The sequence below is a fragment of the Actinotignum sp. UMB0459 genome, from assembly GCF_051905915.1.
GTDB classification, from domain to species: domain Bacteria; phylum Actinomycetota; class Actinomycetes; order Actinomycetales; family Actinomycetaceae; genus Actinotignum; species Actinotignum sanguinis.
The window spans coordinates 115,344-228,157 of record NZ_JBQAIK010000008.1; the positions used below are offsets into that span (position 1 = coordinate 115,344).

113 protein-coding genes, 4 tRNA genes and 1 other RNA gene (2 of these 118 cut by a window edge) are annotated in these 112,814 nt (G+C 60.7%); 28 read left to right on the plus strand and 90 right to left on the minus strand.

What is annotated here, in order from left to right:
- The 18 genes from rplR to rpsJ form a co-directional block, all read right to left on the minus strand.
- Positions 1–22, minus strand: partial view of a 50S ribosomal protein L18 gene (gene rplR / locus ACTFPK_RS02205; RefSeq protein ID WP_016443087.1) — the 5' end (the start) only. It extends 350 nt beyond the left edge of the window; the window shows 22 of its 372 coding nt (coding positions 1–22); the start codon lies at positions 20–22; its stop codon lies beyond the left edge, outside the window.
- Positions 22–558: a 50S ribosomal protein L6 gene (rplF, locus tag ACTFPK_RS02210; protein ID WP_126134692.1), complete on the minus strand. Its 537-nt coding sequence runs from the start codon at positions 556–558 to the stop codon at positions 22–24. The genes rplR and rplF overlap by 1 nt, the downstream gene beginning before the upstream one ends.
- Positions 559–576: 18 nt before the next feature.
- Entirely contained in the window at positions 577–975 is a 399-nt protein-coding gene (gene rpsH, locus ACTFPK_RS02215; RefSeq protein ID WP_026428278.1) for a 30S ribosomal protein S8, read from the minus strand.
- Positions 976–1,029: 54 nt separating this feature from the next.
- On the minus strand, positions 1,030–1,215 hold the full coding sequence (locus ACTFPK_RS02220; protein WP_016443090.1) for a type Z 30S ribosomal protein S14: 186 nt from the start codon (positions 1,213–1,215) through the stop codon (positions 1,030–1,032).
- 2 nt (positions 1,216–1,217) lie between these two features.
- Positions 1,218–1,769 carry a 50S ribosomal protein L5 gene (gene rplE, locus ACTFPK_RS02225; RefSeq protein ID WP_016443091.1) on the minus strand — a complete coding sequence of 184 codons (552 nt, stop codon included), beginning with the start codon at positions 1,767–1,769 and terminating at the stop codon, positions 1,218–1,220.
- Complete coding sequence (rplX, locus tag ACTFPK_RS02230; protein ID WP_274733334.1) at positions 1,766–2,107, minus strand: 50S ribosomal protein L24; 342 nt, start codon at positions 2,105–2,107, stop codon at positions 1,766–1,768. The genes rplE and rplX overlap by 4 nt, the downstream gene beginning before the upstream one ends.
- Positions 2,107–2,475 (minus strand): 50S ribosomal protein L14, encoded by a 369-nt coding sequence (rplN, locus tag ACTFPK_RS02235; RefSeq protein ID WP_016443093.1) that lies wholly within the window; start codon positions 2,473–2,475, stop codon positions 2,107–2,109. Before rplN ends, rplX begins: the two co-directional genes overlap by 1 nt.
- 157 nt (positions 2,476–2,632) lie before the next feature.
- Positions 2,633–2,908 (minus strand): 30S ribosomal protein S17, encoded by a 276-nt coding sequence (gene rpsQ, locus ACTFPK_RS02240; RefSeq protein ID WP_126134691.1) that lies wholly within the window; start codon positions 2,906–2,908, stop codon positions 2,633–2,635.
- Positions 2,909–2,919: 11 nt separating this feature from the next.
- Complete coding sequence (gene rpmC, locus ACTFPK_RS02245; protein ID WP_016443095.1) at positions 2,920–3,147, minus strand: 50S ribosomal protein L29; 228 nt, start codon at positions 3,145–3,147, stop codon at positions 2,920–2,922.
- Positions 3,147–3,563, minus strand: a complete 417-nt coding sequence (rplP, locus tag ACTFPK_RS02250) for a 50S ribosomal protein L16 (RefSeq protein ID WP_016443096.1) — start codon at positions 3,561–3,563, stop codon at positions 3,147–3,149. The genes rpmC and rplP overlap by 1 nt, the downstream gene beginning before the upstream one ends.
- Positions 3,564–3,566: 3 nt before the next feature.
- Positions 3,567–4,400: a 30S ribosomal protein S3 gene (gene rpsC / locus ACTFPK_RS02255; protein WP_274736036.1), complete on the minus strand. Its 834-nt coding sequence runs from the start codon at positions 4,398–4,400 to the stop codon at positions 3,567–3,569.
- Entirely contained in the window at positions 4,400–4,780 is a 381-nt protein-coding gene (gene rplV / locus ACTFPK_RS02260; RefSeq protein ID WP_016443098.1) for a 50S ribosomal protein L22, read from the minus strand. The genes rpsC and rplV overlap by 1 nt, the downstream gene beginning before the upstream one ends.
- A 34-nt stretch (positions 4,781–4,814) precedes the next feature.
- Positions 4,815–5,096 (minus strand): 30S ribosomal protein S19, encoded by a 282-nt coding sequence (rpsS, locus tag ACTFPK_RS02265; RefSeq protein ID WP_026428282.1) that lies wholly within the window; start codon positions 5,094–5,096, stop codon positions 4,815–4,817.
- 14 nt (positions 5,097–5,110) lie between these two features.
- Positions 5,111–5,947, minus strand: a complete 837-nt coding sequence (gene rplB, locus ACTFPK_RS02270; protein WP_016443100.1) for a 50S ribosomal protein L2 — start codon at positions 5,945–5,947, stop codon at positions 5,111–5,113.
- A 33-nt stretch (positions 5,948–5,980) separates the two neighbouring features.
- Positions 5,981–6,292: a 50S ribosomal protein L23 gene (rplW, locus tag ACTFPK_RS02275; protein WP_016443101.1), complete on the minus strand. Its 312-nt coding sequence runs from the start codon at positions 6,290–6,292 to the stop codon at positions 5,981–5,983.
- Positions 6,292–6,939 (minus strand): 50S ribosomal protein L4, encoded by a 648-nt coding sequence (gene rplD / locus ACTFPK_RS02280; RefSeq protein WP_016443102.1) that lies wholly within the window; start codon positions 6,937–6,939, stop codon positions 6,292–6,294. Before rplD ends, rplW begins: the two co-directional genes overlap by 1 nt.
- 2 nt (positions 6,940–6,941) lie before the next feature.
- Positions 6,942–7,607: a 50S ribosomal protein L3 gene (rplC, locus tag ACTFPK_RS02285; RefSeq protein ID WP_126134689.1), complete on the minus strand. Its 666-nt coding sequence runs from the start codon at positions 7,605–7,607 to the stop codon at positions 6,942–6,944.
- Positions 7,608–7,618: 11 nt separating this feature from the next.
- A complete protein-coding gene (gene rpsJ, locus ACTFPK_RS02290) occupies positions 7,619–7,927 on the minus strand; it encodes a 30S ribosomal protein S10 (protein WP_016443104.1) in 309 nt (102 codons plus the stop codon).
- Positions 7,928–8,430: 503 nt separating this feature from the next.
- Between rpsJ and ACTFPK_RS02295 the strand changes: the two genes are divergently transcribed.
- Complete coding sequence (locus ACTFPK_RS02295; RefSeq protein ID WP_274736033.1) at positions 8,431–9,864, plus strand: aldehyde dehydrogenase family protein; 1,434 nt, start codon at positions 8,431–8,433, stop codon at positions 9,862–9,864.
- Positions 9,864–10,964 (plus strand): zinc-binding dehydrogenase, encoded by a 1,101-nt coding sequence (locus tag ACTFPK_RS02300; protein WP_274733338.1) that lies wholly within the window; start codon positions 9,864–9,866, stop codon positions 10,962–10,964. The genes ACTFPK_RS02295 and ACTFPK_RS02300 overlap by 1 nt, the downstream gene beginning before the upstream one ends.
- Positions 10,965–11,056: 92 nt before the next feature.
- Here ACTFPK_RS02300 and ACTFPK_RS02305 read toward each other — a convergent pair whose 3' ends face one another.
- From ACTFPK_RS02305 to ACTFPK_RS02335, 7 genes are all read right to left on the minus strand, one after another.
- Complete coding sequence (locus ACTFPK_RS02305; RefSeq protein ID WP_439910974.1) at positions 11,057–11,749, minus strand: HAD family hydrolase; 693 nt, start codon at positions 11,747–11,749, stop codon at positions 11,057–11,059.
- Positions 11,750–11,887: 138 nt separating this feature from the next.
- Positions 11,888–13,078, minus strand: coding sequence for an elongation factor Tu (gene tuf / locus ACTFPK_RS02310; RefSeq protein WP_026428288.1), 1,191 nt, complete (start codon positions 13,076–13,078; stop codon positions 11,888–11,890).
- Positions 13,079–13,182: 104 nt separating this feature from the next.
- Positions 13,183–15,309 (minus strand): elongation factor G, encoded by a 2,127-nt coding sequence (fusA, locus tag ACTFPK_RS02315; RefSeq protein WP_274732793.1) that lies wholly within the window; start codon positions 15,307–15,309, stop codon positions 13,183–13,185.
- Positions 15,310–15,351: 42 nt separating this feature from the next.
- Complete coding sequence (gene rpsG, locus ACTFPK_RS02320; protein ID WP_016443110.1) at positions 15,352–15,822, minus strand: 30S ribosomal protein S7; 471 nt, start codon at positions 15,820–15,822, stop codon at positions 15,352–15,354.
- Complete coding sequence (gene rpsL / locus ACTFPK_RS02325; RefSeq protein ID WP_016443111.1) at positions 15,822–16,196, minus strand: 30S ribosomal protein S12; 375 nt, start codon at positions 16,194–16,196, stop codon at positions 15,822–15,824. Before rpsL ends, rpsG begins: the two co-directional genes overlap by 1 nt.
- Before the next feature lie 398 nt (positions 16,197–16,594).
- Entirely contained in the window at positions 16,595–18,073 is a 1,479-nt protein-coding gene (locus tag ACTFPK_RS02330) for a ComEC/Rec2 family competence protein (RefSeq protein ID WP_439910975.1), read from the minus strand.
- A 140-nt stretch (positions 18,074–18,213) separates the two neighbouring features.
- Complete coding sequence (locus tag ACTFPK_RS02335; protein ID WP_439910976.1) at positions 18,214–19,203, minus strand: helix-hairpin-helix domain-containing protein; 990 nt, start codon at positions 19,201–19,203, stop codon at positions 18,214–18,216.
- Positions 19,204–19,319: 116 nt separating this feature from the next.
- Here ACTFPK_RS02335 and ACTFPK_RS02340 point away from each other — a divergent pair, with 116 nt between their 5' ends.
- Positions 19,320–21,188 carry a helicase HerA-like domain-containing protein gene (locus tag ACTFPK_RS02340; RefSeq protein ID WP_439910977.1) on the plus strand — a complete coding sequence of 623 codons (1,869 nt, stop codon included), beginning with the start codon at positions 19,320–19,322 and terminating at the stop codon, positions 21,186–21,188.
- Between the two features lie 12 nt (positions 21,189–21,200).
- Here the strand turns inward: ACTFPK_RS02340 and ACTFPK_RS02345 are convergent, their stop codons facing one another.
- Positions 21,201–22,172 (minus strand): aldose 1-epimerase, encoded by a 972-nt coding sequence (locus ACTFPK_RS02345; RefSeq protein WP_439911030.1) that lies wholly within the window; start codon positions 22,170–22,172, stop codon positions 21,201–21,203.
- A gap of 126 nt (positions 22,173–22,298) precedes the next feature.
- The gene (locus ACTFPK_RS02350; protein WP_439911031.1) at positions 22,299–25,199 is read right to left on the minus strand and encodes a leucine--tRNA ligase; all 2,901 of its coding nucleotides are present in this window, start codon (positions 25,197–25,199) and stop codon (positions 22,299–22,301) included.
- A 164-nt stretch (positions 25,200–25,363) separates the two neighbouring features.
- Between ACTFPK_RS02350 and ACTFPK_RS02355 the strand changes: the two genes are divergently transcribed.
- The gene (locus ACTFPK_RS02355) at positions 25,364–25,804 is read left to right on the plus strand and encodes an HIT family protein (protein WP_439910978.1); all 441 of its coding nucleotides are present in this window, start codon (positions 25,364–25,366) and stop codon (positions 25,802–25,804) included.
- On the opposite strand, the gene ACTFPK_RS02360 is transcribed toward ACTFPK_RS02355, so the two are convergent.
- The 11 genes from ACTFPK_RS02360 to ACTFPK_RS02410 form a co-directional block, all read right to left on the minus strand.
- A complete protein-coding gene (locus ACTFPK_RS02360; protein ID WP_274735135.1) occupies positions 25,801–26,553 on the minus strand; it encodes an HAD-IIB family hydrolase in 753 nt (250 codons plus the stop codon). The two genes, ACTFPK_RS02355 and ACTFPK_RS02360, sit on opposite strands and share 4 nt — an antisense overlap.
- Positions 26,554–26,776: 223 nt before the next feature.
- Positions 26,777–27,280 (minus strand): hypothetical protein, encoded by a 504-nt coding sequence (locus ACTFPK_RS02365; protein ID WP_274735137.1) that lies wholly within the window; start codon positions 27,278–27,280, stop codon positions 26,777–26,779.
- A 351-nt stretch (positions 27,281–27,631) separates the two neighbouring features.
- Entirely contained in the window at positions 27,632–28,981 is a 1,350-nt protein-coding gene (locus ACTFPK_RS02370; RefSeq protein ID WP_439910979.1) for an NAD(P)/FAD-dependent oxidoreductase, read from the minus strand.
- 76 nt (positions 28,982–29,057) lie between these two features.
- Complete coding sequence (locus ACTFPK_RS02375; protein WP_439910981.1) at positions 29,058–29,909, minus strand: HAD family hydrolase; 852 nt, start codon at positions 29,907–29,909, stop codon at positions 29,058–29,060.
- A complete protein-coding gene (locus tag ACTFPK_RS02380) occupies positions 29,906–30,865 on the minus strand; it encodes a hypothetical protein (protein WP_439910982.1) in 960 nt (319 codons plus the stop codon). Before ACTFPK_RS02380 ends, ACTFPK_RS02375 begins: the two co-directional genes overlap by 4 nt.
- A gap of 93 nt (positions 30,866–30,958) precedes the next feature.
- A tRNA-Ala gene (locus ACTFPK_RS02385) sits at positions 30,959–31,034 on the minus strand.
- A gap of 91 nt (positions 31,035–31,125) precedes the next feature.
- Positions 31,126–31,785 carry a histidine phosphatase family protein gene (locus ACTFPK_RS02390; RefSeq protein WP_439910984.1) on the minus strand — a complete coding sequence of 220 codons (660 nt, stop codon included), beginning with the start codon at positions 31,783–31,785 and terminating at the stop codon, positions 31,126–31,128.
- Positions 31,782–32,252 carry a ribosome silencing factor gene (gene rsfS, locus ACTFPK_RS02395; protein WP_439910985.1) on the minus strand — a complete coding sequence of 157 codons (471 nt, stop codon included), beginning with the start codon at positions 32,250–32,252 and terminating at the stop codon, positions 31,782–31,784. The genes ACTFPK_RS02390 and rsfS overlap by 4 nt, the downstream gene beginning before the upstream one ends.
- Positions 32,249–32,986 carry a hypothetical protein gene (locus tag ACTFPK_RS02400; protein ID WP_439910986.1) on the minus strand — a complete coding sequence of 246 codons (738 nt, stop codon included), beginning with the start codon at positions 32,984–32,986 and terminating at the stop codon, positions 32,249–32,251. Before ACTFPK_RS02400 ends, rsfS begins: the two co-directional genes overlap by 4 nt.
- The gene (gene nadD, locus ACTFPK_RS02405; RefSeq protein WP_439910987.1) at positions 32,983–33,672 is read right to left on the minus strand and encodes a nicotinate-nucleotide adenylyltransferase; all 690 of its coding nucleotides are present in this window, start codon (positions 33,670–33,672) and stop codon (positions 32,983–32,985) included. The genes ACTFPK_RS02400 and nadD overlap by 4 nt, the downstream gene beginning before the upstream one ends.
- Entirely contained in the window at positions 33,662–34,924 is a 1,263-nt protein-coding gene (locus ACTFPK_RS02410; RefSeq protein ID WP_439910988.1) for a glutamate-5-semialdehyde dehydrogenase, read from the minus strand. Before ACTFPK_RS02410 ends, nadD begins: the two co-directional genes overlap by 11 nt.
- A 174-nt stretch (positions 34,925–35,098) precedes the next feature.
- On the opposite strand from ACTFPK_RS02410, the gene trxA reads away from it, so the two are divergent.
- Positions 35,099–35,482, plus strand: coding sequence for a thioredoxin (trxA, locus tag ACTFPK_RS02415; protein ID WP_320757069.1), 384 nt, complete (start codon positions 35,099–35,101; stop codon positions 35,480–35,482).
- Between the two features lie 110 nt (positions 35,483–35,592).
- On the opposite strand, the gene ACTFPK_RS02420 is transcribed toward trxA, so the two are convergent.
- The 6 genes from ACTFPK_RS02420 to ACTFPK_RS02445 all read right to left on the minus strand — a co-directional run bounded on the left by ACTFPK_RS02420 (position 35,593) and on the right by ACTFPK_RS02445 (position 43,202).
- A complete protein-coding gene (locus ACTFPK_RS02420) occupies positions 35,593–36,486 on the minus strand; it encodes a hypothetical protein (RefSeq protein ID WP_439910990.1) in 894 nt (297 codons plus the stop codon).
- A gap of 577 nt (positions 36,487–37,063) precedes the next feature.
- Positions 37,064–38,176, minus strand: a complete 1,113-nt coding sequence (gene proB / locus ACTFPK_RS02425; protein WP_439910992.1) for a glutamate 5-kinase — start codon at positions 38,174–38,176, stop codon at positions 37,064–37,066.
- Positions 38,177–38,221: 45 nt separating this feature from the next.
- Positions 38,222–39,757 (minus strand): GTPase ObgE, encoded by a 1,536-nt coding sequence (gene obgE / locus ACTFPK_RS02430; protein WP_016442900.1) that lies wholly within the window; start codon positions 39,755–39,757, stop codon positions 38,222–38,224.
- Positions 39,758–39,937: 180 nt separating this feature from the next.
- A complete protein-coding gene (rpmA, locus tag ACTFPK_RS02435) occupies positions 39,938–40,192 on the minus strand; it encodes a 50S ribosomal protein L27 (RefSeq protein WP_016442901.1) in 255 nt (84 codons plus the stop codon).
- A 48-nt stretch (positions 40,193–40,240) separates the two neighbouring features.
- Positions 40,241–40,546 (minus strand): 50S ribosomal protein L21, encoded by a 306-nt coding sequence (rplU, locus tag ACTFPK_RS02440; protein WP_016442902.1) that lies wholly within the window; start codon positions 40,544–40,546, stop codon positions 40,241–40,243.
- Between the two features lie 190 nt (positions 40,547–40,736).
- Positions 40,737–43,202 (minus strand): Rne/Rng family ribonuclease, encoded by a 2,466-nt coding sequence (locus ACTFPK_RS02445; protein ID WP_274733772.1) that lies wholly within the window; start codon positions 43,200–43,202, stop codon positions 40,737–40,739.
- Positions 43,203–43,699: 497 nt separating this feature from the next.
- Between ACTFPK_RS02445 and ACTFPK_RS02450 the strand changes: the two genes are divergently transcribed.
- The 5 genes from ACTFPK_RS02450 (at position 43,700) to ACTFPK_RS02470 (ending at position 51,754) form a co-directional block, all read left to right on the plus strand.
- A complete protein-coding gene (locus ACTFPK_RS02450) occupies positions 43,700–45,205 on the plus strand; it encodes a cytochrome ubiquinol oxidase subunit I (RefSeq protein WP_039899041.1) in 1,506 nt (501 codons plus the stop codon).
- Positions 45,206–45,214: 9 nt separating this feature from the next.
- Complete coding sequence (cydB, locus tag ACTFPK_RS02455; RefSeq protein ID WP_016442905.1) at positions 45,215–46,342, plus strand: cytochrome d ubiquinol oxidase subunit II; 1,128 nt, start codon at positions 45,215–45,217, stop codon at positions 46,340–46,342.
- Between the two features lie 203 nt (positions 46,343–46,545).
- Positions 46,546–48,306 carry a thiol reductant ABC exporter subunit CydD gene (gene cydD, locus ACTFPK_RS02460; protein ID WP_016442906.1) on the plus strand — a complete coding sequence of 587 codons (1,761 nt, stop codon included), beginning with the start codon at positions 46,546–46,548 and terminating at the stop codon, positions 48,304–48,306.
- Positions 48,303–50,063, plus strand: a complete 1,761-nt coding sequence (gene cydC, locus ACTFPK_RS02465) for a thiol reductant ABC exporter subunit CydC (protein WP_016442907.1) — start codon at positions 48,303–48,305, stop codon at positions 50,061–50,063. The genes cydD and cydC overlap by 4 nt, the downstream gene beginning before the upstream one ends.
- Positions 50,064–50,065: 2 nt before the next feature.
- Positions 50,066–51,754, plus strand: coding sequence for a GAF domain-containing sensor histidine kinase (locus ACTFPK_RS02470; RefSeq protein ID WP_274733777.1), 1,689 nt, complete (start codon positions 50,066–50,068; stop codon positions 51,752–51,754).
- A gap of 34 nt (positions 51,755–51,788) precedes the next feature.
- Here the strand turns inward: ACTFPK_RS02470 and ACTFPK_RS02475 are convergent, their stop codons facing one another.
- From ACTFPK_RS02475 to ACTFPK_RS02510, 8 genes are all read right to left on the minus strand, one after another.
- On the minus strand, positions 51,789–52,406 hold the full coding sequence (locus tag ACTFPK_RS02475) for a response regulator (protein ID WP_039899046.1): 618 nt from the start codon (positions 52,404–52,406) through the stop codon (positions 51,789–51,791).
- A 76-nt stretch (positions 52,407–52,482) separates the two neighbouring features.
- Positions 52,483–53,364, minus strand: coding sequence for a bifunctional DNA-formamidopyrimidine glycosylase/DNA-(apurinic or apyrimidinic site) lyase (gene mutM, locus ACTFPK_RS02480; RefSeq protein ID WP_274755662.1), 882 nt, complete (start codon positions 53,362–53,364; stop codon positions 52,483–52,485).
- Between the two features lie 6 nt (positions 53,365–53,370).
- On the minus strand, positions 53,371–54,162 hold the full coding sequence (gene rnc / locus ACTFPK_RS02485) for a ribonuclease III (RefSeq protein WP_126134547.1): 792 nt from the start codon (positions 54,160–54,162) through the stop codon (positions 53,371–53,373).
- Positions 54,163–54,164: 2 nt separating this feature from the next.
- Entirely contained in the window at positions 54,165–54,725 is a 561-nt protein-coding gene (locus ACTFPK_RS02490) for a YceD family protein (RefSeq protein WP_126134548.1), read from the minus strand.
- The gene (locus tag ACTFPK_RS02495) at positions 54,725–55,318 is read right to left on the minus strand and encodes a hypothetical protein (protein WP_016442913.1); all 594 of its coding nucleotides are present in this window, start codon (positions 55,316–55,318) and stop codon (positions 54,725–54,727) included. The genes ACTFPK_RS02490 and ACTFPK_RS02495 overlap by 1 nt, the downstream gene beginning before the upstream one ends.
- Positions 55,315–55,788 carry a pantetheine-phosphate adenylyltransferase gene (gene coaD, locus ACTFPK_RS02500; protein WP_439910993.1) on the minus strand — a complete coding sequence of 158 codons (474 nt, stop codon included), beginning with the start codon at positions 55,786–55,788 and terminating at the stop codon, positions 55,315–55,317. The genes ACTFPK_RS02495 and coaD overlap by 4 nt, the downstream gene beginning before the upstream one ends.
- Positions 55,789–55,836: 48 nt before the next feature.
- The gene (gene rsmD / locus ACTFPK_RS02505; RefSeq protein ID WP_274778239.1) at positions 55,837–56,394 is read right to left on the minus strand and encodes a 16S rRNA (guanine(966)-N(2))-methyltransferase RsmD; all 558 of its coding nucleotides are present in this window, start codon (positions 56,392–56,394) and stop codon (positions 55,837–55,839) included.
- Between the two features lie 3 nt (positions 56,395–56,397).
- Positions 56,398–58,611, minus strand: a complete 2,214-nt coding sequence (locus ACTFPK_RS02510; RefSeq protein WP_439910994.1) for an ATP-dependent DNA helicase RecG — start codon at positions 58,609–58,611, stop codon at positions 56,398–56,400.
- 303 nt (positions 58,612–58,914) lie between these two features.
- Between ACTFPK_RS02510 and rpmB the strand changes: the two genes are divergently transcribed.
- Positions 58,915–59,106 (plus strand): 50S ribosomal protein L28, encoded by a 192-nt coding sequence (rpmB, locus tag ACTFPK_RS02515; protein ID WP_016442917.1) that lies wholly within the window; start codon positions 58,915–58,917, stop codon positions 59,104–59,106.
- Between the two features lie 39 nt (positions 59,107–59,145).
- On the opposite strand, the gene adhP is transcribed toward rpmB, so the two are convergent.
- The 3 genes from adhP to ACTFPK_RS02530 all read right to left on the minus strand — a co-directional run bounded on the left by adhP (position 59,146) and on the right by ACTFPK_RS02530 (position 62,549).
- Complete coding sequence (gene adhP, locus ACTFPK_RS02520; RefSeq protein ID WP_439910996.1) at positions 59,146–60,183, minus strand: alcohol dehydrogenase AdhP; 1,038 nt, start codon at positions 60,181–60,183, stop codon at positions 59,146–59,148.
- A gap of 149 nt (positions 60,184–60,332) precedes the next feature.
- The gene (gene thiL / locus ACTFPK_RS02525; RefSeq protein ID WP_274733787.1) at positions 60,333–61,466 is read right to left on the minus strand and encodes a thiamine-phosphate kinase; all 1,134 of its coding nucleotides are present in this window, start codon (positions 61,464–61,466) and stop codon (positions 60,333–60,335) included.
- On the minus strand, positions 61,467–62,549 hold the full coding sequence (locus ACTFPK_RS02530; protein ID WP_274733789.1) for a D-alanine--D-alanine ligase family protein: 1,083 nt from the start codon (positions 62,547–62,549) through the stop codon (positions 61,467–61,469). It lies immediately after the preceding gene.
- A 96-nt stretch (positions 62,550–62,645) separates the two neighbouring features.
- Here ACTFPK_RS02530 and ACTFPK_RS02535 point away from each other — a divergent pair, with 96 nt between their 5' ends.
- Positions 62,646–63,287 (plus strand): AMIN-like domain-containing (lipo)protein, encoded by a 642-nt coding sequence (locus ACTFPK_RS02535; RefSeq protein ID WP_274733791.1) that lies wholly within the window; start codon positions 62,646–62,648, stop codon positions 63,285–63,287.
- 17 nt (positions 63,288–63,304) lie between these two features.
- On the opposite strand, the gene murA is transcribed toward ACTFPK_RS02535, so the two are convergent.
- The 3 genes from murA to leuC form a co-directional block, all read right to left on the minus strand.
- Positions 63,305–64,630 (minus strand): UDP-N-acetylglucosamine 1-carboxyvinyltransferase, encoded by a 1,326-nt coding sequence (gene murA / locus ACTFPK_RS02540; RefSeq protein ID WP_274733793.1) that lies wholly within the window; start codon positions 64,628–64,630, stop codon positions 63,305–63,307.
- A gap of 110 nt (positions 64,631–64,740) precedes the next feature.
- A complete protein-coding gene (gene leuD / locus ACTFPK_RS02545; RefSeq protein ID WP_274733795.1) occupies positions 64,741–65,391 on the minus strand; it encodes a 3-isopropylmalate dehydratase small subunit in 651 nt (216 codons plus the stop codon).
- Between the two features lie 20 nt (positions 65,392–65,411).
- A complete protein-coding gene (leuC, locus tag ACTFPK_RS02550) occupies positions 65,412–66,905 on the minus strand; it encodes a 3-isopropylmalate dehydratase large subunit (RefSeq protein WP_274755659.1) in 1,494 nt (497 codons plus the stop codon).
- Positions 66,906–67,199: 294 nt separating this feature from the next.
- Between leuC and ACTFPK_RS02555 the strand changes: the two genes are divergently transcribed.
- The gene (locus ACTFPK_RS02555) at positions 67,200–67,961 is read left to right on the plus strand and encodes an IclR family transcriptional regulator (RefSeq protein ID WP_051278627.1); all 762 of its coding nucleotides are present in this window, start codon (positions 67,200–67,202) and stop codon (positions 67,959–67,961) included.
- A 4-nt stretch (positions 67,962–67,965) separates the two neighbouring features.
- On the opposite strand, the gene ACTFPK_RS02560 is transcribed toward ACTFPK_RS02555, so the two are convergent.
- Positions 67,966–69,231, minus strand: a complete 1,266-nt coding sequence (locus ACTFPK_RS02560; protein WP_274733801.1) for a glycosyltransferase family 4 protein — start codon at positions 69,229–69,231, stop codon at positions 67,966–67,968.
- A 184-nt stretch (positions 69,232–69,415) separates the two neighbouring features.
- Here ACTFPK_RS02560 and def point away from each other — a divergent pair, with 184 nt between their 5' ends.
- Both def and ACTFPK_RS02570 read left to right on the plus strand, forming a co-directional pair.
- Entirely contained in the window at positions 69,416–69,973 is a 558-nt protein-coding gene (gene def, locus ACTFPK_RS02565) for a peptide deformylase (RefSeq protein WP_126134559.1), read from the plus strand.
- An 86-nt stretch (positions 69,974–70,059) separates the two neighbouring features.
- Positions 70,060–70,959 carry a ChbG/HpnK family deacetylase gene (locus tag ACTFPK_RS02570; protein WP_274733804.1) on the plus strand — a complete coding sequence of 300 codons (900 nt, stop codon included), beginning with the start codon at positions 70,060–70,062 and terminating at the stop codon, positions 70,957–70,959.
- A 291-nt stretch (positions 70,960–71,250) separates the two neighbouring features.
- Here ACTFPK_RS02570 and ACTFPK_RS02575 read toward each other — a convergent pair whose 3' ends face one another.
- The 5 genes from ACTFPK_RS02575 to gltX all read right to left on the minus strand — a co-directional run bounded on the left by ACTFPK_RS02575 (position 71,251) and on the right by gltX (position 74,668).
- Positions 71,251–71,484: a hypothetical protein gene (locus ACTFPK_RS02575; protein ID WP_274733806.1), complete on the minus strand. Its 234-nt coding sequence runs from the start codon at positions 71,482–71,484 to the stop codon at positions 71,251–71,253.
- 213 nt (positions 71,485–71,697) lie between these two features.
- Positions 71,698–71,770 (minus strand) — tRNA-Glu (locus ACTFPK_RS02580).
- Positions 71,771–71,796: 26 nt separating this feature from the next.
- Positions 71,797–71,868, minus strand: a tRNA-Gln gene (locus tag ACTFPK_RS02585).
- Between the two features lie 176 nt (positions 71,869–72,044).
- The gene (locus tag ACTFPK_RS02590) at positions 72,045–73,139 is read right to left on the minus strand and encodes a hypothetical protein (RefSeq protein ID WP_274733808.1); all 1,095 of its coding nucleotides are present in this window, start codon (positions 73,137–73,139) and stop codon (positions 72,045–72,047) included.
- A gap of 26 nt (positions 73,140–73,165) precedes the next feature.
- Positions 73,166–74,668: a glutamate--tRNA ligase gene (gene gltX / locus ACTFPK_RS02595; protein WP_126135537.1), complete on the minus strand. Its 1,503-nt coding sequence runs from the start codon at positions 74,666–74,668 to the stop codon at positions 73,166–73,168.
- A gap of 25 nt (positions 74,669–74,693) precedes the next feature.
- On the opposite strand from gltX, the gene ACTFPK_RS02600 reads away from it, so the two are divergent.
- From ACTFPK_RS02600 to aroE, 4 genes are all read left to right on the plus strand, one after another.
- Positions 74,694–75,923, plus strand: coding sequence for a MalY/PatB family protein (locus ACTFPK_RS02600; RefSeq protein WP_274733811.1), 1,230 nt, complete (start codon positions 74,694–74,696; stop codon positions 75,921–75,923).
- 29 nt (positions 75,924–75,952) lie between these two features.
- The gene (locus ACTFPK_RS02605; RefSeq protein ID WP_274733813.1) at positions 75,953–76,696 is read left to right on the plus strand and encodes a fumarylacetoacetate hydrolase family protein; all 744 of its coding nucleotides are present in this window, start codon (positions 75,953–75,955) and stop codon (positions 76,694–76,696) included.
- Positions 76,697–76,765: 69 nt separating this feature from the next.
- Positions 76,766–78,742, plus strand: a complete 1,977-nt coding sequence (locus ACTFPK_RS02610) for an AMP-dependent synthetase/ligase (RefSeq protein WP_274733815.1) — start codon at positions 76,766–76,768, stop codon at positions 78,740–78,742.
- A gap of 4 nt (positions 78,743–78,746) precedes the next feature.
- A complete protein-coding gene (gene aroE, locus ACTFPK_RS02615) occupies positions 78,747–79,604 on the plus strand; it encodes a shikimate dehydrogenase (RefSeq protein WP_274733817.1) in 858 nt (285 codons plus the stop codon).
- A gap of 30 nt (positions 79,605–79,634) precedes the next feature.
- Here the strand turns inward: aroE and nhaC are convergent, their stop codons facing one another.
- From nhaC to ACTFPK_RS02640, 5 genes are all read right to left on the minus strand, one after another.
- Positions 79,635–81,236 (minus strand): Na+/H+ antiporter NhaC, encoded by a 1,602-nt coding sequence (gene nhaC / locus ACTFPK_RS02620; RefSeq protein ID WP_274733819.1) that lies wholly within the window; start codon positions 81,234–81,236, stop codon positions 79,635–79,637.
- A gap of 114 nt (positions 81,237–81,350) precedes the next feature.
- Positions 81,351–82,523 carry a MalY/PatB family protein gene (locus ACTFPK_RS02625; protein ID WP_274736565.1) on the minus strand — a complete coding sequence of 391 codons (1,173 nt, stop codon included), beginning with the start codon at positions 82,521–82,523 and terminating at the stop codon, positions 81,351–81,353.
- Positions 82,524–82,726: 203 nt separating this feature from the next.
- Positions 82,727–82,808: transfer RNA gene (locus tag ACTFPK_RS02630), tRNA-Leu, on the minus strand.
- A gap of 101 nt (positions 82,809–82,909) precedes the next feature.
- On the minus strand, positions 82,910–83,380 hold the full coding sequence (locus ACTFPK_RS02635; protein WP_274733843.1) for a peroxiredoxin: 471 nt from the start codon (positions 83,378–83,380) through the stop codon (positions 82,910–82,912).
- Positions 83,364–83,687 carry a hypothetical protein gene (locus ACTFPK_RS02640; protein ID WP_274733821.1) on the minus strand — a complete coding sequence of 108 codons (324 nt, stop codon included), beginning with the start codon at positions 83,685–83,687 and terminating at the stop codon, positions 83,364–83,366. The genes ACTFPK_RS02635 and ACTFPK_RS02640 overlap by 17 nt, the downstream gene beginning before the upstream one ends.
- 148 nt (positions 83,688–83,835) lie before the next feature.
- Here ACTFPK_RS02640 and ACTFPK_RS02645 point away from each other — a divergent pair, with 148 nt between their 5' ends.
- Positions 83,836–84,372 carry a DUF4916 domain-containing protein gene (locus ACTFPK_RS02645; RefSeq protein ID WP_026429485.1) on the plus strand — a complete coding sequence of 179 codons (537 nt, stop codon included), beginning with the start codon at positions 83,836–83,838 and terminating at the stop codon, positions 84,370–84,372.
- A gap of 142 nt (positions 84,373–84,514) precedes the next feature.
- Here ACTFPK_RS02645 and rdgB read toward each other — a convergent pair whose 3' ends face one another.
- The 6 genes from rdgB to clpS all read right to left on the minus strand — a co-directional run bounded on the left by rdgB (position 84,515) and on the right by clpS (position 88,677).
- A complete protein-coding gene (gene rdgB, locus ACTFPK_RS02650) occupies positions 84,515–85,138 on the minus strand; it encodes an RdgB/HAM1 family non-canonical purine NTP pyrophosphatase (protein ID WP_274733823.1) in 624 nt (207 codons plus the stop codon).
- On the minus strand, positions 85,129–85,920 hold the full coding sequence (gene rph / locus ACTFPK_RS02655) for a ribonuclease PH (RefSeq protein ID WP_274733824.1): 792 nt from the start codon (positions 85,918–85,920) through the stop codon (positions 85,129–85,131). The genes rdgB and rph overlap by 10 nt, the downstream gene beginning before the upstream one ends.
- 89 nt (positions 85,921–86,009) lie before the next feature.
- On the minus strand, positions 86,010–86,807 hold the full coding sequence (locus tag ACTFPK_RS02660) for an MBL fold metallo-hydrolase (RefSeq protein ID WP_274733825.1): 798 nt from the start codon (positions 86,805–86,807) through the stop codon (positions 86,010–86,012).
- A complete protein-coding gene (gene murI / locus ACTFPK_RS02665; protein WP_439910998.1) occupies positions 86,804–87,616 on the minus strand; it encodes a glutamate racemase in 813 nt (270 codons plus the stop codon). The genes ACTFPK_RS02660 and murI overlap by 4 nt, the downstream gene beginning before the upstream one ends.
- A gap of 9 nt (positions 87,617–87,625) precedes the next feature.
- Complete coding sequence (locus tag ACTFPK_RS02670) at positions 87,626–88,336, minus strand: DUF2017 family protein (RefSeq protein ID WP_274733827.1); 711 nt, start codon at positions 88,334–88,336, stop codon at positions 87,626–87,628.
- 2 nt (positions 88,337–88,338) lie between these two features.
- Positions 88,339–88,677 carry an ATP-dependent Clp protease adapter ClpS gene (gene clpS / locus ACTFPK_RS02675; RefSeq protein WP_274733829.1) on the minus strand — a complete coding sequence of 113 codons (339 nt, stop codon included), beginning with the start codon at positions 88,675–88,677 and terminating at the stop codon, positions 88,339–88,341.
- A gap of 82 nt (positions 88,678–88,759) precedes the next feature.
- Here clpS and ACTFPK_RS02680 point away from each other — a divergent pair, with 82 nt between their 5' ends.
- Positions 88,760–90,115, plus strand: a complete 1,356-nt coding sequence (locus ACTFPK_RS02680) for a nicotinate phosphoribosyltransferase (protein ID WP_274733831.1) — start codon at positions 88,760–88,762, stop codon at positions 90,113–90,115.
- A 108-nt stretch (positions 90,116–90,223) separates the two neighbouring features.
- Here ACTFPK_RS02680 and ACTFPK_RS02685 read toward each other — a convergent pair whose 3' ends face one another.
- From ACTFPK_RS02685 to ACTFPK_RS02695, 3 genes are all read right to left on the minus strand, one after another.
- On the minus strand, positions 90,224–92,041 hold the full coding sequence (locus tag ACTFPK_RS02685) for a DEAD/DEAH box helicase (RefSeq protein WP_274733832.1): 1,818 nt from the start codon (positions 92,039–92,041) through the stop codon (positions 90,224–90,226).
- Complete coding sequence (locus tag ACTFPK_RS02690; protein WP_274733834.1) at positions 92,002–92,346, minus strand: DUF3039 domain-containing protein; 345 nt, start codon at positions 92,344–92,346, stop codon at positions 92,002–92,004. The genes ACTFPK_RS02685 and ACTFPK_RS02690 overlap by 40 nt, the downstream gene beginning before the upstream one ends.
- A gap of 129 nt (positions 92,347–92,475) precedes the next feature.
- Positions 92,476–92,760, minus strand: a complete 285-nt coding sequence (locus ACTFPK_RS02695; protein ID WP_016442950.1) for an HU family DNA-binding protein — start codon at positions 92,758–92,760, stop codon at positions 92,476–92,478.
- Between the two features lie 217 nt (positions 92,761–92,977).
- On the opposite strand from ACTFPK_RS02695, the gene mprF reads away from it, so the two are divergent.
- Complete coding sequence (mprF, locus tag ACTFPK_RS02700; protein WP_439910999.1) at positions 92,978–95,686, plus strand: bifunctional lysylphosphatidylglycerol flippase/synthetase MprF; 2,709 nt, start codon at positions 92,978–92,980, stop codon at positions 95,684–95,686.
- Positions 95,686–96,156: a hypothetical protein gene (locus ACTFPK_RS02705; protein WP_274733837.1), complete on the plus strand. Its 471-nt coding sequence runs from the start codon at positions 95,686–95,688 to the stop codon at positions 96,154–96,156. Before mprF ends, ACTFPK_RS02705 begins: the two co-directional genes overlap by 1 nt.
- Before the next feature lie 10 nt (positions 96,157–96,166).
- Here the strand turns inward: ACTFPK_RS02705 and ACTFPK_RS02710 are convergent, their stop codons facing one another.
- The 4 genes from ACTFPK_RS02710 to ACTFPK_RS02725 form a co-directional block, all read right to left on the minus strand.
- On the minus strand, positions 96,167–97,087 hold the full coding sequence (locus ACTFPK_RS02710) for a class C sortase (RefSeq protein ID WP_274733838.1): 921 nt from the start codon (positions 97,085–97,087) through the stop codon (positions 96,167–96,169).
- Between the two features lie 86 nt (positions 97,088–97,173).
- Complete coding sequence (locus ACTFPK_RS02715; protein ID WP_439911000.1) at positions 97,174–98,649, minus strand: SpaH/EbpB family LPXTG-anchored major pilin; 1,476 nt, start codon at positions 98,647–98,649, stop codon at positions 97,174–97,176.
- 128 nt (positions 98,650–98,777) lie between these two features.
- The gene (locus ACTFPK_RS02720) at positions 98,778–99,959 is read right to left on the minus strand and encodes a SpaA isopeptide-forming pilin-related protein (RefSeq protein WP_439911001.1); all 1,182 of its coding nucleotides are present in this window, start codon (positions 99,957–99,959) and stop codon (positions 98,778–98,780) included.
- A complete protein-coding gene (locus tag ACTFPK_RS02725; protein WP_439911002.1) occupies positions 99,937–101,478 on the minus strand; it encodes a hypothetical protein in 1,542 nt (513 codons plus the stop codon). Before ACTFPK_RS02725 ends, ACTFPK_RS02720 begins: the two co-directional genes overlap by 23 nt.
- 489 nt (positions 101,479–101,967) lie before the next feature.
- Here ACTFPK_RS02725 and ACTFPK_RS02730 point away from each other — a divergent pair, with 489 nt between their 5' ends.
- Positions 101,968–102,369, plus strand: a complete 402-nt coding sequence (locus ACTFPK_RS02730; protein ID WP_394532345.1) for a DoxX family protein — start codon at positions 101,968–101,970, stop codon at positions 102,367–102,369.
- A gap of 187 nt (positions 102,370–102,556) precedes the next feature.
- Here the strand turns inward: ACTFPK_RS02730 and ACTFPK_RS02735 are convergent, their stop codons facing one another.
- Both ACTFPK_RS02735 and ACTFPK_RS02740 read right to left on the minus strand, forming a co-directional pair.
- Positions 102,557–103,633 carry an inositol-3-phosphate synthase gene (locus tag ACTFPK_RS02735; RefSeq protein ID WP_394532347.1) on the minus strand — a complete coding sequence of 359 codons (1,077 nt, stop codon included), beginning with the start codon at positions 103,631–103,633 and terminating at the stop codon, positions 102,557–102,559.
- Positions 103,634–103,901: 268 nt separating this feature from the next.
- Positions 103,902–104,969 (minus strand): Cna B-type domain-containing protein, encoded by a 1,068-nt coding sequence (locus ACTFPK_RS02740; protein WP_394532349.1) that lies wholly within the window; start codon positions 104,967–104,969, stop codon positions 103,902–103,904.
- A gap of 189 nt (positions 104,970–105,158) precedes the next feature.
- Between ACTFPK_RS02740 and ACTFPK_RS02745 the strand changes: the two genes are divergently transcribed.
- The 4 genes from ACTFPK_RS02745 (at position 105,159) to ACTFPK_RS02760 (ending at position 108,145) form a co-directional block, all read left to right on the plus strand.
- Positions 105,159–106,205, plus strand: coding sequence for a hypothetical protein (locus ACTFPK_RS02745; protein WP_394532351.1), 1,047 nt, complete (start codon positions 105,159–105,161; stop codon positions 106,203–106,205).
- Between the two features lie 76 nt (positions 106,206–106,281).
- Positions 106,282–107,088, plus strand: coding sequence for a hypothetical protein (locus tag ACTFPK_RS02750; protein ID WP_394532353.1), 807 nt, complete (start codon positions 106,282–106,284; stop codon positions 107,086–107,088).
- A 260-nt stretch (positions 107,089–107,348) separates the two neighbouring features.
- Positions 107,349–107,723: a transfer-messenger RNA gene (gene ssrA, locus ACTFPK_RS02755) on the plus strand.
- An 86-nt stretch (positions 107,724–107,809) separates the two neighbouring features.
- Positions 107,810–108,145: a helix-turn-helix domain-containing protein gene (locus tag ACTFPK_RS02760; protein WP_394532354.1), complete on the plus strand. Its 336-nt coding sequence runs from the start codon at positions 107,810–107,812 to the stop codon at positions 108,143–108,145.
- A gap of 36 nt (positions 108,146–108,181) precedes the next feature.
- Here the strand turns inward: ACTFPK_RS02760 and smpB are convergent, their stop codons facing one another.
- The 6 genes from smpB to prfB all read right to left on the minus strand — a co-directional run.
- A complete protein-coding gene (smpB, locus tag ACTFPK_RS02765) occupies positions 108,182–108,712 on the minus strand; it encodes an SsrA-binding protein SmpB (RefSeq protein ID WP_026429507.1) in 531 nt (176 codons plus the stop codon).
- 15 nt (positions 108,713–108,727) lie between these two features.
- Positions 108,728–109,429, minus strand: a complete 702-nt coding sequence (locus ACTFPK_RS02770) for a hypothetical protein (RefSeq protein ID WP_284898669.1) — start codon at positions 109,427–109,429, stop codon at positions 108,728–108,730.
- A 128-nt stretch (positions 109,430–109,557) separates the two neighbouring features.
- Positions 109,558–110,871, minus strand: coding sequence for a M23 family metallopeptidase (locus ACTFPK_RS02775; protein WP_274733533.1), 1,314 nt, complete (start codon positions 110,869–110,871; stop codon positions 109,558–109,560).
- 86 nt (positions 110,872–110,957) lie between these two features.
- Entirely contained in the window at positions 110,958–111,872 is a 915-nt protein-coding gene (ftsX, locus tag ACTFPK_RS02780; protein WP_126135352.1) for a permease-like cell division protein FtsX, read from the minus strand.
- Positions 111,872–112,564: a cell division ATP-binding protein FtsE gene (gene ftsE, locus ACTFPK_RS02785; protein WP_016442972.1), complete on the minus strand. Its 693-nt coding sequence runs from the start codon at positions 112,562–112,564 to the stop codon at positions 111,872–111,874. The genes ftsX and ftsE overlap by 1 nt, the downstream gene beginning before the upstream one ends.
- Positions 112,565–112,734: 170 nt before the next feature.
- A protein-coding gene (prfB, locus tag ACTFPK_RS02790; protein ID WP_274735633.1) for a peptide chain release factor 2 crosses the window boundary here: on the minus strand, positions 112,735–112,814 show its 3' portion. Its footprint extends 1,072 nt past the window's final position; the window shows 80 of its 1,152 coding nt (coding positions 1,073–1,152); its start codon lies beyond the right edge, outside the window; the stop codon is at positions 112,735–112,737.

Genomic DNA, 112,814 nt, shown 5'->3' on the forward strand with positions numbered 1-112,814 from the left:
TGCCCTTGATGGTAACAGCCATCACTTACCAGCCTTTCCAGCCTTGCGACGAATAACTTCGTCAGCGTACTTGACGCCCTTGCCCTTGTAGGGTTCGGGCTTACGAAGCTTGCGAATCTTCGCGGCGGTTTCGCCCACGAGCTGCTTATCGATACCCGAGACCGTGAACTTGGTCGGGGTGGCTACGGTGAAGGTGATACCTTCCGGAGCTTCGAAAAGAATCGTGTGGGAGTAGCCCAGCGAGAATTCAAGATCAGAGCCCTTGGCGACCACGCGGTACCCGGTTCCGACGATTTCCATCGCCTTGCTGTACCCGTTGGTGACGCCCTCGACCATATTCGCAACGAGGGTGCGGGTCAGGCCGTGCAGCGAACGCGATTCGCGCTCGTCATTCGGCCGGGTCACCAGAACCGTATTGTCATCAACATTCACCGCGATCGGCTCGGCTACCGAGAGCTCGAGCTGACCCTTGGGGCCCTTGACAGTGACGTTCTGGCCGGAAACCGACACATCGACGCCGCTGGGGATAGCGATGGGAAGCCTACCAATTCGAGACATTATTGCACCTACTTCCCATTACCAGACGTAAGCGAGGACTTCCCCGCCAACGCCCTTATCCTTGGCCTCACGGTCCGTCATAAGGCCGGAGGAGGTGGACAAAATAGCCACACCCAGGCCGTCGAGAACGCGCGGCAGGTTGGTGGACTTCGCGTAAACGCGCAGGCCCGGCTTCGAGATGCGCCGGACGCCAGCGAGGGCGCGTTCACGGTTAGATCCGTACTTCAACGTGAGGGTGAGGGTCTTGCCCACCTGGGCGCTCTCCACCTCGTAGGAGTCGATGTAGCCTTCGCGCTTCAAGATGTCCGCGATATGGGACTTAATCTTGGAGTACGGCATAGACACCGACTCATGGAACGCCGAATTGGCGTTACGCAGACGCGTCAGCATGTCTGCGATTGGGTCAGTCATTGTCATTTTGGGCTGTGGCCCTTCCTCGTCGCGGTTTCCGATGGACCTGCGACGTAGTCTTTACCAGCTGGACTTCTTAACACCGGGGAGTTCGCCGCGCAGGGCCAACTCACGCAGGCAAATACGGCACAGGCCGAACTTGCGGTAAACGGAATGCGGACGGCCGCACCGGTTGCAACGGGTGTACGCACGAACGGCGAACTTCTGCTTACCGGCGGCCTTTTGCTTCAGAGCGGTCTTTGCCATATTTAGGCCTCCTTGAAGGGGAATCCGAGATGCTTGAGAAGAGCGCGCCCTTCGTCGTCGCTCCCGGCAGAGGTCACCACGGTGATGTCCATACCGCGCACGCGATCAATCTTGTCCTGGTCGATCTCGTGGAACACGGTCTGTTCGGTCAAACCGAAGGTGTAGTTCCCGTTGCCGTCAAACTGCTTGGGCGAAAGGCCGCGGAAGTCGCGGATACGCGGCAGCGCGGTGGAAATCAGCCGGTCAAGGAACTCCCACATGCGGTCGCCGCGGATGGTCACGAAGCACCCGATGGCCTGGCCCTCACGCAGTTTAAACTGCGCGATGGACTTCTTGGCCTTGGTGATCATCGGCTTCTGGCCGGTAATCGCCGTCATATCAGCGACGGCGCCGTCGAGCACCTTGGAATCGCGCGCAGCATCACCCACGCCCATATTCACCACGACCTTGACGATCTTGGGAACCTGGTTAACGTTGACGTACTTAAATTCTTCCTGGAGTTCCGGGATGATGTGTTCCCGGTACTTCACCTTGAGACGGGGGGTATCGCTCACAGTTCGATTTCCTTCCCGCCGCGGCGTCCGATGCGCTCACGGACAATCTTCTTCTTGCCATCGCGCTCAACTTCTACCTCACGGTAGCCCACGCGAATCGGCTTGCCATCGTGAACGAGGGCAACGTTCGAAATGTGAATGGGTGCCTCGACGGTTTCGATACCGCCGGTGGTGCCGCCCCGCGAGGTCTGCCCCACGCGCACGTGCTTCTTCACGCGCTGGACGCCTTCCACGATCACGCGCTCACGCTTGGTGTCAACGGACAGCACGCGACCCTGCATCCCCTTATCGCGCCCGGCGATAACCTGGACGAGATCATCCTTCTTAATCTTCGCCATTAGATCACCTCCGGAGCCAGCGAAATGATGCGCATGAACTTCGCATCGCGAAGCTCACGCCCGACGGGCCCGAAGATACGGGTGCCGCGGGGTTCGCCGTCGTTCTTCAACAGCACGGCTGCGTTTTCGTCGAACTTGATGTAGGACCCGTCCTTGCGGCGCGTTTCCTTAACTGCACGGACGACGACCGCCTTGACGACGTCGCCCTTCTTTACGTTTCCGCCCGGAATAGCATCCTTGACGGTGGCGACGATGGTGTCACCAATTCCGGCGTAGCGCCGGCCGGAGCCGCCGAGCACCCGGATGCACAAAAGTTCCTTGGCACCGGTGTTATCGGCGACGCTAAGCCGCGTCTCCTGCTGGATCATGTGTTTCTATCTCCTATTGTCGTGCCGGTTCTCGGATTCGAGCCTTGCCGAACGAATGGGTTTGCGCGAACTGCGCCGGCCCAAACGCCTTTGGCCCACATGCGAGGGCCGCCTGCGTTCAGGCCGGTCACATTCGCTAAAGCTAGGAAAGCCCTAACTACTTCGCCTTCTCGATGATCGTAACGACCCGGAAGTGCTTGGTCGCGGACAGCGGGCGGGTTTCCATAATGGAGACCAAATCGCCTACGCGAACCTCGTTATTTTCGTCGTGCGCCTTCACTCGCTTGGTGCGGGTAATAACTTTACCGTATAGCGGGTGCTTAACGCGATCTTCAACTTCAACGACAACGGTCTTGTCCATTTTGTCGGAGACCACGTAGCCGCGCAGCGTCTTGCGGTGATTACGTGTTTCAGTGGTTGCGTTCTCGCTCATCTCATCCTCACTTACTGAGCGGCCGGAGCGGTTCGAATGTTCTTCTCCCGCTCGCTCTTAATGGTGTAAATGCGAGCAATCTCGCGACGAACTTCCCGCAGGCGGCCACTGTCCTCCAGGCGGTGAGTCACCGCCGAGAAGCGGAGGTTGAACAGTTCCTTCTTCGACTCGGCAAGCTTCTCGAGAAGCTCCGCGTCGGTCATCGCGTCGAGTTCCGCGGTGGTCAGTCCCTTAGCCATTACTCAACCTCCTCACGGGTGATAAAGCGGGTCTTGATGGGCAGCTTGTGCTGGGCGCGGCTCATGGCCTCGCGGGCGAGAGCCTCGTCAACACCGGCCATTTCGAACATGACACGCCCGGGCTTGATATTGGCAACCCAGGTTTCCACCGGGCCCTTACCCGAACCCATACGCACGCCGAGCGGCTTCTTCGTGAGCGGGCGATCCGGGAAGATGTTAATCCAGATCTTGCCGCCACGCTTGACGTGACGCGTCATGGCGATACGAGCTGCTTCAATTTGACGGTTGGTGATGTAGGCCGGCTCGAGCGCCTGGATGCCGTATTCACCGAAAGCCAGCTGCGTTCCGCCCTTGGCCATACCCTTACGGTGCGGACGGTGCTGCTTGCGCCATTTAGTACGACGAGGAATCAGCATGAGTTATGCCTCCGTTCCGGTTGATTCCGGCGCGGCTACCGGAGCTTCGGCTCCGGTAGCCGGGCTCTGAGCCTGTTCGCTGCGGGCTTCCCCACGCTGGCCACCGCGACCGCGACCGGTGCCGCGACGTCCGCGACGATCCGAACGGCCTCCGCGCCCACCGCGCGGTGCTTCCGCGAGGCTGCGGTAGTACTCAGCGTCGGTAAGATCACCGCGGTAAATCCACACCTTCACGCCAATGCGGCCGAAGGTGGTACGCGCTTCGTAGAAACCGTAGTTGATATTCGCGCGCAGGGTGTGCAGCGGCACGCGCCCTTCACGGTAGAACTCACTACGCGACATTTCCGCGCCACCCAGACGGCCCGAGCACTGCACGCGGATGCCCTTGGCACCGGCGCGCTCGGCGGACTGGATACCCTTGCGCATAGCGCGGCGGAAAGACACGCGCGAGGCGAGCTGTTCCGCGATACCCTGCGCTACGAGCTGGGCGTCAGCTTCCGGGTTCTTCACTTCGAGAATATTGAGCTGGACGGCCTTGCCGGTCAGCTTCTCGAGGTCGGCGCGGAGGCGATCAGCTTCCGCACCGCGCCGGCCGATGACGATGCCGGGGCGAGCGGTGTGGATATCCACAACCACGCGTTCGGCGCGGCGCTCGATATGCACGCTGGAAATACCGGCGCGCTCGAGCGTCTTTTCGATCATGTCACGGATTTTGACATCTTCGAGGACGTAGTCCGAGTAGCGCTGCCCCTTCTTGGTGGAATCAGCGAACCACTTGGAGCGGTGGTCGGTCGTGATGCCGAGACGGAACCCAATAGGGTTGACTTTCTGTCCCACTAGCGGGCCCTCCTCTGGTTCTTGGTCTTGGGCTTCTCGTCGGTAACGATAACGGTGATGTGACTCGTCCGCTTGTTGATGCGGTTCGCCCGGCCCTGAGCACGCGGCTGGATGCGCTTCATCGTCGGGCCTTCGTCGGCGTAAATTTCGCCGATGAAGAGCTCAGACTCATCGAAGCGCTCCCCCGCCTGCTCGGCGGCGTAGCGCGCGTTGGCAATAGCCGACTCCACGATCTTACGAACCGGAGTGGCGGCTGCAAACGGTGCGAACTGCAGTACGTCAATAGCGTCCAGGGCGCGCCGGCCGCGGATGGTGTCCACGACACGACGGGCCTTCATGGGCGACACGCGCACGAAGCGCGCCTGCGCCTTTGCTTCCATAGTTCTGCCTTACTCTCTCGCTCGAGGCCCCGGCTTAGCGCCGGCGGCCCTTTCGGTCGTCCTTGTCGTGCCCGCGGAAGGTGCGGGTCGGGGCGAACTCCCCGAGCTTGTGGCCAACCATGGATTCGGTAATGAATACCGGCACATGCTTGCGTCCATCGTGCACTGCAAAGGTGTGACCCAGGAAATCGGGGGTGATAACCGACCGACGCGACCAGGTCTTGATTACGTTCTTGGTGTTCTTCTCGTTCTGCTCGTCGACCTTCTTGTAGAGGTGCTCGTCGACGAACGGACCCTTCTTCAAACTGCGGGGCATCAGCTAATCCTTCCTCAGCGCTTCTTGCCGGTCTTGCGACGGCGCACGATGAGCTTGTCGCTGGCCTTGTTCGGACGGCGGGTACGGCCTTCCTTCTTGCCCCACGGGCTAACGGGATGGCGCCCACCGGACGTCTTACCTTCACCACCACCGTGCGGGTGGTCCACCGGGTTCATGACAACACCGCGGACGGTCGGGCGAACGCCCTTCCAGCGCATACGGCCGGCCTTGCCCCAGTTGATATTCGCCTGCTCGGCATTGCCGACTTCACCGACAGTGGCGCGGCAACGCACGTCCACGTTACGGATTTCACCGGAAGGCATACGCAGCTGCGCGTACTTGCCTTCGCGGGCAACCAACTGCACGGAAGCACCGGCGCTGCGGGCGATCTTCGCCCCGCCGAGCGGCTTGAGTTCCACATTGTGCACCGTGGTACCGAGAGGGATATTGCGCAGCGGCAGGTTGTTGCCGGGCTTGATATCCGCATTCGGACCGGTTTCGATGAGATCGCCCTGCTTGACGCCGCGAGGAGCAACGATATAACGCTTCTCGCCATCAGCGAAGTGGAGCAGCGCGATACGCGCGGTGCGGTTCGGATCGTATTCGATGTGCGCAACCTTGGCCGGCACGCCGTCCTTATCCCAGCGACGGAAGTCGATGAGACGGTACTGGCGCTTGTGCCCACCGCCCTTGTGGCGGGTGGTGATGCGTCCCTGGTTGTTGCGTCCACCGGTCTTCTTCAGGGGACGAACGAGGGACTTCTCCGGGGTCGAACGAGTGATCTCGGCGAAGTCGGCAACGCTCGCACCGCGACGACCCGGGGTCGTCGGCTTGTACTTACGAATTCCCATGAGTTCTTATTCCTCAGTTCCTCGAATCGCCTATTAGACGATTTCGCCGTAGATGTCGATGGAGCCCTCGCGCAAGGTCACGATGGCCCGCTTGGTATTCTTGCGCCGCCCGATGCCGTTGCGCGTACGCCGGGTCTTGCCCTGGCGGTTCTGCGTGTTGACGGAGGCAACCTTGACGCCAAAAATCGCTTCGACGGCCTGCTTGATTTCGGTCTTGTTCGAACGCGGATCCACGAAGAAGGTGTACTTACCCTGTTCTTCGAGCAGCGCGCTCTTCTCCGACATCACCGGGGCGAGGATGACATCGTGCGGGTTCTTATTCCAGAAGTTACCGTTCTCAGTCATTACTTCTCATCCTTCTTGGTGTTCTTCTCCACGAACGCGCCGAGCGCGGCTTCCGTGAAGATGACGTCGTCAGCAGCAAGAACGTCGTAGCTATTGAGCTGATCAACGTAGAGGACGTGGATCTGCGGCAGATTGCGCACGGAGAGTACCGACGCATCATCTTCACGCTGGACCACAACGAGCGCCTTGCGCCCTTCGTTCATCTTTTCGATGAGCGCACGCGCAGCCTTGGTGGACGGGGTCTCATCCGCAACGAAAGCCGTCACGGCGTGAATACGCTCGTGGCGAGCCCGGTCCGAGAGGGACTGCAACAGCGCTGCCGCAATCATCTTCTTGGGGGTGCGCTGCGAGTAGTCACGCGGCTGCGGGCCGTGGACAACGCCGCCACCGACCCACTGCGGAGCGCGGATCGAACCCTGGCGGGCCCGGCCGGTCCCCTTCTGGCGCCACGGCTTCTTGCCGCCGCCGGATACCTGACCGCGGGTCTTCGTGGCGTGGGTACCCAGGCGAGCCGCAGCTTGCTGCGCGTTGACGACCTGGTGCACCAGCGCCATATTGAAGTCGAGATCAAAGAGCTGAGCCGGGAGGGTGGCCTGCGAGGTCACCTTGCCGGTTTCATCGAGAACGTCAATCTTGAAGTCTGCCATTGTTAGGCTCCCTTCACGGACGTGCGGACCACAACCGAGCCACCCTTTGCACCGGGGATGGCGCCAACCACGAGCAACAGGCCGTTCTCGAGGTCAACGGAGTGGATGGACAGATTCTGCACCGTCACGCGGTCCTGACCCATGCGACCAGCCATGCGCAGACCCTTGAAGACGCGCGAGGGGGTGGCGCAGGCGCCGATGGAACCGGGCTTGCGGTGGTTGCGGTGCGCACCGTGGGAGGCCGAAACACCGGCGAAGCCGTGACGCTTCATAACACCGGCGAAGCCCTTACCGCGGGAGGTACCAATAACGTCAACGGACTGACCCGCTTCGAAGATATCCGCGGTCAGTTCCTGCCCGAGCGTGTATTCGCTGGCATCGGGAGTGCGGATTTCCGCCAGCTTCTTGCGCGGCGTGACACCGGCCTTATCGAAGTGGCCCTGGAGCGGCTTGGTGACGTTCTTCGTCTTTTCGTCGCCCGAGGCGAGCTGCACGGCGGAATAGCCGTCGACCTCGGGGGTGCGAACCTGGGTCACCACATTGGTGCCCACGCGCACAACAGTAATGGGAAGGAGGCGCCCGTCCTCATCCCAGAGCTGGGTCATCCCCAGCTTCGTGCCCAGCAAAGCCTTCACGGGCTTGCTGGCAACAGCTTGCTTGGAGTTCATTGCGTATTACCTCAGAGCTTGATTTCCACGTTGACGTCAGCCGGAAGATCGAGACGGCGCAGGCTGTCAATCGTCTTCAGGGTGGGATCCACGATGTCAATAAGGCGCTTGTGTGTGCGCATCTCAAAGTGATCGCGGGAGTCCTTGTACTTGTGGGGCGAGCGGATAACGCAAAAAACGTTTTTTTCCGTCGGCAGCGGGACGGGTCCCACCACGGTCGCGCCGGTACGCGCAACTTCATCGACGAGCTTCTTGGCCGCGCTATCAATGACCTCGTGGTCATATGACTTCAGCCGAATGCGGATCTTCTGTCCCGCCATGGCGCGTCTACCTCTCTTTAGCTTCGGTGCCCGGTACCCGCACTCGGGCGTGTCGTACCGGAGGTAAATCTAGTAGCCATGCCCTATGTGAGGTTACGGAGAACCCTTTATACGATAATCGGCGTTGGGTAACCGATTAAGTTCCTTCGCTCGTAATCCGAGCAACTTGTTAAGTATGCCAAAAGCTTCGGCTTACTTTCAAGACTCTCACGGCGAACGTGCGCCGTTTCTCATTTCCAGCGAGCCCAAAGGCCAGCCGGCACGGGTAAAAATTTTACCGAAAGGCCGCAGCTCACGCAAGAAACGCACGTCGTGAGGCGCTTCACGTCATAAGTACGACGACGCCGCCTCTCGATCTCTCGGCCCCACGGGCCGCCAATGGCACCATTTCCCCCACCCTTGCCCCGGGATGCGCCACCACTTAGCATGGCGTTAAGTGATCTACATCGCGTAGCGACGCGGGTGTCGCGGGCGAGTGATCATCCACCATACCGAGGAGGCAGATGAAGATGTCCTATCGATCAACAAATCCCTACACCGGCGAAGTGCTCGCCGAATTCCCCTATGCCACCGATGAAGAAGTGGATAAAGCGCTTGAGCTCGCCCACGAAACATTCCAGACGTGGAGCCGCACCTCTCTTGCCGAACGCGCCGCTATTCTGCGCCGGGCCGCCGATATCGCGGAAGATCGCGCGAGCGAACTGGGGGCGCTGGCCACCCTGGAAATGGGCAAACTCATTGGGGAAGCCACCGGGGAAGCGGGTAACACCGTGCCGACCATGCTGCGCTGGCTCGCTGATGAAGCGGAAAATATTTTAGCTCCGCGCCCGGTCAGCTCCACCGCCGCGCCTTTCGAAGGCTATATTGCCTATCGCCCCGAGGGCGTCGTCGTCGAAATTGAACCGTGGAACTTCCCCTACTACCAGGCCATTCGCGGCTTCGCTCCCGCAATGCTCTGCGGAAATACGGTTATTCTCAAGCACGCGTCAATTTTGCCGCAATGTGCCGCGGCTATCGTTCACGTACTCTACGATGCCGGACTACCCCGCGGTGTGTGGCAAAATCTCTACGCCACCCACGCGCAAGTGGAGCGGCTCATCAGCGATGATCGGGTGCGTATCGTCACGCTCACCGGTTCGGAAGCCGCGGGGGCAAAAATCGCACAGCTCGCTTCCCGGCACCTGAAGAAATCCGTTATGGAACTGGGCGGTTCTGATCCCTTTATTATTTTGGACGACGCCGATATTGAGGCCACCATCCAGCTGGCGATTATGGGACGGTGCTTCAACGCTGGGCAGGTCTGCGCCTCCCCCAAGCGCATGATCGTTCCCGATGCTCTCTATGACAGGTTCGTGGCCGGGCTCAAAGAGAGCACCGCGCAGCTGCGACCCGGGGATCCAGCTGCCGAAGATACCACCGTGCCGCCCATGTCCTCCCGCGAGCAAGCCGCCACGGTCAATGATCAGATCCGGCGGGCTATCGAGGGCGGGGCGAGCGCCACTCCCCTGGGCCATATTGTTCCCGAGGGAGATACCTGGGTGCAGCCGACGCTTCTGGAAAACGTGGAGCGGGATAATCCCATTTTCTACGAGGAAATTTTCGGGCCGGTCTGGAGTGTTTACCGGGTATCCTCGGAAGAAGAAGCAATCCGACTGGCTAATGATTCGTGCTACGGGCTGGGCGGAACGGTTCATTCGGTGAACGTGGCGCACGCTGCGCGCGTTGCCGCTCGGGTAGATACCGGCACCGTTGCCATTAACTCCCCGGTTCCCGCTGTTCCCGCCGGCATGCCATTCGGCGGTGTCAAGCGCTCCGGCTTCGGGCGCGAGATGGGCTACGAAGGGGTACGCGAATTCGCCAATATCCAGTCGATTCTTCTCCCGGAGGGAATCTCCGCGGCGGAGTTTCTCTCCTCGCTTTCAGGAAAGGAGTCATAGTGAAAGCAGCAGTAGTAAATTCTGTGGGTGGCGGGTTCACCATCGAAGATATCGAGATTGCCGAACCCATCGGCCGCGAGGTCCTTTTCGACGTCAAGGCCTCCGGCCTATGCCGCTCGGATCTCACGCTCTCCACCACCAATTTCGGGTTCCCCTTCCCGCAGGTACTCGGGCACGAAGCCGCCGGTATCGTTACCGCCGTCGGCCCGGACGTGAAGGAAATTAAGGTCGGAGACCACGTGGTTGCCTCCCTTATCCAATACTGCGGGCACTGCCGGGCCTGCCGGGAATCGCGTATGTACGAATGCGAATTCCCGGAGGAAACGCTGCGCGGCCCAGATGAAGCCCCGCGGCTGAGCCGCAACGGCGAACCGATTTTCCAGACCTACGGTATCGCCGGCTTTGCTGAACAAGCGCTCGTACACGAACACCAAGTGGCGAAAATTGACCCCGAGATGCCGTTCCCGCAGGCCTGTGTGATCGGCTGCGCGGTTATTACCGGCGCGGGCGCCGCTCTTAACACCGCGCAGGTGCGCCCCGGCGACACCGTGGCCGTGGTGGGCTTGGGCGGGGTGGGCCTGAGCATCGTCAACGGCGCCCGCATTGCCGGGGCCGGGCGGATTATCGGGGTGGATACCAACCCGGAGAAGGAAGAATTCGGGAAGAGATTTGGGATGACCCATTTCGTCAACGCGGGTGATCCGAACGCTATCGAGCAGATTTTCGCGGCTACTGATGGGCGCGGGGTCGATAAGTCCTTCGAGGCACTCGGCATCGTACCCACGATGGAAACGGCCATCGCGGCAACCCGGCAGGGTGGGGACGTGTACGTGGCGGGGGTCTTTAAGCCCGAGATGGAGTGGACGATCAATCCGCTCAACGAATTCTTCGTGCACCGGCGCCATATCCACGCGGTGTACATGGGGAATACCGATATCAAGACGGATATTCCCCAGTACGTAGAGTTCTACCAACAGGGCCGCCTCCACCTCGATGACCTTGTTGCCACCGAGATTAGCCTCGATGATATCGATGCGACCTATCAGGCGATGGCCGAGCACCACGCCGGCATTGGCCGCGTCGTCATCACGTCCTTCTAACTGCGCTTTAGCTGTGCTCTAACTGCGCTCTAGCTGCGCTGCCGGCCTCGACTGCGCCACCAGATGTGGCCAGGAACTCATCAGCGCACTGGCTAAAGTAAGGCCGCGAGTTCAACCAGGGGGAACTCCCCCACATCCACGGTGAAAGCGCCGGCGCTGCGGGCCGCGGCTAATCCGGGCCCGGAATCCTCGAAAGCGAGGCAGTTCTCAATAGCAACGCCCAGGCGCTCAGCACCCAGGAGGTAGGGAGCGGGATTCGGTTTACCGGGGACATCATCGTCCCCGGTAACCGCCGCTTCCAACCGGCTGCCCGGACCGGCGAGGAAGATCTCCACGGGGCGGCCCGGGGTGGCCGTCACAAGAGCCTGCGGGATACCCGCCGCGGAAAAAGCATCGAGAAGCGCCCCCGCACCGTCAATAAGCTGGGCATCTGCCATGTGATCGGCCATGGCGCGCAGCACCTCGGCAAACATCTTCCAGGGATCCACCTCTCCCCCGCCGCGGCGCACCGCATCCATCATGCGCCGTCCGTGCGCGATGGTATCTGCCCCGCGGATAGCCACGATATCTTCATCCGTCCAGATTCCGCCGTGGGCACGCACCACATTCCCCGATACCCGGGCCCATTCTTCTTCCGAATCCACCAGGGTGCCGTCCATATCCCAGAGCACCGCGACCGGCGCCGCCGGGACCGCGCCTACCGCGATTGCGTTTTCCGCCCCAGCCCCGCCGCCCGCCGTATTAGCGAGAAACCCGATTTTTCTATACACATCCTCGAGAGCCATAGCGCCACTCTGCCAAGTTCTGCGGCGTCGTGCAAATACAAAGGGACCCTAGCGCAATGCTAGGGTCCCTTCCCGCCTCGCGGCGGACGTTTTGCTCAGTTACCCGGTGGCCGGGTAGCTTCGCGCCGATGCATCAAGTTACTTGATGATCTTGGTGACGCGCCCTGAACCAACGGTGTGGCCGCCCTCGCGAATAGCGAAGCCGAGGCCTTCTTCCATGGCGATGGGCTGGATGAGCTCAACCGACATCTCGGTGTTGTCGCCGGGCATGACCATCTCGGTGCCTTCGGGCAGCGTGATGACGCCGGTGACGTCCGTGGTGCGGAAGTAGAACTGCGGGCGGTAGTTGGAGAAGAACGGGTTGTGACGGCCGCCTTCTTCCTTCTTCAGCACGTAGACCTGAGCTTCGAACTGGGTGTGCGGGGTGATGGTGCCGGGCTTGGCCACAACCTGGCCGCGCTCAACATCTTCACGCTTGGTGCCGCGGAGCAGCAGACCGCAGTTTTCGCCAGCTTCGGCGTAATCCATCTGCTTGTGGAACATTTCGATACCGGTAACGGTGGTCTTCTGGGTATCGCGGATACCGAGAATTTCCACTTCCTCGTTGAGGTTGAGGATACCGCGCTCCACACGACCGGTGACCACGGTGCCACGGCCGGTAATGGTGAAGACGTCCTCAATTGGCATGAGGAACGGCTTGTCGGTGTCACGCACCGGATCCTCGAAGTAGTTGTCCACCTGATCCATGAGCTCTTCGATGGAAGCAACCCACTTCGGATCGCCTTCCAGCGCCTTGAGAGCGGAGATCTTCACGACCGGGAGGTCATCGCCCGGGTAATCCTGGGAGGAGAGAAGTTCGCGAACTTCCATTTCCACCAGTTCGAGCAGCTCTTCGTCGTCAACCATATCGGACTTGTTGAGAGCAACGATGATCTGGGGCACGCCCACCTGACGGGCGAGCAGCACGTGCTCACGGGTCTGGGCCATCGGGCCGTCGGTCGCCGCAACCACGAGGATCGCGCCGTCCATCTGGGCCGCACCGGTAATCATGTTCTTGATGTAGTCCGCGTGGCCGGGGGCGTCAACGTGTGCGTAGTGACGCTTCTCGGTCTGGTATTCCACGTGGGACACGTTGATGGTAATACCGCGCTGGCGCTCTTCGGGAGCGTTGTCAACCTGATCGAACGGGGTGTACTCGTTCAGATCCGGGTACTTATCCGACAGAACCTTGGTGATCGCAGCGGTCGTGGTCGTCTTTCCGTGATCGACGTGACCGATGGTGCCAATGTTCATATGCGGCTTGGACTTATCGTACTTGGCCTTCGCCACTGGGCCCTCCTGGGACTCTAGAAATTACTTACAGCTATGTGGATGATGCTCGCGCATAATCCGGTCTGTTCCGAACAGTTACCTATTGTAAACGAAACCGGCGACTATTCACCACGAGATTCCGCGATGATCTGTTCCGCAACGGCCTTCGGGACTTCGGCGTAGGAATCCATCTGCATGGAATACACCGCGCGCCCCTGGGTCTTCGACCGCAGGTCACCAACGTAGCCGAACATTTCGCTCAGCGGCACGTTGGCACGCACGATCTTGACGCCCGTCGCATCCTCCATGGACTTGATCATACCGCGCCGGGAGTTCAGGTCGCCGATAACGTCGCCCATGTACTCTTCCGGGGTGCGGACTTCCACGTCCATGATGGGTTCCAGGAGCACCGGGTTGGCGCGACGTGCGCCTTCCTTGAACACCTGGTTACCCGCGATCTTGAACGCCAGCTCCGAGGAGTCGACGTCGTGATAAGCGCCGTCTTCCAGGGTGGCCTTGACGCCCACCACCGGGAACCCGGCGAGGACACCATTCTGCATGGCTTCCTGGATACCCTGATCGACAGACGGGATGTATTCACGCGGAACGCGACCACCGGTCACGGCGTTGACAAATTCGTAGGTGTCGCCGTCTTCGTTGGAGTCAAGCGGCTCAAACGTCACGATGACACGTGCGAACTGGCCCGAACCACCCGTCTGCTTCTTATGGGTGTATTCGACGCTATCGACCTTCTTGCGGATCGTCTCGCGGTAGGCAACCATCGGAGCACCGACGTTCGCATCAACCTTGAACTCACGCTTCATACGGTCGACGAGGATGTCGAGGTGGAGTTCGCCCATACCGCCGATAACGGTCTGGCCGGTTTCCTCATCCTGACGAACCGTGAAGGTCGGATCCTCTTCCGCGAGCTTCTGAATAGCCACGGAAAGCTTTTCTTGGTCGCCCTTCGACTTCGGCTCGATGGCCACGTGAATCACGGGCTCCGGGAAGGACATGGACTCAAGAATAATCGGGGCGTCCTGGGCGCAGAGGGTATCACCGGTGGTGGTGTCCTTCAGCCCAATGAACGCGTAAATATGCCCGGCATGCGCTTCTTCAACAGGGTTTTCCTTATTGGAGTGCATCTGGAACATCTTGCCCACGCGCTCCTTGCGGCCCTTGACCGAATTGAGCACCTGGGTGCCGGCCGAGACCTTACCGGAGTACACGCGGATGTAGGTGAGCTTGCCGTAGAAGGGATGCACCGCAATCTTGAAAGCCAGCGCGGAGAACGGTTCGTTCTCGCTCGGGTGGCGTTCTTCGGTTTCACCGTCTTCTTCGTGACCCGGCTTGAAGCCCTTGATAGCGGGAACGTCAATCGGGGCGGGCAGGAAGTGCACCACGCCGTCCAGCGCGGGCTGGATACCCTTGTTCTTGTAGGCCGAACCGGCGTACACGGGGTAGATTTCCGAGGCGATCGTGCGGATACGCAGACCCTTGATCATATCCTCGGTGCTCAGCTCGCCGTCCTCAAGGTACTTCTCCATGAGTTCATCGGAAGCTTCCGCGGCATCTTCCATAGCGGCCATGCGCAGTTCTTCCGCCTTGGCCTGGAGTTCCGCCGGGATCTCCTCTTCCACCACCACGGCGCCCCAGGTGTCATTACCCTGAGCGTCCTTTTCGGGGAAGCGGATCGCCTTCATCTTGAGAACGTCCACCACACCGGAGAAGTCATTTTCCGCACCGATCGGGAAGGTGATGACCGTCGGGTGAGCGCTGAGGCGATCCCGAATGGTCTGGACGGAGAAGTCGAAGTTGGCCCCCAACTTATCCATCTTGTTGATGAGGCAAATACGCGGCACGTGGTACTTATCAGCCTGGCGCCACACCGTTTCGGACTGCGGCTCCACGCCTTCCTTACCGTCGAACACCGCGATGGCGCCGTCCAGCACGCGCAGGGACCGCTCCACTTCCACGGTGAAATCAACGTGGCCGGGGGTGTCGATGATATTGAACTGCGTACCCTTCCAGAACGCGGTGACCGCGGCGGACGTAATCGTAATGCCGCGTTCCTTTTCCTGTTCCATCCAGTCGGTCGTCGATGCGCCGTCATGGGTTTCACCCAGCTTGTGGTTAATGCCGGTGTAGAGCAGGATGCGTTCGGTGGTCGTTGTCTTGCCGGCATCGATGTGCGCCATGATGCCGATATTGCGAACCTTGGAAAGGTCCGTAAGCACTTCTTGTGCCACTTTTCGCTCTCTTCTATCTCGCGGGTCAGATAACCCTGGTGATTACCAGCGGTAGTGGGCGAAGGCCTTATTGGCTTCCGCCATGCGGTGGGTATCCTCGCGGCGCTTGACAGCGCCACCAAGGCCGTTGGAGGCATCGAGGATTTCGTTGAGGAGACGTTCCGTCATGGTGTTTTCGCGACGCTGGCGCGCGAATTCCACCAGCCAGCGCAGGCCAAGGGCCGTGGAACGGCCAGCCTTGACTTCCACCGGCACCTGGTAGGTGGCACCACCAACACGGCGGGAACGCACTTCCAGCTGCGGACGAATGTTATCCATAGCGCGCTTGAGAACCGCCAGGGCATCCTGCCCGGACTTTTCCGCCACGCCTTCCATCGCACCGTAGACGATGGACTGCGCCAGGGACTTCTTGCCATCCACGAGGACGCGGTTGACCAGCTGAGTCACCAGCTGAGAATTGTAAACCGGATCGCTGACCAGCGGACGCTTCTTAACCGGACCCTTACGAGGCATTACTTCTTCTCCTTCTTGGCGCCGTAACGGGAGCGAGCCTGATTGCGGCTCTTCACGCCCTGGGTGTCAAGGGCGCCGCGGACAATCTTGTACCGCACACCGGGGAGGTCCTTCACGCCACCGCCGCGAACGAGCACGATGGAGTGTTCCTGCAGGTTGTGACCTTCACCGGGAATGTACGCCGTCACTTCGATGCCGGAGGACAGGCGAACACGGGCAACCTTACGGAGCGCAGAGTTCGGTTTCTTGGGGGTGGTGGTGAACACGCGGGTGCACACCCCACGACGCTGGGGGCTCCCCTTAAGCGCCGGGCGCTTAGGAGCGCGCTTCTTCTTCGCGCGGCCCTCGCGGACCAGCTGCTGAATTGTAGGCACTACTTCTCCTGATAGACAGATGAATATTATAACGTTTGCCAAATCTGCCCGAACGCACACCGCTCATTACGGGACGGCCGGAGGCCGCCACAACAGACCCGCAAACAGGCAACCTAAACAAGAATAGCGGTTAACACGAGGAGCCGTCAAAGCTTCGCGGGCTGAGGTGTTAGGAAACACACGGGTTGCGGGCCCGTCCCGGCTCTTCTTTGTACGACGACGCCGCAGCGGGGGGGGGGGCCCCCCCGCCCCCCCCCCCGCACCAACAACCCCACCCCGCCCCACAATTTAAAAATAAAAAAAAAAAACCACACCGAAACTCGAGTCAAACCGAGTTCGAACCCGATTCGAGCCTGCTAGCAAGCCGAAAAGTCCGGATAAAACCAACACCAAGTGTCCTATAGGCCTCGTGATAGCCCGAGGGCCACGAGGGCGGCCACCAGAATCAGGATTGCGCTCAGGCGGGGTATCACCAGGAGCACCAAGACCGCACATATATGACCGATTCCGGCAAGGACAAGGGGAATTCCCGATCCCGGTAGGGAGGCAAGGGCGCGGGCTACGTGGTCAATCCACCACGTGGCCAGTTGCGCAAAGGAGATGGCGAGGCCGGCGAGCACCGGGAACAGCGGTGCGGTGAGCGCCCCGACAAGTCCGAAAATAGTGAGGGGTGCGACGACGGGTGCCACAAGCGCATTAGCCGGAACCGCCCACAGCGACCCAGCTTCGGTGAAGAGGAGCAGTACGGGTAGGCAGGAGATTTGGGCCACCAGCGGAATGGCAACGACCCGGGCGAGTGCGGCCGGGAAGAACCTGCTGAGGTGTTCCGTAAGCGGGTATCCTCCGCAGATAATTCCGAGGGTGGCACTGGCGGAGAGCAGGAAACCGTAGCCGGTTGCGAGCCACGGATCAATGAGGGCAGCGGTGATGCTCGCGCAGCTCAGGGCATTGATAGCTTGGCTTCGGCGGTTCATTCCCACTGCTGCGAGAACCACCAGGCCCATGAGTGCCGCCCGGATAACCGAGGGCGCGGGTCCCACCAGAATAACCAGTCCACCTAAACCCACCACTCCCGCTAACGCGGTACGCAGGGGCCGGGCCCGGCCCACCGCCATAATAATGATGCCGAGAACAAGGGATACATGAGCCCCGGAGACCGCAATGAGATGGGTAAGGGCCGTTGTGCGCATGGCTTCTTCCAGTTCCGGGGATACCCGGCTATCGTCTCCGAGGGCGACCCCGGGGATAAGGCCGCGGGCGTGCTCAGGGCGGGTGGAGAGCAGCGTGGCAAGCGCGGTATCGATGCGGTGAACGATGCCGGCGCTCAGCGCGCCACTCCCGCGTGTTTGGAGGGCAGGCCCGGACCAGCGGGCACTTTCCCGCCGCCCGTGCGCGGGGGTGAGTCGGCCCTGCCCAAACACGCGCTGACCCGCCAGGGCTGTGCAGGGAACTTCCGCTCGGATTCGCGCGCGGGGGCCGCTGGCAAGCTGCACCCCGTTCGGGCCAGCGGTGGTGATCTTTGCGGGGCGCAGCAGCGCCGTGCATTTTTCTTCTCCCCACGGCATAGTGGAGGGTTCCGGGCGGGTCATGACATAGGCATCCAGTTCCACGCTTCCCCTGACTGCCGGGATATGCGCGGCAGAGAGGGCGAGCAGCCCGGCGATACTGGTAGCACCCAGCGTGCACGCCACCGCGAGGATACTCAAAACCACCCCGCTTGCTTTCCCGCGCCGGCCGGGATGCGCCCGGGCATACCCGGTTACTGCCCAAGCTGCCACGATGCACAGGGCAGCACCGAGGAATCCGAAGTGCGCATACCCGCTCAGCGCCGCCCACGCCCCGCCCAGGGCCGCGGCGGCTGATGGAAGGAGGCGCATATCCTGACCGTGGCCCGCATGCGCGCAATGCGAACTTCGCTGGCTTCTGCGAGTGCGGGGATCGCCGAACACCCTAGGCTTGCACAGATCGCTGCGCTTGCCCCTGGCACTGCGACTGCGCGGGACATCGAGCTTGCGGATCATACTGTCACCAGCGCGGAAAGCTTATTAAATTTAGCTGGTCCAATACCGGGGACCTCAAGAAGATCTTCCGGAGCGGTAAAGGGGCCGTTGTTTTCCCTCCAGGTGAGGATATCCCGAGCGGTAGCCGGGCCAACCCCGGGGAGGCTCTCCAAGTCGCTGGCTGAGGCGGTATTAAGGTTGATCAGGGCACCCGAGCCGGCTTTCCCAGATGCTTTATCCCCACCGGCCGCGCCGCCGCCCGCCCCACCGCTATTCCCACCTGCGCTACCACCGCTCCCACCCGGGCTTGTGCTAGCTCCAGAGCCGATGCGTGCTCGCGGTGCTTCACCGGGTGCGGGTATGTGGATGTGAGAGCCATCCGCCACGGGTTCGGCTAGATTGACCACGGCACCGTCCGCATTCGGAGTGAGCCCGCCAGCTAATTCCACCAGGTCGTTAACCCGAGCTCCACCGGGAGCGCTATACACTCCCGGAGTGGCCACTTCACCAGAAATATAGGCAACGATGGTTGCGGGAGCGGATTCTCCCGCGGTAGGGCCAGCCGGCCCAGGTGTGCTACCCATTACCCGGCCGTGCGAAGGGCCCGGCGAAGCCTGCGGATCGGTAGAAACCACAGCCGGATCTTCCATATTGGCACCCGAACTGGCCACACTGTTCCCCGGTGGCACCGCTGCGGGGCTGGCGGAAGTGGGACCACCTCCACGCCCGAGCCAGGCCAGCGCCCCAAGAATGAGGAGCCCGCCCAGCAGAGCAATAGCGAAGGCACCCAGTGCTCGAGGAGACCAGCGCCACCGAGATGCTTGCGCGGGGGTGGTGAGCACGGCGATATCTTCACCGGTACCAGCCCCAAGGGCAAGATCCGCGAAATCCCGTACCGCACTGCGGCCCTGCGGCCCACCCACACTCGGCTCCAGACCTGCCTCCGGTACCGGATCGGGATGGGGCAGGCTGAGGCGCGGGGCGGGGCGAGGTAATAAAGTAATCATGGCCCCATCATGCTCACCCTCGCGCCCTCACGCCGGCACCGCCGCCCGCTTGGGGATAACACTGACGTTTGACCAGCTGTGGATAGGTACCGCCACCGCCGCTCTACAATATGGGTATGAACGACGCCGATATTGCCCGCTTGCGCGCCGAAGCGGCCGAAGCCGCTGCCAAAGCTGCCCGCGCGGAAGCCGAACTCGCCCAGGCTCGCCTCGATGCCGCCCTCGCCGCACAAACGTCACTCGCTTCAGAAGCCTCAACTGCCACCGACACCGCCACTGACACTCCACCCCCCACCGCGGCAGAGAAGCGCCCACCCGTGCAGCCGGCGGCGTCGTCGCCGGAAGACTCCCCGAAACAAGGCGCCGAACGCAACGATGACGATTACGCGAGCGAGGTGGCTCGCAGCTACCAGACATCCGGACCGGCTCTCACTCTGGGCGCCTACCTGGACCCGGCCGGGAATCCGCGGCCCGATGTTCTGGTGCGCTTGCCTTTCGCGAGTTTCAACAGGCACGGCCTGGTATGCGGGGCAACCGGCACCGGGAAAACTCGTACCCTCCAGCTGCTGGCCGAACAGCTAAGCGCGGCAGGCGTGGCCGTGTTCCTTACCGATATTAAGGGCGATCTTTCGGGCCTGTGCGAAGCGGGCGTGCCTTCCGATAAGCTCACAGCGCGCACCCGGGCTTTGGGGCAGGAGTGGGCGGGGGCCTCGTTCCCGCTGCATCTGTATTCCCTCACCGAAACAACCGGGGTGCCGCTGCGCTCCACGGTGGAGGATTTCGGTGCGTTGCTCCTGGCCCGGGCCCTCAAACTGAACGACACCCAGGAATCGGCGCTGGCCTTGGTTTTCGCGTGGGCGGAGAAAGAAAATCTGCGACTGTACACCCTGGAGGACCTGCGCGAGGTACTCCATTATTTGACCACGGATGGGAAGGCGGAGCTCTCCGGTATTGGCGGGGTATCTACCGCGACCGCCGGGGTGATTTTGCGCGAAGTATCTGCCCTGGCTGCACAGGGTGGGGATATGTTCTTCCAGCGTCCGTCCTTTAGTCCGAGCGAACTCATTGCCCACGAAGGTGAGCGCGGTGTTATTTCCGCCCTGGAGCTTCCCGACGTGCGCGATATGCCCGAACTTTTCTCCACTTTCACCATGTGGGTGCTCAGCCGGCTCTTTTCCGACCTGCCCGAGGTAGGAGATACTCCCCTGCCCCGCCTGGTGTTCTTCTTCGACGAAGCGCATCTACTGTTCTCGGGTGCGTCCCGGAATTTCGTGGACGAGGTTACCCGCGTGGTACGCCTCATCCGTTCGAAAGGCGTGGGGGTTTTCTTCGTAACTCAAACCCCGCAGGATATTCCGGAATCGGTACTCGCACAGTTGGGTACCCGCATACACCACGCCCTGCGCGCCCACACCCCCAAGGATGTCAAGGTTCTCAAGGAAACAGCGAAAACTTTCCCCTTCTCGCCCCTCGATATTGCAGCCCTGCTGCCCGCGTTAGGGACCGGTGAAGCTCTGGTCACGGGTTTGGGCGACGACGGCGCCCCTACGGCAGTGGCCCCTACCCGGCTGTGGGCGCCGCGCTCCGTCATGGGCCCAGCCACACCGGCAGCGCTGAGCACCGCCCTCGGCACAACACCCCGGCCTGCTCCTCTTTCCGGGGAGGCCACGAGCGAGGGCGCGGCGCGTGGGGTTGCCGAGCGGCGCGCGCAACTGGAAGCTGCCGCGGTGGCCGCTAAAGAAGCTGAAGAACAGCGGCGGGCCGAGGAGGCCGCAGCGAAGAAAGCCGCCCGCGAGGCGGAGAAAAAGCTGGCGGCCGCCGAGCGTGAAGCCGAGCGGGCCGCCCAGCAGGCTCAGCGGAATGCCGAAAAGGCTGCCGAGCGCCAGGCCCGGCGCCGCGATGCGGCCATCGATTCGGTGGTGCGCAGCGCCGGGAGGTCGCTCGGCCGCTCGATTATTAATTCGATTTTCGGACGACGGCGCTAGCGCCGGCACCTCCTACTTGCGCGCGTACGAAGCGGACGTAGCCGGATAGCTCATAGTGACGGTGAGGCTGCGGGAATGGCCCGGGGCCAACGCCACGCGCCCCACTTGATCCGACCGATTAAAAGCATTGGGGAGGGCGGAAGCCGGGGCCACCAGGAGTGCTTCCCGGGCCCCGCGTTCCAGGGTATCCCCGGTCCATAGCCGCACATAGGGTGCCTCGCTCGGTTCCTGGGCGAGGATAATATCGCGTTCGCGGGCCGGATCGGTGAGGACGGTTGCCACGATGCCGTCGCTGGTGGGGACCAGCGAGGTGAAGGTGGAGTCGATACGGCTAGCACCGAGCACCGGCCACTCCACGGGGGTGCTTACCCCGGTGAGCGCGGCATCTCCGGGAGCCGGAATCCCCTGGGCATCGGCCGCGATCTTGGTGCGAGCGCTGACCGTTGCCGACATTTTTGAAATGGAGGCGAGCTGCGGGAAGCGCAAGTAGCCGTTCCACGCGACCGCCACCGGGGCGCAGCTCTCACCCAGGTTCGTCACTTCCACGCTGACGGACAGATTATGGGTTCCCGCGCTGGAATCTCCCAGCGCGTAGACCACTTGAATTCCCACGGGCCAGGGGTACCCCGCGACCGCGGGAAGCTCCGCGCGCAAAATAAGCGCATCTGCGGAGCGTTCCCGCCGGAATTCACAAGTGTGAACCCGCAGGCACCGACCGGTGGTATCAGCCTCCAGGTGGTAGCTCTGCCCGTCCCAGGTGTAGCACCCGCCGGCGAGGGGCCCCACCCAGGGAGCTTCGATGAGCCCACGTCCACCGGCTGCCTCCTCTAATTCGGCGGCACTGCGGTAGCCGGAGAACACCTCACCGTCAGTATCCCAGGAGAGGAGAGTAGCCCCGCGCGCAGCTACGAGGGCGCTGGCTCCGCCAGGTGCGCTGAGAAGCCACGCCGGGTTACCGTCAAAGTCGTGCGCCGTGATTCGCATACGTGCCACGATATTCCTCCTTAATCCCGCGGGTTCCTCCCCTTGGATGAGTGCCTGAGTTCCGGGCGCTAAGCCTGGCGCCGCGCCCGGACCACCTCAGAGCCCGATACTTGACTGCGTTCCGATTTAGGGAACGATATTGATGAGTCCGGGGGCGCGCACAATAATTTTGCGCGGTTCGCCGTCCAGGAAGGCCTGCACCCGTTCTTCGGCCAGGGCTCGGGCAGTTAGATCCGCATCGGAAATATCCTGGGGTACCTCCAGGCGGGCCCGGACTTTACCTTTAACCTGCACCACGCAGGTGACGGTGTCATCCACGAGGAGCGATGCGTCACTGACCTGCGGGAAACTAGCGCGCGCCACCAGGCCGGGCTGCCCCAAACGTGCCCAGAGTTCTTCGGCAATATGGGGTGCGACCGGGGCCACCATGGCCACGATAGCGCAGGCAGCTTCCCGCGGCACCACTTCCAGCCCGGTGAGGTGGTTATTGAGCACGATGAGCTTCGAGATCGCGGTATTGATACGCATATGGTCGTAATCATCCGCAACTCCCGCGATAGTGCGGGCCAGGAGCTTGGCGGTTTCGGCATCGGGGGCGGCATCGCTGACCGTCACCTCACCGGTGCGTTCATCAACAATATTGCGCCACAGCCGCTGCAAGAAGCGCTGCGAACCCACCACCGCACGGGTATCCCAGGGGCGGGAAACATCGAGGGGGCCCATGGACATTTCGTAGACGCGGAAGGTATCCGCGCCGTACTGATCGGCCATATCATCGGGCGTGATGATGTTCTTGAGGGATTTGCCCATCTTCCCGTATTCCCGGTTGACTTTCTCCCCCTGGTAGTAGAAAACCGTTTCACCGTTTTCTTCGCGTTCTTCTACCTCATCGGCCGGTACATAGGCTCCGCGGGCATCGGTATAGGCGTAGGCCTGCACGTAGCCCTGGTTGAAGAGCTTGTGGAAAGGCTCCGAGGAGGAAACGTAGCCCAGGTCAAAGAGGACCTTGTGCCAGAACCGCGCGTAAAGCAGGTGGAGCACCGCGTGTTCGACACCGCCCACGTACAAATCCACCCCGCCGGAAGTGTTACCGGCCTCGGGACGCGGGCCCATCCAGTAGGCTTCGTTTTCCGGGGCACAGAAGCTATCCGAATTGGTGGGATCCACGTAGCGCAATTCGTACCAGCACGATCCTGCCCACTGCGGCATGGTATTGGTTTCGCGGCGGTACTTCTTGAGGCCATCGCCCAGGTCAAGCTCCACATTCACCCATTCCGGGTTACGTTCCAGCGGAGGTTGGGGCAGCGAATCTGCGTCGTCGGCATCATAAGAGGCCGGCGAGAAGTCCTCCATTTCGGGCAGCTCCAAGGGAAGCATCGATTCGGGTAGCGCGTGCGCAATCCCCTCCTCGTCCCAAACGATCGGGAAGGGTTCACCCCAGTAGCGCTGGCGGGAGAAAAGCCAGTCGTGCAGACGGTAGGTGACGGTGGCGGTTCCGGCCCCGCGTTCTTCCAGCCAGGCGATGATCGCGGCCATGGATTCCGTTTTGCTCATGCCGTTGAGGGAGATCTCCTCATTGGCGGAATCAACGAGGATGCCGTCCCCGGTATAGGCGCCTTCCTCCAAATTCGGGCCGTACGGGTCTTCCGCCGGGCCGATGGTGCGGATGACGTCCAGATTGTATTCACGCGCGAAAGCCCAGTCACGATCATCATGGGCAGGAACTGCCATAATCGCGCCGGTTCCGTAACCGACCAGCACATAATCCGCCACGAATACCGGAACTTTGGCGCCATTGACCGGGTTGATTCCGAAGAGCCCGGAGAAAACGCCGGTCTTTTCGTGGGTATCCGAGGTGCGTTCCATATCCGATTTCGCGGCGGCACGCGCCCGGTAGGCCGCTACCGCTTCGCGTGGAGTGGCGTATCCGCCGGTCCATTCTGCACGGGTGCCTTCCGGCCAGCTATCGGGAACCAGCAGGGCCTGAGCATCAGCTTCCGTGCCGGGCTCGGTCCCGCCCAGTGCGGCGTGCTCAGGGGCAACGGCCATGAAGCTGGCCCCGAAGAGGGTGTCGGGCCGGGTGGTGTAAACATCGAGGACCCGCCCGGAACCGTCAGAAAGCTCGAACCGAACCGTGGCTCCGTGGGAGCGACCGATCCAGTTCTGCTGCATGGCCCGCACTTTATCCGGCCAGTCGATAGTGTCCAGGTCGCTAACGAGGCGATCCGCGTAGGCGGTAATCCGCATCATCCACTGGGCGAGATTGCGCCGGAAGACTGGGAAATTACCGCGTTCGGAGCGCCCTTCCGCGGTCACTTCTTCATTGGCGAGCACCGTTCCCAAGCCCGGACACCAATTAACGGGTGCTTCCTTAATATAAACCAGGCGGTATTCGCTGAGTGCCTCCGCCTTTTCTTTCTTGGAGAGTTGCTCCCAGGGCCGGCCATCCGGAGTGGCCTTTTCCCCGGTAGCAAATTTCGCCTCGAGTTCCTCAATAGGCCGGGCCGCCCCATTTCCGCGCCCGTCCCGGCGCGGGTAATCCGGGTCAAACCAGGAATTGAACACCTTCGTGAAAATCCATTGGGTCCACTTCACGTAATCAATATCAGTGGTGGAGAAAGCCCGGCGTGAATCATGGGAAAGCCCGAGGCGATGCAGCTGGGCGGCCATATTGGCAATATTTTCCGCGGTGGTAATGGCCGGGTGCTTGCCGTTTTGCACCGCGAATTGTTCGGCGGGAAGTCCGAAGGCGTCATAGCCCATGGTGTAGAGGACGTTCTCACCCTTCATGCGGTGGTAGCGGGCCACGGTATCCGTGGCGATATATCCGAGCGGGTGGCCCACGTGCAGGCCGCGCCCGGAGGGATAGGGGAACATGTCCTGGATAAAGAACTTCGGAGCCGAGGTATCACCCGCGAGATCCCCAACCGGGTTCGCGGCGTAGAAGGCACCTTCCTCTTCCCAGCGTTCCTGCCAGTGGGCTTCGATCTCATTAGCCAGGTCCGCGGTGTAGCGGAACTGGGTCATATCCTCAGCGCTCAAGGGTACTCCTTTTCGACGGTCGACTTCGGTCAATTGTAGCTCTCTCCCCCGATAAATCTCAGGTCGTCCACAGCCGCGAGGCTGCGCTGGCGGCCACGTGCCAGCAAAGATGACAGCTAGAGGGCGAAGCCGGCGACTAGACTGGGACCATGAGCGTCTTTTCAAAAATCATTGCTGGTGAGATTCCGGGTCGTTTTGTTTGGGCCGATGACGTGTGCGTTGCTTTCGCAACGCTTGAGCCTCACGCTCGCGGGCATGTTCTGGTTGTGCCACGCGCGGAAATTGACCGTTTCACAGATCTTGATGATGAGACGGCAGCGCATCTTTTCATCGTTGCCAAGCGGATCGGCAAAGCCCAGATCACAGCTTTCGGGGTGGATCGTGCGATGCTGGTCATCGCCGGTCTGGGTGTACCCCACACCCACCTGCACGTTATTCCCGCCGATTCGGAAAACGTCACCAGTTTCGCTTCGGCTCGCAAGGATGTGCCCGGCGCCGAATTGGACGCAGCCATGGAGGAATTGCGTGTGACCCTACGTGAACAAGGCTGGGAGGCTTTCGTTCCCGAACAACTCGGTTCTCTTGCCTAGGCCAGCCCCACCAGATTCTCAATAAATTCGGCGGTGTCGGTCCAATCCCGTACCGCGTGGGTATCGATGCCGAGCCGGGTAACCGGGTAGTCGTTTCCGGCCGGGTCGAGCCGATCCCCCACGAAGAGCATATGGGCGATGGGGATACCAGTTTGCTTGGATAATTCAGCAATTCCGTATGCTTTGTCCACGCCCTTACGGGTAATATCCACGGACGTTGAACCACCTGAACGCACTTCCAGGTACGGCAGACGCGCTGCGACAGCTTCTCGCAGCGCGTTTTTCTTTTCCCCGCTCGGATCCCAGGCGCGTTTCGCTTCCAGCGGGGCGCTTTGCCCGAGGGCGGAGAAGGTCACCTGGGATCCGCGGTCTTCCAGGATCTCTCCCCAGGTGCTGCTTTCCCACAGCCCGAGCCGCCGTGCTTCTTCTTCCAGGGCCAGGGCAGCATCCCGGCGTTCTTCCGCGGTGAGATTGCGGACGTACACATCGCGCCACTGTCCCTCATCGTGAACGAGGTAGCGGGTTCCGCAGGTAGGCATGAGGTGGAGACGCGCAAGTTCCGCGGGGGTGCCATCCAGTCCTTCCAGGAGCTGGCTTTCGAACTGTCCGAATTGGCCACCGGAAATCACGCACACTTCATACGTATCGAGCAGTGCCCGCAGGGCTCGCGCCATGCGTTCCGGCAGCGCTGATTTAGAAGGTGCCAGGGTATCGTCCAGGTCAAAAGCAATAAGGCGATAAGACGTCATAGCCACAGTATGGTGCACCGACCGCGCAAATGCGAAATAACTGGGCAGCACTAACCTACCCGCAGGGCAGGTGACCCAGCCCTTGTAACAGGGTAGCCACGCGTTCTTACGACGACGCAGCGGGCTGATACATTGCGATGTATCAGCCCGCTGGTGGGTTGGGAACGGCAGGGTATCTGGCTGGTGAGGAGCCCATGCCCCGGCCCCGGAGCGCTAGCCCTGCCTACTGTTCGTCTTTAATGGCTGCCTCGCAGAGTAACCGGGCACCGCCAATAATAAGGAGAGCAACCACGAGGCTGAGGAGGAAGCTGAGGACTCCGGCAAGCGCGACCGTGGCGGGCGTATATTCACCGAAAACGCTAATCATGGCGAAAAGCGAGACGAGCACGTGGCAGCCGGCCACGATAAAGGCGAGAATCATGATGATTGGCGCGATGGAACGCGCTACGCGGGTGGAGAAGCTGGTGGAGAACAGCGCCGCAAAGCCGGAAGGGTTGTGCGGCTGCTGAGGCTGGGGCGGGTAGCCGTATCCCGGAGCTGAGTACGCCGAAGGCGCCCACTGGCCCTGCTGCGGGGCGGGGATATAGCCCTGGCCCTGCGCCTGACTCTGCTGGGTTTGCTGATTTTGCTGATCAAAACCCTGCTGGTAGGACTGCTGTTCCGGCTGGGCGCTCTGCTGACCATAACCGGGGTTATTATCAGGGAACTGGTTATTCTGTTCGCTCATGAGTATTCCTTCCGTAACGAGCGACGGCCACGACGGGATCATGACCCGAGGCACTTCACACTTAAAATAGCAAGAAAGTGGAAACGCGCGTACTCATTTCACCACCCGCCGGAAGCGGGTAGGTACCAACTAAGGGTAGCTATCCGAAGCGGCCACCGCGAATAAGACAGATCCAGCACGGGACCTGGCGGCGGGCCGAGGGATAGGGCTACCCGGACATCTTCTGGCAGTATCTCATTCATACCTGAATGATGGCATGAGGTTACGACAGAAAAATCTTGAGGTAGCTATCTCTCGGCCCGCTGTGTTCCGGTTCAGGATGGCACCGCCACTGGCAGTGCCACCGGCACGTTACACTTCAGCTTTCTCGAGCTCTTCAGCATCCAGCTTCGGGGAGGCACTCACGGTCCCTTGGCGCGCCCGCCGCGAGAAGCGATGGATATCGCCCACGATAACATCATGGCGCTTCGGGAAGAGGAAGTACTTCGAGGCGAGGTTGGCGAAAGCCGCGAACATTTCCCGCCCGGATTGGAGCTGCTGGATATGCAGGGCATTCCACATGAGCCAGGAGAACTTACCGGTAATGGCCGGCAAGTGCGGAATTTCGGTGACCGCGAAACCAACGCCAACGGTCGCCATGGTGCCTTTGTCGAAGTAGTCGAAAGGTTCAGTTTCCCTACCCGCCAGATTATTGGCAATGACCTTGGCGATATGCCGTCCGCCCTGAATAGCCGGCTGGGCCAGCTGCGGAAGCCCGCGTTCGCCACTCACGGCTACGTCACCGGCAGCGAAAACGCCGTCCACCCCTTCCACCTGGAAGTGCTCATTCACCTGAATACGCCCGCGCGCACCCTGCGGCACGCTCCATTCCTTGACCTCGCGCGGAACACCCACACCGGAAGACCAGACGATCAGCGAGGCGTCAATCCACTCTTCTTCTTCCGTCTTGGTGTTCTTTACCAGGATGCGGTTCTCCTCCACCGCGGAAACAGCCTGGTTGAGAAGCACCTTCACGCCGCGATCTTCAAGGGCGCGGTGGGCGGCATGACGGCTCTTCTCATCGAAAGGTCCGAGAACCGTGGGTGCCATATCCACGAGGATGATCTCAAATTGCTCGGTATCAATACTGGGGTAAAGCGTCTCAAAATCGAAATTACGCAGTTCGGCAATGGCGCCGGCGGTTTCCACTCCGGTGGGACCCGCCCCGCACACAACCACCCGGAAGGGCCCCGGATTCTCAACGGCATCCATGCCGTCCAGCAGTCCGTAGAGCCGGTCGCGGACCTCAAGCGCTTCATCGCGCGTGTACATCGGCAAGGTGTGTTCCGCGGCGCCCTGAATACCAAAGTAAGCAGCGCTCACGCCGGTGGCGAGGACGAGGTAGTCATAAGCCATCGTGCGCTCGTCATCGAGCTCGATGATCTTGTTATCCGTATCCACGTGCTGGAGTTCCCCGAGTACGAAACGCAGATTCTTTTGCTTGCTGCGTAGTGCACGCAGGTTGTAGGTAATATCCCCCGCGTTGAGCGTGCCCGAAGCCACTTGGAAAAGCAGCGGCTTGAACGTAGTGTACGGATTCTTATCAATGAGCGTTACCCGCACGGGAGCCTGGCGGAGGCCACGTGCCGCTTGGATACCAGCAAAGCCACCTCCGACGATGACCACATGCGGTAACGCACTTCCTTTAATATTGTGACTCATAACCCATAACATAGTGGATGTATGAGCTACTTTCCAATACTTTGCGCGAGCGCATAATAGTGACCCTCAGCAAATATCACCGCAGCATAGCAGCAACCAGATCAGCAACCGGAGCAGGTCCCACCGGGAGGATCCACCGGGCGGCAGCCTTGGTTTCAGTACTGGCCTGCGGCATTGCGAAGCTCTGCGCTATTTCGCGCATCCAGGGAATATCATTGGCGGAGTCCCCCACCCCTAGGGTGTGCCCCGGTTTTAGCCCGCGCGCCCGCAAGGCCAGTTCAATTCCTTCCCATTTGGTCACCCCGGGAGCCACCACATCAACGAAATGAGCGTGCCCGCGCACCGCCCCGGGAAACGCCTCCTGCCAGAGGCCACGGAGCCGATCCAGTTCAGTTTCGGTTCCGGAGAAGGAGAGTTTCGTGATGGTATCGGCCGCAAGGTCGGCGACGTCGCCGCGGAGCGGTTCCCGCCCCGCGGAGGCGTTGCGAATAACGTCCTCAAACAAAGGCGCCCCGAAGCTTTGTACGACGACGCACTCTTCTCCATTGACGACTATCCCAAGACCGTGTTCCGCCGCGAAGCGGATAGCCCGCGCGTAGGCGGTGGCGCCAAGCGGGTGGCGGCGCACTACCGCGTGCCCGTCCCAGACGATGGAGCCACCTTCAGCCACCACCCATCCGGGCACGCCGGCTTCCGTGAGAATATCGGCCGCCCCGGCAATGATGCGCCCGGTCGCCAGGGTAATCGGGATACCTGCGGCGTGGAGTTGTTGAAGTGCGCGAATATTTTCCGGGAGTACCCGCGAGCTAGCGTCCGTGAGGGTTCCGTCCACGTCAAAAACGACGTTCGTGGGGCGGGCGAATTCGCGTTCGCGATAGGTAATGTGCCCGGAGGCGTCCAATACTCCCAGCTGATGGCGAATCTTCATTTTTCGTTATCCCTGTGTTTCTCACAAGATGCTACTTCCCCGCTTAGGAAAACTCGCAGATTTTTTCGAAGTTTACGCTCTCCAAATACACGAAGCCCGCTCATTTCGCTGACTCGTTGCACTTTGTACCACGAGTTGGAACCCAGAATAAGGAGCAATTCACAACCGACAATCCCATATGAACTAATAAGCTCGCGAAGCGCTTTCACTCCAGCATCGATCTCCCCGCTCTTACACTCGATCCAATACATGGACGATTCGCTAAGAATGAGGCAATCAATTTCACGAATAGTACCATCCGGAAAACGAAGCTCCACATTGGGATAGGAACGTATCTGAGCCCCGGTTGTCTGGCGGATATCAGCAATAACATCCCTGATGAGGAAAACTACCCACCTTTCAAACCATCCACCGTTGAAGAATTGGTAGTAAGTGCCGTCTGCGGCGACGCTGACCGTTATTAACTTTGCTTCGTTGTCGTAGCTGTAAGCTTCGAACACTCCCAAGTTATAGAGAACTGCACAGAACTGAGTAAGGGTGGTCTGTTGAATTCTCGCGAAGCGCTCGATATGAAGATCAAAACTGCGGTCAGAAGCATTCAAGTTATGCATCGCGGAGAGTAGAGGTTTCAGCATGTTACCCCGAGTTCCAATATAGACCGCAATGTATTCAAGTAAGCCATCATATCCGCGCACCTCGTGCATACGTTGCAGTTCCAGGCCCCGCTCTCGGAGAGATTCTTTCAACCAACCAATATCCGGAGCCGAAAGCCCCGAACGTAGGAGGAGGCGCCAATTTTCCCGTAAGGCTAAATAATGGCTTTTCTCGGTTACGTAGGTTTTAGGCAAGAGTAGTGTCTCAAGTAAATCGATGCGTTGCTCGAGCTCAGTTAATTTTTGGCGGGGACGGATATAGGCATCAAGATACTTTTTACATTGACTGAACAACCGCCACACGTGATCACCCTCAACTTATCAAGTAGTTCATTCAATCCTAAAAGATACCTAGTAATCTTAGAGGGGTTGTGGCGACCCTTGTTTAATGAAACTTGGTGGAGCTAAGGGGATTCGAACCCCTGACCTCTTCCATGCCATGGAAGCGCGCTACCAACTGCGCCATAGCCCCAAGCGACTTATAGAACTTTAGTCGGAGAAGAAACGCTTGGCAAATCAGAATCAGATTTTGTGTCGAGCATCGCATTCTTGCAGGCGAGTGCTTAGCCTTCCGGCCCTTCCACCTCAAAGTTTTTCACCGGATCGTGCTCATCAGCGAGGAAACGGTTGAAGCCGGTGAGGCGCCATTGCGGCTTCGTATTCTTACGCCGCTGCAGCATGGCCCAGTGGCAGTTATCCAGGCCGCCCAGGCCCTGCCATTGTGCCCCGCACCCGAGGAGCACCCCGAGTCCGCAGGTAATCGCCGCGCCATGCGCGGTCACAACCAGCAGGCCGCCATCCATATCTTCACTGGCTTCGCTAATCGCCGCCGCCACGCGTGCGCCTACGTGTTCCTTTGTTTCCACGCCGACGCCTACGGGTTCCTCCCCGGCCCGCCACTGCGCGAATTCGCGCGGGTAACGTTCGGCGATCTCGGTGCGGGTCAGGCCTTCAAAGAGCCCGAAACAGCGTTCTTCTAAACGCGCATCGGTTGCTACCTCGAGCCCTACCAGCGTGGCGGCCTCGAGAGCGGTGGCATAGGCGCGCTGCAATGGGGACGCCACGAAACGAGCCGGGCCGGCAGCGGCGATATAAGGAGCCACGTAACGCGCCTGGCCCAGGCCGACCGCATTGAGAGGGATATCCGTGGAGCCCTGAATTCGCCAGGCCAGATTGTAATCAGTTTGGCCGTGGCGCCAGAGCAGGATGCGATCAGCCGTCATGCATCTACCCCAGCGGCATCGGCCGCCTCAGAGTCCCCGGATTTCTCAGATTCCGGGGCGGGCTCGGGCACCGCGGGTGCCTGTACGCCAGTAATAACAGCCTCATCATCAAGCTGGAGATCCACATGCGGGCAATCGGCCCACAGGCGCGCGAGGGCGTAATCATCACGGTCCTCATCGCGCTGAATATGCACGATCAGTTCACCGTAATCCAGGAGCACCCAGCGCGGGTCGAAAGTGAGGCCTTCGCGGCGCAAGCGCTGCCCGCCGGCGTCGTCAAGTTTCTCCTCCACGCGATCCACGATGGCGCGCACTTTCGGCTCCGAATCACCGGAAATAATAAGGAACACATCGGAAATGCCGAAACGCTCACCAACGTCGAGAGCTTCAATCGATGTTGCTTTCACCTCTGCCGCAGCAGCGGCTCCAATACGGGCGAGCTCTATCGCGCGGTCCGAAGCTGTCACAAGATCTCCTTGATATCGGGGGTAATACTGGATGCCACAAGATCAACAGGCGCGGCCTGCGCGCCGTGCTGGAGGAAGAAGAACCCGATAACCAGGCCGAGCACCACACTAATAACAATGAGCAGAAGCATGGTCATCGTCCAGCGGCGCGGTGCGGATTCGTCTTCGAGTTCATCTTCGTCCACATATTCGTGCGTGAGCGGATCCGGCTGCGCCGCGGGAACGGAAGCGTGCGGGAACGGCGCTGCGGCGTCGTTCCCGGTATTTTCTGCTACCGGCGGCGCCGGCTCCTGCTCCGTAACCGAGGCACGCAAAGCATCGCTTTGGGTACGGGCGAGCAAACGCTCGCGTAGGCTACCACCTTCGGAAAACTCCGCCGCCTCTTCCGCTTCGGCCGATACCGGAGCCGGTTCCGAAGCCGTGAACGGCGGCACAAGCGAGTGTTCTTCTTCGCCAATACTGGCTTCAGTATCGGCTTCGAAACGGTCGAAAACGGAGATGCGCTCCCCTGAGAGCACGGGCGCCGCTACTTCAGCTTCCTCAGCCGCCCCAGCTGCCTCAACGGCTTCGGCACGCTCGGCAAGAATAGCCCGCCGCCGCGTTGCCCGCACTACCGGAATATCCCGGGTGCGCCGCAATTCTTCTACCGGCGACGCCTCGCCATCTTCGAGAGGTTTCAAGAGTCCGCGCTCGCGCATCTCGCTGCGTGTGAGGCGCCGCCCGCCCTCGCTCATTTCTTCTCCTCTCGGCACGACTGTCCTTTGTCAAGTTTACCCGGTGCCTCGCGCTGGGCATAAAGTTTGTATTTTCTAATGTGCTGCACCACGCCTTCGGGCACCAAATACCAGATGGGCTCGTGGGCTTTCACCCGGTCGCGCACATCCGTGGAAGAAATCGCCATAGCGGGAACCTCCACAATTTCCACGGCATGTTTGGGCAACGCGGATACATCAATCGTATGCCCGGGGCGCGTGACGCCGATAAAACGCGCCATCCCCCACAGTTCCTCGGCGTTCTTCCAGCGCAAAATCTCCGGAATAACATCCGCTCCGGTAATGAAGTACAGATCCGCATCCGGGTAGACCTCACGTAAATCCCGCAGGGTATCCACGGTGTAGGTCAGGCCGCGCCGCTCAATATCCACCCGCGATACCGTGAAGCGGGTATTCGAGGCGGTGGCAATAACCGCCATGAGATAGCGATGTTCGGCCGGGCTCACGTGCTGCCCCTGCTTGAAAGCGGGGCGGCCGGTGGGCACGAAAACCACTTCGTCCAACCCGAAACGATGCTGCACTTCCGAGGCTGCCACCAGGTGACCGTGGTGAATCGGGTCGAAAGTTCCGCCCATGACCCCGATCCGCCGACGCCGGTGCTTGCGTTCGTCGAAAGGAATTTGCACCGGTTCGTCTTTATCGGACATGCCCCTCGCCCTCTGCAATCCACGTGGTCGTGGTCATTTCTTCCAGCCCCATGGGTCCGCGCGCATGCAATTTTTGGGTAGAAATACCAATTTCCGCGCCCAGCCCAAATTCGCCGCCGTCCGTGAACCGCGTCGAGGCATTAACCATGACCGCGGCGCAATCAACTTCGGAGGTGAACCGATTAATGGCACGCTGATCCTCGGCCACAATAGCTTCGGTATGACCGCTCGAATAGCGGGCAATATGCGCGAGCGCCGCCTCAATATCGGGCACCACCGCCACGGCCATCTCCAGAGCCAAATATTCCTTTTCCCAATCTTCTTCCGTTGCGGCCTGCGTGGGAATATCCCCCGCAAAATTCTGCGCGGCCGCATCGCAATGCAGGGTCACGCCGCGTTCGTGAAGCTCACGCAAAATCCGCGGCACAAATCGCGGTGCGATATCCGCGTGGACAAGAAGCGTTTCGGCCGCATTACACACGCTCGGCCGATGCGTTTTGGAATTAACGACGACGGCGCTAGCCCGCTCCACATCCGCGCTGGCATCCACGTACACGTGGTTATTGCCCACCCCGGTTTCGATCACGGGGACCAGGGATTCGCGCACGACCGTTTGGATAAGACCGGCGCCCCCGCGCGGAATAACAAGGTCCACCAGGCCGCGCAATTTCATCAGTTCGACGGCTCCGTCACGCCCGAAAGTATCAATGGTCTGCACGCAATCGGACGGGAAACCGGCCTCCGTTACCGCTTGACGCATGAGTTCGACCAGCATTTCGTTGGTGCGGATGGCGGCGCTCCCCCCGCGCAAGATCACCGCGGATCCGGCTTTGAGGGCCAGGGTGGCGGCATCCACCGTGACATTGGGCCGGGCCTCATAAATCATCCCGATCACGCCCATGGGCACCCGCACTTGCCGCAAACGCATCCCGTTAGCTAAGCGCGAACCGCGGACCACTTCGCCCACCGGGTCGGCCAAGCCCACCACGTGTTCTACCGCCTGGGCAATCCCTTCAATACGTTCCGCATTCAGGAGAAGGCGATCAATCATACCCGCGGAAAGCCGGCTTTTTTCCCGGGCCACATCCTGGGCATTGGCCTCCACAATACGGGAGGTTTCGCTGCGCAAAATTGCGGCGATACGGCGGAGGGCCTCATTTTTTGACGTGGTTTGCGCCCCGCGCAAAGAACGCGCCGCCTGGCGCGCGCGGCGGGCTACTTGAGCCACGCCCTCGGTTAACGTTGCGGTCATAGCCTCTACTTTAGGCCAGAAAGGCTCCCGTTACCGAATAGGAACAGCGGATGCTTTGCTTCTCGGTATATGCATGATGCGGCCACCCGTATATATTCGGGCAATCTCATGGGAATAGCACTGCCCGCCCCCGCGTTGTAAGTAGCGAGATTTCCACTAAACTCGAGGAGAACCATGGCAACCGTTACTGTCACCGCTGAGAACTTCAACGATACCGTGCATGAAGGCATCGTCCTCTTGGACTTCTGGGCCAGCTGGTGCGGTCCGTGCCGTGCTTTTGGCCCGATTTACGAAAAGGCATCCGAAAAGCACCCCGATATCACCTTCGGAAAGGTGAGCACCGAGGATAGCCCGGAGCTCGCCGCTCATTTCCAGATTCAGGCGATTCCGACCATTATGGCTTTCCGCGACGGCATTCGCGTCTTTGAGCAGGCCGGGGCACTGCCGGCCGGCCCGCTCGAGGATCTCATCGGCCAGGTCAAGGAGCTGGATATGGATGAAATTCGCGCTCGTCTCGCCGCTCACGAAGCCGAGGATTCCGCGAAGAAGGCTGAGTAAGCGCTAGCCTGCTGCGCCATCCAGCAGGCGCCACACGAGTGAGAGGCGAACTGGTCAATTCCAGTTCGCCCCTCACTGTATTCATAAAGCGGCCTTACTCCCGGGAAAGATTAGGAAATCTCTGCCCGTCCGAAAAGCACCGGAAGCACTCCGCGCACCAGCGAGGCTAAATCGGTGCGGATGGAGGTGGGACGGTAAATAATGCCATCTGCCGCGCCCATACCCAGCCAGGACTCGGTGGTATCCGCAACATCGTATACCGTGCCAACCACGTGAGCGCTGCGGGAGAAGTCCGGACCGCCCAGGGCCTGAACCAGGAAGAGGCGTTCGCGGGCAGCAGTACGGGTAGCTGAAATAATAACGGTCATATCGAGGAGGACCTGCAGGTCAGTATCGTATTCTTCCGCCGCCGTACGCAGAGCAAAACGGGCCTCGCGGGCACGGTGCGCATCGGGCGCGGACAGGCGCATCATCGGGGAAATACCGCAGATCGCGCGCAGATTCAGATTCGGAACATCTTCGGCACACACATGCGGCATGAGGCGCACCCCGGCCGCAATAGCATTTTCCACGTCACTGCGCAGGGCCACGAGGTCGGTAGCCGGGGTGATCGGCAAACTCACCAGAGCCGGGGTATCGCTGGTGTCCTGCTGGGTTCTCGCCACTGCTTCCCGCAACGCCTGGGCCGTGGCGGGTACTTCCACCGCGATATCACCACGGGCGCGCGGACCTAAGCGGCTTGCCGTTTCCATAGCGGAGGCAACGCGGGCGCCGGGAAGCACGAATTCCCCGGAGAACTGGACGAAATCAAGCCCACCTTTCCACGCCGCGTCCGCGCAGGAGGCCAGGTGCGCAATGGAAGCCCCGTGGGCTGGGCGCGGAGTTGCGCCGTCGCCGCAAGGATTCTCACCGCCGCCGAGCGCCGAGAGATCGACTCCTAAAAATGTTTCTCTTAAAACTTCCTCATTCGTGGTGGTGCATAGGGTGGTCAATTGGATGGTCATTAGTACTCACTATCAGGACGAAGACGGGCAGAGGGGGCACTGGCAGGCGCAAGAAGGCGCGCGCTCATAAAGTGGTGATGCCAGCGGCGCCAATGCGCCATGGTAATTCGATAGTCCGCGCACATGCTGGAGGTGAGGCCCTGGAGCGTGACAAACTGCGACATCGAATTCTCCGTTCTTCGTCAGCTCGGATGTTCCGAGCGATTGCGAGGGTGCTATATAAGCACTTGCGATAACGCTAGATCTTTATTGTCCAATAGGCAAGACAAACACGAGGGTTTTTTGCGCATGTCACTATTCATTTATCACGATTACTATTCGACCACAGTAGTGTAATGCTTCGCTAAATCCTCGGGTTTCAGCGCTATGAACTGGGAGAATAAGAATCCCAAGCCGTGCCCCTAGTGGAAAATTATGCATCTTTCCCGTAGTTACAGGTCCGTAAAGTAAGACGTAACACAGATTTACTCAGGCCGAAACGTTCGCCATGGGGAACTCATTGAAGCACGCTAGACCGGCACGCACCAAAGGCGCTGCGCCCGCAACCGGGGACGGGCGATCCCCGTAGCGCGACCGGTTATCCCAGCAGCACGATGTCATTGGCATGCACCACCGGCTTTTTGCCGCGTGCCCCGGTACTACCCACCAGCTCAATAAGTTCTTCCACGCTGTAAGCGCTCAAACCCCGGGCGATAACTTCTCCGTGCCCATCGCACAGTTCCACGATATCCCCGGCCGCGAAGCGGCCCGAAACGCCGATGACTCCCACCGGGAGTAAAGATGCATGATTGCTCGTGACCGCCGCGACCGCACCGTCGTCCAAGGTCACCCGACCGCGGGCGCGTGCCGCGAATTCCATCCAGCGCCCGCGCGCGGACACATGCCGCTTGCTCGGCACGAACCAGGTTCCCACATTCTCCCCGGCCACGGCCCGCTGCACATTATCCACGTGGGTAAGAATCACACCGACGCCGCCCGAGGTGGCCAATTCAGCCGCCGCCACTTTAGTGCGCATACCCCCGGTTCCCACGGCGGAGCCACGCCCGGTAATCCGCAGTCCCGCCAGGTCTTCCTCGCTGGCCACCTCAGCAATGCGGGTGGCGCCCGCTTCACTGGGGGGCTTGGTATATAGGCCGTCCACGTCGGTGAGTAAAATAAGGGTGCCGGCACCCACAAGGTGAGCGGTGAGCGCGGCCAACCGGTCATTATCACCGAAGCGCAATTCGTCAGTGGCAACGGCGTCGTTTTCATTAACAATCGGAACCACCCGCAAACGCAAAAGCGTACGCATCGCCGTAAGCGCATTGGCGTAGTGGCGCCGGTTCGTGACATCAGAGGCGGTGAGGAGCACCTGGCCCACGCTAATGCCATGCGCTTCAAAGCGTTCCTCGTACGCAGCCATGAGGCGGGACTGGCCCACCATGGCCGCGGCCTGCTTTTCCCGCAGGGAACGCGGACGGCCCAGCTTGAGCGGCCCGATACCGGCCGCCACCGCGCCGGAGGATACCAGCACCACATCCACCCCGCGGGCGTGCACGTCCGCAATGGTGTTGACAAGAAGATCGAGGGTTTCCTGGTGCAGGGCACCGTCCGGCCCCGTCAAGGAGGAGGATCCCACTTTAATGACTATTCGACGGGAGTTCTCAAGGCAGTCACGCCGGGTCAGCGAGGTGGATGAGGTACCGGACACGAGTCACTCTTTCTTATCTGATGGTTCGGGACACCGCAGGATAGTTTAGTCCCCTTCCGGGGTCCCTGCCTGCGGATCCGTCCATATGCCGGCCTCCCGTTCGGAACGCAATTCCTGCCGGGCTTCCTCTTTGGCATCCATGCGCTCGTAAAAATCGGCGCGCTTTTCGCGGCGGGTGGGGCGCGAGCGCTCGGCTTCCACCCGGATATCGCGCCCGCGCGGCCCGTAAATTTCAGCGACGGCGGCAACGGTTGGTTCCCAATCGAAAACGAAACCGGTCTGCGGCGGGCCAATGACCACCATATCGCCTGGCACCGCACCCAAACGAGCCAGCTCGTCCTCGATGCCCAGCCGGTGAAGCCGCTCCCCCAGGTACCCGACCGCCTCATCATTGGCGAAGTCCGTTTGCCCCACCCAGCGTTCGGGCTGGCGCCCGCGCACATTCCAGAACTCCTGCATGCCGTCGCGCCGCTTGACGATAGTGAAACGATCATCGCGTTCCCGCGTCAGATGTAGCACCGGGCGCACCGGTTCAGCAACCTCGCGATTCGCCTTTTCTTCGCGCACCACCCGGGCCAGGTAGAAGGAGAGCTCACGCAGCCCTTCGTGGCTGGCGGTGGAGACAGAAAAAACATCGAGGCCGCGGTCGCGCAACTCCGGGGTCACAAATTCGGCAAGTTCCCGCGCATCCGGGACATCAATTTTATTGAGAATCACCACGCGGGGGCGTTCGGTGAGAGGAAGCTGGCCTTCGGTGGGCGGGATATTGGCCGCGTAGCGGGCCAGTTCGTATTCGAGGGTATCCAGGTCCGTGAGCGGATCCCGCCCCGGCTCTAGCGTGGCGCAGTCGATGACGTGCGCAATAACAGCGCAGCGCTCAATATGACGTAAAAACTCCAGCCCGAGCCCGCGCCCTTCCGAAGCCCCGGGAATGAGGCCGGGAACATCGGCAATGGTGTAGCGCTCCTCGCCAGCGGTCACCACACCGAGGTTCGGAACAAGAGTGGTGAACGGATAATCGGCAATTTTCGGGCGAGCAGCGGACATAGCCGCGATGAGAGAGGATTTCCCGGCGGAGGGGAAGCCCACCAGGGCAACATCAGCCACCGATTTCAATTCGAGAACAACATCGAGTTCTTCGCCGGCTTCCCCGAGTAGAGCGAAACCGGGTGCCTTGCGGCGCGGAGAAGCGAGGGCCGCATTTCCGAGTCCGCCTACTCCCCCGCGTGCTACCTCGAAAGAATCCCCGGGGCTCACGAGATCCGCAAGCACGTCGCCCTCGCTGTTTTTCACGACCGTCCCCGCCGGAACCTTGAGCACCAGATCCGCGCCGTTCTTGCCCCGCTGGTTATCACCGGCTCCGGGCTGGCCGTTTTCCGCGCTACGGTGCGGGGTGTGGTGGTAGTCCATGAGGGTAGATTCTTGGGAATCCACCTCAAAAATGATGGAACCCCCATGGCCGCCATTGGCGCCGTCGGGCCCCCCGAGAGGCTTGTACTTTTCCCGACGCACCGAAACGCATCCATTTCCACCGTTGCCGGCGCGCAAGTGCAAGGTCACCTTATCGACGAACGAGGCCACGTATGCCCTCCCCTTTTTCTGTAGTGCTGACGCGTCACCGCGGCGGCTTAACCGCCGCGAGTAGATGGACGTCTGCGTAGCCGGTACTCGCGCACCGAGCCCGCGTTAACGAATGACGGGGTGGAGGTTCAATCCCCCACCCCTCATCATAGGTGCGTGCGGCGCTCGGGCCGCTCCGCCTTAAGCCTGGGTCACGACGTCGACAACCTTGCGGTCGCGACGGGTACCGAACTGGACCGTTCCGGCTGCGGTAGCGAACAGGGTATCATCCTTGCCGCGCCCGACGTTATTACCCGGATGGAACTTCGTGCCACGCTGGCGAACGAGAATTTCACCGGCGGATACTACCTGACCGCCGTACCGCTTCACCCCGAGGCGCTGGGCATTGGAGTCGCGCCCGTTGCGCGAGGAAGAGGCGCCCTTCTTATGTGCCATCTGTCTACCTTCTTACTATCTCAAAACTAGCTGCTGACGCGGCAGATCCTATTGGATGCCGGTGACCTTGAGGCGGGTCAGGGGCTGACGATGCCCCTGGCGCTTCCGGTAACCCGTCTTGTTCTTGAACTTGATGATGGAGATCTTCGGTCCCTTTTCATCGCGCACAATTTCCGCGGTAACCTTCGCCGAAATGCCATCGGCAGCCGTGGTGATCTTATCCCCGTCAACGAGCATGATGGGTTCGAGTTCGACGGTATCGCCGACTTCACCTTCCATCCTGTCAACAACCACGACGGTTCCGACAGAAACCTTTTCCTGACGGCCCCCGGCCTTGACGATCGCGTACACCACGTTTGCTCCTGTTGATTACGGCTACTTTTCGCGCTGGACAGCGCACTTAAACGACTGAGTGCCTAAGCACCGACCATCTACTTTACTGTGTCGACCCGCTTTCTTACAAGTGAGACAGCGCATGAGACCGGCCGTGTCGCTATGGGATGCGCCACGTACCTCCCGGTTGTAGCGCTGTGCCCGCTCCGAACTACCCTTGGGAATTGGCCGGGAAACTCAGAACCCCCGCCCCGTTTCCGGTGGAAATGGGACCCGATGAGACCACGGCGCGCCGCTTGGTGCCCCCGCTGGTTCCGTTAGCTGCCTCACGCGATCCGGTATGGATAGCGGACGACGGCGACACCGTCTTTGCGTGGGAACTAGCAGAAACGGCCGTGTGCGTCGGGCTCACCACGCCGGAGGAAACCACCATGCCAGTCTTCCGCGCGGTGCCTGTGCCCGCGGTGCTACTTCCGGCGCGTACGGTGCCCGTGGCTGCGGCCGCGGCGCGTTCCTGCCCCGCGGTAGTACCCTTCGTGTCCTTCGTTCCGGTGCCCGAAGTATCTGCGGCCGCCGGTGCGGTTCGCGAGCTACGACGACGCCGGGTAGCCGGCTTTTCCGACTTCTCCTGCTTATCACCCTTCGCGGCTTTCGCGACTTTCGCGGGCTTGTCCAGTTTTTCAGATTTCGCCGGTTTCGGGGTTTCCGCGGGCTTCTCAACCGTTTCCAGCTTCGGGGCCTCTGAATCCTGGGGCTTATCTTTATCCTGGCCATCCTTCTGCTGGGAGTCGGCATGGCCCGCAGCGGCGATGGAATTCATCATTTGAACAGCCGCCTCGCGCTGCGGCGCCGAAGCCTCCCGCCGATTCTTACGCTTGCGGGGCGCGTGGGATTCTTCGTTTTCCTCTACCGGGTGGTCGTGAATGATGTAGCCGCGCCCTTCGCAGGCTTCACAGACGGTCGAGAATGCCTCCACGAGTCCCTGCCCCACGCGCTTACGGGTCATCTGCACCAGACCGAGGGAGGTTACTTCCGCTACCTGGTGGCGGGTGCGATCCCGCCCCAAACACTCGATAAGCCTGCGCAGCACAAGGTCACGGTTGGATTCCAGGACCATATCGATAAAGTCGATAACCACGATCCCGCCGATATCGCGCAGCCGCAATTGCCGCACGATTTCTTCGGCCGCTTCCAGATTATTACGGGTCACCGTTTCTTCGAGCGAGCCGCCCGATCCGGTGAATTTCCCGGTATTGACGTCCACCACCGTCATGGCTTCGGTACGGTCAATAACGAGAGTACCCCCCGAGGGTAGCCACACCTTGCGATCAAAAGCCTTGGCGAGCTGTTCTTCCACGCGGTAGGCCTCGAAGATATCGCGCGAATCATCCCAGCGGCTCACCCGGTCCATCAGTTCGGGAGATAGTTCTTCCACGTAAGTGGAGATCGTCTCCCAGGCATCATCACCCTGCACGCGCAGAGAGTCGAAATCTTCGTTAAAGATATCGCGCACCACTCGTACAGCCAGTTCCGGTTCGCTCTTGAGGACCTGCGGCGCAGTTTTCGCGACCTTGGCCTTGCGCTGGATTTCCTTCCAGCTCTTGGTCAGGCGCTCCACGTCATTCTTGAGTTGCTCCGCGGTAGCACCTTCGGCGGCGGTGCGCACAATAACGCCATGATCTTCCGGCACAATTTCTTTAAGAAGCTTCTTGAGGCGCGAACGTTCCGAATCGGGAAGCTTACGCGAAATGCCGGTCATATCCCCGCCGGGAACAAGGACCAGGTGGCGCCCGGCGAGGGTGACCTGGCTGGTGAGCCGCGCACCCTTATGGCCAATAGGATCCTTGGTGACCTGCACCAGCACCGTATCCCCGGACTTGAGCGCCTGCTCAATCCGGCGATTCTTTCCCGTAACCCCGGCAGCCTTCCAATCCACTTCCCCGGCGTACAGGACCGCGTTGCGCCCCTTACCGATATCCACAAAAGCGGCTTCCATCGAGGGCAGCACATTTTGCACCCGCCCTAGGTACACATTGCCGACCATGGAAATCTGAGTATGGCGCGCCACGTAGTGTTCCACGAGTACATCATCTTCGAGCACCGCGATCTGGTTGAGACCGTCACGTTCACGCACGATCATGTCGCGCTTCACCGACTCGCGCCGAGCCAGGTATTCCACTTCCGTAATGGAGCCGCGCCGGCGTGCCGATCCCTCGCGATTCTCGCGGCGCCGAGCCCGCTTGGCAGCCAAGCGAGTGGAGCCCTTGGGCGCTGCCACTTCATCGTCGGACGAAAGGCTACGACGGCGCCTCCGGGTGGGCGCTACCGAAGTTTCATCCGTTTCCGCGTGGTCGCTTTCTTCAGGGGCGGCGTCGTCGTTCTGGGAACCTCGCGGCGCGCGAGCGGAAGAATCATGCTCGCCGCGTTCGCGCCGCCGGGTGCGCCGGGAGGAACTATCGCCAGAATCGGAATCTGCGCCGCTGGAGGAATCGTCATCAACGAGGTAGGTGACCCGGATAGCATTGGCGGCGTCGGGTTCCTGGAAGAGTGGAATATCCGTATTAATACGGAAGCGTGGAATTTCCACCGCCTCTTCTTCAGGTACCGGAATGAAAAACGGACTCGCCGCAGCCGCACTCACGGTGCCGTGCTCCGACGCGGTGGCTTCTTTCGCCATTCGTCTACACTTCCCGACAGGCGCGCACCCCGTATCCCGTGCGGACCTATCACCATTGCGGCCGACGCCGCGCAAGCATATTCACGTTCGAGGGCATATCCGGCGCTCATCATCTGCCGGCCAGGTTCTTCACAGCCTCGAACCACCGGGGCGATACGGTAGCGCCCGGTACACTGATACCGATTCTACATGAGGAGTACTGGACTGGCGCCGGGAGGTTCCCGAAATCTCCGCAACGCCGAGCGCCTGCCGGGGCCTGCAATCACCACCACACAGACCCGCCCGGGACTTTCGTCCCTATTTTTTGAGAGGTGTCGCTAACCTGTGTGCCAGATGGCACATGAGCGCCGGGCCGGACAAAAGTCCCTCGTGTTCGATACCTCTTATTGCCGCGCGGATGAGTAGGATCGAGGGTGAAAAATTTGATCGCGCTGCTACGGGACCACCGCGGCGATCCACGCGCGATCACACGTGTTACACATCGGAAAGGTGAAAAGGTGGATCCGATCACCCTTGCGCGATGGCAGTTCGGTATTACAACCGTCTACCACTGGCTTCAGGTGCCCCTGACCATTGGTCTGTCTGTCATCGTGGCGTATATGCAAACTAAGGCCCGCAAAACGGGCGATCCGAAGTGGCAGCGGATCACCGATTTCTTCGGCAAGATCCTGCTCATCAACTTCGCGCTCGGCGTTGCCACCGGTATCGTGCAGGAATTCCAGTTCGGTTTGAACTGGTCGGAGTACTCGCGTTTCGTCGGTGACATCTTCGGTGCCCCGCTCGCTTTCGAGGCCCTCCTGGCGTTCTTCCTGGAGTCCACGTTCCTCGGATTGTGGATCTTCGGCAAGGGCCGTCTCTCCCCCAAGATGCACAACCTGACCATCTGGCTCTTCTCCATGGGTACCGTGATTTCCGCGGCGTGGATTTTGGCGGCCAACTCCTTCATGCAAGATCCGCACGGCGCGGTCTTCAACCCGGAAACCGGGCGCGCGGAGCTGGACGGCATGGCAGGCTTCCTTGGTCTCTTCGCCAATACCACCTGGGTGCTCACCTTCCTCCACACCTTAGGCGCTGCGTTTACGCTGGCCGGCGTACTGGTGGCCGGCTTCGCTTTCTGGTGGATGGCACGCTCTATTCGCCTCTCCGGCAACGAAGTCGAAGCGCGCGAATACTGGAAACCCACCGCTAAGCTCGGCCTCAAGGTCACCCTGGTCGCCGCGATTATTGCCGCCCTGTCCGGTCACTACATGGGTCAGCACCTCGGCGTCATCCAGCCCCCCAAGGCCGCGGCCATGATGGGCGTGTGCCAGGGCGAAGAAAACGCCAAGCTTTCCCTTGTTATGTGGGGTAATAGCTGCGAGGATGCTACCTCGATCTACGTTCCGATTCCCGGCCTGGAATCCTTCATGATGACCAACCACTGGTCCGGTCCTGATTCGCGCCTGGAATCCATTAGCGAAGCCAATGAGCGCGTGCGTGACCGCATCCACCAGATGGAGAACGTCAACGCGGAGCTCGTGGAGAAGTTCGATACCGCTTTCGAAAACCAGCAGGTCACTCCGAACGTTCTGGCCTCCTACTACTCCTTCCGCGTCATGGTGGGAGTGGGGATGCTGGATCTCCTCATCGCGGTCCTCGGACTGTGGGTGCTGCGCGGGGATCGCATTATGCGCTCGGAACGCTGGGGCAAGTTCTGGCTGTGGATGATCCCGCTGCAATTCGTGGCGAATTCCGCGGGCTGGATCCTCACCGAAATCGGGCGCCAGCCGTGGATCGTTTACCCGACTCAAATTGATGGCGTCCTACTCATGACGGACCTGGGTGTTTCCCATTCCGTCAACGGTGGCAGCGTCGCCTTCTCCCTGACCATCTTCACGGTGCTCTACTCGGCACTCGGCGTGGTGTGGATCTGGCTTCTGGGCCGCTACCTGCGCGAGGGTATCAATACCCACAAGAAGGTCGTCGAATACGATGCGAAATCTACCCCGAATTTCGTTTACTAGGAGGACCTCATGGAACAAACATTTTTGATGACTCTGTGGTTCATCCTCGTAGCGGTCCTGTGGATTGGTTTCCTGGCCCTGGAGGGCTTCGGCTACGGCGTTGGGATGTTCCTCAAAACCTTTGCGCGTAACGAACGCGAACGTCGCGCCATGATCAATTCGATCGGCCCCCACTGGGACGGCAACGAAGTGTGGCTGCTCACCGCGGGTGGTGCTACTTTCGCGGCGTTCCCAGAATGGTACGCCACCATGTTCTCGGGCATGTACATCGCCCTCGTCCTCGTGCTCGTCTGCCTTATTATCCGCATCTGCGCCCTCGAATGGCGCAAGATGATCCGCACCGAGCGCTGGCGTAATACCTGGGACACCCTGCACTGCATCGTGTCGTGGATCGTATCGATCCTCTTCGGGGTGGCTTTCGCCAACCTCGTGGCCGGGATGAAAATCGAGGTGGGCAACTACTCCTCCGGTGAGTTCGTGGCCGTGGCGCCCGATGCGGTGACGTGGGAAGCCCTCGCGGATAACCACCATTACCTGACCGGCGGGTTCTTCTCGCTGCTCACGCCTTTCACCGTCCTGGGCGGGTTGGTCACCCTCTCGCTCTTCTTCAGCCACGGCGCGCTGTGGCTCTCGATTAAGACGGCCGGTGAACTCCAGCTGCGTTCCATTAACTTGGCGAAGCGCACCACCGTGATCTCCACCGCGATTACCGCGGTTTGGGCTCTGTGGGCCTACTTCGTGTACAGCTCGCAAGTCCTGGCGATTATCCCGCTGGCTATCTGCGCGGTGCTCCTTATCGCCACCGTGGCAGCCACGTGGGCTAACCGGGAGATTCTCGCCTTCGGGCTGCACTTCGCGGCCATTGCCGCGGCGGTGTCCACCATCTTTGCGATGATGGTTCCCTATGTCATGAAATCGTCGATCAACGAGGCTTACTCCCTCACGATCGCGCAAGCCTCGGCCACCGCGCCAACGCAAACCATCATGACCATCGCGGCACTTATTTTCGTTCCGATCGTCCTCGGTTACACGGTGTGGGCATACTCCGTGTTCCGCAAGCGCATTGACGCCGGGCAAATTCCCGAGGAACCCGTGGGATTGGAACCGAAGAAGATCCGCGAGTTCGAGATTCGCTAAGTAGCACGTGAGATCAGGAGGCCGCGCGCACGCACCGTGCGCGCGGCCTCCCTCATACGGCAGCCTCCCATCCGCACTCTCGGATCCTGGGGCCCTGAAGTATGACGTGACTCCACTACGGGGTGGTGGTACGCGGTTAAACGCGGTGCTCCCGTGTCATACTCAGGGACGGGCTACCATGACAGCAGTGTGCAAGGAGAAGAATGAAGCCCGTTGATTCTCGACTTATGAAATTTGCGCCCACGGCGCGTCGCTACGTTGCCTTGCTCGGTGGTGTTGGTTTTCTGGAAACAGCCCTCGTGCTAGCGCAATGTTTCTTTATTGCCGCCTCCGTTGCGCCGGTCGCAGACGGCGATCTCACCTTCCGTGACATCGGCTGGCCGGTATTCGGGGTCGCAGCGGCCTTTACTGCCCGCAGCATTCTTATCTATATTCGCGAGTCCTACGGCCACCGCGCCGCGCTGCGCACCATCGCTAATCTGCGCGCCCGGGTGCTACGCCGGGCCGGCGACCTGGGTGATCGCTGGCTCGCCGCAGGGAACACCTCCACCACGGTCACCCTGGTCACCTCCGGGCTGGATGACTTGGAACCCTATTTCGTCAAATTCCTCCCCCAGCTCATTCTCACCTGCACCGTCACCCCTTTCGCCCTCGTTGTTATCCTGTTCCTTGATTGGGTGAGTGCTATCGCCATCGTGGCCTGTATCCCGCTCATCCCTATTTTCATGATCCTTATCGGGCGGATGACCCAGGCATTCTCCAATGAGCGGCTCGCCTCCATGCAGCGCCTGGGCCAGCAGCTCCTCGACCTTTTGGGCGGTCTGAGCACCCTCAAAGCACTCGGGCGCGAAGAAGGGCCGGCCCGCCGCGTCAAGCACCTCGGGGATGACTACGCCAAGAAAACACTCCAAACCCTGTACATCGCTTTCCTCTCCGGCGCGGTGCTGGAATTCCTCGCCACGCTATCCACCGCCCTCGTCGCGGTCGAGGTGGGCCTGCGCATGGTGGCCGGAAATGTCTCCCTTTTCACCGGCTTGACGATTATTATGCTGACCCCGGAAGTGTTCAAACCCCTGCGGGAAGTGGGCACCCAATTCCATGCCTCCTCCAACGGAGTGGCCGCCTCCGCCCAGGTCTTTGACCTACTTGAGCAGCCCCTCCCGGTGGAAGACGGCACGGTTGAGTGCCCTGATCTAGCCAGCTCCCCTATCGTGATCCGCGATCTCTCGGTTCTTGCGCCGGGCCGCGATACCATCGCGCCCGCGCAGCTGAACGCGGAGATTCTTCCCGGGCGCGTCACGGCATTGCGGGGGGCTTCCGGTTCCGGAAAAACGACGACGGCGAATGTGCTCCTCCGCTTCATTACCCCCGATAGCGGAACCGTGCATATCAGCACCACCCCGCTCGAAAATATCCGCCAAGAAAGCTTGTGGAAGCAGGTGTCCTGGGTTTCCCAACGCCCGGTGATCGTGCCGGGAACCGTGGCGGAAAATATTGGGGTTGCCCCGGGCCCAGCCCTGGAACGGGCCGCGGCCCTCGCCGGTTTTGACGAAGTCATCGCAGAACTTCCCGAAGGCTGGAATACCTTTATCGGTCAGGGCGGCGTGGGCCTCTCCGTGGGTCAGCGGCAGCGCCTTGCCCTCACTCGCGCCCTGGTTTCCGAGCGCCCCCTCGTGCTCCTCGACGAGCCTTCCGCGCACCTGGATGCGCGCAGCGAACGGCGCGTCGTCGAATCCGTTGCGCATCTACGGGCGCAGGGACGCACCGTTATCGTTATCGCGCACCGCACCGCGCTCCTCGACCTTGCCGATGCGGTTATTGATGTCGTATCGACGACGGCGCAGCCAGCTGCCACATCTTCCGGCACCGCGCGGTCGGTCCCGGAACCCGCCGCCACTCCATCGGCGCCCGCGCCTTCCGTCCCCGCGCCCGCCAACTCCCAGACAACCGAGGTGACCAAGTGAGTACTTTCCCTCAAGATGAACGCCGTGCTCTCCTCCGTGCCTTGCGCCTCCTGCGCGTGGATAAGGGCGGATTCTGGGGTTCCGTTGCGGCGGGTGCTGCCGGACTGAGCAGTTCGGTGGCCCTGGCAGCTGTCTCCGCCTGGCTTATTACCCGGGCTTCCCAAATGCCGCCGGTCCTCGCCCTCGGCGTGGCCACCACCTCGGTGCGTTTCTTCGGGGTGTCCAAAGCACTGCTGCGCTACGTCAATCGAATTTTCTCGCACCGGGTCACCCTCTACGGAATGTCTAATTTGCGTACCGCCGTCTACGCGACGCTGGCTGATTCCCCTACCGACGTAGTGACCTCGGTGCGCCGCGGTGACTTGCTCGCCCGCACCGGACGCGATGTCGATTCGGTCGGTGACGTCGTCGTTAAAGCGGTCCAGCCCGGAGCTGTTGCCGGTATTGTCTGCCTCGTCTCCTGCCTCATCGTGGGGATTCTATGCCCACCCATCGGCCTGCTGCTGGCCGGCTGCCTCCTTATTTCCGGGATTCTTGCGCCCTATCTGGCCATGCGCGGGGGGCGTATCGCCGAAGAAGCGCAGGTGCGTGACGAAACCGAGATTTCCGCAACCGCGCTGACCATGCTTGATTCGGCCGCCGAGCTGCGGGTAGCCGGGCGAGTGGACGCCATGGAAGAGGTGCAGGAAGCCACCGAACAGCGGATCTTCCGGCACCGTGATGCCGCGGCCCGCCCCCAGGCCCTCGCTATCGCCCTGGATACCCTTGCTATGGGTATCGCCGTGGTGGGTGCGATTCTTATCGGGAGCCGGGCCCTGGATGCCGGCACGCTTTCCGCCACCGCGCTGGCGGTCTGCGTCCTCACCCCGCTCGCCGCTTTCGAAGCCACTCAAGGGCTGGGAGAGGCAGCCATCCAACTGGTACGTTCCGCCAAGGCTGCCCAGCGTATCCTCGAGCTCCTCGACCGCGCCCAGCGCAGTGAGGAACCGGAAGCCCCGGCACCGCGGCACGAGCGTGGCTTGCATGCTACCGACCTCATTATTGGGTGGCCGGGTGGGCCGGACGTGGCCGGGCCTTTTGAGCTGCACGTAGAACGCGGCTCCTCCGTTGCCATCGTGGGACATTCGGGGATTGGGAAATCCACCCTGCTTTATACCCTGGCGGGAATGCTGCGCCCGCATGCCGGCTCGGTCCGCCTGGACGGACACGAAGTCTCCACCCTGGATCGGCGCACCGTCTCCCGCACCCTCACCCTCACGGCGGAAGACGCCCACGTTTTTGAAACCACCGTGCTAGAGAACCTGCGGGTGGCGCGCCCCTCGGTCACCGAAAGAGAGGCCGTGGAACTGCTGGTACGCGCGGGCCTGGGCACCTGGCTCACCCAGCTCCCGCGCGGGGTTCATACTCTGCTGGGAGAAGATGCCGCCACGATCTCGGGTGGAGAACGACGGCGCCTGCTCCTTGCCCGGGCGCTAGCCTCCGATGCGGAATTCCTACTCTTGGATGAACCCGGCGAGCACCTCGACCCGGAAACCGCCGATGAGCTTATCCGCGATTTGCTTCGGGCCGGTAAGAATAGCGCCGATCCGCGTACTATTATCTTGGTGACGCACCGGCTCACGCCCCTTGATGCCGCCGACGAGGTTATTGTGATAACCCGTGCCGACGGTGGTATCGCCCACGTGAGCGCGCGCGGCACCCACGAGGAGCTCACCGAAAGGCTCGCCTCGTACGCATGGGCGGCGAAACAGGAATAAGGATGCTGGATACCACAACGGTTATTTTCAATGCGCTCGCGTTGACCGCGCGCCTGGATCGCACCCAGGTGCTCGAAAATTTGGCCGGCGCCGGATTGAAATTAACCGGGGCGTCTAGCGCCGCCGTTCTCATGTTCAATTCGGCGGAAAAGGTGACAAGCATCGTCACCCTGGGCCAGCCACTCCCCGCAGCTGCCAGCCTCACCCCCACCAGCCTGGATCGTGATCTTGAATCCCTGGGCACCGAAGATACCATCATGTGGGATCGTGCCGAGGCAGTCAGTGCCGTGCATGATGCAAGCGGCATCACCCCGGAACCTGCCGCGGGAAGCACTCCCCTGACCGCTGCCAGCCACCGGGATGGACTCTACGGCCCGGGTATCACAAATTTCCTCACCTCACGCCTCATGACCGGGAATCGGGTGCTCGCCCGAGTCATCTTCTTCAATAAACCCGGATCTTTCAGCGAAGCAGATATCAACCTCATCGCGCTTTTGGCGCGCGCCGCTACCATCGCCGTCGAAAATGCACGCCTGTACGAGGAATCGAATTCCCGTGCGCAATGGCTCTCCGCCTCGCGGCGCATCACTATTGCGCTGCTGCAAGGAAGCGATGAAGAGGAAGCGCTCCAGCTCATCGCCACCGAAATGCGGCGGGTTGCGGATGCCGATTTGGCCCTTATTATTCTCCCCTCGGTGGCTGATACCTGGGCCTGTGAATTTGTGGCGGGCGAGGTCGGGCAGGACCTGGTGGGCACCACGTTCGGGCGGGATTCCCGGGCGCGGGCGGTGGCCCAAAGCGGGCTCGGCCGCATTATTGATACAAGCACCGCGCCACCTTCCCCCAATAATCCACTCGGCCGTTTCGGCCCGCTTCTTTACGCGCCGATGGCCGGCGGGGATACCGCGCGCGGCGTTATCATTCTGGCTCGGGTGCGCGGGCGAGCAGAATTCGACATGGTCGATTTGACGATGGCGGAAAGCGTGGCGAATCAAGCAGCCCTCGCTCTGGAGCTGGCCGACGCGCGCTACGTACAAGCCCAATCTGCGCAGCTGGAAGAACGCTCCCGTATTTCGCGCGATCTGCACGATTTCGCGATCCAGCAGCTCTTCGCTTCCGGGATGCGCCTGTCCGCGCTGCGTGATGATCTGGCAACCGAGGATGCGGTGGCCGATAACGTGCTCGACACCCTCGATAACGCCATCGAATCTATTGACGAATCCGTGGCGCAGATCCGCCAGATTATTTACTCGCTGCGCGGCCCCGATACCTCGGTTCCGGTGGTTTCACGCCTGCGCCGTGAAGTTAGTTCCGTGACGGCGCAGCTCGGTTTCACCCCGAGCCTACGTATTAGCGTGCGGGGCGAAGATATTGATAGCGGTACCCACACCGAAATTGATGACGCTATCGGCTCTGATATTAGCGACGATGTTATCGCCGTGGTACGCGAATGCCTCTCCAATGCGGTGCGCCACGCCCACGCCCATACCATCACCGTCACGGTTACCGTTACCGAGCGCGATATTAGCGTGGAAGTTGCCGATGATGGCGTGGGCATTGGTGAATTGAGCCGGCGGTCAGGCCTTTCTAATCTTGCGGCTCGGGCCCGGCGCCACCACGGTACTTTCTCCATTGCACCGGGCAGTCAGAGCGGTACGGTGGTGCGCTGGCGGGCCCTCATCGACGGCTAGGCAGGTACCTGACTCATCGGGTAAAAAGGTGTGCCTACTGGTTGCGCCACCCGGTGGCGCGCTGGCCGGCCACCCACGCGGCAACCTGGGTGCGCCGCTGCAGGCCCATCTTGGACAGCAGCGAAGTGATGTGGTTCTTCACCGTCTTTTCCGCAACCCCGAGCTGCTCACCGATTTCCCGATTGGACAGCCCATCCCCGATCAACTCAAGAACATTGCGTTCCGAGGGGGTGAGATCCGCGGTGGGATCATCGTGATCAGCGCGCCGCCGTGAGACCGTGCGCTCATCAAGAAGAACACGCCCTTCGGCCACGGCCTTGATATTGTCCGAAATTTCCGCCCCGCGCACCGACTTCAAGAGGTAAGCTTTCGCGCCGGCATTGAGGGATTCGGAAAGGGCGTCGTCGTCATCAAAGGAGGTGAGGACGATGCACTTGGTATCCGGGCTGACCTCCTGGAACTGATTAATAATATCGATTCCGGTGCCGTCCGGAAGCCGCAGGTCTACCAGCGCAACATCAGGGAGCACCAGACCGCCGCGCCGCACCGCTTCTTCTACGCATCCGGCTTCGGCAACCACCTCGAGGCCCTCAGAACGGTCAACCACCTCAATGATTCCCCGCCGTACCACTTCATGATCATCAATAATCATGACGCGAATATTTTGTGCCACGCGCCGGCCCTCCTTTGTTTGCATCGCCATCATCGGTCAATAATCCGCCCTTATTCTACCCAATCGGAGCGACTTGACATACCGGGCACAGCGTGGTGGAACGTCCCCCGAGGATAATTTTCTGCAACGGGGTTCCGCAGCGCGCGCAGGGCTGCCCGGCCCGCCCGTAGGCCTGCAAGGACCGCTCAAAATATCCGCTCTCCCCGTTGACATGCACGTAGAGCCGGTCAAAGGATGTTCCGCCGGCGGCCAGCGCGGCGTTGAGTACCGCGCGCCCGGCGTTCAGCAGCTCGCGCGCTGCCGTGGCCGTGAGCGCCGTGGCTTCCGGGTGGATACGCGCCCGGTAAAGCATTTCATCGGCGTAAATATTGCCGATGCCGGAAATTATCTCCTGGTCGAGGAGCACCCGTTTCATCGCGCGCCGCGTGGTGGTGAGAACGCCCAGCAGCGCCGTTTCATTTAGATAAGGATCGAGCAGGTCGCGGGCAATATGAGCCACGGGCACGGGTACGACGGCGCGCTTAGATCCCGCTCCGCCCGGCCCGCCATCAGCGGTGGGCCGGAAAGCGACCGGTGCCAGGTAGCCGAAAGTACGCTGGTCCACGAAATCGAGAACACGGCCGTTATCAAGTTTGAATCGGGCCCGCAGGTGGCGCCGTTCCCCGCCGGTATCGCTGTTCCCGCTCGGTTCATCTACCCGAAACTGCCCGGACATGCCCAGGTGGGCGAGGAGGGCGAGGTCCTCCCCCACATCGCACCACAGGAATTTCCCGCGCCGTACCACCGCCCGCACGGTGCGCCCCTCCACGGCTTCTAGGCCCTGCGGGGCTCGGCGGGTCACGCGGGTGCCGAACGCTTGCGCGGTGAGGATGCGCCGGCCCGTGAGGTGTTCGGCGAGCCCGCGCCGGATTGATTCAACTTCGGGAAGTTCGGGCACGCCGACCTACTCAGCCGCGCCGGGCGTGGCAGATGCACCCGCGCCGGGAGCTGCGCCGTCGTTCCCACCTGCGCCGTTGTTCCCATTGCCCCCAGCAGCCGGCTTCGCCTCACCCTTCTCAATCAGATCCGCGAGAATCCGGTAGGACGCTTCGGCGGCGGCGTGGCGCGCGTTCTTCTGCGAGCTTCCTTCGCCGCTCCCCCATTCGCGCCCGGCCATCGATGCCACCGCGGTGAAAACCCGCGCGTGGTCGGGACCGGTGGAGCTCAACTCGAACTCCATGGTGCCCTCCCAGCCCAGGCCGTGCGCGAGCTCTTCGAAACTCGTTTGCCAATCGAGGTTCGGGCCCAGCACCGAGGCATCTTTAATCTTGGAATCGAGGAGCCGGTCCACGATCTCGCGGGTGGGTTCCATTCCGTGTTCCAGATAAGTTGCGGCAATCAGGGCTTCCACCGTATCGGAGAGGATGGAATCCTTGTTACGCCCACCCGAGCGGTCCTCACCGCGCCCCAGGCGCAGGGAATCACCCAGGTTGATCCGCCGCGCCACATCGGCCAAGGCTTTCTCAGAAACCGCATAGGTTTTCATCTGCGACATATCGCCTTCGGAAGCATCGGGGTATTCCCGAAATACTTTCTCCGCGATGATGAGACCCAGGATGGAATCGCCTAGGAATTCCAGGCGTTCGTTATGGGGTTCGTCGTGTTCGAAAGCGAAACTGCGATGCGTGAGGGCGCGGCGCAGCAAGGGCCGGGGCAGGTCGATTCCCCACTGTTCCACTAATTCACGATAGGCCATGCTTACTCCTGTGCCCGCAGCTGGGCTTCCAGCGCGTCCAGGGCGTCCGAGTGCAGGGCGGGTGCCTCGTGATGGTGCCCCGCAGGCAAATCTTCCAGGCGCTCCCCGCATCCGGCGCACAGGCCCTGGCAGGTGGGTGAACACAGGGGTTGGAAGGGCAGGTTGAGCACAATGGCATCGCGGAGCACCGGTTCCAGATCCACGTGGTCATCTTCAATGACGGGGTGTTCTTCTGCGTCCTCATCCCCTTCGGCAATGAGTTCGGCACGCCGCTGCGGGTAGTAGGCCAGATCGGATACTTCCTGGGTGCGTTCTTCGTGGATATCGCGCAGGCAGCGTGAGCACTGGCCCTCCACGGTGAAATGCACCTGCCCGCCAATATAGACGCCTTCGGATACCGAGGTGAGGTTAAGATCCACGTCAAGTTCGGATCCGGTTGGGACGGCCATGAGCTCGATACCCATATCCGCGGGCGCCGCGAAGCTTTCCCGCACCGGCATAAGGGAGCCGTCGCTACGCGGTAAATCGTGCAGCGAGACAACAAAAGGACTACGAAGGTCCACTATTCCTCCTCGGAATGATCAAAAACAGCGTCGGTGGTTTCTTGGCGGCTGGCAAGGACTTCCCGGCCCGCGTAAATCTGGGCAAGGGCCGCATCCATTTTTTCGTGCGCGGCCCGCACGGCCTCTTCAAGCGCAGCCGCGACCCCGTTCACCTGGCCTTCCAAATTAGCGAGGGTGGAATCGGAGTAGTGGTTGGCACCTTCGCGCAGCCGTTCGGCCTTCTGCTTGGCTTCGTCCTCGATCCGCGCGGCGGTGGAGCGCGCCGCAATGGTGATGGCGTCATTGGAGACGAGCCGGCTGGCCTGGGCGCGTGCTTCCGCCACAATATTTTCTGCATCCTGGCGGGCCGAGGCAATAATGCTCGCGGCTTCCTGGCGCCCGGAGGCGCGCACCGAATCAATATCGGCCAGCACGTCGTCGGCGCGAAGCACCTGATCGGGCACCGCATCGCGGGCCAACTGGAGCAGGTCGCGCACCTCGGACTGGTTGATCATCACCGAGGCGGACATAGGGATGGAACGTGCATTATCCACCAGGGCGAGGAGCTCATCGAGGATCTCCACCACCGATTCCCCGCGCGTATCGTGAGTCATTGCATCTCCTCTTCCAAAGCCCGCGCCACCCGCGCGGGAACGAAACTCCGCACGTCACCTTTGTGCCGTGCCACATCTTTAACCAGCGAGGAGGCAATATGGCCTTTCGCCGGATCCCCCACCAGGAACACCGTTTCGATTCCCGATATTTCCCGGTTCATGAGCGCCATGGGGTATTCCGCATCCAGATCCACCGCGGAGCGCAATCCTTTGACGATGGCATCCGCCCTGATATCTCGGCAAAAATCCACCAGCAGCCCGCCGAAATCCTCCACCCGCACATTGGTCATGTGGCGCACTTCTTCGCGAATGAACTCCACGCGTTGCCGCGGTGAAAAAAGCGGATTTTTCGAAGAGTTATGCGCGACCAGAATAACAACCTCGTCAAAGAGGGAAGCGGCGCGGGCAAAAACGTCGAGATGTCCAAACGTGACGGGATCGAAGGACCCGGGGCAGACTGCAAGCATCATAGTTATAGCCTAATCTTTCCTGAGGCGCTCGGCCTAGTCGACGCGCGATTACAGCGTGCTCTCGCTGCGCTGCGCCGTCCACAACGTCGCGGTTCCGTACCGGCGCGAATCATCCAGTTCCCATCCTTGCGGCCAGCTGGGTTCCGGTGAGGAGCTATCGCGTTCCACAACGACGACGGCGTCCGCGGCTACATGCGGGGTGAGGCCGTCGAGCACTTTCGTAATCTGTTCTTCGGTGTAGCGATAGGGCGGGTCCACGAAGACGACGTCGAAACGATAATTAGGTTCCTGGGAGAGGTACTTTTCCGCTTTCATCCGCACCACGGCCACATCGAGGTGGGCGCGGGCGGCGTTGTCGCGAATAATGCTGACCGCAGGCCCTTCTGATTCCACCAGAACGACGGCGCGTGCCCCGCGGCTTTTCGCTTCCAAGCCCAGGGCACCGGAACCGGCAAAAAGATCGAGCACTTCGCCATCGACGATAAAACCGCGGTGGTCCAGCCGGGAAAATACTGCTTCACGCGCTTTTTCCGAGGTGGGGCGCGTTCCCGAACTCGGCACCCGCAGAATATGCCCCTTGGCGGTTCCGGCAACAATACGTGTCATTGCTTATCCCCTTTCCAGGTAGGTGGCTCGCTCGGTATCCAATGCGTCCGCGGCGCGCTCCAATTCCGCGCTCACCGCACCGCGTTCCACGAGGTCGGTGGCAACGGCGCGCGCGGTAGCGATAATATCAGCGTCGCGCACCGCGGAGAGGAAACGCAGGTGGGAGGTGGTTCCCGCCTGCCGAGTCCCCAGCACATCTCCTTCGGAACGCAGCTCTACATCTTTCTCCGCCAGAGCGAAGCCATCCGTGGTGGCGGCGAAAGCCGCGAGGCGCTCGGCGGCCAGGCTCCCTTCCGGGGCTCCACTAACCGCGAGGCACAGTCCCGCTTTGCTGCCGCGCCCGATGCGTCCGCGCAACTGGTGCAGCTGGGAAAGCCCGAAACGTTCAGCATTCATAATGATCATCATGGTGGCTTCCGGAACATCCACCCCCACTTCGATAACGGTGGTGGAGACGAGCACCGGGACCCGCCCGGCCGCGAAATCTGCCATAGCGGCATCTTTTTCAGCCGCGCTCAACCGCCCGTGCATCTCTCCCACCGCGATTCCCGCGAATTGTGGAAGGGCGCGCAGGCGTTCAGCCAGGTCAGTTACCGTGGCCAGCGTATGTTCCGCGCCCGAATCCTGCGCGGGCGGGCTTGCGTCGTCGTCCTCACTAATACGGGGAGCGAGCACGTATACACGCCCGCCACCCGCTATTTCTTCCCGGGCCCGCCACCACATGCGCGCGATCCAGCTCGCGCGGTTTTCCGGAACGACGACGGTACCCACGCCGGCGCGCCCACCGGGCAGTTCACGCAAGGTAGACACGGCCATATCTCCGAAAACCGTCATGGCGACGGTGCGCGGGATAGGGGTGGCGGTCATCACGAGGGTGTGCACGCCACGCGCGAGGCTATCGCGCTGATCCACCCCGAAGCGGTGCTGTTCATCCACCACCGCCAGACCGAGGAAAGGAATCTGGACGGTATCCGAGAGCAGCGCGTGGGTACCGATAATAATGCCGGCTTCTCCCGAGGCGATCCGGGCCAGGGTAGCGCGACGTTCGGTGGCGGTGAGTGAACCGGTGAGGAGCTCCACCCGGGTGGATTGTTCGGCAGCACCCAGCATCCCGCCCGCGCCCAGATCCCCGAGCAGGTCGCGCACGCTGCGGGCGTGCTGGGCGGCCAGCACTTCGGTGGGGGCCAGGAGTGCGGCCTGGCCTCCCCCGTCGACCACCTGGAGCATGGCGCGCAGGGCCACCACGGTTTTCCCGCTCCCCACGTCTCCTTGGAGGAGGCGCTGCATCGGGGTGGTGCCCGCCAGATCGGCGGCGATTTCTTCGCCGACCGCGCGCTGCCCCGCGGTGAGCTCAAAGGGCAGGCGGGAGTCGAAAGCGTCCAGGATGCCTCCGCGGCGCTGCGGGTAGGCGGTGGTGGGATGTGCGGCGCGGGCGGCGCGGCGCCGGGCCAGGACGGTGTGGAGCACGAGGGCTTCTTCGTGCCGGAAGGGCAGGTGGGCGAGCGCTGCGCTGATGGGTTCCTCAGGGCAATGGGCGCGGCGTAGGGCCGCGAGCCGGGAGGGCAGGCCGTGGGCGTGCCGGTAGTCTGCGGGGAGCAAATCAGGAACATCCGCGCTGGTCAGCCCGGTAAGAACAGTGCTGACGGCCCGTTCTATTTTCCAGGAGGGCAGCGCGGCGCTGGCGTGATAGATGGGGATGGGCCGGCGCAGGCGCTCCACGTCAACGCTCCCTTCATCCTCTACCAGATCGTAATCGGGGTGGGTGAGTTGCAGCGTGCCACGGTAGGAACTCACCGTGCCGGAAAATGTGGCGACCGTGCCGGGGTGCAGGCGCCGTTCGTGGTAGGCCAATACCCGCTGTGACTTCGCAAAAAAGGTGAGGCCGAGTTCGCGGGCGCCGTCGGTCATCAGAACGGAGAGGATAAAGCCGCGCCGCGCGCGCATGGGCCGTAATTCTGCATTCACCACCCGGCCGATCACGGTGACGTCCTCGCCTTCGCGCACCTGTTCAATGGGCAGGAGTTCACCGCGCCGGGCGTAACGAAAAGGAAGGTGGTAGAGCAGCTCCCCCACCGTGTGCAGGCCGAGCCGCGTGAAAGAGGTGGCGCTGCGTTTGCCGAGGGCACGTTCCAGTGGCACGCTCAACGCGGTCCAGCCATCCGATACCACGGCCGGGGTACCGCCTCGCGTATGTGCCGCCGCCTGCGCGCTGTCCATACCATTCACATTAACACCCGCGCCATATTTTCCCTAACGGCGCCCTGTCCCGCGCGGTACGCTGTTTCTCACTGCTCACGGTGGTGCCGGTGGTGCGCACCCGCAACGTTACGGCCCTGCATTATTGTTGATGGCGACGACGCCGCCCCCGCTACACGTGCCCTACGCCACGGAGGGAGCCTTTGGCAAGTAAGCCGCTTACCGCTATACTAGTGGAGTTGTAATTTTCCTATGCGCTCAGGTGTATCTACCGAACAGCGGCAGGTGCGCGAGCGGATCCATGATCAACCGAAGGAGAACACCGTGGCTTCTGTTTGTGACGTCTGCGGCAAGCACCCGGGCTTCGGGAAGAGCGTCTCGCACTCGCACGTGCGTACAAGCCGCCGCTGGAACCCGAATATTCAGCGTGTTCGCGCGCTTGTGAAGGGCGCCCCCAAGCGCCTCAACGTGTGCACCTCGTGCCTCAAGGCCGGCAAGGTGCAGCGCGCCGCCTAAGTACTGTGGCTTCGCTGAGTTCTGGCTCACTCCCGTGAGTTAGCCAGAGCCAGCACAGGAAGGCCGCACATCCATTAGCGATGTGCGGCCTTCGATCTTGCCGGCCAGCATTTCGTCGATCATATCGTTGATGTCATCGAGCGGGCGGGTAGCAACAATCGGCTTGACAAGGCCCTGGGCTCCGAAGTCGAAGGCTTCAGCCAGGTCCTGGCGGGTGCCCACGAGGGAGCCCACCACCTTGATGCCATCCAGAACGGTGCGGTGAATATTCAGGTCAATGGTGCCCTTGGGAAGGCCCACGCACACCACGGTACCGGCGGCCTTCATCGCATCCACAGCCTGGCCGAAAGCAACCTGGGATACCGCGGTTACCACCGCAACATCCACGCCGCCAACTTCCTTCTGGATCCATTCCCCGGAGTTGATATCCGAGGAATTCACCACGAGGTCCGCGCCGACCTTCTTTGCCGATTCCAGCTTGTCATCGTTGATATCCACGGCAACCACGCGGGCGCGGAACACATTCTTGGCGTACTGGATAGCCAGGTTGCCCAACCCGCCGGCGCCGTACACAGCCACCCACTGCCCCGGGCGAATATTGCCATTCTTGAGAGCCTTGTAGGTGGTCACGCCCGCGCAGGTAATGGACGAAGCTTCGGCCGGATCCAACCCATCGGGAACCTTGACGGCGTAGTCAGCCACCACGATGCACTTTTCCGCCATGCCACCGTCAACGCTGTAGCCGGCGTTTTCCACGCTACGACACAGGGTTTCGTCACCGGTCACGCAGTATTCACAGTGACCGCAGCCGCGGAAGAACCAGGCCACCGAAACGCGGTCACCGACCTTCAGCGAGGTGACATCCTCACCGATTTGTTCCACAACGCCCACGCCCTCATGGCCAATAATGCGGCCGGGCACGTCACCGAAATCGCCGAGCGCCACGTGGATATCCGTATGGCACAGGCCGCAGTATTCGATATCGACGAGTGCTTCGTTGGCCTTGATGGGACGCAGTTCAACGTCCTTAATGTCAACGTAGCCGTCCGAGGGTTCTCGAACTGTCGCTGCTCGCATTTTTTCCTCCTATTTCAGCGGGAGCACCCTTGCTCCCAGTTAACGCGGTGCGGGCCTCGCACCACTTTCTATTTTTACGAGCGGCAGCATAACAATCCAGGGGAAAACGTCCCTATTTCGCGCAAAAAGAATTTTATTACGGTTCCACCCTAATTCAACGTTTGTGATGTGCGGCGAAAATGATCCCAGCCGTTCCCCCGATTCCAGGCTCGCCCGTCCACGGTGACCAGACCAGCCGGATGCGCGGCTTCCACTGTTCCAATAAGGCTAAATCCTTCCGGGAGATGCGGGATGCGCGCCCCCCAGGCTCGTTCCGGGCTCACGTCCATGGTGGCGAGAAAACCGTGGTCCTCTCCACCGCTAAGAACGCAGTCATAAGCCCACTCGAGCGGGTCCGAACGCCCCAGGTGGCGGGCCACCTCAAGAAGATCCTGAGCGTGGCGGTTCAGAGTTTCGGAATGAATATCGATATGTACCCCGGAGGCAGCGGCGATACGCTGGGCGTCACGAATCAAACCATCAGAAACGTCCATCATCGCCCCGCGCAATCCGGCGCGCACCGCGCTGAGCACCGCGGGGACAGGCGGGCGCGGGCGCAGGAAATCCTGCATGAGACGGGTTGCGGCATCCGGGAAAGCTCCCCGATCCGGTGCAAAACCGCGGTTGAGGAGTTCAAAACCGGCGGCTGCACGCCCGAGGTTCCCGCAGTGGATAAGCGGCTGCCCTGGTGCTGCCGCCGAGCGCCGCAGCGGGGTGCGTCCTTCTAGATCGCCCAGAATAGTCGCGCTGATGGCGATATGGCTCCCGCTCACGAGGTCTCCGCCGTCGACCCCACACCCGAGCGGGCCACAATATTCCGCAAGCCCGCGCGCGATATCCGCTACCCAAGCCACCGGAACATCCCCCGGCAGCTCCATGGCGACCACGAGGGAACGCGGCCGCGCCCCCATCGCAACAGCGTCAGCGATATTTTGGGCGGCGACCCGCCACCCCACATCGCGTCCGTTGAACCAATCCCGCCGAAAATGCACCCCCTCCACGAGCATATCGGTGGAGACCGTGACCCGACCGTCGCTCAGGCCGAGCACGGCACTATCATCCCCGCTAGGAACGATTGTTGTTTCTCCGCGCGGGAGTAGCGGGACAATCCGGGCGAGGAGCTCCGCTTCGCTCAGGTCACGTACCAGCGGTCCGGGCACCCGCCCGGCAGTGCCGCCGGCGAAACGGCCCCCGGTACCATCCGCACCGGCACCCGGCCCCTGAGTTTCGTGGCTGCCCACCATTTAGCGCAGCCCTACCCCGCGCGCGAGGGCGAGGTCAATAAGTTCGGAAATAAGCTCGCGGTAGCTCAGGCCGGTTTTCTCCCACAGGATCGGGTACATAGACACCGCCGTGAATCCGGGGATTGTGTTGTGTTCATTGACGTACATGGCCCCGGTGGCGGTGTAGAAGAAGTCCACGCGGGTCATGCCTTCGCATTCGAATACTTCGAAAACGCGCTGCGCCAGGCTCCGCATCTTCTCCGCGTCCGCATCCGGGAGAGCCGCGGGAATCTCCATGTGGAACCCCTCGGTTGCCACGTATTTCGTGGCGTAGTCATACCATTGCACATCCAGCACGATCTCCCCGAGCACGGAGGCCCGGGGGGCGGCTCCGCCACGCCCGCCGAGAACGGCGCATTCGATTTCACGGCCGGGGATTCCTGTTTCCACAATAACTTTGGGGTCGACGGCGCGCGCGGTGGCAATGGCGGCGTCGAGCTGCGAAAGCTCAGCCACCCGCGTGATTCCCAGCGAAGATCCCGCGCGGGCTGGTTTGACGTAAACAGGGAGCTGTAAACGTTCGGCAACTTCCGCGCGCACACCGGCCGGGTCACAGTTCCACCGCTGCGGTTCCACAAGTACATAGGGAGCAACCGGAAGACCGGCCGATTCCAGCACCAGTTTCATATAGTGCTTATCCATAGCCGCTGCGGAGGCGAAAACTCCGCAACCCACGTAGGGAATACCCATCATTTCGAAGGTGCCCTGGATGGTGCCGTCTTCACCGAAGGGACCGTGCAGGAGCGGGAAGGCGACGTCGATAGGCCCGAGGCTGCGTGAGGTGCCGGCTTCCCCGCGCACCACGAAACCGCCTCCGGGTCCAAAATCTGCCAGCACGCGTTCCCCGCGATACTTCACTTCCGCACCGGCTGCCACCTCCTCTGTGCTCATGGGAACCCAGATTCCTTCGGTGGTGATTCCGATGGGGATGACGGTGTAGCGCTCCGGGTCGATGGCTCCCAAAACAGAAGCCGCGGTCAGGCAAGAGACGGAGTGTTCTCCGGACACGCCCCCGTAGATGAGGGCGACGTGATGTGTGGCCACGAATGGACACCTTTCTACTCAGTGCTGTACCCAGGGTAGTACGCCGGGGCGCGCGGCAAGGTGACAAACCCGGGCGCGGCCTACTACAGTAAACATATGACACAGAACACAATGAAGTCGTTTCTCCTGCTCGCAGGCGCTGCCGCCCTCACGCTGGCCGGTTGCTCCGGGACCGGGAAAGGCGCCCCGGTGAGCGATACTTCCACCGCGCCCACTACCCCGAGCGCCTCAGCTTCGGCTCCGGCGGCCAGCCAGTCCCCCAGCCTTACACCCAAGGACGCGCAAGCCTCCCTCAAGGGCTTTATTGAAGGGGACTCGCAATCACCGAATTATCCCAAGCTGACCGAGAATTCCGCGGTGCCCACCGCGGTGCGGGTGGCCGGCCATGAGGGTTGGGATCGCGTGGTCGTGGAATATGACAGCGACGCCGATCTGGAATGGTTCAGTTTCTTCGGAGATGAAGCCATTCAGGATGGTTCCGGGCGCCCCCTAGATATTCCGGGCAAGCGTTTCCTCACCCTGAGCATTTCCGGGGTCACCTACCCGGAAGATCCATCTCAGGCTGCGGATCTCTCCGTTGCAAACCTCGGAGGTGCGAAAGCGGTCCAGGGTGTTCATGTGGAACACGCTTTTGAAGGCATGCACCAGGTGCATATCGGGCTGGATAAGGATCGCCCCTACCGGGTTCAGGTACTGGAGAGCCCCAAACGGGTCGTTATTGACGTTGCCAATAACTAGATTGACGTTGCCAATAACTAGGCGTCCAGCGGCGTAACATCCGCTCCCAGGGCCTGGAGTTTATCCAGGAACTTTTCGTAGCCACGGTCGATAATATCCACCCCGGATACCCGCGATTCTCCTTCGGCCGCCAGTGCGGCAATGAGGTGGGAGAATCCCCCGCGCAGATCGGGAACCACAATATCGGTGGCCCGCAGCGGGGTGGGTCCCTGGATAACAGCCGAGTGGTAGAAGTTACGCTGCCCGAAACGGCATTCGTGCCCGCCCAAGCATTCGCGATAGGTCTGGATATTGGCGCCCATATCCCGCAGCGCTTCGGTGAAGCCGAACCGGTTTTCGTAGACGGTTTCGTGGACGATGGACATGCCTTCGGCCTGGGTAAGGGCGACGACGAGCGGCTGCTGCCAGTCGGTCATGAAACCGGGGTGCACATCTGTTTCAAAAGATACGGATTGCAGGGCGCCACCCGGGTGCCAGAAGCGGATGCCCTCGTCACGCACATCGAATTTGCCGCCGACTTTACGGAAGAGGTTGAGGAAGGACGTCATCGACTGCTGTTCGGCCCCGCGTACGAAAATATCCCCGCCGGTGGCTAGCGCCGCCGCCGCCCAGGATCCCGCTTCGATGCGGTCAGGTAGCGAGGTGTGCGAATAACCAACTAGTTCATCCACGCCTTCCACGCGAATAACACGATCAGTATCCACGGAAATAATCGCGCCCATTTTCTGGAGCACCGCGATGAGATCCATAATCTCGGGTTCCACCGCGGCATTGGAGAGCTCCGTCACTCCCTCCGCCATCACGGCCGTGAGGAGAGTCTGTTCGGTAGCCCCTACCGAGGGATAGGGCAGGCGCACCGGCTTGGCCCGCAAGCCCTTGGGCGCCACCAGGTGCATTCCGGTTTCTTCCTGCACGCGCTTCGCGCCGAATTCCTCCAGGACACGCAGGTGGAAATCAACGGGCCGCGAGCCGATATGGCAGCCGCCCAGGTCCGGAATATACGCTTCGCCCAGGCGGTGCAGCAGCGGACCCGCAAAAAGAATGGGGATACGTGAGGAACCGGCCAGCGCATTCACTTCGTGCGGGTCGTGAGGCAGGTGAATATCGCCGGGGGTGATGTCCACGGTTCCGGCTTCCGGCTGGTAATTGACCGCCACACCGTGCAGGCCCAGCAGCTCCGAAACCACGGTGACGTCACGGATTTGCGGCACATTACGCAGCACGGACGTTTCTTTGGTGAGCAGGGAAGCAACCATGGATTTCGACACAAAATTCTTTGCGCCGCGCACAGTAATCTCACCGCTCAGGGGGACTCCTCCGCGAACCACAAGTTGGGACACCATACTCTCCGCCTTTCTCGCGTGTCACAGGTACCCAGCCAGCATACCGGCCCGCGGCCGGTTTCCGGAGTTATGAGGATATCCGGGTGGGGTGCGCCACCCCGCGGGTGGCCTTATACCGGCGAATCTGGATCCAGGCGCGCCGACTGTACCGGCACCTCAGGAAGGTGCCGCTGCGGCAGGGTACGCGGGGTAAAACCCGGTTGGCGGGCTTCGTATTCCTCAATGAGGGAGATATCACGCAAGGTCAGGGCAATATCATCCAGGCCTTCCATAAGGCGCCAGCGGGTGTAGGGATCAATCTCAAAGGGGTAGGTGGTATCCGCGCAGCACACTTCGCGAGCTTCTAGGTCCACGGTCAGCTCCCGGCCCGGCTTTTCTTCTAAGAGTTCCCATAGCCGGGTGGCGGCGTCGTCGCTAATTTGCCCTGCAACCAGGCCCTGTTTTCCCATATTGCCGCGGAAAATATCACCGAACCTCGGGCTGAGAACGGCACGGAAACCGTAATCGCGCAGCGCCCACACGGCGTGTTCACGCGAGGAACCGGTGCCGAAATCCCGCCCGGCCACCAGAATCGAACCGGCCGCGTACGGGATCTGGTTGAGGATAAAAGCGGGGTCTTTGCGCCGTTCGTGAAAAAGCGCGTCCTCGTACCCGCTTTTGGTGATGCGTTTGAGGTAGCGGGCAGGCAGGATTTGATCGGTATCGACCGCGCTTTCGCGCAGGGGAACGCCGATGCCGGTGTGCTGGGTGAAAATCTCCACGGGTGTGTTCTTTCTACGTTCTACGAGCGGGCGGCGCGGCTCGCGGCCGGTGCGGCATGAACCGCGGCCGATACGGTACCCGCGCCCGCAACCGGGGCGAGAGCAGCCACCGGCGTGAGGTCGGCGGGATGGGAAATATGGCCGGTGACCGCGGTAGCGGCAGCCACCAGCGGGGAAACGAGGTGGGTGCGCCCGCCCGGGCCCTGCCGACCGCGGAAATTACGATTCGACGTCGAGGCGCAGCGTTGGCCGGGCGTGAGTTGATCGGGATTCATGCCCAGGCACATGGAACAGCCCGCGTTGCGCCATTCAGCACCGAAAGCCCGGAAAATTTCATCCAGCCCTTCGGCTTCGGCTTGGAGGCGTACCCGCGCCGAAGCCGGCACGATCATGACGCGCACATCTTTGGCTTTGTGGCGCCCGCGCCACACCGCGGCCACCGAACGCAGATCTTCAATGCGCCCGTTCGTGCACGAACCGATGAAGACGGTATCCACGTGAATATCGCGCATGGGCGTGCCCGGCCGCAAATCCATATAGTCGAGGGCTTCACGCGCTGCTTGGCGCTCTTTTTCTTCCGGCAGTGTTTCCGGATGAGGAACGACGCCGGACAGCGCCACCCCCTGCCCGGGATTAGTACCCCACGTGACAATAGGCTCAATGTCGGAGGCCTCCAGAACCACTTCTGTATCGAAATGCGCATCCGGATCTGTGTAGAGCGTGGACCAGTAGGCTACCGCGGCATCCCAGGCATCCTCGCGCGGGGCGTGCGGGCGCCCGCGCACATACTCCACCGTGGTAGCATCCGGGGCAACGAGGCCGGCGCGCGCCCCGGCCTCGATAGACATATTGCAGATCGTCATGCGCGCTTCCATGGACAGAGCTCGGATTGCTTCCCCGCGATATTCAATAATGTGCCCGGCTGCTCCGTTCGTTCCGATCTTGGCGATGACGGCGAGGATGATGTCTTTCGCGGTTGTCCCTTCGCGCAGAGTGCCGTTGACGGTAATCGACATATTTTTGAAGCGCTGGAGAGGCAGGGTTTGGGTGGCGAGGACGTGCTCAACTTCCGAGGTGCCGATACCAATCCCGATGGAGCCGAAAGCGCCGTGGGTCGAGGTGTGGGAATCCCCGCACACAATCGTCATACCCGGTTGTGTCAGGCCCAGCTGGGGGCCAACGGCGTGCACAATTCCCTGATCCGCGTGCCCTAGCGAATAAATGGGGATGCCGAACTCCGCGACGTTAGCGCGCAGCGCTTCTACCTGTTTACGCGAAGTGGTATTCGCGATGGGACGATCAATATCAATGGTGGGAACGTTGTGGTCCTCCGTGGCGACGGTACGATCCGGGCAGCGCACCGGCCGCCCTTCCAGACGCAGCCCGTCAAAGGCCTGCGGGCTGGTCACTTCGTGGATGAGATGCAGGTCGATGTAAAGAAGATCGGGCGTGCCTTCCGCGCCACGCCGTACCAGATGGGCGTCCCAGATTTTATCCGCGAGCGTGCGCCCCATCCCTGCACCTCCTCTTTCCCTCCCGGGAACTTTTCCCGGGTTCTTCTTGCGGTTACTTTTTACTTTTCCAACGGTGATCGGTTGCGGTGGTCCGCGGATCACTCTACCGAGTTTCGTCCACATGGCAAGACGAAATTCTCACAATGCGGACATTGTACTAGCGCCATGCAGCAACCACGGAACTCCACAGCAATCCGCAGCGGTTTTCGCCACGTACCCCGAAGCCGCAGCACTGCGCGCGGCACCACAGTGTGGACATTTGCATCTCACTTATTGAGATGAGAAAATTTCGGTATGGTTGATTCTCCTCACGCTCAGCCTGCGCCCGCCCCGGAGGGAAGTGGTGTGGGCGTTCTCGATAAGGCTGCCGCCGTGCTCGATGCTCTCGAGGCGGGCCCGCAAACACTAGCGCAATTGGTGACCGCCACCCATTTAGCGCGGCCGACGGCGCATCGCCTGGCCGTCGCCCTGGAATATCACCGTTTCGTTTCCCGCGATAACGAAGGGCGTTTTTCTTTGGGGCCACGCCTGGGCGAGCTCTCCTCCGCCACCGGTGAAGACCGGCTCATCGCCGCGGCAAATCCGGTACTCATCGCGCTGCGCGACCATACCGGGGAATCTTCTCAGCTCTACCGGCGCCAGGGCGACCAGCGTATTTGCGTGGCGAATGCCGAACGCACCATGGGCCTGCGCGATTCCATCCCGGTGGGCGCTTCCCTCTCAATGAAAGCCGGCTCGGCAGCCCAGGTGCTGCTCGCCTGGGAGGAACCCGATCAATTACATCGTGGGTTGCAGGGTGCCTCATTTACGGCCACGAATCTTTCCGCGGTGCGTCGGCGTGGCTGGGCGCAAAGTGTGGGCGAACGCGAGGCCGGCGTGGCTTCTATTTCCGCGCCCGTGCGCGGGCCGAGCGGGCGGGTTATTGCCGCCGTATCAATTTCTGGACCGTTGGAGCGGATGGGCCGCCAGCCCGGGCGGGTGCATTCCGCAGCGGTGGTGGCCGCAGCCGGGCGCCTCACCGATGTTCTTCAAACAACCGAAGGTATTAACGAGTAGCCACCTAACGCCGCCCGCCGCTGTTCCGGATAGCCCGGTCATATTCGGCCAGCACCAGAGGAATCACCTCCTCCCAGCCGTATCCGGGCGCCACGCTTGCATTGTGGTGGGCCATGCGGGTGCGCAGCGCAGTATCTTCTACCAGGCGGGCCAGCTGCGCGATCATATCCGCATCCGTTTCTGCCAGGAGTGCTGAACGCCCATCCTCGAGGAAATCATCAGCTCCGGTGCCCGCCGGAGAAATAATGGGCAGCCCGGCTGCCCGCGCTTCCAGGGTGGCAATGCCGAATGCCTCACGGCGCGAGCTAGTGAGATAAATATCCGCGTGCCGGTAGGCATCCATGAGGCCGGCCCGATCCGTGCGACCGGGAAGATGAAGCCAACCTTCCCCGGGACCCGGATTCCCGTAGGCGCGCCCGCGCCGTTCCAATTGGGAGCGTAACGGGCCATCCCCGTAAATCGTGAGGTGGATATCCCGCCCGGTCAGCTGGCGCGCACCTGCCACACAGTCAATGAGGGCAGCGTTGCGTTTGCGCGGGGCCAGACGCCGGGCGGCCACAACCTCCACTGGTGAGCCGGGGTGATTCTTCCGGCCCGCAGCCCCGGCAGTGCCAGCTCCCCCGGCAGTGCCAGCTCCCCCGGCAGTGCCAGCTCCCCCGGCAACGCCAGCCACCCCGAGCGTATGCGAGGCCGCGGGAGTGCCCAGATGTGCGAGCCGGTAGGCGGCAACCGTGCGCCATTCCCCCAGATCTACACCGTTGGGAATAACTTTCACTTCACCACCTACTGCCCGGTGGACCTGCCCGGCCACCCACGTGGATACCGCGTTATGGACGACGCCACGCGCCGTAACCCGGCGCAGCGGGGCAAGCAGCTTTTCCACCGGATCCAATACGCAGTGCCAGGTAACGGTAGTGGGGATGCCGTCCGCCGCGGCGATGCGCATAGCCGCCCAGGCAAAAGGCGAAACAACTCCGGCTTGAATATGCACCACATCCGCCCCGCGCATAGAAGCACGCAGCTGGGCGCCGTGCCCCGGGGATACCGGGAGGTTACCGAAGAGCGCTGAAGTAATGCGCTGGACGGGAATACCCGCCACGATATCCCGATCTTCTGGGATCCCGGGAACCGGTGGGGTATCACGCGGGGTGGCGGTGATCACCAACACCCGGTGGCCGGCGGCCTGTAAGGCTAGGGCAAGATCGCGAGTTTGTGCTTCGATCCCGCCCAGGCGCGGGAGGAAGCAATCCGAGACGAGCGCGATGCGCATAAGCCCTCACTTTCTTACGGAAGATGCCCCACAGCGGAGTTCCATTGATTGAGCATCCCACCCGCGGCGGGTAGGTGCGCCGTCGTTCCTTTTCCTAGCGTCAGCTTAGCGCCCACCTCCGACAGAAAAAGCACGCGGAACGGAATGCTCTTTGCCTGGGCGCGCCCGGGCCTTAAACTAAAGCATGGCTATTCTTCCTATTTACATCACCGGCGATCCTGTTCTGCATCGGCCGGCCGAACCCATTACGGAGTTTAACGAGGAACTGGCACAGCTGGTCGAAGATATGTATGAGACCACCGTGGCGGCTCCCGGAGTCGGGCTGGCCGGGCCGCAGGTCGGTATTGGCAAGCAGATTTTCGTGTGGGTTTACGCCGATCAGGATGAGGCTCCCGAACGCGGCGTCGCGATTAATCCCACGCTGTTTATTGAACCTGTGAATCCGGATGAAGAGCCTTTCGAAGAAGGTTGCCTGTCCTTCCCGGGCGAACAGTATCCCCTGGCCCGTTCTCCGCACGCTTTGCTGCGGGCGCAAAACGAAAAGGGCGAGCATTACGAAATCGAGGCAACCGGGTGGTTCGCTCGTATTCTCCAGCACGAATATGACCACCTCACCGGGCATTTGTACGTGGATCGGCTCACGGGGCGCGAGGAAGCCGCTGCCAAACGTGCTAAGCGTGAGCACGGCTGGGGCAAGAAGGGGAACACCTGGCTGCCCGGGCGCGATAACCTTGAATACTAACGCTTCCGATCCCGCGCAGCCACCGCGCGGACTCCCATTCATTTTTTGTTCATATTTCGGTAACGTGAAATGGATATTTTGGCGACATGATTGCATCCCAGCCCAGCTCATCGGCCCGCACCGTCGCGGTGTGCGCCGATGGACTGGGGCGCAATCGTGCGCTGAACAACCTCATTATTGAGATGCTTGAACGCGGGCATGCCAGCTGCGCCACGCTCCTGGTTGCCGCTCCCGCGGCAGATCATGCGCTGCGGGCTTTGGCGGCCGTCGGCATCGATCCCGGGCGGATTTTGCTCAGTTTCGCCATTAGTTCACAGGGGCCCGGGGCGCCGTGGCGCGCCGTCGCCGCACATGCCTCAAGTTTGACGGACCGCGCCGGCCGCTACCTATCCGCGGAAAAAAACGCCGCTCCCCCGCCACTCGTGCACGAAGATATCCTCGCGGAATTAGCGGCGCAATTCTCCTGGATGGAGGATCGCGGGTATCGCCCCGCGGGGATTGCGGGGCCGCGTTACGGTTACGATTTTCGCGGACGCGGCCTGGTTATTGATTGTGCCTTGGAGTTTTGCGCGCGCGTTGGCGTGCCGCTGCGTTACGCGCGTCGGGGCGATCCACTCCTTGCCGCCTCGCGTTACCTGGCGGATCGTGCTGCGGGTGCCGGGGAGGGCTCCGGGTGGCACGCGAACTCCGGTACCGATGCGGAAGTCGCGGCTGCGCACGCCCGGCGCGTGGAACGTGCTGATGCTCTTGGGGTGCTACTTCCGGACGACGTCGTCTTCTTCCCGCCGGAGTTCCCCGCGGATAGTTACGGGGACTTGCGCCACGCGTACCTTAGCGCGTTGGAGGAATGTGCCGGCCCGGCAATCCAGGTGGTCTTTACTCCGGCCCGCGAGGATAGTGGGGCGGGGCGCGGGGAATGGGAAACCCGGCTCATGCGCGATCCGTCATTCTTGCGGGCGGTAGCAAGGGTGCGGTGCGCTGCATAATGCCCTTGCCGCCTACGGCCCCATCGAATCATGGGTTCGCTTCTTTTCGAGTGCAGTCGCAATATAAAACTAGACTGCCCCACCGTTAAAAACTGCTCAAGGTGAGAGAGAAAGAGACTGTAGTCGAGTTCCAGATACAGGCGCATATGATCCAACTGGATACCAACAGTCCCTTGTATGCGCTGAGTCGACTGCCGATAGCCCTTTGCTTCGTCCGTTACGAAGGTGAAGTTATCATCAAATAGCAGTGCGACTCCGATGATATCGCCGGCGAATTGCTGCACCTTTTCACTAAGAACGTCCGACCGCTGCAAGTTCTTTTTCCTTCAGCTCTTCTTCGCGGTAAAACTCCACAAAGCCTTCGAGCGCTTCAAACTCTGGACGTAGTGCAGCCTCTTTGTCGTTCATCCAGTAGTTTTCCGCTCTTTCGTTATAGTCCTCGCGGGTGGTGCGTAGTTCGTCCAAAATCTCGTTCTGACGAGCGAGCACTTGGTCGAGACTTGTATAGCTTCCTCGGATAATCATGTGGTGACACCTCCATCCGTATGACCCCAGCCTAATCGAAACATTGCGCTGTGCAAATAGGGAGTTAATGGAAAAATGATGTCTCCAACCCGCGCTTTCCCCCCTGGAATGACAACAAAAATACCGTTCATTTCGGTTGCTGAAAACGTCATTCGCATCGTCGCGGCGAGACGACTCAAGGCGGGAAAACCGAAGCTTTCCCGCCTTGTGCTGTACCCCGTACCGGATTTGAACCGGTGTTACCGCCGTGAGAGGGCGACGTCCTAGGCCGCTAGACGAACGGGGCCTATGAGGATGCTAGAAGCATCATCGCTGGGGTACCAGGACTCGAACCTAGAATGGATGAACCAGAATCACCTGTGTTGCCAATTACACCATACCCCAAGGGTGTGGACCTCAGAATCATTACGCTCCCGAGGACGACAGATAAAAAGCTTAGTGGAATCTCCTCGAGCTGGCAAATCCGCTGAACGTGTGACGCACCACGTTCTCAACCGGCCTCGGTTCACGCAGCACACCCGCTCTAACTGCACCCGCATAAGCGAGGCCGAAACCTGCAGCTACCATTCACGCACGCGCCCCTGCCGCCCAGCTTCCTCCCGCAAAACTTCCGGTACCCGCAGCCAGATGCGGGAACCCGGCGTGCAACCGGTCAGCATTGTGTAGCCATCGCACGCGGGCAGGGGAGAAAACATGGTGCGCACGGCCCCGGCGATGGTGATGTCAACGGCGTCGTAATCGCGGCGCGCCCGCGCCCAATTGACCGTGTAGGTATCCAGACCACCGAGAGTATCCGGACTCCATGTCCGATCCAGAGGAATCCGGAGCGGATAGCGCTCTACCAAGTTCACCCAGTCAGCCGCGGTAACAATCCGATAGATCCGCGAAGGATCCGGCTCGGCCGTATCCGGAACCGCGGTACGGGCCAGGCTGGAATGGGGGTAGTCGCCGGCGTCGTCGCCGAAAAATGACCAGGTGCTGGAGAGCTCACCGAGGGGGTGACCGGCGAAGAAATCGCCTACGTCGAAGCTGAGGTAGCTGAAGGCGAGGTAGTCCTCCGGGCACGCCGGACTATCTGACGGGCCCAGGATCTCGATGATCTGCGAACTTATCTCCCAGTCAAGCGGAGCACGGCTGCGGCGCGAACGGTGACTGCGGCGCCTGCTCGGCAATGCGACCTCGTGGAAGAGTAACTGCGCAGGCCGGAAACCCACCTCCCATTCGGGCGGGATGCGCCCTTCGAGTACGCAATCCCGCGCAGCGGCTTCCTCCGTGCTCAACGCCCAATCCGCGGCAAGAACACGCTCAATATCCGCGTTAAAAGCAAAATGGATAGAGAACTCGCCCAGCGCCAGGTTAGCTCGCTGGAAACGGCCCAACTCAGCCAGCGGCCAGGACGGTTGGGGAATTTCAGCACCGAATAGCCCCACCCGCGGAACGCTCTCCACGCTGCCATCATCCATGGTGAGGGGCTCGAAGAATACCCGGTCACACGCCCCCTCACCCACGCGCGCGCCCAGGGCTTCACCCGCACCCGCGTAGTCACGTGCGCCTGCACCTACCCGCTCCCAGGCCCTTCCCCAGGCACGCAGGTAGGTTCCCGGCGCGGGAAAAGACGCGGCGGGCCGCGGCAGCGGCGTCGTACATACCACCATCGCGGCCCTCCACGTTCGTATCTGAACTACCCGGAAATTTTCTCTAGGAGTTGGTCAATTCGGAGCACCGCTTCCTCACGCCCGAGGATCGCGATGGAGTCAATAACAGGAATGGACACATTCGTACCCGTCATCGCCACGAAAAGCGGGCCGAAGGCGAAACGCGGTTTGATACCGAGCCCCTCCACCAGCGCCGCATCAAGAGCGGGCTTGATAGCTTCCGGCGTGAAATCATCCAGGCCGCTCAACGCTTCGCGAGCTCCCCGCAATGCCTCGGGCGCCGAATCGCGCAGCTTGGATAGCGCTTTTTCGTTGTATTCAAGCCCCGCGGCGTCAACGAACAGGAAGCCGAGCAGATCCCGGGCCTCTCCCAGCAGCTGCATGCGGGTCTGCGCCAGCGGCGCCGCCGCATCAAGAATCTCCCGTTCGCGATCCGTGAGCTCCTCATAGGTGGAAGCACTGAGTACATCGCTGAGGTAGGGAACCAGGCGCCGGGTGTAATCCGCCACCTCAAGGAGGCGGATATGGTCCGCATTAATGGCCACGCACTTCTTATCATCAAAACGTGCCGGATTCGGGTTGACGTTGTGGATATCGAAATGCTCCACAAGTTCTTCTTTGCTGAACACATCGCGCTCAGCGGAGAATGACCACCCGAGCAGGGCCAGGTAGTTGAGCAGGCCCTCCGGGATCATGCCGCGTTCGCGGTGGAGAAGCAGATTCGATTCCGGATCACGCTTGGAGAGCTTCTTATTCCCCTCCCCCATCACATAAGGCATATGCCCGAAACGCGGAGTCCACTTCGCGATTCCCAGTTCTTCGAGGGCGCGATAGAGCACGATCTGGCGCGGCGTAGAAGAAAGCAGATCTTCCCCGCGCAGCACGTCCGTCACTTCCGTGAGGGCATCATCGATGGGGTTCGTGAGGGTGTACAGCGGATCCCCGTTGGCGCGCACAATCACGTAATCCGGGGTGGAGCCGGCCCGGAAAGTGATATCCCCGCGGATAACATCCGTGAACGTAATATCCTCATCGGGCATGCGCATACGCAGCACCGGTTCGCGCCCTTCGGCCCGGTAGGCCGCCTTCTGTTCTTCGGTGAGGTTGCGGTCATAGCCGTCGTACCCGAGCTTGGGATCCTCCCCGCGTTCCCGGTGGCGCGCCTCGATTTCCTCCGGGGTGGAGAAAGATTCGTAGGCGTAACCGCGCTCCAGCAGCTGCGCCGCGACCTTGCGGTAGATATCACCGCGCTGGGACTGCCGGTAGGGACCGTGCGGGCCGCCCACCTCTACACCTTCATCCCAGTCCAGCCCGAGCCAGCGCAGGGAATCAAGAATCTGGTGATACGACTCTTCAGAATCACGGGCTGCATCGGTATCTTCAATACGGAAAATGAAAGTTCCACCTACGTGCCGGGCGTAGGCCCAGTTAAAGAGGCAGGTGCGTACCATACCGACATGCGGGGTGCCGGTGGGTGAGGGACAGAAACGAACTCGGATCTCGCGTCCGGTAGCAGTTGTGATAGCCATGATGGGTTAAGGATACGCTACGGATATGACATATGATTTCGACACTCGCACCGTCTCTGATCTCATCGCGCAGGGCTCGCATAAATGGTCCGCGTTCGGGGATGCTATCGCCATGTGGGTGGCCGAAATGGATCTGGGAATCGCACCGGAAATCCGCGATTACCTGGTGAATGCAGCGCAGCGCGGCGCCCTCGGCTACCTCCCACCCCGCGAAATTCCGGGGATTATGAACGCGGTTTCCGACTGGCTCGGCCAATTCGGCCCAGCGCCCGATCCCGAGCGCATGTTCCTTATTCCCGAGGTTCTTAGCGCCTTGCGGATCACAATCACGCAGTTCACAGCCCCGGATGCCCCGGTTATCGTCCCCACTCCGGCCTATATGCCGTTCCTCACACTTCCGGGAGAGTACGGGCGCGAGGTGCGCCAAGTTCCCTCGATTTTCCGCGCGGGCCGCTGGGAACTGGACCTGGAGGCATTAGAGGCAGCTCTCACCCCCGGTTCTCTGCTTATTTTGTGTAACCCGTGGAATCCGGCGGGCCGCTGTTTGAGTGGCGCGGAGCTTGACGCGCTTGCTGCCGTGGTGGAACGGCGTGGCGCGCGCGTTTTTGAGGATTGTATTCACGCCCCGGTGCTTATCGACGGCACCTACGTTCCCTACGGCCCGCGCAGCGCGGCCACCCGCGCGCATACCATCACCGCGACCAGCGCAACGAAGGGCTGGAATATCCCCGGGCTCAAGGCCGCGCAGCTCATTTTTTATAACGACGACGACGCAGCCCGCTACGCGCCCCATGCCAATGCGTGGAGCTCTCCGACTTCCACGCTGGGAGCTCGCGCCACCAAAATCGCTTTCGAGGAAGGCCGGGATTGGAATCGGGCGGTGTGCTCCTATATCGGTGAAACACTGCGGGTCGTAGAAGAGCGGGTGCAGACCTGGCCCGGGGTGCGCATGGCGCACGTGGAAGGCACCTATATTGCTTTCCTTGATTTTTCCGAGGCGGAATTTGTGCGCGCGGAGAAGGAACGTGCCCGCCGGGAGGGACGCGAGCCGAAGGGCGCCGTCGCCGCAATTCTGGAACAGGCGCAGGTGGCGCTCACGCCCGGCCGGGCATCGGGCGCCGGTTTTGAGCAGTGGGCGCGCATGGTGCTGGCCACCCCGCGCGCTATCGCCCTGGAGGCCCTGGATCGGATCGAGGGCCTGCTGGAGTCCAGTTGTTCGCAAAGCTCAACGCGCCTTCGGGGCGCCGGTCGCTAAAGTCTAGGTGAAATACTAAGGTTAATGATATGAAAATAGCACGCTTGAGTTTAAGCCAGGGCCCGCGCTACGCGGTCTACGACGAAGGCGCCGATGACTTCGTTATCCTCGCCGATGACCCGATTTTCGGGGACATTCAACCTACCGGGGAGCGGGTGGCCGCCGCCGACGCCGTGCTCCTCTCCCCCATGATTCCGCGCTCGAAGGCCATTGGTTTTGGCAATGCAACCGCGCCGGGTACCACCACTGCTGACCTCTTCTTCTTTATGAAGCCCAATACGGCAGTGTGCGGGCCTGATGATCCGATTATTATTCCGGACTGGGCCAGCGAAGGCCTCGCCCACGAAGTGGAGCTCGGGATTATTATCGGGCGCGTTGCCAAGGATGTTCCCGAAGAACGCGCGCTGGACGCCGTTTTTGGTTACACCATTATTAATGATGTGACCGCCCGCGGGGATGTGAACGGCGCCCAGAAGATGTTTGATACCGCGCTCCCGGTGGGCCCCTATATCCTCACCGATATTGACGTGAGCGATCTTGCGATGACCTCGCGGGTCAACGGGGAAACCTACACCCGGGCGCGGACCTCGGATTACCCGCTCTCCGTGGCCCAATCGGTGGCGGCGGCCTCGCGGCGCTGCACCCTACTACCCGGCGATATTATTCTGCCCGGTGCCTTTAACGGTGAGCCCCCGCTGAAAGCGGGCGACGTCGTCGAATGTGAAATCGAAGGTTTCGGGGTGCTGCGCAACCCGGTCCTCGCGGCAAACTAAAGCTCAGGCGGGCGTCAATTACACAACCGAGGCCCGTCCGCGCCGCGGGCGGCCTGTGCAGGAGGATAGATGAAGAAGCATCGCGATGGTTCCCTATCGCAAAAAGCTCCTTTCAAGAACGAGTCGTATCACACGGTTCCGTGGCTGCTCGCGCAGCGGCAACGCAAGCATCCGCGCGATATCGCGGTGCATATCCAGAACTCCATCGGTGGGAACTGGAAACCGTTGACGATTACGGAATTCCTCGAGCAGGTGCGCCTCACAGCGCGCGGGCTGGTCGGCCTGGGTCTCGGGCACGGCGAACGCATCGGTATCCTCGCGGCAACCTCCTACGAATGGGCACTGCTGGACGCGGCCGCTTTGCATATCGGGGTGGTGCCGGTTCCGATTTATGAAACGAGTTCGGCCAAGCAGATCGCGTGGATGGTTGCGGATGCGGAGATCACCCATATCTTTACCGATACCCGCGCCCACGCGGAATTGGTGGATTCGGTAACGCCGCCCGCGATTCCGCCCGCGACCGTCATGACGGAGGATTGGCGCGCCGCGCTGAACGCCGCGGCTCTCGAGGTTCCCGAAGAAGATCTCGAGGCCCGCATCGCGGCGGTCACCGCCGATTCCCTCGCAACCATTATTTACACGTCGGGCACCACCGGGGATCCCAAGGGCGTGGAACTCACCCACGGGAATTTCGCGCGTACCGTGCTGGGAACCTGGCATTACGAACCGGAAATCCTCAATAATCCGCAGGCATCGCTCATCCTCTTCCTCCCCATGGCTCATGTGATGGGGCGGATTTGTGCCTACTTTGGCCTGGCCACCCGTATTTCGGTAGGTTTCGTCGGCAATCTCAAGAACCTCATGAGCGACCTGGAAACTTTCAAACCCACCCTGCTGCTCGTAGTTCCGCGGGTACTGGAAAAGGTTTATAACGCGGCCGAGGCGAAGGCCGGGGCGGGTGTGCGGCGCCGAATTTTCCGCTGGGCGGCGGATATCGCGGTGCAGAACGGGACGCGGCGCCGGCGCAGCCCGATTTTCGCGGTGAAGCGCGCACTGGCACGCAAGCTAGTTTTCAATAAATTACGCGAGGCGATGGGCGGACGAATTCGCTTCGCAATTTCCGCCGGGGCGCCGCTGGGTACCCGCCTGGGGCGCTTCTATCGCGGCATCGGCTTAACGGTGGTGGAAGGCTACGGCCTCACGGAAACCACCGGTCCGGCAAATGCCACGCGCGCGGCGAATCCCGTGCTGGGCACCGTTGGGTGGCCGCTGCCGGGCATGCGCATTAAACTTGCCGACGACGGCGAAGTCTTGGTCAAGGGCCACTCTGTTTTCCGCGGTTACCATAACAATCCCGAAGCTACCGCGGTCGCATTTGCGGACGGTTGGTTCCACACCGGGGATCTCGGGACGCTCGATAAGCGCGGCAACCTCACCATTACCGGCCGAAAGAAGCACCTGATCGTCACGGCCGGAGGTAAGAATGTGGCACCGGCGGTGCTGGAGGACAAGCTGAGTTCCCACCCTCTCATCTCCAATGTGGTGGTTCTGGGTGATGGCGAACCCTTTATTTCCGCGCTGATTACCCTTGACGCACAGATGCTCCCCTCCTGGCTTTCTTCACACGGCTTGCCGAAGATGACTCCGGCCGAAGCTATGAATTCCGAGGCAGTTCAGGCTTCGCTTCAGCGGGCGATTGACCGCACCAATGCCCAGGTATCGCGAGCGGAGTCCATCCGTAAATTCGTGATTGTGCCCGGTGACTTTAGCGAGGCGAATGGTTTGCTCACGCCCTCGCTTAAGGTGCGCCGTGAAGTGGTACTCGAGAGGTACCGCGATGTGGTGGACGGTATTTACGGGGCCAATCACTCCGAATCCACGAAGAAATCTGAGGAGAAGGAACGCCGGCGGGCGGCCCGGAAAGAACGGCGCGCGCAGCGCCGACTGGGGCGGCTGCGGCGGCGCGGTGCAGCCGGGCAGCAGGGTGAGCGATCCGGCCGGCAGGATGGCCAGCAGCTTGGCGAGCCGGGCAGCGCCGAGAAGTAACGCGATGGAGATTAACGGGCGCACGGTCAGTTATGCCGTTATCGGGCATCCGGTAGGGCATTCCCGCTCCCCCGCGATGCATAACGCATCCTTTGCTCACCTAGGTGTGAACGCCGTTTACCTCGCGTATGACATCGCTCCGGATTCGGGCGCTCGGGCAGTTAGTGCTTTACGCGATCTTGGTTTTGGCGGTTTTAACGTGACAATGCCGCATAAAACTGCCGTGTATGAGACCGTTGATGAGCTTTCCGACGATGCCCGACTCATGGAGTCCGTAAACACCGTTCACATACATGCGAATGGACGCACGGTCGGTCATAACACCGATGGACGCGGGGCTCTTGCCGCGGTACGGGCGGCCGGCTACGCCCCTGGTGAAGCGGTGGTGGTGCTGGGTGCCGGCGGAGCTTCGCGCGCGATCTACACGCGGGCCGCCCTCGAAAGGGTCTCCCGTATCCGGGTATTTTCCCGGCGCGGCCAGAATTTCGAGCGTGCGCGCGATATCCTCGCGCGCTTACGTGGTGAAACCGGAGTGGATGCTCAGCTTTGTGACCTTGCCGATGAGGGTACACTTCGCCGCGAGGTGGATGCTGCTTCTCTTCTGGTCAATGCCACGAGTGTGGGGATGAGTGCCCATCCGGGTGCTCTCATTCCAGAAACGTGGCTACGCCCCGATCATATTGTTTTCGATGCGGTGTACGAACCTTTGGAAACTGAGCTTCTGCAGCGGGCCCGCCGCGTTGGCGCAGGGTGTGTATCCGGCCTGGATATGCTTCTGTGGCAAGGTGTTTTCGCGGAAGAAATCTGGCTGGGCCGCACCGACATTCCCGTGGAGGTCATGCGGGCGGCCCTGAGCCAGTAGATTATTATTCAGGTATTCTTTTCCTTCCCGCTACTTTTCTACGCTATTGGCGCCGGTGCCACCAGCAGGTTCAACCAGAGCAGCTTCAGGATCTGCTGCGCTCGGGCCGGGAGTGCCGTCGCCATAGCGAATAATATGGCTTTCGTTCATATCGTCCTCTTCGAGCATGCGTAGCTGTTCTTCACGACTCAGCATCTGAATACCCCAACCGGTTGCGGCCAGAATCAGTGCCACGATCATGCCTGACCAGTTAACAATCGCCCACGGGACATATTGCAAGGTTTCCACTCCGAGGGTTGCCGCCATATATGCACCGGCAGCAGTCCACGGGAATAGGGTTTCGGTCACGGTTACGGAATCTTCGAGCGTACGTCCCAATGTCATGGGGTGATAGCCGCGGCGTACGTATGCCGGGCGCAGTACTTCACCGGGCATAATGACGGAGATCTGGCCGTTGCATGTGACGGAAATGGTTCCTAGTCCCACGCCTATGGTGCTGGCGACCAAGCCGAAGCGCGACTTAACACGGTGAAGTAGCTTTTCAATGAGGTAATCGAGCGAATGCGACACCCCCATGATTCCTGCGAAGGCTAAGGCACAGAAGCAGATCGCCAAGGTTCCTAGCATGGAATTCATTCCGCCGCGTTCCAGCAATGTCACCATGTCATCGCTCGGAGTCAAACTGGCCCACTCGGGCCGCTGTATCATATCGAGATTGAACCCCTTAACTAGAGCGGTGAAGGCATCTGCAATCGTCGACTTTTGGAAAACAAAGGTGTTGAAAAGCCCGAGGGCAACGCCTGCCATCATGACCGGAATGGTCGGGAAACGCAGTGCCGCACCAACGAGAACAACAATAGGTGGCACCAGGAGCCACGGCGTGAGGTGGAATCCGGCCGCTAATTGGTCGAGGGTTTCCTGCACTGCGGAAGTGTCGACTCCAGCAGCGGTTCCCTTAAGCCCTACGATCGCGAAAACAATAACGCCGATAATGAGCGCACTTCCGGTGGTCCATGTCAGATTCTTAATATGCGTGAAGAGCGGTACGCGGGTAATCATCGCGGCGATATTTGTTGAATCTGAGAGCGGAGAGAATTTATCGCCAAAGTAGGCGCCGGATACAACGGCTCCTGCGATCATTGGTAGATCAGCACCCAATCCGATGGCGATACCCATAAAGGCGACGCCGATGGTACCTGCGGATCCCCACGAAGTTCCGGTGCACAGTGATACGACGGCGGTGCCGAGCAAAGCAACCAATGCCAACCACCGCGGGTCAATAATGGCTAGGCCCCAGTACACAAGGTACGGGATCGTCCCTGAAATCATCCACGCACCGATGAGTAGCCCAACGGTGAGAAGTATAAGGAGTGCAGGCCAGGCTTTCGCTGTCTTTTCGGCTACGGATTCGATCATCTCATCCCAGCTGTACCCCAAATATTTAGCAACGCAGGCGGCGACGGCTGCCGCCGCAATAATCATAGGTTCAACAGGCAAATCAAAGCCGATGTATCCCCCGCCGATGAACAATGCCAGGGAAATCACCGGCAAAAGCGCCAGGAAGACCGTTGGCTTCTTTTTCTTCCTATGTATCTCGGCCTCGGTGCCGCGATTGTTTTCCGAAGTCATCATTGATCCTTTCGCTGTGTCGATGACGACAATTCCTCGGTGAAATATGCGGCTAGTACCCTGTGGAGAACAGGGAGCTGCCACAGCTTAGGTCAAAAGCGCTGACTGCGCGGAGATTTATCTCAGTTTCTGTACTGTTGCTTCGCAGCGTTGCAGTGCAGTGTCAAGAAGTGATTGAGGAGCGGCGAGATTAAAACGAAGGTATTCGTGCCATTCCGGTCCAAATCCCTTGCCATATGAAGGATGCACTCCAGCTCCGGCGCATACCTCTGCGGCGGTAGCCGCACCCAGTCTCCTGGTATCGCACCAGAACAAATATGTCGCATCCGGAATGACAGCCTTTTCGCGCGCAAATAGGGCTCCGAAGCGCGGAACAAAAGCTTCCATATTGTTATCTATATAGGCGAGCGTGGTATTGAGCCATTCCTCGCATTGTGTCCAGGCTGCAATAGCGGCGGGAATGGCGAAATAATTGGGATTATGGAACCCCGCGGCGCGCAAGCCCTCTCGAATTCTGGCACGCAGTCGATGATCCGGAACTATTAACGCTGAAGCCTCTAGACCGGCCATATTGAAACTCTTTGAGGGAGAAAGCGCTGTGATGAGCCGGGTTCGCAATTTCGCATCCGCGTAGCGCGCTAACGGCAACCACCTCCGCCCAGCTCGCAGAATATCGCAGTGGATATCATCGGATAACACCAGACATGAACTCTTTGCTAATAATTCCGAAAGCCGTTCCAGTTCCTCTTGGGTGAAGGCCCGCCCGGTCGGATTATGGGGATTAGTAAGAATGAAAAGATCCGCGTCTGGCAATATTGTTGCGAGCTCGTCAAAGGGGATATGCCAGGTTCCCTCCGTGTAGAACATGGACGGCTCAGTAACCTGACAACCGCAGCGGCGAACCACTTCCATGATGGGGTCATAAGCCGGCGAGAGCGTGATGACCTTCGCTCCCGCCGGCAGCATATGGGCGCAGATCATCGCTGTAGCTTCCACAATTCGTGGAACAAAAACGACGGATTCTTCGCCAAACTCGGTACCGTGACGACGCGCAAACCATGACGTACACGCGCTCGCAAAATCCGGAAAAACCTCGGTGTAACTGTAGATTCCCCGAGCTGCTGCTTTCTCAATAGCTACACGGATTGCAGGAGCACACGCAAATTCCATTTCGGCAACTGAAAGCGAAATGTGTTCCGGGGGCAAGGTCTCCCATTTAGCGGACCAGGTACCACGCCGATTGATTACACGATGGAGATCTTCGAAGTCACCTCTAGTTATGCGCATCATTGCAGCCTCCTCACTACAAAGGGAGATGAACTTCTTTGAACACTCACCCTTTGTTTTGTTTCAAAACATACTCGCGAAATAGTAGTTTTGTCAACGTGAGAGTTTTATTATCACAACCCGGCGTGAGGTGTCATCGAAAGATTCCGGCTACACATATCAATTCAAGAGCACAAATGAAAATTGAGGTGATTTCATGACAAGAGTGCGCACGGAGGGACTCGAACCCTCACGCCCGAAGGCACTGGAACCTAAATCCAGCGCGTCTACCAATTCCGCCACGCGCGCGTACCGGTCTATCCTAGCGGATTTCCCGGGGTAGGAAAATTCAGAAGCTGCCCGAAGAAAAGAAAACTACCGGCAGCATCCCGATTCCTTACTTATCCCGATTATTCATCGATACCGAGATCGCGGCGCAGCCGAGCCACATGCCCGGTAGCTTTCACATTATAGAAAGCTGCCGCGACGGTGCCATCCGGATTCACCACGATGGTGGAGCGACGCATCCCTATCACCGTTTTACCCCAGTTTTGCTTTTCTCCCCAGGCACCCCATTCGCTTGCCACCGCGTGATCTGGATCGGAGGCGAGCACAAAGTTGAGCCCCTGCTTCTCCCGGAACGTTTCCAGCGACGTGAGCGAATCGGGGGAAACTCCCACCACGGCATATCCAGCCGAGCGCAGCGAATTGAGGTTATCCCGGAAATCGCAGGCTTCGGTAGTACACCCCGGGGTATTTGCTTTCGGGTAGAAGTACACGATGACGCCGCGGGCGCCGTCGTTCAGATGCTCGGATAGCCGGAAGGTTCCCGCCGTGCTCTCCAGGGTGAAATCCGGGGCACGATCACCAGAATTTAACATCATTTTCCTTCACAATAAGCACAGCCCACGCGATCAGCATTGCGATACCAATGCCCAGGGGCCACAACCCCAGGGGCGTGGGCGCAAACCACAGCATGAAAACAGCGCCGGCCCCGAATATCCACGGGCGTTCGCTACGGTACCCGAACCCGCAGGCCGCAGCACCCACCGTACCGAGCGCAAGAATCACTCCGTACTGCGGAAGGAGATTCCCGCTGATTGCGATATACCAACCCACAACGAGGGTTGCCACGCCCAGCACAAGAATGGCGAGGGCAAGGTAGTTGAGGTATCGAGCTTGGCGCATGCCACTCAGTCTAACCCCCTAGCTGGCGCATCACACGCCGCGCCCCGGCCCACGCTGGCCCACGCCGGCCCGATACGCGAAAATGCAGATGTTTCGCGGGTAGCGTGGAGTGAACCACGGGAACGCGAAGCCCGGCAAAATTAAGAACATGAGTGAAGTCGACGCAGCTGATATGGGTCCGTGGCTCAGCCCCGAGGAACTCGAGTTTGTCCGGCACAAGGTCCCGATGGTGTACGTGGATATTGTGCCGGTTCGCCTGGATGAAACCGGGCGGGTGATCGCTATCGGGATGCTGCTGCGTGCCGATTCCGAGGGGATTTTGCGGGAGTTTCCCTCGGGGCGGGTGCTCTTCCACGAACCGGTGCGCGCCGCGCTCATCCGCCATATCGATAAAGATCTGGGCTCGGTGGCACTTCCCCAGCTTCCGCCCTACCTGGCACCGTTCACGGTCACCGAATACTTCCCCACTCCCGAACCGGAGGCGGGGTACTACGATGCGCGCCAGCATCGCGTTGATCTGGCCTATATCATCCCCATTCATGGGGATTGTGATCCAGGAAATGACTCCCTGGAATTCACCTGGTTTACGCCCGGGGAGGCACGCACCGCGGAGCTGCAGGCCGAGATGTCAGATGGGCACGCGGCTCTGCTGCGCGCCGCCCTTGGCTATATCGGCCGCTGCTAAGCACTGTAAACACCGCTTACGGCAGCGATTACGTCGCCTGTAAGCGGTGCTTACTCAGGGCCGGAGCGGGCCCCGCCCGCTCCATTAGCTCTGCTCCACCAGCTTTGCTCCCCCGGCACCGTTCCAGCAGCGCTATTTCCCTCTAGTGCTGTTCCAGCAGCACCTGCATAATCACCGGGGCTAGCTGGGCAAATGCCTTACCGCGGTGGCAGATAGCGTCCTTTTCTTCCGGGCTCAGTTCCGCATTGGAACGGCTGGAACCGACCGGCGCGAAAATCGGATCGTATCCAAAACCGCCGCTACCACGCTCAGCGGTAAGGAGAGTACCCGGCATATCCCCTTCGCGTACCTCCTCACGGCCCTGCGGGGTTACCAGTGCGGCCGCGCAATGGAAATGCGCGCCGCGATTGGCCAGGGGCACATCTGCTAACTGGGCGAGCAGCAGGTGGCGGTTTGCGGCGTCGTTCCCGTGCGCACCGCTCCAGCGCGCCGAAAAAATCCCGGGGGCTCCACCTAGAATATCCACACACAGGCCCGAATCATCAGCAATAGCCGGAAGGCCGGTGGCCCGCGCGTAGGCCCGTGCTTTGATGAGGGCATTCTGCGCGAACGTGGTGCCATCCTCCACCGGTTCGGGCACCTCAAACTCCCCGCCGGAGACCAGTTCGATTCCGTTCAACCACGGCGCCAGAATATTGCGCAGTTCCGTGACTTTATGGGCGTTTCCGGTAGCGACGACGACGCGCCGCGGCTGCGCTACTTCCACTGGTCACCGCCGGTAAAAACATCGCTACGCACGGGATTCTCCCCTGCGAAAAGCACCCGGTGCTGGAGCTCACGAAGCTCGCGGGTGCCCTTATCCGCCAGATCAAGCAAAACCGCCAGATCGGCACGGTTGAAAGGGTGGTGTTCCGCGGTTCCCTGCACCTCCACATAGTCCCCACTGCCAAGCGCCACGATATTCATATCGGTATCTGCCCGCACATCTTCTTCATAGGGAAGGTCAAGGCGGGGCTGGCCATCAATAATGCCCACGGACACCGCGGAAACCGAGGTGGTGAGAACCGGGCGACGCACCAACTTACATGCCCGGGCCCAGGAAATAGCATCCGCCAGGGCCACGAAGGCGCCGGTGATAGCCGCGGTGCGAGTTCCGCCGTCGGCCTGCAACACATCGCAATCCAGAGTGATGGTGTTTTCCCCCAGGGCTTTCATATCAACGGCCGCGCGCAGGCTGCGCCCGATGAGCCGCGAAATCTCATGGGTGCGGCCCCCGATTTTCCCGCGCACCGATTCGCGCGGGGAGCGATCCGAGGTAGCACGCGGAAGCATGGAGTATTCAGCGGTAACCCAGCCTTCCCCGCTGCCTTTACGCCAGCGCGGCACCCCTTCTTCAAAGGAAGCAACGCAGAGCACGGTGGTGCGCCCGTAGCGCACCAGCACACTGCCTTCCCCGGTTTCAAAATAGTGGCGGTCAATGGTAACGGGGCGCATCTCATCTGCGGTGCGCCCATCGGCACGAGTGGCGCTGGAGTTCTTGTCAGTCATGCCTTAAGGCTACCGCGCCGCTACGACATGAAAAATATGGCCGCGGCCCCGGGAGCCTCGAAACCGCGGGGACCTACCGACGCGCGGGCTTAGATGCGGAAGGCTTCCCCGGCCCGCACGCAGGCAACCCGGCCCTCGTATTCTTCCCGGGCCGCGGCTCGCACGGATTCCCGGTCCGTCCACGGCTGCAGGTGGGTGAGGAGCATCTCACGGGCTCCGGCCTGCGCTGCCAATATCCCGGCTCGCGAACCGGTGAGGTGAATGCCGCGCACGGTATCCCGGCCGTCCTCATAGGCGCATTCGGAAAGGAGCAGATCGGCGCCGCGCGCCGCGGCGACGACGCCGTCGCACAGATCGGTATCCCCCGTGAACGTGAGCACCGCGTTCTCCCCCGGGCGAATATCAGAAGGCCCGGTGATCCGGTAGGCGAAGGCCTCCACCGTGTGCAGGGCGGGGAAAGCCTGGATGGTCATGGGGCCAACGCGGAACGTATCCCCGCTGCGAACCTGGCGGAAATCAAAGACGTCATCGTACGTTTCCTCGGGGCCGTCGTCGCCCAGTTGGCGGGCGCGCCGCCGGGCATCCCCGGGGCTATAGACCGCCACCCGGGGCAGCGGGCCGGAGGGGTGCCAGCGCCGGTAGACCTGCATCCCGATGAGGTCCGCGCAGTGATCGGCGTGCAGGTGCGAGATCACCATGGCATCCACAAGCGCCGGGTCGGTATAGCGCAGCAGATGGCCCATGGCACCGGGACCGAAATCCAAGGTGAACGTGTAGGTTCGCGGAGTACCGTTCGCGTCTGTACCATCTGCCTGGATCAGGTAGGCCGAGGCCGGCGATTCGGGCCCGGACATCGAGCCGGAACATCCAATGATTGTCAGTCTCATGCCGAGAGTTCCTCCGTAGATAGCACAGTTCCTACTTCCGGACCGAGGAATCTGCGGGCGAGGCGCCCGAAACTCACCGGGTCACCGGTGGCGTAGAAGCGGCGCCGGGGGGTGCCCGGGCCGGCAAACATATCGCGGGTAGCTAGTGCGCGGTAAACGTCGCGGGCGGTTTCATCCGCGGAGGACACGATAGTGACGTCCTCCCCCATGGTGTAGGAGATCACGCCGGCGAGCAGCGGGTAATGGGTGCAGCCAAGCACCAGAGTATCCACTCCGGCCGCCCGCACGGGGGCCAGGTAATGTTCGGCCACCGCCTGCACCTGGGCGCCGGCCGTCTGCCCCTGTTCCACCAGCTCCACGAACTCCGGGCAAGCCCGGATGGTCAGCTCCAGATTCGGGGCAGCGGTAAAAGCATCTTGGTACGCGCCCGATTCGATGGTAGCCGGAGTGGCGATCACCCCGATTTTCCCGTTCCGGGTGGCCCGTACCGCGCGGCGCACCGCCGGGCGAATCACCTCCAGCACCGGGATCCCCATCTCCGTAGCAAAACGCTGCCGCGCATCGGCAAGCGCCGCGGAGGTAGCCGAGTTGCAGGCGATAACCAGCATTTTCACACCGGATCTCACCAATTTATCCATGATATCCATGGCGTAGGAGCGCACCTCGGGGATGGATTTGGTGCCGTAGGGGCAGTGCGCGGTATCCCCGATATAGGTAATGGATTCGCCCGGAAGTTGATCAATAATGGCGCGCGCCACCGTGAGGCCACCTACGCCGGAATCAAAAATACCAATGGGACGGGAATCCATACTGTCAAGTTACCGCCGCAGGTCCTTGTTCTGAATGGCAGTGATGAGTGAATCTTGCCACCACGCGATAATCACGTAGAGCACGCCGATCATATCGTCGGTGGTATCGATCTGGGGGCGTTCGGATTCCATAATGCTGAGCGCACGCGAGGTCACCGCCTGCGATTCCGCTGCCGTGGTGATATTGCGGCGGCTGCCGAGCACGATGCGGATATCATTAGCACCGGCCAGCCACGCCCCGGCATCCTCATTACTCACCCACACTTTCTCGCTTGCCAGCGAAGTATAGAAAACCAGCAAGTTGCAGATTTTTGCGTGGCAGACCGCGGATTCGGTGAGCGAACGTAATTCGTCCGCGAGCGCGGGTTCTTCCGACATATCGGGGAGGAGGCGGGCGAGGGCGGTATCCATATTGCGCGCGGGAACGTAGCAGCGTGTGCTCTCCAGATCAGCTAATTCACGTTCGTAGGAGGCAAGCACATCGCTGGATTCTTCCACGTGCTGCGCGCTAGTTCCACCCGTCACGTGGTTAGTTCCGCCCGTCAGGTGGCTAGTTCCACCCGTAAGATCGCCGGCTCGGCTACCTTCGTCGTGCATTTCTTCGTCCAGGTTGTAGCCGAGCAGTGTTGCGACGTCGCGGGCGAGTCCGGCAAAAAGTTGCCGTTCGGTCGCGTCAACACTGGCGCGGTAGCCGCCGCGGGCGGGGCGGAAAGGCAGCATGGTTATCTTCCACCTTCCGGTTCTTCTTCGATGGTGGCGAGCAGTCCGTAGGTGTGCATGGCCCTAGCGTCTGTTTCCATTTGTTCGCGCGGTCCGGTTGATACGACGGCGCGCCCGCGGGTATGGACCTCTAGCATGAGGTTGAGGGCGCGGTCGGCTGAATGGCCAAAGTAGGATTGGAATACCCACTGCACATAGCTCATAAGGTTGATCGGGTCATCGTGCACAACGGTGCGCCAGGCGCGGGCCGGGCCGGCCGCCGCTTCGAAAAGCGTGAGGCTTTCGGTGCGGGTAGCTGGGCTGCTGGCCCCTAAATCTTCAGGAGATGGGTGCGCGCTCATACCTCCATCCTAGTGCCAAGCTCTACCTGGCGCGGCCGATCATCCCCGGTCCACTCCGATGCGCGCGGGTAAACTCGTTCGTATGAGTGTTTCAACTGCTTTGCTCACCGATATGTACGAGCTGACCATGGTGGATGCCGCCATGCAGTCGGGAAAGGCCCAACGGCGGGCTGTTTTTGAGATTTTTGCGCGCCGGCTGCCGGGCGGGCGGCGCTACGGGGTGGTGGCCGGAACGGGTCGCCTCCTTGATGCCCTGAAGAATTTTCGTTTCGGGGAAGAAGAAATTGAGTATCTGCGTGCCAATAAGATCGTTTCCGATGCTGCCCTGGAGTGGCTGCGCACGTTCCGCTTCTCCGGCAATATTTGGGGTTACGCGGAAGGAGAAATGTACTTCCCCGGCTCCCCTATTCTCACCGCGGTGGGGACTTTCGCGGAGTGCTGCGTGCTGGAAACCCTCGCGCTATCTATTTTCAACTATGACTCGGCGGTGGCTACGGCTGCCTCGCGGATGACGATTGCGGCGCACGGGCGGCCCTGCGTGGACTTCGGGGCGCGCCGCACCCACGAACGCAGCGCTGTTTCCGCGGCCCGCGCGGCCTATATCGCGGGCTTTGTGGGCACTTCGGATCTGGAGGCCGGGCGCCAGTACGGGATCCCGGTTTCCGGCACCTCGGCGCATTCTTTCACCCTGGTCCATGATTCGGAGCGCGAAGCTTTTGATACTCAGATCGCGGCGATGGGCACCGGCACCACCCTCCTCGTGGATACCTACAATATCGCGCAGGGTGTGGAGAATGCGGTGGCGGCCGGGCGCGCTGCCGGCGGTGAGATCGGCGCGGTGCGCATCGATTCGGGTGATTTGATCGCAACGGCTTTCCAGGTGCGTGAGCAGCTTGATCGCCTGGGGGCCACGTCCACGAAGATTACCGTCACCTCGGATCTGGATGAATACGCGATTGCGGCGCTCAATTCTGCTCCGGTGGATGGCTACGGGGTGGGGACCCGGCTGGTGACCGGTTCGGGGGTTCCCACCGCGCAAATGGTGTACAAGCTGGTCCAGCGCGAAGGCGCGGATGGCCGGCCCGAAGAGGTCGCCAAGGCCTCGGAAAATAAGGCTTCTGTGGGTGGCCTCAAGGTTGCCGGGCGGCTGGAAAGCGGGGGGCATGCCACCGAAGAGCTGGTGGTGAGCGCCGCTAGTTTCGCGGAGGGCCTGGCCTACCTGGAGAAGCAGAGTGCCCGCCCGCTTCAGGTCCACCTGGTGAACGCCGGCGCGATCGATGAACGCTACTGCGGCACGGAGGTCCTCTCCGCGGCCCGCCTGCGCCACGATACCTCGCGCGACGCCCTCCCCTACGACGGTTGGCGCCTCTCCGCCGGAGAACCCGCTATCCCCACCCGCATGGTGGATATTTTCCCGGGCGACGACGCCGCGGCTTAATTCCCGCTCGCCTTTCTGCTCGCCGCGGCCGTTGCGACTTGCTGCACCTCGTTGCGGCTTGCTGCACCGGCCGCACACTCACACGGCGCTGTTTCGGGGGTGACGCGCTTAGCGCTGGCCCACGAACCAGCGCCGCAGTGTTTTCACGCGTGCCTCAATCTGGTCGGCACTGGCGCGCGCCACTTCCGGGCCGCCGCAGGCCCGGCGCAGCTCGGTGTGAATAAGGGCGTGCGGGTCCCCGGTTTTCTTCGCCCAGGCGGCCACCAGCTGGGTGAGTTCCTTACGGGCGGTGCGCCGCCGGGTAAGCTCATCGGTTCCGGCGGCCGGGCGCCGAGTGCGGGCCTTTTTCGCCTGCTCGGCCTGATGGGCCCGCAGCAGCGTAGTTACTTCTTCGGGTTCAAGCAGGCCCGGAATCCCCAGGAAATCGGCTTCTTCTTCCGAACCGACAGCTGCCCCGAGCCCGAATTCACCGCCGTCAAAAAGCGCCCTATCGAAAAGCGCGCCCGATTCCAGCGCTTCGTAGCCCGGGCCGGCCAGTTCCTCACTGGCTTTTTCTTCCCGATTGGCGGCCTCAAGCAGCTCATCTTCCCAGCCGCTCACCTCCGCCTGCTTCGAAATGGCGTGATCGCGTTCTTTTTCCATCTGAGCGGCCAGCTCAAGCAGCACCGGCACGGACGGCAGAAACACCGTCGCGGTTTCCCCGCGCCGGCGCGCCCGCACGAAACGCCCGATAGCCTGCGCGAAATACAGCGGCGTGGAGGCCGAAGTCGCGTACACGCCCACCGCGAGCCGCGGCACGTCCACCCCTTCGGATACCATGCGCACCGCCACCATCCACCGGGAATCTGAACCGGCGAAGCTCGCGATTTTTTCATTCGCGCCTGAATCATCAGAGAGCACCACGGTGGGGGCCTCCCCGGTGATCTCAGTAAGAATATCCGCGTAAGCCCGCGCGTCTTTCTGGTTGGAGGCGATCACCAGCCCACCCGAATCAGGTAGCGAGCGGCGCACCACCGTGAGGCGTTCGTTCGCGGCGGAAAGCACCTCCGGGATCCACTCCCCGCCCGGGTTGAGGGCGGTACGCCACGCCTGCGCCGTCATATCTTTGGTGAGCGGCTCCCCCAGGGTCGCGGCCACCACGTCCCCCTGTTTGGTTTGCCAGCGCACCTGCCCGGAATAGGACAGGAAGATGACGGGCCGGACAACCCCGTCACGCAGGGCCTGGGCGTAGCCGTAGGTGTAATCAGCTTTCGAGCGCAGGTTGCCGTAGCCATCCGGTTCGTAGGTCACGAAAGGGATGGGCGAGGTATCCGAGCGGAACGGCGTGCCGGTGAGGGCCAGGCGCCGCGCCGCCGGGGTGAAGGCTTCGCGGATGCCATCGCCCCAGGAGAGTGCATCCCCGCCGTGGTGGATCTCATCCAGAATCACGAAGGTAGGCCGCGCAGCGGTGCGTTCGCGATGCAGGGCGGGGTTGGCGGCCACCTGAGCATAGGTCACGCACACCCCGTTGAAGAAGGATCCCTCGGTGCGTTGCGCATTCGTAAAATCAGCGTCCAGCTGAATACCCACGCGGGCCGCGGCCTGCGCCCACTGGGTTTTCAGGTGTTCCGTGGGGCAGACCACCGTGATGGTGCGAGCCTCGTGGCGCGCGAGCATTTCGACGGCGACGCGCAACGCAAAGGTAGTTTTTCCCGCGCCGGGGGTTGCTACCGCGAGGAAATCACGGGGCATGCGCTCCAGGTAGAGGCGCAGCGCTTCGGCCTGCCAGGAACGCAGGCTCGAGGTGGTTCCCCAGGCCGCGCGGGCCGGGAAAGCCGGAGGGAGATTCGAAGCTGCGGAAACAGAGGGACTATGCGGGGTGGAAGCGGGAATCGAACGGTGCAGACTCACTTGCCACTTCCCGGCACGTCCGGCCCGAAGGGCCATCCGGAGCCTTGGTTGCCCATCTGTTTGCGGATCTCCTTGCAGGTGGGGCACACCGGGTAACGATCCGGGTTGCGCGAAGGAATCCAGATCTTCCCGCACAGCGCCACCACGGGCTGACCGTATACGGCCGAGGCCACGAGGCGGTCCTTGCGTACATAGTGGGAAAAACGCTCTTCATCACCGTGGGAGAGGCGTTCTTCGGTGCGCTCCAGCAACCCTACGGATTGTTGAGATTCCGTAGCCGGGCCGGCCGGGGCCGATGGTGCGCCCGGAGTTCCTAAAGGATCGGGAAGGGAAGTACTCATGGGCTCTATTGTACGGCCCGTGCCGGGAGTGGGAAGCAGCCGGGCGGCGCCGTCGTACCTCACCTCACCACAAAGAAGAATCGCCTCCCCGGCGTAAACCGAGGAGGCGATGCTGGACAGCCCGTGGCGTTACTTGTTGGACACAGCCTTCTTGAGGTTGGAGCCAGCCGAGATCTTCACGCCGTAGCCGGCGGGAATCTCGATTTCGTCACCGGTGCGGGGGTTGCGGCCCTTGCGGGCGGCGCGCTCGGTGCGCTCCACGGAGAGCAGGCCGGTGATCTTCACGGCTTCACCCTTGGAAAGCGAATCGACGAGCACTTCCTGGAGCGCGGCGATCGCCTTATCGGCATCGGACTTGGACAGGCCGGAACGGTCGGCGATAGCTGCGATGAGCTCTGTGCGGTTAACGGACATGAAAATACCTCTCGATATCTGTTCAGGTACATGGCTCATAAGAACCACTAAGCAAAAATGTAGCGGAAACTGGCGCCAAAGTGAGAATTTTCTGCGAAATCGCCGCGTGTCGGTTAAGACATACATCACAACTCCCACCAATTTCCACAGTTGTCACAGGATTTGCGCGGCCTTGCCGCCTCCATTTACCGGCGCACGGGCCTGGTTTCAGGGCATAATGAGTAAGGTTCAGGATGCCTCCGGGCCGGTCAGTAGCGCGAAAGCGAGCACGCGGGCCGAGGCGTCGTCGTCGAAGAAAGGTTCCCCGGTGTCGCGACTTGTCGCTTTCATCCGCTCCCATCCCCGCCCCTTCAAAATCACTTTCTATGTGCTGGTGATCGCCGGGGTGGCGGCCGTGGCTCGTACGCAACTTCAGGAGTTGAGCGGGGAGCATATGGCGCAGGTCCTCAGCTCAACGCCGCCGGTGGTCCTCGTGGAGCTCGTGGCTCTCGGTTTCCTGGTTTTTACCGCCACCGGTATTTATGACATTTTCGCTTCGCGGCATTTCGGGGTAGAGGTCCCGGTGGGAACCGCCGTGAAAATCGGGTGGATTGCCCAGGCTTTCAATAATTTCGCGGGGCTGGGCGGGCTGACCGGCGGGGCGATTCGCTCGCGCTACTACAAGCGGGCCGGGGCCTCCACCAAAGCCGCCGTGGATGCCAGCGTGGCGGTGTGGGCCGCGAATCTGCTCGGACTTTTCGCCATGCTGCTGGCCACCCTCCCTTTCGCGTTCCGCTATGACGGGCGTTTCCTCATCGTGCCCGTGGTGGCATGCCTGTACATCCCGGTGTATTTCCTGGCCGGCAAGGTGCATATCTGGAAGATTGACCTGCGCAGCACCGCGATCGGCACCCAGAACTTCCGGCAGAAACTCCAGATGCTTTTCGCCTCTGTTGCGGACTGGCTGGCCGCGGCGGTGTTCTTCTGGATCTGCGTGCGCACGTTCCTGGGCGAGGTTTCTTTCGTGCAGGCGGTATTTGTGTACGCCACCGCAACGCTCGTGGGCCTGCTCAGCTTTATCCCGGCGGGGCTGGGAACCTTCGACCTCACCGTTATCGTGTTCTTCCAGCACCTCGGTTTTGATTCCTCCACCCTGGTGCTTGCGATTATCGTTTACCGGGTCACCTACTACGCGCTGCCGTGGCTGGCGGCCACCGTGTACTGGCTGGCCGAATACGCCTACCCGCGCCTGGGCCTGGAGGACCGGGATAAGCGCGAACGCTGGCTCATTAATGCGCTCTCCACCGGCGTGGTGATCCTGGGGATTTTCTCCATCGTCAACGCTTTCGCGCCTTCTTTCTACGCGCGGGTGGCGCTGCTACATGTATTCCTCCCCCACGAAATGATCCGCTCCTCGCGCATTGTCTCGCTGCTGGTGGGGATCATGCTGCTTATTTTGGCGCGCGGGGTGCGCCAGCGTGTCAGCCGCGTCTTCCCCATCATTTTGATCCTGCTGGGCGTAGCCGCGGTGGCCGCGGTGGCGCGCGGGCTAGATACCGGCGCGCTCATCGTCATCATTCTGTTCTCGATTCTGCTCTACCTGGCACGCGGGGCCTTCAACCGCGAACCCCTCCCCTTCGAATGGCGTTCTTTCGCGTTTTCCGCGGTGATCGCGGTAGGTATCCCGCTGGCAATTTTCGCCTGGCGCTGGATCCACGGTGCCCCGCAGGCGCACGTATACCCCACCGCGCACGCCCTTCTCACCGGGCTGAGCATGATCTGCTTCGTTTCCCTTATTTCCCTCGCGCTGCTCTTCTCACGTTCCCGCGCCCCGCATTTCGAGCTTCCCACCCCGGCCGATGTGCAGCGTTTCGAGGCGTTCCTGGCCGAACACAATGCCGGCAACGCTTTCACCCACCTCTTCTACCTGGGCGATAAGCAGGTCTTTTATTCTTCCAACGGGCGCGCGGCGCTCCTCTACCGCCCCTACCGTTCCTCCATGCTGGTACTCGGTGATCCTTTCGGGGACGAGGCTGCTTTCGAGGAGCTTTTCGAGGAATTCGTCACCTATGCCGATGAGCACGGCTGCTCGATCGCGATTTACGAGATTGCGGATATCTACCTGGGGGCGTGCGCGAATATCGGTTTCTCCTTCGTGAAAATCGGGGAGGATGCCACCGTGGATCTGGCCACGTATTCCAACGTTGGCAATAAGGGCAAGGTATTCCGGCGTATGCGTAACCGGATGGGCGAAAAGGGCACCCATTTCGAGGTGCATTTCCCGCCCTATACTCCTGAGTTCCTGGAGCAGCTGCGCGAGGTTTCGGATGCGTGGCTGGGCAAGCGCGCGGAGATGGGCTTCTCCCTCGGCTTCTTCGATGCCTCCTATATTGGCCGCACCCCGGTGCTGCTGGTGCGCGGAGAGGAACGTATCGAAGGTTTCGCGAGTCTCATGCCGATGGCCCCGGGGGTTGCCTCCGTGGACCTCATGCGCATCCGCCCCGACGCGCCGGGTGGCACCATGGACGGTATTTTCGTTTCCCTTATCGAATGGGCGAAGGACAACGGCTATACCCACGTGAATCTGGGGATGGCGCCTATGTCTAATACCGGCACCACGCGCTTCTCACGGGCGCGCGAAAAGGTGGTGCGTGTGATTTACGATTTCGGGGACCGTCTCTACAATTTCAAGGGCTTGCGTTCCTATAAAGAAAAGTTTAAGCCGCGCTGGCAGTCCCGCTATCTTGCGTATACCGGCACGACGGCGCTCACTCCCACTATCCTGGGCCTGCTCGATGTTATTCAGCATCCGGATCGTAGCCGCGGGGCAATTCCGCTGCAGTGGAGCCTCCCCGCGCCTTGCCCGAGTGAGGGCGACGACGCCGCAGCTGCCGTTCCGGCAGCTGACGCTACGGCTCCCGCGGAATCTGGAAAGGAAGGTGCCTGATGGCGAAGCGGCCCTCGATGCGTGATCCCGAAACGCCGATGTCGGCATTTGGCACGGTGGTGCTGCGGCGCCCCGCGGAGAATGTGCACAGCGCGCTGGTAGCTGATCCGGAATGGCACAAGTCTGAGCTCGCGGCTGCGGAACGGCGCGATGCGGATCATCAGGTGCGTGAGCTCTTCCCGGAGGCGCGGATCTGGTACCTGGAGGCACGGCCCAGCCATTTCCGATTGAAGTCGGCTGGCTTCTTTATTATGAGCATGCTGGATTTGGATGCTTTCCGGGGGTGGTTGGATGGACCGCATCCGCGTGCTTTTTACCTGGTGGAGCAGGGGAAGCTTCAGCTCCTCGTGCGGGTGACCGATGCCGGCCTTGAGGCTATTGCGCTTCCCGCACCACCCGCGCCCGTATCCAAGCGGCGCTTCACCATCGGTAGGGATGAATTCTTACGTGCTGACGAGGAACTGTCCTGAATAGCGAGCACTATTCTTCCTGGGCGGCTGCTACCTCCTGAGCCGAGGATTCTTTCCGGGCGGCTGCTACCTTCTGGGCGCGGCGGCGCTCTTTCCACGTCATACGCGCGAGCACCCCGATGGTGGCCAGCACAGCCACTCCGTACGCAATAGCGAACCACGGGAAGCGCGGCAGATCGGAGGGCTTATTCGCGGCTTCTACGTCCGCTACCGGGGTGGGGATAATGCGCTCCCCCGTGACTAGGATGCGATGGGAGTTAATACCGAGCGGGGTGCAGGTCACCAGGGTGACCAGGTCTTTGCCTTCTTCTACCCGCAGGGTATCGGTATCTTCCGGCGCTACTACTTTGGTATCCCGCACGCGGTAGGTGAGTACGTCTCCGAAGACTTCAATGGTGAAGGTATCCCCCACATTGACTTTGTTGAGGTCGGTGAACATGCGGGCGTTCGCGAGGCCGCGGTGCGCGGTGATAACAGCGCGGGTGCTGGGCCCGCCCACGGGTAGTGAGGTACCTTCCAGATGGCCGGCCGCGCGGTTGAGGACCTCATCTGAGGTGCCGTGGTAGACGGGTAGGTCAACGTCGATAGTGGGGATGCGGAGTCGGGCCATGAGGCCCTCGGAGTCCGCGGCAAGGATTTTTTCGTATGGCCAGATGCCGTCTGCGGCGGTGGTGTCGCCGGTGCCGGTGGCTTTGCGTTCATTGGCTTCCAGGACCGCGCCAGCGTTGAATGCTTCGTTATAGGCGTGCGCGGCGGCTAGCTGGGTATCTTTATCGGGCTGGGCGGTGGCAATTTGCTCAGAGTACGCCCCGGTGACTTTGGATTGCTCGTATTGGGAGAGCCAGGCGGCGGCATGCGGGTACACCAGTAGGGTGAGCCCGAGGATAACAAGGAGCCCGATGAGGTAGGGCAACAGCAGGTTTTTCTTCATGAGATACAGACCCGGGTGGGGAGGTGCCAGATGGCACCACCCCACCCGTTCGGTAGGCCGCGAAAGTTACGCGGTCAGTTCTGTGCTTAGGCGTTCACCGCGCGGTTGCGGCGAACCTGAGCGACGGTCAAGCCACCAGCAGCACCCAGCAGCGCGAGGCCACCGAGGGTGAGCATGAGCTGGCCGGCAGCACCGGTCAGCGGCAGGTTCGGGCCGTCATGCTTGGTGTTGTCGATGGTGTATTCAACAGCAGTCGACTTACCCTTCTTGACGTTGACGTCCTTAACCTCGGTGCTGATCACGTAACCGGCCGGAGCCTTCTTTTCCTTAAGGAAGAAGTCCTTCTGATCTGCGTCACCAAGAACCAGGCCCGGGAAGCGGACCTTGCCATCAGCATCGGAGGTCGCGGTTGCGATTTCGTTGGTACCGTTGGTCGCATCTTCCTGCGTCGCGTAAACAGCGAAGACGGCGTCCTTCAACGGCTTCTGGTTGTCCTTGTCCTGCTTGAGAACGAGCAGTTCACCGATCTTCACCTTACGATCACCAGGAGTCTTATCGACACCCGGGGTGTGGTCGTTAACGATGGGACCGAAGGAGTTGGGGATTTCGCCGTTCTTCGGGAGACCAGTGATCTTCGTCGAAAGTTCAACCTTGAATTCCTGGCCAGCCTTGACCTTGGCCAGACCTTGCGCGGTCAGCTCGATGGTGACCTTCTGACGATCAGTAACGTCAGTGTCCCCCTTGGTCTCGTTCGTGACCGTCACGGTGTAGTCAGCTTCGGCAAGAACAGTGTCACCGAGGGAGACCTTGGCACCGGCGTACTTGAGATGTGCATCAAGGAGATCTTCCATCCCGATGCGCTTGTAGGTTTCGTCCTTGGCCAGCGCCGGAATCGCGTACTTAATATCCCACTTGACGGTATCACCAATCTTGCGAGCATCAACGTCATTCAGTTTCTTGGTGCCGTCGTCAGCCACGGTGTTCTTCGGGTAGGCGTGAACATCGTAAATCCACTCGGCCTTGTTATCAGCCTTTGAAGGGAAGGGGATGGAGACAAAGAAAGGCTTGGCCTTCTCGATCACATTGTTGTTGCCAACGCTGCCTTCACGAACGAGGTAGACACCAGCGGCAAGATTGGCGAACTTCGTAACTCCACCGGCCGCGGTGGTCTGCTTCGTTTCAGCTCCCAATGTGTAGTTCTGGCCGTCAGCCGTTGCCTGGTTGGAGCCTTCGGTGTAGGCGAGCTTCGAGATCTTCGCCCAGTCCTCGGGCTTCTTCAGATCGATACCCTGCACAGGCTGCAGGATAAATTCAACGCCTTCAAGAGCTTCCGCAGCGGCGGGAACATCCGTGATCTCACGGCCGTTATTCGGCTTGTCCCAAGCCGGGTTCTTGTACTTATGAACAGTAATAGAACCAACCTTGTCGAGGTTCGGGTTGCCAAGTGCGTCTTCAGCGCCCGGAACAGCGTGGGCCCCGGGTGCGAGCACCAGACCAGCGGCGCCCAGCAGGGCGGTGATCAGGGCGGCGAGCACCGCGCGGATAGATTTCTTCAGCTGCATGGTAGTCCTCTCCGTGATTGCAGCACATATTGCTTCAATTAGTTGTGTGGTTATTTTTGCCCGAAGGGCGGCGTTAGCTGCGCAGTTTTACGTGCGCAGTTCTCAGTGGCTGAGCCTTTATTCCACGCTCACCCCCGGTTTCGCCGTCTGATCATCACGATGCTCACCAGGAGCACAGCTCCCCCGAGCACCGCGAAGCCTGCCGTGCGGAACGCGTCCTCGCTCCATCCACCGGTGAGTGGGAGCGGCGGTGCCTCACGAAGCTTGTTATAAATCACGCCGAGATTCAGTTCCACGGGTTCGTTACGATCATTCGTGACGGTCGTGGCGCCCACCTCCACGGTTTTCACCTCGGTGGACTTCACATAGCCCAGCGGCGCAGTCTTTTCTTCCAGGGTGTAGGTACCCCAGGGAATGTTTTCCAGGCGCAACTTACCCGGGCGAGGATCCTTATCCTGCCAGAGCTTGGTAGCCGAGCACGCCTGCGCGGTCTCCCCCACACAGTCGCTTACCTCGAAAGGCCGCCCATGCTGATCGCGTACCGTCCACACGGATCCCTTGAGGAACTTCTCCGACCCGGTTTCCTTCTTATCCCACACGATGGTGCCACGCACGCGATCATTCTTAATGGTGACCACGGGATTCTGCTGCGCCGTCGTTACTACCTGCGGCGCGCCAGCGGGCCGGTACCCACGTGGGGCAGATACTTCGTCCACCACGTAGCGCCTACCAATGAGCACATTGTCCCACCTAGCCCGACCGTATCCGTCCGTGGTGCGCTCGCCTTGACGCGGCTCGCCGGCATCGCAACGTCCGTTCCCGTTGGTATCCTCGCACAGGTCGAAAACGGCCCCGGGCAGCGGATCATTCCAGTCGCTATCGCGCTTCTCCACGGTCAAGGACGTCACCTTCGGGGTATTCAACACCGAACACGTGAGATTCCCGTTCACAGCAGGCCCGGTCACCTCCCCAGTAAACGCACCGTTAGCTTCCCTCTGGTTACGAACAGGAATCGACCGCCCCAGCTTGTCCGTGCACGTCCACACTTTGTTGTAGTCACTGAGCGACGACGCCGAATCGCCCGCCATCTGCTCCTTGAGCACATATACGCGATCCCGGCCACGCAGCAGCGTACGCGTGGGAGTTTGGGGACCGGTGGTTTGGCCCGTCGTCGTCATAGATTCGGAAGAAATACCGCCTAACGGATTATTACCGGGATTCTTCTCCGCGACGCTCACCGTGAACTGATCACTGTTATTCAGGCGCTGAGTAATGTTTTTCGCGGCGCTAATAGTTCGGAAGATCCGCACATCCTTCGGTATCGGCAATTTCTTGATCAAACCAAGAATCGCTCTGACTACCAGTAGTTTTAGGCACATCGAAAACTGGGCGACCATTGTTCTTGACCTGGCCGGAAACGATATCAACTTCATAGACCCGTGACTGGGATCGACTCTGCTGACCAGGTTTCACGTTCCCATGCTGGCCGGTGTACCGCCCCGAAACGTAGAAAGATCCGTTCGAGCCAGCAGCTAGACCGTCGGGTTCAAACATCATGGTATTAATAAAGAAAGAACGGACAAGAGTGGTGTTCAGATTCGGGAAGTTCTTATTCTTTATTCTGGCAAGGTTAAGCGTTTTGTGCTTCCCAGATTGCGTCGGAGTCACAAACTGGCCCGCCTTAATCGCCCTGTCATAGGCATTTTGGAATTCCGCGGCATCAATACGGTCAATGCGCATCTGGCTAAGGCCGGTAAAATCGCGCCCCTGATTATCCTTACGTCCCTCCGAGGAACCAGAAAGCAGATAAAGATTGCCCTCCTTATCGAAAATAAGATCCGAGAAAATAGCCGAGGATATGCTGGTGGTCTGAAGGTAACCGAGAGTGACAAGCCGCTTTTTGTCCGGATCAAAAACCACTAGTTTACGCTTGGAGGCGTACGGCTGGTTTATCCTACCTGCTTTAGATTTACCCGTGTCACCGATCATCACGTACATGCCCTTCGGGCCCGGAGACATCGTGCCACCACGAATCGGCATTTCTGTTGAGAGGACTTTGTAGCTCTCGATGGACTGGTATCCATTATCTCCGGTATTGGTAATACGTCCGTGAGCGATCCACGTTTCAGGACTTGACCCAGGCGTCGTATCCCCACTCAGCTCGGTATGCCACATAGATCCGTCCGCGGCGACCGCAAGGGCATCATAGCCGACGTTCTTCTCAACGCGGCCTCCACCTTTCCACTCCACACGTCCGACAAGTTCGGAGCCGAGCTGACCGTTCGGTTTAACGGTTATCAAGTTAATTTCACCCTTACCGGCGCCCATGGAATAAAAACCGCGACCGGAGCACTGCTCCATAGAAGTTTGTCGCACATTGCGCGGGGCAAAACGATTCGGGCGCGCGGTGAGCGGGCTGGCCGAGCCGTCCCGCGGAGTACCTTCTGGCTGCTCAAGAATTCCGAGCTGCTCGCGCCAGCTCTTCTGCGCCCGATCCAGCGGAGTGGCGGCCTCGGCGGTTTCCGTATCGGTATCCGGTACCGGGGTAGGTTCGGTGGTGCCGTCTGTTCCTTCCGCCGTGCCTTCTTCAGCGCTGGGCGACGGCGCCACCGGGCTGACGGGCTCGGGCTGCTCAGGATCCGCGGCACCAGTGCCAGGCTCCGGAGCTTCCGAGGCGGCCTGGTCGCTTGCATCTTGAGCGGTGGTAACACCAGGGGTGGGATGAGGTGCCGGGGTACCCGAAAAAGGGACACCCGTGGCGTGGCTGGTCATGAGTGCGGCCACGATCGTCGCAACCGTTGCCGGTATCGCCCGAAAATTCACGCTCATCCTGTCCATTACACGAAGGTTCGATCACCAGAAGTGGTTTATCGGCCCGCCGTATAACTAATAGTTATCAATCGGCTTAATAAGCTACGGGAATGAATACCTACTGTCCAGTAGGTAGAAACGTGATTCATATCCGCCAAAGTTCCCAGACAGCTTTCAGCCTGAAAATTTTTTGCAAATCTTTACACTCAACAAATTGGCATACTATGGCGCAAAAATCCCCAGAAATAGCACCCCCTCCCCCGCATTTTTCACAGTACCGTAGCACGGCAAATTCTAGGACATTTGACCTAAAATTGTTTACCTCAAATAAAGTTTCACCGATTAGTAAAGAATTTTATGTTACGAGCACCACACGATAATTGACGAAAAGTACGTAATATGTCCATGGTTGTCTAGCGACAAATTCGGCGTGATAGTCGGTGTTCAGCCGCTGGGCACACTCCGGGAGTAGTTGAACGAGTCCACGACCGGGTTTACGATCAAGTTATGTCACGCAAAGATCCGCAGCTCCTTACCGGGCTCCTCACCACCATGGGAGCGCTGCACTTCGTTACTCCCAGGCCCTTCGACTCGATCATCCCACCCCAGCTTCCCGGCGAACCGCGGGCCTACACGCTGGCCTCCGGGGTGGCCGAATTGGTCACAGCCGGACTCATTGCGCAGCGCCGCACCCGCAAGCTCGGCGGAGCGGCGGCCATCGCGCTGTTCCTCGCCGTTTTCCCAGCGAATATCTATATGGCCCAGCAGTGGCGGAATCAGCCCTGGCCGCTCAAGGCTATTGCTTACGGACGGCTCCCCCTCCAAGCTCTGCTCATTAAGCAAGCACGGAATGTCATGAAAATGGATGCTGAGGTGGAAGCCGACGTGAAGGCAAATACGGGAGCATAAACCCGATAGAACACCGATGCCGGCTCGGATAGCTGTGGGCCGGTGAGCTGCGCCGTCGTACCCACCTGTACAGACGCAAGCTCGGCAAAAATCGTTACACAGCGGCACACAACGGTGGCGGCCGCTCCCCGCGGGGAAACGGCCGCCACGTTTATTGAGCCGAGTACCAGCTATTCCGAGGCGGGGCTTAACGCTCCACTTCCCCGCGGATGAAAGCCTCCACCGCCGCGCGAGCTTCTTCATCGGGAAGCTGCTGCGCCGGCGACTTCATGAAATAGGCACTGGCGGAGAGCAGCGGGCCACCGATACCGCGATCAAGGGCGATCTTGGCGGCACGGATCGCGTCGATGACCACGCCGGCGGAGTTCGGGGAATCCCAGACCTCGAGCTTGTATTCCAGCTTGACAGGGATATCACCGAAGTTACGCCCTTCCAGGCGCACGAAAGCAAATTTGCGATCCTCGAGCCACGGAACCCAATCCGAGGGCCCCACGTGGATATCATGCGGGTCGAGCTGCTGGGTGATATTGCTGGTGACGGCCTGGGTTTTAGAAATTTTCTTTGATTCCAGGCGCGAACGCTGCAACATATTCTTGAAGTCCATATTGCCACCCACGTTGAGCTGGTAAGTATGGTCAAGAGAAATCCCGCGCTCTTCAAAAAGGCGAGCGAGTACCCGGTGGGTGATAGTCGCACCGATCTGGCTCTTAATATCGTCACCCACAATTGGCACGCCCGCGTCCGTAAACTTCTGGGCCCACTCTGGGTTGGAGGCAATGAACACCGGCATGCAGTTAATCATGGCGACGCCCGCATCAAGGGCGGCCTGCGCGTAGAACTTTGCGGCTTCTTCGGAGCCGACCGGGAGGTAGGAGACCAGCACATCGGCCCGCGCATCCTTAAGCGCGGCCACCACATCAACGGGTTCGGCATCGGATTCGGTAATGGTGGCGCGGTAGTACTCCCCCAGGCCATCCAATGTGGGGCCACGCAGCACCTCCACTCCGGTGGGTGCCACATCGCAGATTTTAATTGTGTTATTTTCGCTAGCGTTGATCGCGGTGGCCAGGTCGGCGCCGACTTTCTTGGCATCGACGTCGAAGGCCGCAACGAACTCAATATCGCGGATATGGTAATCGCCAAATACCACATGCATCAGGCCCGGGACCGTTTCGCTTTCAGATGCGCCGTGGTAGTAGGTCACGCCCTGCACCAGCGAAGACGCACAATTACCTACTCCCACAATGGCAACGCGAATCGACATACGGTTACTCCTTTGTAGTTATTGATGAAACGTGATTGTTTTTTCAGTCATCGATGCGGCGGATGCCGCGGTGAGCGAGACTGAACGGGGCACCTGCGCCCCCATCACCAAGCCACTATGTCACTAAAAAGTTCGTTTGTGAAGAGACCTTACGGGTGGATGTGGTGGAATGGCGCACGGAGATTGGCGGGCGCAATAGTGTGGGGCGGCGACTTTATGGCGTCGCCGCCCCACAATGAGTCACATTAATGTGTCGAGTACAAGGTGCTTAGCTGCGCCGTCGTACCACCATCACCCCTCCCGCTGCCATGCACGCGATACCCGCCAGCGTCAGCGCTGGGCCGGCCATAGAGGTTCCCGTTTTCACGAGCTGCTCCCGAGGTGTAGGTGTGGTTGTAGGCGTGGGAGTTTGCGAGGGAACCGGCGGGGTTGTTGCCGGAACCGACGGGGTTGGCGTGGGCGTAGGAGTCTCCGATTCGGTAGGCGTGGGAGTTGGTGTCGGAGGCGGGGGCACGATAGAGTTCGTCACCACGAATCCGTCCGTCATATTGCCCGCCACGGTCGAGGTATACCCGTCAACAGACTCCTCCACAATCGTGTAATTGATGAGGTAGCCATCCGCGCACTTGTCCACGTCAGCGAAGGTTGCCTTCCAGCCTTCCGCCGCGCCAACAGTCTTACGAGCAACTTCCTTACCGTCCCCCAGCAGCACGAAAGTGATGTTCTCCGGGCGTGTCTGCTTAGCGTTATCGTCATCCTGCCACGCCTTCGTTGCCGAGACATCCGTAGCCAAGGTATTGGTGAACCGGAATGTACCATCCGGATTCAGGTCAGCATCGCTGCGGTACCCGGGGGTAGGAATTTCGGTGATGTTATATTCGACTTCATTATCGGTCCAGGTAGGGCCGGCAAGTTCATACCTGGGGACACTGAACGTAAAATTCCACTCATCGACCGTTGAGGGGTAATTAACGACCTCGTATTCATGCTTGCTGGCTTCATAACGTGGATTGATCCAGAGCTGCTCGCTGCGATCCTGGTACACCTTGAACACTGCGTATTTGATGGTTTCCTTGGGTAATTCCTTTTGCAGGTTACCTTCCGCATCGCGAGTGTACTGGGTTCCCCACAGTTCCAAGGTGATGAAATCTGGGTGCTCCTTAGCCGGGCAAGCTACCCGCGCGACCGGGCTATCGACCGGTTGGGCCTGCGAGTAAGCTGTGATACCCAGCAAGCCCAGCAGAAGCGCAACGGCCATCGCGCCGAGTTTACGTAGATGCGTCATATTTCTTCCCTCCATCGGCTCAGCCATGCCCGGTGCGCGCGACGTCTTCATCGCCGCATTCCGGCCGCGAAAAGGCGTGTTTTCGTATTTTCGCGCGGCTGCTTGTTTCATCATCGCTTATGCGGTGCGCGGCCATTACGGGAACTAAGTCCCACGGCTCTAGTACGACGACGCAGCCACTTCCCTCACCAGCACATATGCCACGATGGCGCGGAAAAACTGGATGTGAGAAACTGGGGTATGTCCCAAGAAATGCGCATCGTCATTCCTAAATATCAAGCCACGCTGGAACCGCCGGTTATCGGAGCTGCGCTTGTGGAGGCCTCTATTAGCTACGACGGTTTACCGGTGGCGATCTGGAGCACTGACGAGGATTGGCACAAGTTTTTCGGGCGGTCAAACGGCGGTTGTACCGCCAACGCATATATCGACGGAGTCGTTGATGCCCTGCTAACGCGGCATAATGCCGACGGCAAGATTATCCAGAAAACACCTATTTTTCGATTCCCCGTCTGTTTCCCCAGTATCCAATCCTTGCCTTCGGGAGCTTTTCTTATTGTCGGAGGGCGATGGAGGTGGTACGCAGAGGAGAACCATGCTAATCACAACGCTTTTATCTACGATTTCGAAGGCAAGCTGATTAGAAGCGGAACTGTTGGGGATGCAATAAACAAGGTTCAAGCGCTGAGCGATGGAACCTTCTGGACCAGCTACTTCGACGAAGGCATAGGTGACAACCTTGGTTGGGATCCGCAATTCCCGAGCAACGCACCCAATCTGCACTATCGTGAACCATTTGAGGTCACCGGACTCATTCATTGGAATAGTGAACTGGAACCGATATGGGTTTATCCCACCATGGAAGAACTACGCCCGCGATTCGGTGATCGAGGCGCTTTCTATGCATCGATGTTCCACATGTCCTCCATGAATTTTGACGTGGATCAGACAGTTGTTCTCCCAAGTACATCGTGTTCCATTATTACGATTGAGAATCACGAAATCACCAGGTATATCGACACCGAAGGAGATTTCGAAGGTGTGCCCGGCGTGGCAATCTCCGGTGACCGCGTCCTTATTTGGTCCTGGCGTGGTAAACCGATTATCACACTCATTGATATCAGCGACGGGTACCGAGTAGTTGAGAACTGTGAGCTACGCTATCCGAAGGAATTCGATACCGACTCGTTCTCATCTTCGAATTACATTGGACCTACCATCCACGATATTGATGAGGATGGCGTCTGGATAACCCTGGATATCAACGACGTGTGGCCGGATGAGTAGCGGTGAAATGTACAGCGTCGTCGTACCTTAGCGTGAAAAAGTGAAGCGAGGGAAAGGTCGAAGATCTGATGGGACAGTGCGCATCGCATCGACACCCGTCGATCTGCCCGTTTCCGTTCCCGATATCCAATACTTGCCTGACGGTACGTTCCTGGCCGTCGGCGCGCGATGCCGGTGGTCCAGCGACCGGCATGAAGCCACACACAACGCCTACATCTATACAGCGGACGGGGAACTGGTGCGATCCGGGGTGCTCGGTGATGGCATCCAAGATGTGCAGGCCCTCGGTGATGGCAGCATCTGGACAAGTTATTTCGATGAAAGAATTCTCGGTAACTTCGGCTGGGATTTTGGAGTCCGCGGGGAGAAAAGCGGCGAAGCGGAGAACCTCGCGATTGGATTTTGCGGGCTCTGCCGCTGGAATAGCAAGCTGCAAGCGGAATGGCTGTACCCCGACTGGCACGACGTGGAACCGGAGTTCGGTGAGGAGCTGGCCCGCCTGACCTTTATTGCCGATTGCTATGCCATGAACTGCACCGATGAGCAGACGATTATTTGCCTCTACTCCGATTTCCCGCTGGTTACGATAACGGGAGATCGGATTACCCGAATTGTTGATACCCGTAAGGAAATACCGCGGCTGAGAGGTTTGGCGGTTTCGGGAAATCGTGTGCTGGCCTACGGTGATTATGACGAAACTATCTGTGCGCTAGCGGATACGAGCAACGGCTACCGCGAAATCACCCGCTGCCAGGTACAACATGCAGCCGATGCCGTGCTCCCCTATTACCCCGCCGGATCCCGCGGCTCTGCGATCCACTTCATTGACAGCCTGCACCGGTGGTTCGTGCTGGATGTGGATGAGGCGTGGGTGGAAGCGTGAAGCCGGCCGGAGAAGACTCCTGTGACTAGCGCCCGACCTGGATTCGATTCCCGGCATCTCCACCTAAAGCTGCTCCCCTCTCCAATACATCGACGTCAAGAATTCAAAAATAGGTACAGATTCGCACTCCGAAATAGAATTCGTACCTCTTTACATAGCGGTGGGAATAGCGCGCGCGGCGGTCGCGTTGTAGACTGATGAATCCACCGCGTTACCGGCGTTGAATGCCGGGCGGGTGGAACTGTTTGATAACAGCATACGGGGATGATCGGTTTCGACGGCGGTAGTTAGTCGGAGGGAAGCGGGCCGAGGATGTAGAGTCACCTCGATAACGCTCTCTGCAAACCAATAGGTGCCAAGAACAAGAGCACCGATTTCGCCCTCGCTGCCTAAGCTAAGCGACCTGCGAAATCTGCTGAACTAGGTGTGCTTTCCGCCTAGACCTCAGCATCGTTGAGAAAGCCACTGGTGAGTACGTTTGCTACGGGCGTGCTCGCGACACCAACATAGATAGGTTCGTCAGGGCCTGGTTCGTGTGGAACCCTGGAGCCGAAAACAACTATCAACGAACTGCGCCCGGAGAATACTCCTTTGGCTATCGTCGGACCCGGGTTCGATTCCCGGCATCTCCACTTATGATGAGCACCCGCTCCGGTTTTCCGGCGCGGGTGCTCATTTTATTCTGGATCGGTAGTATCTGATAGCAGGAGAGTGATTCACCATGGGCACTAGCAAATCCGAAATAGGCGAACGCATCATCTCAGCTCGGACACGCGTCGGAATGTCGCAAAGTGATCTAGCTACGGCCTGCGGTCTGTCCCTGGGAACAATCAACGCCATCGAAACAGGAGACCGCTCAGCAAGCTACATCGAGGCAACACTCATTGCAGATGCTCTTGGGATATATGCCGACGAACTACGCGGCACAAGTACCCTGCTCGAAGAAGCTCTCTGTACTGGCTGTGCGGGTACCGCGGGTTCCAAGAAACTAGCAGATTATCTCGTTAGCGCGCTCGCATTATCCCAGCGGCTCGATGAAATCGGCATTCCCGGGTAGCGTACCGCGATACCCGTCATATATCCGTGAGCCCGGCTACCGCACCAGCCCTTCGCGGCGCCGGGCGGCAGACATCGCCCGCTGCGCCTCCCGATCCGCTTCGCGCCGGCGGATCGTCTCGCGCTTATCCCATTCCTGCTTGCCCTTAGCCACCGCGATTTCCAGCTTGGCCAGCCCGCGCACGAAATACAGCTCGAGGGGCACGATCGTATAGCCCTTCGCCTCGACCGCCCGCGCCAGCTTCTCGATCTCCGATTTGTGCAGCAGCAGGCGCCGCTTGCGGGTGGGCGCGTGATTCGTCCACGTTCCCATGGCGTAAATCGGTATATTGATCCCGTGCGCGTACACCTGCCCGCGATCCACCTCAATCCAGCCGTCCACCAGCGAGGCCCGGCCCATGCGCAGCGCCTTCACCTCGGTTCCAGACAGCGACATCCCCGCCTCAAAGGTGTCCTCAATGAAATAATCATGGCGCGCCTTCTTATTGCGCGCGATCACCTGATGCGCATCGGCCGCCGCTTTCGCCTGCTGGGCCGCGCTCAGCTTTCCTTCTTTTTTCTTCGCCACGCGGGCTTCTCCGTTCTAATCCTTGAGCTCACGCCGGTCAGTGATGAGGAACCACACAAAAATCAGGGTTCCGGCCAGCAGTACCACCGCTGGCGCGCTCACGTCCAGCAGATGATCGGTGAAGAACGACGGCGCAGCTGCCGCATCGGTATTCACCGTCAAGGTGATAATCAATCCAATAACAAAAGTAGTCACGCCGGTAGCTACCCCGGCAACCGCGATTCCCCGCCGCGTGGCAATCGTATTAATCATGCGGCGTACCATCGCCAACACAATGAGCGCCGCGAAACCAACCGCGAAAAGCAACGTTCCCACCGCGTAAGGCGAATCGGTGATAGCAGCCCGATCCCAAACAAACCAGGCGAGTACCAGCCCCAGCACCCCGGTGAGCACCTCGTATGCGGTGGCCTTACGCTGCCCGCGCGCGTAGCGCTTCTCCAATTGCCGGCGCGAATACTTGCTCACGTCAGTTTTCTGCTTCTTCTTCGCCGCAGCTGGCGCTTGCCCCGCAGTCGGAGCAACTGCGCCCTCACCAGCCGGAGCTCCCTTCTCCGTTTCTCCGGGCTGGGTAACCGCCCCGGCCGGCTTATCCGTGCCGAGTGAGCTACCTGGCTGTTGCGGCGGCGTCGTACTAGAAACGCCCGGCGCGGTGTCACGTGCGGTTGAGGCTGCGTCGGTGGTGGGAGCGGGATCGGTCGAGCCGTGTGCTTGTGTCATGATATCCTCTTCGTCGATTCGTGGTTGCGCGCTTGGCTACGCCAGCGCACCGGGATAGCCACTGTTACTGGAGCGGCCAAAGTGCCGGGCCGCCGGGCTAGCCGCCCTAAGCCGGGCTGCCCCGCACGCTATTCGTAGAATCCAGGCAGGGACATCGGGTCGATAACCACGCCGTCCTGCCACACCTCAAAGTGTACGTGGCAACCGGTGACCATGCCCGTCATGCCGGTCCAGCCGATCACATCGCCCTGGCCCACGCTCTGCCCCACGGATACATTGAAGCCGGAAAGATGATTGTAAACCACCACGTAGGACGAGCCGTTAATATAGCCGAGGTTAAGGATGACCTGGTTGCCGTGTGTGCCGTTACCTGAGGCCGGGCGTACCGCCGCGACCACGCCAGCTGCCGCCGCATATTGCGGATTACCGCAGGCTGAACGCAAGTCCACGCCTTCGTGCATCCACCAACCGCCATCGAAGGGATAGACACGCATCCCGAAAGGCGAGGTCACGTACAGCGGGGCCGGCACGGGCGGGATAAGCGCACCCGAAGCTGCCGGGGGTGCTGCCGGGGCACCTCCCCCGCCGCCCTGGGCTGCTGCTTCCGCCGCGCGCCGCCGGTTTTCCTCGTCAATACGGGCGATCTGCGCGGCGGTATCATCGCGGGCCGCGTTCATGGCCGACAGCGAGTTCTGGAATTCCCCGCGCCGCGCCTCCAGAGCTTGGGATTGCTGGGTGACAGAAGCTTCCAGGTCCGCGAGTTCCTTGGTGCGGGCCGCGGCGGCTGCCTCTTTCGATTTCTTTTCCGCTACCGCGGCATCCGCCTGGCTCTTGAGCTGGGAAATCTCCCCTTGTACTGCCTTTTGCCGCTGGGCACGGGTCCGGTTCGCCGCCGTTGTTTGGGTCACGTCGGTGAGAGTTTGGGATTGCACCCGGGTAATCGCCTGGTTCGCGGACAGCGCGTTGAAGAAATCCGCGCTTGATTTTGCGCCGATCAGAAGCTCCACGGTAGAAACCCGGTTATCCCCGCGGTATTCAGAACGCGCGATCTCACCGAGGTTATCGCGCGTTTCGCTCAGTTTCTTCTCCCCTTGCGCAATGGAGGAGGTGATGGAATCGAGTTCACCTTCGGCGGCATCCAGGCGCGCCCCGATTTTTTCTTGTTCGCGCTGGGCTGCTGCGGCGTCGTTCTGCGCCTGCAATAACGCGGCCTGCGCCCCGGGAACCTGCGCCTGCGTTTCTTGCAGCTTGAGGTAAACGTTTTGCAGATCCACGTCCACACCCTCGAGGGAGGACCGCAGATTCTCAATTTCCGCTTCCTGCTGTTCTTGCTGGCGGACGAGGTCGTCGCGGTCATCGGCACGCGCCGGCGTCGCTAACCCGGCGACGCCCAGCGCACCTGCTGCCAGCGCCCCCAGCCATCGTCTGCTCCCGATTCTCACCGGATCACCTTTCCTATATGTATCTCTGTTAGCGACCGTACCGTCATGGTGAGCGACGACGCCGCGGCGCCGTCGCCCCACCTCCGTTACACGCGTGCGTACCTGCGCAAAGCTATCCAGGATGCCAGGCCGGACACCACTACCGAACCGATAAGCAGCCAGGGCGCCACCTGGAGGGCTTCGCTCACGCCAATCACCCGAATCCACGGCAGCGATTGGGAAATCCAGTCTTCCAGCAGGAATTTCGCTGCCAGCCACAGCCCTCCGACCGCGAAAATCGCGCCGACGAGTGAGGCGATAATTCCCTCGAGGATGAAGGGCAGCTCGATGAAGAAATTCGAGGCGCCCACGTAGCGCATAATCCCCGTTTCGTTACGCCGCGACATTGCCGAAAGGCGAATCGTGGTGGGAATGAGGAGAAGCGCGGTGAGGATCATGACCGCGGCCAGTCCGCCGGCAATCGCGGTGAAGCGGTTGAGCGTGGCGAAAACCGGCTCGATTTGTTCGCGCTGGTCGTACACGCTCTGCACTCCGGGGCGGTTGCCGAGGTCTTCCACGAGCACCTGGTACTTTTCCGGGTCGTGGAGTTTGACGCGGAAGGAAACTTGCATTTGGTCGGCGGTGACGGTGTCACGCCAGACCGAATCGCCCATTTGTTCGCGGTAATTGGCGAAGGCTTCTTCTTTAGTTTCGAATTCGTAGCGCTCCACCTGGGACGCGAGCGGTTCGGTGGTCAGGGCGGTATCGATAGCTTTGATTTGTTCCTCGGTGGCTTCGTTACCTGCGCATGGTTCGGTGGCGTCATTTGCCGCGCACATGAACACCGAGACTTCCACCTGGCTGTACCAATCGGCACGCAGGTGGCTGATCTGGGTTTGGAGTAGCGCTGCCGCGCCCACAAAAAGGAGGGAAACGAAGGTGACGAGGGAAACCGAGGCAGCCATCGCCTTGTTATTGATAAGTCCCTTGAATGTTTGGGACAGGACGAAACGACTGCGCATTAGTGTTGCCCTCCTCCGTACTGGCCGCGATCCTGATCGCGAACGATCACGCCGTTGGCCAGCTCAATCACGCGTTTACGCATCTGGTTGACGACGCTGGCATCGTGCGTGGCCATAACCACCGTGGTGCCCGAGCGGTTGATCCGGTCCAGGAGGCGCATAATCGACAGCCCGGTGTTTTGGTCCAGGTTGCCGGTCGGTTCGTCAGCGAGGAGGATTTCGGGGCGGTTGACCATGGCGCGGGCAATGGCCACGCGCTGCTGTTCCCCACCCGAAAGTTCGTTCATACGGCGGCGTTCCTTGCCGTCCAACCCCACCATTTCCAGGACTTCCGGAACTTCGGTGCGGATGCGATGGCGCGGGGCGCCGATGACCTGAAGTGCGAGCGCCACGTTGTCGTGAACATTCTTATCGGGAAGGAGCCGGAAATCTTGGAAAACCGTACCGATGCGGCGCCGCAGGAAGGGAACGCGCCGCTGGGAGACAGTGGCGAGGTCCTTGCCGAGCACCTCGATTTTTCCGGATGTTGGCCGTTCGGCAACGTTGATGAGCGAAAGCATCGTTGACTTTCCCGAACCGGAGGGACCCACGAGGAAAACGAATTCGCCGCGGTCAATATCCGCGCTTACCGAGTCCAGCGCGGGTTTCGCGCCCTTCTGGTAGAGCTTCGTCACCTTGGTAAATGTGATCATAAACTTGCCCTTAGATTACTACTATCGTGCTTTACCCTACGGAACAGGCCGTGAAATCGCGCGGGACGCGCCGCGCACTCGCAAAAGACGCGTCAATCACTCGCGCACCCGCCGCGTGCTCGTGCACCTTACTACTCGGTATGCGCGGTGCGGTCGCGTTATTCACCGGTCTACTCCCCCACGTTATTACTTGTCTTTTCCCCTGCCTTTTCGCCCGTGGCACGCCAGCGGATACCAGCGTCGATAAAAC

Excerpts from the sequence above, each read along its gene's own strand:
- rplF (WP_126134692.1), bottom strand. The coding sequence starts at position 558 with ATGTCTCGAATTGGTAGGCTTCCCATCGCTATCCCCAGCGGCGTCGAT.
- rpsH (WP_026428278.1), bottom strand. The coding sequence starts at position 975 with ATGACAATGACTGACCCAATCGCAGACATGCTGACGCGTCTGCGTAAC.
- ACTFPK_RS02220 (WP_016443090.1), bottom strand. The coding sequence starts at position 1,215 with ATGGCAAAGACCGCTCTGAAGCAAAAGGCCGCCGGTAAGCAGAAGTTC.
- rplX (WP_274733334.1), bottom strand. The coding sequence starts at position 2,107 with ATGGCGAAGATTAAGAAGGATGATCTCGTCCAGGTTATCGCCGGGCGC.
- rplN (WP_016443093.1), bottom strand. The coding sequence starts at position 2,475 with ATGATCCAGCAGGAGACGCGGCTTAGCGTCGCCGATAACACCGGTGCC.
- rpsQ (WP_126134691.1), bottom strand. The coding sequence starts at position 2,908 with ATGAGCGAGAACGCAACCACTGAAACACGTAATCACCGCAAGACGCTG.
- rpmC (WP_016443095.1), bottom strand. The coding sequence starts at position 3,147 with ATGGCTAAGGGACTGACCACCGCGGAACTCGACGCGATGACCGACGCG.
- rplP (WP_016443096.1), bottom strand. The coding sequence starts at position 3,563 with ATGCTGATTCCTCGTCGTACTAAATGGCGCAAGCAGCACCGTCCGCAC.
- rplV (WP_016443098.1), bottom strand. The coding sequence starts at position 4,780 with ATGGAAGCAAAGGCGCAGGCGCGCTTCGTGCGCGTGTCGCCCATGAAG.
- rpsS (WP_026428282.1), bottom strand. The coding sequence starts at position 5,096 with ATGCCCCGCAGTTTGAAGAAGGGTCCGTTCGTCGACGAGCACCTCTAC.
- rplB (WP_016443100.1), bottom strand. The coding sequence starts at position 5,947 with ATGGGAATTCGTAAGTACAAGCCGACGACCCCGGGTCGTCGCGGTGCG.
- rplW (WP_016443101.1), bottom strand. The coding sequence starts at position 6,292 with ATGACTGAGAACGGTAACTTCTGGAATAAGAACCCGCACGATGTCATC.
- rplD (WP_016443102.1), bottom strand. The coding sequence starts at position 6,939 with ATGGCAGACTTCAAGATTGACGTTCTCGATGAAACCGGCAAGGTGACC.
- rplC (WP_126134689.1), bottom strand. The coding sequence starts at position 7,607 with ATGAACTCCAAGCAAGCTGTTGCCAGCAAGCCCGTGAAGGCTTTGCTG.
- rpsJ (WP_016443104.1), bottom strand. The coding sequence starts at position 7,927 with ATGGCGGGACAGAAGATCCGCATTCGGCTGAAGTCATATGACCACGAG.
- ACTFPK_RS02295 (WP_274736033.1), top strand. The coding sequence starts at position 8,431 with ATGAAGATGTCCTATCGATCAACAAATCCCTACACCGGCGAAGTGCTC.
- ACTFPK_RS02305 (WP_439910974.1), bottom strand. The coding sequence starts at position 11,749 with ATGGCTCTCGAGGATGTGTATAGAAAAATCGGGTTTCTCGCTAATACG.
- rpsG (WP_016443110.1), bottom strand. The coding sequence starts at position 15,822 with ATGCCTCGTAAGGGTCCGGTTAAGAAGCGTCCGCTGGTCAGCGATCCG.
- ACTFPK_RS02330 (WP_439910975.1), bottom strand. The coding sequence starts at position 18,073 with ATGCGCCTCCTTCCATCAGCCGCCGCGGCCCTGGGCGGGGCGTGGGCG.
- ACTFPK_RS02335 (WP_439910976.1), bottom strand. The coding sequence starts at position 19,203 with ATGATTACTTTATTACCTCGCCCCGCCCCGCGCCTCAGCCTGCCCCAT.
- ACTFPK_RS02340 (WP_439910977.1), top strand. The coding sequence starts at position 19,320 with ATGAACGACGCCGATATTGCCCGCTTGCGCGCCGAAGCGGCCGAAGCC.
- ACTFPK_RS02345 (WP_439911030.1), bottom strand. The coding sequence starts at position 22,172 with ATGCGAATCACGGCGCACGACTTTGACGGTAACCCGGCGTGGCTTCTC.
- ACTFPK_RS02350 (WP_439911031.1), bottom strand. The coding sequence starts at position 25,199 with ATGACCCAGTTCCGCTACACCGCGGACCTGGCTAATGAGATCGAAGCC.
- ACTFPK_RS02355 (WP_439910978.1), top strand. The coding sequence starts at position 25,364 with ATGAGCGTCTTTTCAAAAATCATTGCTGGTGAGATTCCGGGTCGTTTT.
- ACTFPK_RS02360 (WP_274735135.1), bottom strand. The coding sequence starts at position 26,553 with ATGACGTCTTATCGCCTTATTGCTTTTGACCTGGACGATACCCTGGCA.
- ACTFPK_RS02365 (WP_274735137.1), bottom strand. The coding sequence starts at position 27,280 with ATGAGCGAACAGAATAACCAGTTCCCTGATAATAACCCCGGTTATGGT.
- ACTFPK_RS02370 (WP_439910979.1), bottom strand. The coding sequence starts at position 28,981 with ATGAGTCACAATATTAAAGGAAGTGCGTTACCGCATGTGGTCATCGTC.
- ACTFPK_RS02375 (WP_439910981.1), bottom strand. The coding sequence starts at position 29,909 with ATGAAGATTCGCCATCAGCTGGGAGTATTGGACGCCTCCGGGCACATT.
- ACTFPK_RS02390 (WP_439910984.1), bottom strand. The coding sequence starts at position 31,785 with ATGACGGCTGATCGCATCCTGCTCTGGCGCCACGGCCAAACTGATTAC.
- ACTFPK_RS02400 (WP_439910986.1), bottom strand. The coding sequence starts at position 32,986 with ATGAGCGAGGGCGGGCGGCGCCTCACACGCAGCGAGATGCGCGAGCGC.
- nadD (WP_439910987.1), bottom strand. The coding sequence starts at position 33,672 with ATGTCCGATAAAGACGAACCGGTGCAAATTCCTTTCGACGAACGCAAG.
- ACTFPK_RS02410 (WP_439910988.1), bottom strand. The coding sequence starts at position 34,924 with ATGACCGCAACGTTAACCGAGGGCGTGGCTCAAGTAGCCCGCCGCGCG.
- trxA (WP_320757069.1), top strand. The coding sequence starts at position 35,099 with ATGGCAACCGTTACTGTCACCGCTGAGAACTTCAACGATACCGTGCAT.
- ACTFPK_RS02420 (WP_439910990.1), bottom strand. The coding sequence starts at position 36,486 with ATGACCATCCAATTGACCACCCTATGCACCACCACGAATGAGGAAGTT.
- rpmA (WP_016442901.1), bottom strand. The coding sequence starts at position 40,192 with ATGGCACATAAGAAGGGCGCCTCTTCCTCGCGCAACGGGCGCGACTCC.
- ACTFPK_RS02445 (WP_274733772.1), bottom strand. The coding sequence starts at position 43,202 with ATGGCGAAAGAAGCCACCGCGTCGGAGCACGGCACCGTGAGTGCGGCT.
- cydB (WP_016442905.1), top strand. The coding sequence starts at position 45,215 with ATGGAACAAACATTTTTGATGACTCTGTGGTTCATCCTCGTAGCGGTC.
- cydD (WP_016442906.1), top strand. The coding sequence starts at position 46,546 with ATGAAGCCCGTTGATTCTCGACTTATGAAATTTGCGCCCACGGCGCGT.
- ACTFPK_RS02470 (WP_274733777.1), top strand. The coding sequence starts at position 50,066 with ATGCTGGATACCACAACGGTTATTTTCAATGCGCTCGCGTTGACCGCG.
- ACTFPK_RS02475 (WP_039899046.1), bottom strand. The coding sequence starts at position 52,406 with ATGATTATTGATGATCATGAAGTGGTACGGCGGGGAATCATTGAGGTG.
- rnc (WP_126134547.1), bottom strand. The coding sequence starts at position 54,162 with ATGGCCTATCGTGAATTAGTGGAACAGTGGGGAATCGACCTGCCCCGG.
- ACTFPK_RS02495 (WP_016442913.1), bottom strand. The coding sequence starts at position 55,318 with ATGACTCACGATACGCGCGGGGAATCGGTGGTGGAGATCCTCGATGAG.
- coaD (WP_439910993.1), bottom strand. The coding sequence starts at position 55,788 with ATGATGCTTGCAGTCTGCCCCGGGTCCTTCGATCCCGTCACGTTTGGA.
- rsmD (WP_274778239.1), bottom strand. The coding sequence starts at position 56,394 with ATGACACGTATTGTTGCCGGAACCGCCAAGGGGCATATTCTGCGGGTG.
- ACTFPK_RS02510 (WP_439910994.1), bottom strand. The coding sequence starts at position 58,611 with ATGGACAGCGCGCAGGCGGCGGCACATACGCGAGGCGGTACCCCGGCC.
- adhP (WP_439910996.1), bottom strand. The coding sequence starts at position 60,183 with ATGCGAGCAGCGACAGTTCGAGAACCCTCGGACGGCTACGTTGACATT.
- thiL (WP_274733787.1), bottom strand. The coding sequence starts at position 61,466 with ATGGTGGGCAGCCACGAAACTCAGGGGCCGGGTGCCGGTGCGGATGGT.
- ACTFPK_RS02535 (WP_274733791.1), top strand. The coding sequence starts at position 62,646 with ATGACACAGAACACAATGAAGTCGTTTCTCCTGCTCGCAGGCGCTGCC.
- murA (WP_274733793.1), bottom strand. The coding sequence starts at position 64,630 with ATGGTGTCCCAACTTGTGGTTCGCGGAGGAGTCCCCCTGAGCGGTGAG.
- leuC (WP_274755659.1), bottom strand. The coding sequence starts at position 66,905 with ATGGGGCGCACGCTCGCGGATAAAATCTGGGACGCCCATCTGGTACGG.
- ACTFPK_RS02555 (WP_051278627.1), top strand. The coding sequence starts at position 67,200 with ATGGTTGATTCTCCTCACGCTCAGCCTGCGCCCGCCCCGGAGGGAAGT.
- ACTFPK_RS02560 (WP_274733801.1), bottom strand. The coding sequence starts at position 69,231 with ATGCGCATCGCGCTCGTCTCGGATTGCTTCCTCCCGCGCCTGGGCGGG.
- def (WP_126134559.1), top strand. The coding sequence starts at position 69,416 with ATGGCTATTCTTCCTATTTACATCACCGGCGATCCTGTTCTGCATCGG.
- ACTFPK_RS02570 (WP_274733804.1), top strand. The coding sequence starts at position 70,060 with ATGATTGCATCCCAGCCCAGCTCATCGGCCCGCACCGTCGCGGTGTGC.
- ACTFPK_RS02575 (WP_274733806.1), bottom strand. The coding sequence starts at position 71,484 with ATGATTATCCGAGGAAGCTATACAAGTCTCGACCAAGTGCTCGCTCGT.
- ACTFPK_RS02590 (WP_274733808.1), bottom strand. The coding sequence starts at position 73,139 with ATGGTGGTATGTACGACGCCGCTGCCGCGGCCCGCCGCGTCTTTTCCC.
- gltX (WP_126135537.1), bottom strand. The coding sequence starts at position 74,668 with ATGGCTATCACAACTGCTACCGGACGCGAGATCCGAGTTCGTTTCTGT.
- ACTFPK_RS02600 (WP_274733811.1), top strand. The coding sequence starts at position 74,694 with ATGACATATGATTTCGACACTCGCACCGTCTCTGATCTCATCGCGCAG.
- ACTFPK_RS02605 (WP_274733813.1), top strand. The coding sequence starts at position 75,953 with ATGAAAATAGCACGCTTGAGTTTAAGCCAGGGCCCGCGCTACGCGGTC.
- ACTFPK_RS02610 (WP_274733815.1), top strand. The coding sequence starts at position 76,766 with ATGAAGAAGCATCGCGATGGTTCCCTATCGCAAAAAGCTCCTTTCAAG.
- aroE (WP_274733817.1), top strand. The coding sequence starts at position 78,747 with ATGGAGATTAACGGGCGCACGGTCAGTTATGCCGTTATCGGGCATCCG.
- nhaC (WP_274733819.1), bottom strand. The coding sequence starts at position 81,236 with ATGATGACTTCGGAAAACAATCGCGGCACCGAGGCCGAGATACATAGG.
- ACTFPK_RS02625 (WP_274736565.1), bottom strand. The coding sequence starts at position 82,523 with ATGATGCGCATAACTAGAGGTGACTTCGAAGATCTCCATCGTGTAATC.
- ACTFPK_RS02635 (WP_274733843.1), bottom strand. The coding sequence starts at position 83,380 with ATGTTAAATTCTGGTGATCGTGCCCCGGATTTCACCCTGGAGAGCACG.
- ACTFPK_RS02640 (WP_274733821.1), bottom strand. The coding sequence starts at position 83,687 with ATGCGCCAAGCTCGATACCTCAACTACCTTGCCCTCGCCATTCTTGTG.
- ACTFPK_RS02645 (WP_026429485.1), top strand. The coding sequence starts at position 83,836 with ATGAGTGAAGTCGACGCAGCTGATATGGGTCCGTGGCTCAGCCCCGAG.
- rph (WP_274733824.1), bottom strand. The coding sequence starts at position 85,920 with ATGACTGACAAGAACTCCAGCGCCACTCGTGCCGATGGGCGCACCGCA.
- ACTFPK_RS02660 (WP_274733825.1), bottom strand. The coding sequence starts at position 86,807 with ATGAGACTGACAATCATTGGATGTTCCGGCTCGATGTCCGGGCCCGAA.
- murI (WP_439910998.1), bottom strand. The coding sequence starts at position 87,616 with ATGGATTCCCGTCCCATTGGTATTTTTGATTCCGGCGTAGGTGGCCTC.
- ACTFPK_RS02670 (WP_274733827.1), bottom strand. The coding sequence starts at position 88,336 with ATGCTGCCTTTCCGCCCCGCCCGCGGCGGCTACCGCGCCAGTGTTGAC.
- clpS (WP_274733829.1), bottom strand. The coding sequence starts at position 88,677 with ATGAGCGCGCACCCATCTCCTGAAGATTTAGGGGCCAGCAGCCCAGCT.
- ACTFPK_RS02680 (WP_274733831.1), top strand. The coding sequence starts at position 88,760 with ATGAGTGTTTCAACTGCTTTGCTCACCGATATGTACGAGCTGACCATG.
- ACTFPK_RS02685 (WP_274733832.1), bottom strand. The coding sequence starts at position 92,041 with ATGGCCCTTCGGGCCGGACGTGCCGGGAAGTGGCAAGTGAGTCTGCAC.
- ACTFPK_RS02690 (WP_274733834.1), bottom strand. The coding sequence starts at position 92,346 with ATGAGTACTTCCCTTCCCGATCCTTTAGGAACTCCGGGCGCACCATCG.
- ACTFPK_RS02695 (WP_016442950.1), bottom strand. The coding sequence starts at position 92,760 with ATGTCCGTTAACCGCACAGAGCTCATCGCAGCTATCGCCGACCGTTCC.
- mprF (WP_439910999.1), top strand. The coding sequence starts at position 92,978 with ATGAGTAAGGTTCAGGATGCCTCCGGGCCGGTCAGTAGCGCGAAAGCG.
- ACTFPK_RS02705 (WP_274733837.1), top strand. The coding sequence starts at position 95,686 with ATGGCGAAGCGGCCCTCGATGCGTGATCCCGAAACGCCGATGTCGGCA.
- ACTFPK_RS02710 (WP_274733838.1), bottom strand. The coding sequence starts at position 97,087 with ATGAAGAAAAACCTGCTGTTGCCCTACCTCATCGGGCTCCTTGTTATC.
- ACTFPK_RS02715 (WP_439911000.1), bottom strand. The coding sequence starts at position 98,649 with ATGCAGCTGAAGAAATCTATCCGCGCGGTGCTCGCCGCCCTGATCACC.
- ACTFPK_RS02725 (WP_439911002.1), bottom strand. The coding sequence starts at position 101,478 with ATGAGCGTGAATTTTCGGGCGATACCGGCAACGGTTGCGACGATCGTG.
- ACTFPK_RS02730 (WP_394532345.1), top strand. The coding sequence starts at position 101,968 with ATGTCACGCAAAGATCCGCAGCTCCTTACCGGGCTCCTCACCACCATG.
- ACTFPK_RS02735 (WP_394532347.1), bottom strand. The coding sequence starts at position 103,633 with ATGTCGATTCGCGTTGCCATTGTGGGAGTAGGTAATTGTGCGTCTTCG.
- ACTFPK_RS02740 (WP_394532349.1), bottom strand. The coding sequence starts at position 104,969 with ATGAAGACGTCGCGCGCACCGGGCATGGCTGAGCCGATGGAGGGAAGA.
- ACTFPK_RS02745 (WP_394532351.1), top strand. The coding sequence starts at position 105,159 with ATGTCCCAAGAAATGCGCATCGTCATTCCTAAATATCAAGCCACGCTG.
- ACTFPK_RS02760 (WP_394532354.1), top strand. The coding sequence starts at position 107,810 with ATGGGCACTAGCAAATCCGAAATAGGCGAACGCATCATCTCAGCTCGG.
- ACTFPK_RS02770 (WP_284898669.1), bottom strand. The coding sequence starts at position 109,429 with ATGACACAAGCACACGGCTCGACCGATCCCGCTCCCACCACCGACGCA.
- ftsX (WP_126135352.1), bottom strand. The coding sequence starts at position 111,872 with ATGCGCAGTCGTTTCGTCCTGTCCCAAACATTCAAGGGACTTATCAAT.
- ftsE (WP_016442972.1), bottom strand. The coding sequence starts at position 112,564 with ATGATCACATTTACCAAGGTGACGAAGCTCTACCAGAAGGGCGCGAAA.